This is a genomic window from Halorubrum sp. CSM-61 (assembly GCF_003781945.1).
In the GTDB taxonomy this organism is placed as follows: domain Archaea; phylum Halobacteriota; class Halobacteria; order Halobacteriales; family Haloferacaceae; genus Halorubrum.
In genome coordinates this window covers 1-107,986 of sequence record NZ_RJJW01000003.1, presented here as the reverse complement: position 1 = coordinate 107,986, position 107,986 = coordinate 1, and the positions used below count along the sequence as shown (strand labels likewise).

The 107,986-nt window shown below is 69.2% G+C and carries 116 protein-coding genes, 1 tRNA gene, 1 other RNA gene and 2 pseudogenes (1 of these 120 cut by a window edge); 49 read left to right on the top strand and 71 right to left on the bottom strand.

From position 1 onward, the window contains the following. The 5 genes and pseudogenes from EDM04_RS06255 to EDM04_RS06235 form a co-directional block, all read right to left on the bottom strand. A protein-coding gene (locus tag EDM04_RS06255; protein WP_123620284.1) for a hypothetical protein crosses the window boundary here: on the bottom strand, positions 1-108 show its beginning. Its footprint begins 336 nt before the window's first position; the window shows 108 of its 444 coding nt (coding positions 1-108); it begins with the start codon at positions 106-108; its stop codon lies off the left edge, out of view. Between the two features lie 390 nt (positions 109-498). Next, positions 499-1,524 (bottom strand): annotated as a pseudogene (locus tag EDM04_RS06250) (aldo/keto reductase). 69 nt (positions 1,525-1,593) lie between these two features. Continuing rightward, positions 1,594-1,791 (bottom strand): hypothetical protein, encoded by a 198-nt coding sequence (locus EDM04_RS06245; protein WP_123620283.1) that lies wholly within the window; start codon positions 1,789-1,791, stop codon positions 1,594-1,596. Between the two features lie 84 nt (positions 1,792-1,875). Further along, a complete protein-coding gene (locus tag EDM04_RS06240) occupies positions 1,876-2,121 on the bottom strand; it encodes a hypothetical protein (RefSeq protein WP_123620282.1) in 246 nt (81 codons plus the stop codon). Positions 2,122-2,196: 75 nt separating this feature from the next. Beyond that, a complete protein-coding gene (locus tag EDM04_RS06235) occupies positions 2,197-2,376 on the bottom strand; it encodes a hypothetical protein (protein ID WP_123620281.1) in 180 nt (59 codons plus the stop codon). Between the two features lie 92 nt (positions 2,377-2,468). On the opposite strand from EDM04_RS06235, the gene eif1A reads away from it, so the two are divergent. Both eif1A and EDM04_RS06225 read left to right on the top strand, forming a co-directional pair. Beyond that, the gene (eif1A, locus tag EDM04_RS06230; RefSeq protein ID WP_008847545.1) at positions 2,469-2,759 is read left to right on the top strand and encodes a translation initiation factor eIF-1A; all 291 of its coding nucleotides are present in this window, start codon (positions 2,469-2,471) and stop codon (positions 2,757-2,759) included. Positions 2,760-2,885: 126 nt separating this feature from the next. Beyond that, the gene (locus tag EDM04_RS06225; protein WP_123620280.1) at positions 2,886-3,818 is read left to right on the top strand and encodes a RimK family alpha-L-glutamate ligase; all 933 of its coding nucleotides are present in this window, start codon (positions 2,886-2,888) and stop codon (positions 3,816-3,818) included. 33 nt (positions 3,819-3,851) lie between these two features. On the opposite strand, the gene EDM04_RS06220 is transcribed toward EDM04_RS06225, so the two are convergent. Next, on the bottom strand, positions 3,852-4,229 hold the full coding sequence (locus EDM04_RS06220) for an Hsp20/alpha crystallin family protein (protein ID WP_123620279.1): 378 nt from the start codon (positions 4,227-4,229) through the stop codon (positions 3,852-3,854). 263 nt (positions 4,230-4,492) lie between these two features. On the opposite strand from EDM04_RS06220, the gene gap reads away from it, so the two are divergent. After that, positions 4,493-5,545 (top strand): type I glyceraldehyde-3-phosphate dehydrogenase, encoded by a 1,053-nt coding sequence (gap, locus tag EDM04_RS06215; protein ID WP_123620278.1) that lies wholly within the window; start codon positions 4,493-4,495, stop codon positions 5,543-5,545. A gap of 87 nt (positions 5,546-5,632) precedes the next feature. Further along, positions 5,633-6,856: a phosphoglycerate kinase gene (locus EDM04_RS06210; protein WP_123620277.1), complete on the top strand. Its 1,224-nt coding sequence runs from the start codon at positions 5,633-5,635 to the stop codon at positions 6,854-6,856. Positions 6,857-6,892: 36 nt separating this feature from the next. Here EDM04_RS06210 and lrp read toward each other — a convergent pair whose 3' ends face one another. Then, positions 6,893-7,354 (bottom strand): HTH-type transcriptional regulator Lrp, encoded by a 462-nt coding sequence (gene lrp, locus EDM04_RS06205; protein ID WP_123620276.1) that lies wholly within the window; start codon positions 7,352-7,354, stop codon positions 6,893-6,895. Positions 7,355-7,480: 126 nt separating this feature from the next. Here lrp and glnA point away from each other — a divergent pair, with 126 nt between their 5' ends. Then, positions 7,481-8,851: a type I glutamate--ammonia ligase gene (glnA, locus tag EDM04_RS06200; RefSeq protein ID WP_123620275.1), complete on the top strand. Its 1,371-nt coding sequence runs from the start codon at positions 7,481-7,483 to the stop codon at positions 8,849-8,851. 683 nt (positions 8,852-9,534) lie between these two features. Here the strand turns inward: glnA and EDM04_RS06195 are convergent. Beyond that, the gene (locus tag EDM04_RS06195; RefSeq protein ID WP_123620274.1) at positions 9,535-12,696 is read right to left on the bottom strand and encodes an adenosylcobalamin-dependent ribonucleoside-diphosphate reductase; all 3,162 of its coding nucleotides are present in this window, start codon (positions 12,694-12,696) and stop codon (positions 9,535-9,537) included. Positions 12,697-13,142: 446 nt separating this feature from the next. Between EDM04_RS06195 and EDM04_RS06190 the strand changes: the two genes are divergently transcribed. Further along, a complete protein-coding gene (locus EDM04_RS06190) occupies positions 13,143-13,382 on the top strand; it encodes a hypothetical protein (RefSeq protein WP_123620273.1) in 240 nt (79 codons plus the stop codon). Between the two features lie 53 nt (positions 13,383-13,435). Here the strand turns inward: EDM04_RS06190 and EDM04_RS06185 are convergent, their stop codons facing one another. Further along, positions 13,436-15,703: a CDC48 family AAA ATPase gene (locus tag EDM04_RS06185; RefSeq protein ID WP_123620272.1), complete on the bottom strand. Its 2,268-nt coding sequence runs from the start codon at positions 15,701-15,703 to the stop codon at positions 13,436-13,438. Continuing rightward, the gene (locus tag EDM04_RS06180; protein ID WP_123620271.1) at positions 15,700-15,951 is read right to left on the bottom strand and encodes an Hsp20/alpha crystallin family protein; all 252 of its coding nucleotides are present in this window, start codon (positions 15,949-15,951) and stop codon (positions 15,700-15,702) included. Before EDM04_RS06180 ends, EDM04_RS06185 begins: the two co-directional genes overlap by 4 nt. 195 nt (positions 15,952-16,146) lie before the next feature. On the opposite strand from EDM04_RS06180, the gene EDM04_RS06175 reads away from it, so the two are divergent. From EDM04_RS06175 to EDM04_RS06165, 3 genes are all read left to right on the top strand, one after another. Then, entirely contained in the window at positions 16,147-16,959 is an 813-nt protein-coding gene (locus tag EDM04_RS06175; protein WP_123620270.1) for an alpha/beta fold hydrolase, read from the top strand. A 334-nt stretch (positions 16,960-17,293) separates the two neighbouring features. Continuing rightward, the gene (locus EDM04_RS06170; protein WP_123620269.1) at positions 17,294-17,740 is read left to right on the top strand and encodes an Hsp20/alpha crystallin family protein; all 447 of its coding nucleotides are present in this window, start codon (positions 17,294-17,296) and stop codon (positions 17,738-17,740) included. Positions 17,741-17,743: 3 nt separating this feature from the next. Next, complete coding sequence (locus EDM04_RS06165; protein ID WP_123620268.1) at positions 17,744-19,417, top strand: AarF/ABC1/UbiB kinase family protein; 1,674 nt, start codon at positions 17,744-17,746, stop codon at positions 19,415-19,417. A 37-nt stretch (positions 19,418-19,454) separates the two neighbouring features. On the opposite strand, the gene EDM04_RS06160 is transcribed toward EDM04_RS06165, so the two are convergent. The 3 genes from EDM04_RS06160 to EDM04_RS06150 form a co-directional block, all read right to left on the bottom strand. Further along, complete coding sequence (locus EDM04_RS06160; protein WP_123620267.1) at positions 19,455-20,606, bottom strand: site-2 protease family protein; 1,152 nt, start codon at positions 20,604-20,606, stop codon at positions 19,455-19,457. A gap of 234 nt (positions 20,607-20,840) precedes the next feature. Then, positions 20,841-21,101 (bottom strand): hypothetical protein, encoded by a 261-nt coding sequence (locus tag EDM04_RS06155; protein ID WP_008007782.1) that lies wholly within the window; start codon positions 21,099-21,101, stop codon positions 20,841-20,843. Between the two features lie 301 nt (positions 21,102-21,402). After that, entirely contained in the window at positions 21,403-22,275 is an 873-nt protein-coding gene (locus tag EDM04_RS06150) for a molybdopterin synthase (protein WP_123620266.1), read from the bottom strand. A 112-nt stretch (positions 22,276-22,387) separates the two neighbouring features. On the opposite strand from EDM04_RS06150, the gene pyrH reads away from it, so the two are divergent. The 4 genes from pyrH to EDM04_RS06130 all read left to right on the top strand — a co-directional run bounded on the left by pyrH (position 22,388) and on the right by EDM04_RS06130 (position 26,177). Further along, complete coding sequence (gene pyrH / locus EDM04_RS06145; RefSeq protein ID WP_123620265.1) at positions 22,388-23,113, top strand: UMP kinase; 726 nt, start codon at positions 22,388-22,390, stop codon at positions 23,111-23,113. Beyond that, the gene (gene lysS, locus EDM04_RS06140; protein WP_123620264.1) at positions 23,110-24,858 is read left to right on the top strand and encodes a lysine--tRNA ligase; all 1,749 of its coding nucleotides are present in this window, start codon (positions 23,110-23,112) and stop codon (positions 24,856-24,858) included. The genes pyrH and lysS overlap by 4 nt, the downstream gene beginning before the upstream one ends. Further along, the gene (locus tag EDM04_RS06135; protein WP_123620263.1) at positions 24,859-25,092 is read left to right on the top strand and encodes a hypothetical protein; all 234 of its coding nucleotides are present in this window, start codon (positions 24,859-24,861) and stop codon (positions 25,090-25,092) included. Positions 25,093-25,169: 77 nt separating this feature from the next. After that, positions 25,170-26,177 (top strand): sensor histidine kinase KdpD, encoded by a 1,008-nt coding sequence (locus EDM04_RS06130; protein ID WP_123620262.1) that lies wholly within the window; start codon positions 25,170-25,172, stop codon positions 26,175-26,177. 44 nt (positions 26,178-26,221) lie between these two features. Here EDM04_RS06130 and EDM04_RS18965 read toward each other — a convergent pair whose 3' ends face one another. The 9 genes from EDM04_RS18965 to EDM04_RS06090 all read right to left on the bottom strand — a co-directional run bounded on the left by EDM04_RS18965 (position 26,222) and on the right by EDM04_RS06090 (position 32,071). Beyond that, the gene (locus tag EDM04_RS18965) at positions 26,222-26,356 is read right to left on the bottom strand and encodes a hypothetical protein (RefSeq protein WP_006114415.1); all 135 of its coding nucleotides are present in this window, start codon (positions 26,354-26,356) and stop codon (positions 26,222-26,224) included. 120 nt (positions 26,357-26,476) lie between these two features. After that, entirely contained in the window at positions 26,477-26,770 is a 294-nt protein-coding gene (locus EDM04_RS06125) for a DUF5808 domain-containing protein (RefSeq protein ID WP_123620261.1), read from the bottom strand. Between the two features lie 91 nt (positions 26,771-26,861). Then, positions 26,862-28,547 (bottom strand): bifunctional N(6)-L-threonylcarbamoyladenine synthase/serine/threonine protein kinase, encoded by a 1,686-nt coding sequence (locus EDM04_RS06120; RefSeq protein WP_123620260.1) that lies wholly within the window; start codon positions 28,545-28,547, stop codon positions 26,862-26,864. A gap of 10 nt (positions 28,548-28,557) precedes the next feature. Then, on the bottom strand, positions 28,558-28,866 hold the full coding sequence (locus EDM04_RS06115) for a 30S ribosomal protein S24e (RefSeq protein ID WP_123620259.1): 309 nt from the start codon (positions 28,864-28,866) through the stop codon (positions 28,558-28,560). A gap of 95 nt (positions 28,867-28,961) precedes the next feature. Beyond that, positions 28,962-29,540 carry a GTP-dependent dephospho-CoA kinase family protein gene (locus EDM04_RS06110; RefSeq protein WP_123620258.1) on the bottom strand — a complete coding sequence of 193 codons (579 nt, stop codon included), beginning with the start codon at positions 29,538-29,540 and terminating at the stop codon, positions 28,962-28,964. Positions 29,541-29,613: 73 nt separating this feature from the next. Continuing rightward, positions 29,614-29,811, bottom strand: coding sequence for a transcription elongation factor subunit Spt4 (gene spt4, locus EDM04_RS06105; protein ID WP_008007804.1), 198 nt, complete (start codon positions 29,809-29,811; stop codon positions 29,614-29,616). Next, a complete protein-coding gene (locus EDM04_RS06100) occupies positions 29,811-30,386 on the bottom strand; it encodes a DNA-directed RNA polymerase (protein ID WP_123620257.1) in 576 nt (191 codons plus the stop codon). The genes spt4 and EDM04_RS06100 overlap by 1 nt, the downstream gene beginning before the upstream one ends. 19 nt (positions 30,387-30,405) lie before the next feature. Then, positions 30,406-30,825 carry a PIN domain-containing protein gene (locus EDM04_RS06095; protein WP_123620256.1) on the bottom strand — a complete coding sequence of 140 codons (420 nt, stop codon included), beginning with the start codon at positions 30,823-30,825 and terminating at the stop codon, positions 30,406-30,408. Between the two features lies 1 nt (position 30,826). After that, positions 30,827-32,071, bottom strand: a complete 1,245-nt coding sequence (locus EDM04_RS06090; protein ID WP_123620255.1) for a translation initiation factor IF-2 subunit gamma — start codon at positions 32,069-32,071, stop codon at positions 30,827-30,829. A gap of 527 nt (positions 32,072-32,598) precedes the next feature. Here EDM04_RS06090 and EDM04_RS06085 point away from each other — a divergent pair. Next, a complete protein-coding gene (locus tag EDM04_RS06085; RefSeq protein WP_123620254.1) occupies positions 32,599-33,120 on the top strand; it encodes a DUF5810 domain-containing protein in 522 nt (173 codons plus the stop codon). 36 nt (positions 33,121-33,156) lie between these two features. Then, positions 33,157-33,594 carry a DUF5809 family protein gene (locus EDM04_RS06080; RefSeq protein WP_123620253.1) on the top strand — a complete coding sequence of 146 codons (438 nt, stop codon included), beginning with the start codon at positions 33,157-33,159 and terminating at the stop codon, positions 33,592-33,594. 95 nt (positions 33,595-33,689) lie between these two features. Here EDM04_RS06080 and dpsA read toward each other — a convergent pair whose 3' ends face one another. Further along, a complete protein-coding gene (dpsA, locus tag EDM04_RS06075; RefSeq protein WP_123620252.1) occupies positions 33,690-34,238 on the bottom strand; it encodes a DNA starvation/stationary phase protection protein DpsA in 549 nt (182 codons plus the stop codon). A gap of 168 nt (positions 34,239-34,406) precedes the next feature. Here dpsA and EDM04_RS06070 point away from each other — a divergent pair, with 168 nt between their 5' ends. After that, a complete protein-coding gene (locus EDM04_RS06070; RefSeq protein ID WP_123620251.1) occupies positions 34,407-35,780 on the top strand; it encodes a HEAT repeat domain-containing protein in 1,374 nt (457 codons plus the stop codon). Positions 35,781-35,834: 54 nt separating this feature from the next. Next, positions 35,835-37,595, top strand: coding sequence for a phosphatidylserine/phosphatidylglycerophosphate/cardiolipin synthase family protein (locus EDM04_RS06065; protein ID WP_206424433.1), 1,761 nt, complete (start codon positions 35,835-35,837; stop codon positions 37,593-37,595). A 30-nt stretch (positions 37,596-37,625) separates the two neighbouring features. On the opposite strand, the gene EDM04_RS06060 is transcribed toward EDM04_RS06065, so the two are convergent. Further along, complete coding sequence (locus tag EDM04_RS06060; RefSeq protein WP_123620250.1) at positions 37,626-39,572, bottom strand: DHH family phosphoesterase; 1,947 nt, start codon at positions 39,570-39,572, stop codon at positions 37,626-37,628. A gap of 149 nt (positions 39,573-39,721) precedes the next feature. Here EDM04_RS06060 and EDM04_RS06055 point away from each other — a divergent pair, with 149 nt between their 5' ends. From EDM04_RS06055 to EDM04_RS06035, 5 genes are all read left to right on the top strand, one after another. Then, positions 39,722-40,243, top strand: a complete 522-nt coding sequence (locus EDM04_RS06055) for a Mov34/MPN/PAD-1 family protein (RefSeq protein ID WP_123620249.1) — start codon at positions 39,722-39,724, stop codon at positions 40,241-40,243. Continuing rightward, positions 40,240-40,710 (top strand): adenylyltransferase/cytidyltransferase family protein, encoded by a 471-nt coding sequence (locus EDM04_RS06050; protein ID WP_206424432.1) that lies wholly within the window; start codon positions 40,240-40,242, stop codon positions 40,708-40,710. Before EDM04_RS06055 ends, EDM04_RS06050 begins: the two co-directional genes overlap by 4 nt. 103 nt (positions 40,711-40,813) lie before the next feature. Further along, positions 40,814-42,217, top strand: coding sequence for a heme o synthase (locus EDM04_RS06045; RefSeq protein WP_123620247.1), 1,404 nt, complete (start codon positions 40,814-40,816; stop codon positions 42,215-42,217). A gap of 88 nt (positions 42,218-42,305) precedes the next feature. Next, positions 42,306-43,499 (top strand): HAMP domain-containing sensor histidine kinase, encoded by a 1,194-nt coding sequence (locus EDM04_RS06040; protein WP_123620246.1) that lies wholly within the window; start codon positions 42,306-42,308, stop codon positions 43,497-43,499. Positions 43,500-43,558: 59 nt separating this feature from the next. Beyond that, positions 43,559-43,801, top strand: coding sequence for a SelT/SelW/SelH family protein (locus EDM04_RS06035; RefSeq protein ID WP_123620245.1), 243 nt, complete (start codon positions 43,559-43,561; stop codon positions 43,799-43,801). A gap of 33 nt (positions 43,802-43,834) precedes the next feature. Here EDM04_RS06035 and EDM04_RS06030 read toward each other — a convergent pair whose 3' ends face one another. Together EDM04_RS06030 and EDM04_RS06025 are read right to left on the bottom strand one after the other, a co-directional pair. Further along, positions 43,835-46,273 (bottom strand): heavy metal translocating P-type ATPase, encoded by a 2,439-nt coding sequence (locus tag EDM04_RS06030; RefSeq protein WP_123620244.1) that lies wholly within the window; start codon positions 46,271-46,273, stop codon positions 43,835-43,837. 87 nt (positions 46,274-46,360) lie between these two features. Next, positions 46,361-46,564 (bottom strand): hypothetical protein, encoded by a 204-nt coding sequence (locus EDM04_RS06025; RefSeq protein WP_123620243.1) that lies wholly within the window; start codon positions 46,562-46,564, stop codon positions 46,361-46,363. Positions 46,565-46,661: 97 nt separating this feature from the next. Between EDM04_RS06025 and EDM04_RS18475 the strand changes: the two genes are divergently transcribed. The 8 genes from EDM04_RS18475 (at position 46,662) to EDM04_RS05990 (ending at position 53,092) form a co-directional block, all read left to right on the top strand. Beyond that, positions 46,662-46,838: a hypothetical protein gene (locus EDM04_RS18475; protein ID WP_164471101.1), complete on the top strand. Its 177-nt coding sequence runs from the start codon at positions 46,662-46,664 to the stop codon at positions 46,836-46,838. A 7-nt stretch (positions 46,839-46,845) separates the two neighbouring features. Beyond that, entirely contained in the window at positions 46,846-47,361 is a 516-nt protein-coding gene (locus EDM04_RS06020; protein ID WP_123620242.1) for a cytochrome c oxidase subunit II, read from the top strand. Further along, entirely contained in the window at positions 47,358-49,151 is a 1,794-nt protein-coding gene (locus EDM04_RS06015; RefSeq protein ID WP_123620241.1) for a b(o/a)3-type cytochrome-c oxidase subunit 1, read from the top strand. Before EDM04_RS06020 ends, EDM04_RS06015 begins: the two co-directional genes overlap by 4 nt. Continuing rightward, positions 49,148-49,363, top strand: coding sequence for a CbaC protein (locus EDM04_RS06010; protein ID WP_123620240.1), 216 nt, complete (start codon positions 49,148-49,150; stop codon positions 49,361-49,363). The genes EDM04_RS06015 and EDM04_RS06010 overlap by 4 nt, the downstream gene beginning before the upstream one ends. Before the next feature lie 97 nt (positions 49,364-49,460). Then, positions 49,461-49,718: a hypothetical protein gene (locus tag EDM04_RS06005; protein ID WP_123620239.1), complete on the top strand. Its 258-nt coding sequence runs from the start codon at positions 49,461-49,463 to the stop codon at positions 49,716-49,718. Between the two features lie 127 nt (positions 49,719-49,845). Beyond that, on the top strand, positions 49,846-50,085 hold the full coding sequence (locus tag EDM04_RS18470; protein ID WP_164471100.1) for a hypothetical protein: 240 nt from the start codon (positions 49,846-49,848) through the stop codon (positions 50,083-50,085). Between the two features lie 66 nt (positions 50,086-50,151). Continuing rightward, positions 50,152-51,537: a hypothetical protein gene (locus tag EDM04_RS05995; RefSeq protein WP_123620237.1), complete on the top strand. Its 1,386-nt coding sequence runs from the start codon at positions 50,152-50,154 to the stop codon at positions 51,535-51,537. A 172-nt stretch (positions 51,538-51,709) separates the two neighbouring features. Then, positions 51,710-53,092 (top strand): ATP-binding protein, encoded by a 1,383-nt coding sequence (locus tag EDM04_RS05990; protein WP_123620236.1) that lies wholly within the window; start codon positions 51,710-51,712, stop codon positions 53,090-53,092. Between the two features lie 129 nt (positions 53,093-53,221). Here the strand turns inward: EDM04_RS05990 and secY are convergent, their stop codons facing one another. The 26 genes from secY to EDM04_RS05860 all read right to left on the bottom strand — a co-directional run bounded on the left by secY (position 53,222) and on the right by EDM04_RS05860 (position 69,013). Beyond that, a complete protein-coding gene (gene secY / locus EDM04_RS05985) occupies positions 53,222-54,700 on the bottom strand; it encodes a preprotein translocase subunit SecY (RefSeq protein WP_123620235.1) in 1,479 nt (492 codons plus the stop codon). 3 nt (positions 54,701-54,703) lie between these two features. Further along, positions 54,704-55,201: an uL15m family ribosomal protein gene (locus tag EDM04_RS05980; protein WP_123620234.1), complete on the bottom strand. Its 498-nt coding sequence runs from the start codon at positions 55,199-55,201 to the stop codon at positions 54,704-54,706. Beyond that, complete coding sequence (locus tag EDM04_RS05975; RefSeq protein ID WP_123620233.1) at positions 55,198-55,662, bottom strand: 50S ribosomal protein L30; 465 nt, start codon at positions 55,660-55,662, stop codon at positions 55,198-55,200. Before EDM04_RS05975 ends, EDM04_RS05980 begins: the two co-directional genes overlap by 4 nt. Continuing rightward, a complete protein-coding gene (locus EDM04_RS05970; RefSeq protein WP_123620232.1) occupies positions 55,662-56,309 on the bottom strand; it encodes a 30S ribosomal protein S5 in 648 nt (215 codons plus the stop codon). Before EDM04_RS05970 ends, EDM04_RS05975 begins: the two co-directional genes overlap by 1 nt. Beyond that, a complete protein-coding gene (locus EDM04_RS05965; RefSeq protein ID WP_123620231.1) occupies positions 56,302-56,859 on the bottom strand; it encodes a 50S ribosomal protein L18 in 558 nt (185 codons plus the stop codon). The genes EDM04_RS05970 and EDM04_RS05965 overlap by 8 nt, the downstream gene beginning before the upstream one ends. Beyond that, the gene (locus EDM04_RS05960) at positions 56,859-57,320 is read right to left on the bottom strand and encodes a 50S ribosomal protein L19e (RefSeq protein WP_123620230.1); all 462 of its coding nucleotides are present in this window, start codon (positions 57,318-57,320) and stop codon (positions 56,859-56,861) included. Before EDM04_RS05960 ends, EDM04_RS05965 begins: the two co-directional genes overlap by 1 nt. Beyond that, the gene (locus EDM04_RS05955) at positions 57,313-58,023 is read right to left on the bottom strand and encodes a 50S ribosomal protein L32e (protein ID WP_123620229.1); all 711 of its coding nucleotides are present in this window, start codon (positions 58,021-58,023) and stop codon (positions 57,313-57,315) included. The genes EDM04_RS05960 and EDM04_RS05955 overlap by 8 nt, the downstream gene beginning before the upstream one ends. Positions 58,024-58,026: 3 nt before the next feature. Further along, positions 58,027-58,560 (bottom strand): 50S ribosomal protein L6, encoded by a 534-nt coding sequence (locus tag EDM04_RS05950; RefSeq protein ID WP_050025364.1) that lies wholly within the window; start codon positions 58,558-58,560, stop codon positions 58,027-58,029. A gap of 2 nt (positions 58,561-58,562) precedes the next feature. Then, positions 58,563-58,955 (bottom strand): 30S ribosomal protein S8, encoded by a 393-nt coding sequence (locus tag EDM04_RS05945; protein WP_004047215.1) that lies wholly within the window; start codon positions 58,953-58,955, stop codon positions 58,563-58,565. 2 nt (positions 58,956-58,957) lie between these two features. Then, entirely contained in the window at positions 58,958-59,131 is a 174-nt protein-coding gene (locus EDM04_RS05940; RefSeq protein ID WP_004597423.1) for a 30S ribosomal protein S14, read from the bottom strand. Beyond that, on the bottom strand, positions 59,128-59,652 hold the full coding sequence (locus EDM04_RS05935; RefSeq protein ID WP_123620228.1) for a 50S ribosomal protein L5: 525 nt from the start codon (positions 59,650-59,652) through the stop codon (positions 59,128-59,130). The genes EDM04_RS05940 and EDM04_RS05935 overlap by 4 nt, the downstream gene beginning before the upstream one ends. Beyond that, entirely contained in the window at positions 59,645-60,358 is a 714-nt protein-coding gene (locus tag EDM04_RS05930) for a 30S ribosomal protein S4e (RefSeq protein ID WP_123620227.1), read from the bottom strand. The genes EDM04_RS05935 and EDM04_RS05930 overlap by 8 nt, the downstream gene beginning before the upstream one ends. Continuing rightward, complete coding sequence (rplX, locus tag EDM04_RS05925; RefSeq protein ID WP_004597427.1) at positions 60,355-60,711, bottom strand: 50S ribosomal protein L24; 357 nt, start codon at positions 60,709-60,711, stop codon at positions 60,355-60,357. The genes EDM04_RS05930 and rplX overlap by 4 nt, the downstream gene beginning before the upstream one ends. Before the next feature lie 2 nt (positions 60,712-60,713). Next, entirely contained in the window at positions 60,714-61,112 is a 399-nt protein-coding gene (locus EDM04_RS05920) for a 50S ribosomal protein L14 (protein WP_123620226.1), read from the bottom strand. Continuing rightward, complete coding sequence (locus EDM04_RS05915) at positions 61,112-61,456, bottom strand: 30S ribosomal protein S17 (protein WP_004047221.1); 345 nt, start codon at positions 61,454-61,456, stop codon at positions 61,112-61,114. The genes EDM04_RS05920 and EDM04_RS05915 overlap by 1 nt, the downstream gene beginning before the upstream one ends. Then, positions 61,447-61,905 carry a ribonuclease P protein component 1 gene (locus tag EDM04_RS05910; protein WP_123620225.1) on the bottom strand — a complete coding sequence of 153 codons (459 nt, stop codon included), beginning with the start codon at positions 61,903-61,905 and terminating at the stop codon, positions 61,447-61,449. The genes EDM04_RS05915 and EDM04_RS05910 overlap by 10 nt, the downstream gene beginning before the upstream one ends. 2 nt (positions 61,906-61,907) lie before the next feature. After that, complete coding sequence (rpmC, locus tag EDM04_RS05905; RefSeq protein ID WP_123620224.1) at positions 61,908-62,120, bottom strand: 50S ribosomal protein L29; 213 nt, start codon at positions 62,118-62,120, stop codon at positions 61,908-61,910. Then, positions 62,120-63,058 carry a 30S ribosomal protein S3 gene (locus tag EDM04_RS05900; protein WP_123620223.1) on the bottom strand — a complete coding sequence of 313 codons (939 nt, stop codon included), beginning with the start codon at positions 63,056-63,058 and terminating at the stop codon, positions 62,120-62,122. Before EDM04_RS05900 ends, rpmC begins: the two co-directional genes overlap by 1 nt. Then, positions 63,058-63,522 (bottom strand): 50S ribosomal protein L22, encoded by a 465-nt coding sequence (locus EDM04_RS05895; RefSeq protein ID WP_095636858.1) that lies wholly within the window; start codon positions 63,520-63,522, stop codon positions 63,058-63,060. Before EDM04_RS05895 ends, EDM04_RS05900 begins: the two co-directional genes overlap by 1 nt. Before the next feature lie 3 nt (positions 63,523-63,525). Further along, positions 63,526-63,951, bottom strand: a complete 426-nt coding sequence (locus EDM04_RS05890; protein WP_123620222.1) for a 30S ribosomal protein S19 — start codon at positions 63,949-63,951, stop codon at positions 63,526-63,528. Next, entirely contained in the window at positions 63,948-64,670 is a 723-nt protein-coding gene (locus EDM04_RS05885; RefSeq protein WP_004047227.1) for a 50S ribosomal protein L2, read from the bottom strand. Before EDM04_RS05885 ends, EDM04_RS05890 begins: the two co-directional genes overlap by 4 nt. Before the next feature lies 1 nt (position 64,671). Further along, complete coding sequence (locus EDM04_RS05880) at positions 64,672-64,926, bottom strand: 50S ribosomal protein L23 (protein WP_123620221.1); 255 nt, start codon at positions 64,924-64,926, stop codon at positions 64,672-64,674. Further along, positions 64,923-65,669, bottom strand: coding sequence for a 50S ribosomal protein L4 (gene rpl4p, locus EDM04_RS05875; protein ID WP_123620220.1), 747 nt, complete (start codon positions 65,667-65,669; stop codon positions 64,923-64,925). The genes EDM04_RS05880 and rpl4p overlap by 4 nt, the downstream gene beginning before the upstream one ends. Before the next feature lie 3 nt (positions 65,670-65,672). Further along, the gene (locus EDM04_RS05870) at positions 65,673-66,689 is read right to left on the bottom strand and encodes a 50S ribosomal protein L3 (RefSeq protein ID WP_123620219.1); all 1,017 of its coding nucleotides are present in this window, start codon (positions 66,687-66,689) and stop codon (positions 65,673-65,675) included. Positions 66,690-66,693: 4 nt separating this feature from the next. Further along, positions 66,694-67,560 carry a putative RNA uridine N3 methyltransferase gene (locus tag EDM04_RS05865; protein ID WP_123620218.1) on the bottom strand — a complete coding sequence of 289 codons (867 nt, stop codon included), beginning with the start codon at positions 67,558-67,560 and terminating at the stop codon, positions 66,694-66,696. A gap of 190 nt (positions 67,561-67,750) precedes the next feature. Then, entirely contained in the window at positions 67,751-69,013 is a 1,263-nt protein-coding gene (locus EDM04_RS05860) for a PQQ-dependent sugar dehydrogenase (RefSeq protein ID WP_123620217.1), read from the bottom strand. A 97-nt stretch (positions 69,014-69,110) separates the two neighbouring features. Here EDM04_RS05860 and EDM04_RS05855 point away from each other — a divergent pair. Continuing rightward, a tRNA-Gly gene (locus tag EDM04_RS05855) sits at positions 69,111-69,181 on the top strand. Between the two features lie 620 nt (positions 69,182-69,801). Next, positions 69,802-70,643 (top strand): annotated as a pseudogene (locus EDM04_RS05850) (aldo/keto reductase). 21 nt (positions 70,644-70,664) lie between these two features. Here EDM04_RS05850 and gfo6 read toward each other — a convergent pair. The 7 genes from gfo6 to EDM04_RS05815 form a co-directional block, all read right to left on the bottom strand. Next, the gene (gene gfo6, locus EDM04_RS05845) at positions 70,665-71,768 is read right to left on the bottom strand and encodes a D-xylose 1-dehydrogenase Gfo6 (RefSeq protein ID WP_123620216.1); all 1,104 of its coding nucleotides are present in this window, start codon (positions 71,766-71,768) and stop codon (positions 70,665-70,667) included. Between the two features lie 83 nt (positions 71,769-71,851). Continuing rightward, positions 71,852-72,379 (bottom strand): redoxin domain-containing protein, encoded by a 528-nt coding sequence (locus tag EDM04_RS05840; protein WP_123620215.1) that lies wholly within the window; start codon positions 72,377-72,379, stop codon positions 71,852-71,854. A gap of 2 nt (positions 72,380-72,381) precedes the next feature. After that, positions 72,382-74,226, bottom strand: coding sequence for an acyl-CoA carboxylase subunit beta (locus EDM04_RS05835; RefSeq protein WP_123620214.1), 1,845 nt, complete (start codon positions 74,224-74,226; stop codon positions 72,382-72,384). Positions 74,227-74,322: 96 nt separating this feature from the next. Further along, positions 74,323-75,060 carry a hypothetical protein gene (locus EDM04_RS05830; RefSeq protein ID WP_123620213.1) on the bottom strand — a complete coding sequence of 246 codons (738 nt, stop codon included), beginning with the start codon at positions 75,058-75,060 and terminating at the stop codon, positions 74,323-74,325. A gap of 245 nt (positions 75,061-75,305) precedes the next feature. Continuing rightward, positions 75,306-75,536: a DUF2171 domain-containing protein gene (locus tag EDM04_RS05825; protein ID WP_123620212.1), complete on the bottom strand. Its 231-nt coding sequence runs from the start codon at positions 75,534-75,536 to the stop codon at positions 75,306-75,308. 158 nt (positions 75,537-75,694) lie between these two features. Next, positions 75,695-76,591, bottom strand: a complete 897-nt coding sequence (locus tag EDM04_RS05820) for a class 1 fructose-bisphosphatase (protein WP_123620211.1) — start codon at positions 76,589-76,591, stop codon at positions 75,695-75,697. Further along, positions 76,591-77,388: a class I fructose-bisphosphate aldolase gene (locus EDM04_RS05815; protein ID WP_123620210.1), complete on the bottom strand. Its 798-nt coding sequence runs from the start codon at positions 77,386-77,388 to the stop codon at positions 76,591-76,593. The genes EDM04_RS05820 and EDM04_RS05815 overlap by 1 nt, the downstream gene beginning before the upstream one ends. A gap of 221 nt (positions 77,389-77,609) precedes the next feature. On the opposite strand from EDM04_RS05815, the gene EDM04_RS05810 reads away from it, so the two are divergent. Then, the gene (locus EDM04_RS05810) at positions 77,610-78,467 is read left to right on the top strand and encodes a 3-hydroxyacyl-CoA dehydrogenase family protein (RefSeq protein ID WP_123620209.1); all 858 of its coding nucleotides are present in this window, start codon (positions 77,610-77,612) and stop codon (positions 78,465-78,467) included. A gap of 28 nt (positions 78,468-78,495) precedes the next feature. Here EDM04_RS05810 and EDM04_RS05805 read toward each other — a convergent pair whose 3' ends face one another. The 4 genes from EDM04_RS05805 to EDM04_RS05790 all read right to left on the bottom strand — a co-directional run bounded on the left by EDM04_RS05805 (position 78,496) and on the right by EDM04_RS05790 (position 82,831). Continuing rightward, positions 78,496-79,179, bottom strand: a complete 684-nt coding sequence (locus tag EDM04_RS05805; RefSeq protein WP_123620208.1) for a phosphate ABC transporter permease — start codon at positions 79,177-79,179, stop codon at positions 78,496-78,498. A 74-nt stretch (positions 79,180-79,253) separates the two neighbouring features. After that, positions 79,254-79,532 carry a zinc ribbon domain-containing protein gene (locus EDM04_RS05800; protein ID WP_123620207.1) on the bottom strand — a complete coding sequence of 93 codons (279 nt, stop codon included), beginning with the start codon at positions 79,530-79,532 and terminating at the stop codon, positions 79,254-79,256. Positions 79,533-79,592: 60 nt separating this feature from the next. Next, entirely contained in the window at positions 79,593-80,909 is a 1,317-nt protein-coding gene (locus EDM04_RS05795) for an MFS transporter (RefSeq protein WP_123620206.1), read from the bottom strand. Positions 80,910-81,049: 140 nt separating this feature from the next. After that, a complete protein-coding gene (locus EDM04_RS05790; protein ID WP_123620205.1) occupies positions 81,050-82,831 on the bottom strand; it encodes a PAS domain-containing protein in 1,782 nt (593 codons plus the stop codon). A gap of 157 nt (positions 82,832-82,988) precedes the next feature. Here EDM04_RS05790 and EDM04_RS05785 point away from each other — a divergent pair, with 157 nt between their 5' ends. From EDM04_RS05785 to EDM04_RS05775, 3 genes are all read left to right on the top strand, one after another. Continuing rightward, positions 82,989-84,479: a DNA polymerase IV gene (locus EDM04_RS05785; protein ID WP_123620204.1), complete on the top strand. Its 1,491-nt coding sequence runs from the start codon at positions 82,989-82,991 to the stop codon at positions 84,477-84,479. Positions 84,480-84,565: 86 nt separating this feature from the next. Next, on the top strand, positions 84,566-85,123 hold the full coding sequence (locus tag EDM04_RS05780; protein WP_123620203.1) for an NUDIX hydrolase: 558 nt from the start codon (positions 84,566-84,568) through the stop codon (positions 85,121-85,123). Between the two features lie 115 nt (positions 85,124-85,238). Then, positions 85,239-86,174: a CPBP family intramembrane glutamic endopeptidase gene (locus tag EDM04_RS05775; RefSeq protein ID WP_123620202.1), complete on the top strand. Its 936-nt coding sequence runs from the start codon at positions 85,239-85,241 to the stop codon at positions 86,172-86,174. Between the two features lie 556 nt (positions 86,175-86,730). Here the strand turns inward: EDM04_RS05775 and rnpB are convergent. Next, positions 86,731-87,043, bottom strand: an RNA gene (gene rnpB, locus EDM04_RS05770) — RNase P RNA component. 158 nt (positions 87,044-87,201) lie between these two features. Between rnpB and EDM04_RS05765 the strand changes: the two genes are divergently transcribed. Next, positions 87,202-87,804, top strand: a complete 603-nt coding sequence (locus EDM04_RS05765; RefSeq protein ID WP_123620201.1) for a TIGR00296 family protein — start codon at positions 87,202-87,204, stop codon at positions 87,802-87,804. Positions 87,805-87,833: 29 nt separating this feature from the next. On the opposite strand, the gene EDM04_RS05760 is transcribed toward EDM04_RS05765, so the two are convergent. Beyond that, on the bottom strand, positions 87,834-89,003 hold the full coding sequence (locus EDM04_RS05760) for a nicotinate phosphoribosyltransferase (protein ID WP_123620200.1): 1,170 nt from the start codon (positions 89,001-89,003) through the stop codon (positions 87,834-87,836). A 63-nt stretch (positions 89,004-89,066) separates the two neighbouring features. Next, complete coding sequence (locus EDM04_RS05755) at positions 89,067-90,833, bottom strand: Hvo_1808 family surface protein (protein ID WP_123620199.1); 1,767 nt, start codon at positions 90,831-90,833, stop codon at positions 89,067-89,069. Positions 90,834-90,995: 162 nt separating this feature from the next. Between EDM04_RS05755 and EDM04_RS05750 the strand changes: the two genes are divergently transcribed. The 6 genes from EDM04_RS05750 (at position 90,996) to hisD (ending at position 95,774) form a co-directional block, all read left to right on the top strand. Continuing rightward, a complete protein-coding gene (locus tag EDM04_RS05750) occupies positions 90,996-91,574 on the top strand; it encodes a cysteine hydrolase family protein (RefSeq protein WP_123620198.1) in 579 nt (192 codons plus the stop codon). A gap of 685 nt (positions 91,575-92,259) precedes the next feature. Then, positions 92,260-92,826 (top strand): hypothetical protein, encoded by a 567-nt coding sequence (locus EDM04_RS05745; protein WP_123620197.1) that lies wholly within the window; start codon positions 92,260-92,262, stop codon positions 92,824-92,826. A gap of 113 nt (positions 92,827-92,939) precedes the next feature. Next, positions 92,940-93,062: an HVO_2523 family zinc finger protein gene (locus tag EDM04_RS18465; protein ID WP_394338978.1), complete on the top strand. Its 123-nt coding sequence runs from the start codon at positions 92,940-92,942 to the stop codon at positions 93,060-93,062. 187 nt (positions 93,063-93,249) lie between these two features. After that, positions 93,250-94,215, top strand: coding sequence for a phytoene/squalene synthase family protein (locus tag EDM04_RS05740; RefSeq protein ID WP_123620196.1), 966 nt, complete (start codon positions 93,250-93,252; stop codon positions 94,213-94,215). A 10-nt stretch (positions 94,216-94,225) separates the two neighbouring features. Next, a complete protein-coding gene (locus EDM04_RS05735) occupies positions 94,226-94,435 on the top strand; it encodes a hypothetical protein (protein WP_123620195.1) in 210 nt (69 codons plus the stop codon). 61 nt (positions 94,436-94,496) lie between these two features. Continuing rightward, positions 94,497-95,774 (top strand): histidinol dehydrogenase, encoded by a 1,278-nt coding sequence (gene hisD, locus EDM04_RS05730; protein WP_123620194.1) that lies wholly within the window; start codon positions 94,497-94,499, stop codon positions 95,772-95,774. Positions 95,775-95,845: 71 nt separating this feature from the next. Here hisD and EDM04_RS05725 read toward each other — a convergent pair whose 3' ends face one another. Further along, positions 95,846-96,904 (bottom strand): hypothetical protein, encoded by a 1,059-nt coding sequence (locus EDM04_RS05725; RefSeq protein ID WP_123620193.1) that lies wholly within the window; start codon positions 96,902-96,904, stop codon positions 95,846-95,848. Further along, positions 96,901-97,362 (bottom strand): hypothetical protein, encoded by a 462-nt coding sequence (locus EDM04_RS05720; protein ID WP_123620192.1) that lies wholly within the window; start codon positions 97,360-97,362, stop codon positions 96,901-96,903. Before EDM04_RS05720 ends, EDM04_RS05725 begins: the two co-directional genes overlap by 4 nt. Before the next feature lie 196 nt (positions 97,363-97,558). Between EDM04_RS05720 and EDM04_RS05715 the strand changes: the two genes are divergently transcribed. From EDM04_RS05715 to EDM04_RS05700, 4 genes are read left to right on the top strand one after another with little or no spacing between them, the layout of a single operon-like run. Then, entirely contained in the window at positions 97,559-99,034 is a 1,476-nt protein-coding gene (locus EDM04_RS05715) for an extracellular solute-binding protein (RefSeq protein WP_123620191.1), read from the top strand. Between the two features lie 12 nt (positions 99,035-99,046). Continuing rightward, the gene (locus EDM04_RS05710; protein ID WP_123620190.1) at positions 99,047-100,054 is read left to right on the top strand and encodes a carbohydrate ABC transporter permease; all 1,008 of its coding nucleotides are present in this window, start codon (positions 99,047-99,049) and stop codon (positions 100,052-100,054) included. Then, positions 100,051-101,127 (top strand): carbohydrate ABC transporter permease, encoded by a 1,077-nt coding sequence (locus EDM04_RS05705; protein ID WP_394338977.1) that lies wholly within the window; start codon positions 100,051-100,053, stop codon positions 101,125-101,127. Before EDM04_RS05710 ends, EDM04_RS05705 begins: the two co-directional genes overlap by 4 nt. A gap of 2 nt (positions 101,128-101,129) precedes the next feature. After that, positions 101,130-102,257, top strand: a complete 1,128-nt coding sequence (locus EDM04_RS05700) for an ABC transporter ATP-binding protein (RefSeq protein WP_164471098.1) — start codon at positions 101,130-101,132, stop codon at positions 102,255-102,257. A 63-nt stretch (positions 102,258-102,320) separates the two neighbouring features. On the opposite strand, the gene EDM04_RS05695 is transcribed toward EDM04_RS05700, so the two are convergent. Both EDM04_RS05695 and EDM04_RS18960 read right to left on the bottom strand, forming a co-directional pair. Continuing rightward, positions 102,321-103,397 carry a TrmB family transcriptional regulator gene (locus tag EDM04_RS05695; protein WP_123620189.1) on the bottom strand — a complete coding sequence of 359 codons (1,077 nt, stop codon included), beginning with the start codon at positions 103,395-103,397 and terminating at the stop codon, positions 102,321-102,323. Beyond that, positions 103,394-103,522 (bottom strand): hypothetical protein, encoded by a 129-nt coding sequence (locus EDM04_RS18960; RefSeq protein ID WP_277424145.1) that lies wholly within the window; start codon positions 103,520-103,522, stop codon positions 103,394-103,396. The genes EDM04_RS05695 and EDM04_RS18960 overlap by 4 nt, the downstream gene beginning before the upstream one ends. A gap of 115 nt (positions 103,523-103,637) precedes the next feature. Here EDM04_RS18960 and EDM04_RS05690 point away from each other — a divergent pair, with 115 nt between their 5' ends. After that, on the top strand, positions 103,638-105,050 hold the full coding sequence (locus EDM04_RS05690; RefSeq protein WP_123620188.1) for a glycoside hydrolase family 68 protein: 1,413 nt from the start codon (positions 103,638-103,640) through the stop codon (positions 105,048-105,050). Here EDM04_RS05690 and EDM04_RS05685 read toward each other — a convergent pair. Beyond that, positions 105,045-107,465: a glycoside hydrolase family 32 protein gene (locus tag EDM04_RS05685; protein WP_123620187.1), complete on the bottom strand. Its 2,421-nt coding sequence runs from the start codon at positions 107,463-107,465 to the stop codon at positions 105,045-105,047. The two genes, EDM04_RS05690 and EDM04_RS05685, sit on opposite strands and share 6 nt — an antisense overlap. A gap of 90 nt (positions 107,466-107,555) precedes the next feature. Here EDM04_RS05685 and EDM04_RS05680 point away from each other — a divergent pair, with 90 nt between their 5' ends. Then, positions 107,556-107,930, top strand: a complete 375-nt coding sequence (locus EDM04_RS05680; RefSeq protein WP_123620186.1) for an iron-sulfur cluster assembly accessory protein — start codon at positions 107,556-107,558, stop codon at positions 107,928-107,930. The last annotated feature ends 56 nt before the right edge of the window (positions 107,931-107,986 follow it).

Below are 107,986 nucleotides of genomic sequence, written 5' to 3'. Positions count from 1 at the left end.
CTCCTCGACGCGCTCGCGGAAGGACTTCTCCTCGCCGTCGTCGCCTTCGGCGGTGCTGTCGCCCTGTTCCTCGCCGGCGTCGGCGTCGGTGGCGTCGTCGTCTGCCATGGGTCTCGGTTCGGCGGCCCGGCCGAAAAGGGTTGTCGTGCCGCCCGCGACGGTGCGTTTATAAGCGATCGACGGCCCGTTCGGTTCCGCCGCGCGATCGGGGTTGGGGTCGGTGCACGGACCCCCGGCGCCGGCGTCACGACCGAACCACGCGATGACAGTTCGGACACTCCGCCGGCTCTCCGTCTCGGCCGGCGGCCGGAACGCGATCACCGCAGTTCGGACACCGCGTCCGAGTGCGCGCGTACTCGGTCCGCGACCGGACGGCGGATCGGTCGGCGTCGTTGGACATACACCATTGTCAACAAATGTCATACAAATAGCTTGTCGGTGTATCCCTAAAACACGATTTAGGCTGCTGAAGGGCGTCGTTGCCGTCGGGCTCGCCGACTACTCGTGGCCGGAGACGCGGACCGGCTCGTACGGTTCCTCTAACCACTCCACGTCGGACTCCGAAAGGTCGATATCGAGCGCTTCGACGGCGTCTTCGAGGTGTTCGACGCTGGAGGTGCCGACGATCGGGGTGTCGACCCACTCCTTGTGGAACAGCCACGCCAGCGCGATTTGGGCCATCTTCACGCCCTTCTCGTCGGCCAATTCCGCGACGCGCTCGTTGACCGCCGGCCCGCCGCCCTCGCGGTAGGGGTGCTCGTAGAGGTGCTCTTCGGTCTCCCCGCGGAGCGTGGCGTCCACGTCCTCGTGCGGGCGCGTGAGGTACCCGCGCGCGAGCGGGCTCCACGGCATCACGCCGATCCCCTCCTTCTCGCAGAGCGGGAGGGTCTCCCGCTCCTCCTCGCGGTACGCGAGGTTGTAGTGGTTCTGCATGGTGGCGAACCGCTCGTACCCCTCGCGGTCGCTCGCGTGGAGGGCGTCGGCGAACTGGTGAGCCCACATCGAGGAGGCGCCGACGTGGCGGACCTTGCCGCGACGAACCGCGTCGTCGAGCGCGGCGAGCGTCTCCTCGATCGGCGTGTCGTAATCCCACCGGTGGATCTGGTAGAGGTCGATCGTCTCCATGCCGAGCCGGTCGAGGCTGTTCTCCAACTCCTGTTCGATCGCCTTCCGCGAGAGCCCGCCCGAGTTCGGGTTCGACTCGTCCATTCGGAAGTACGCCTTCGTGGCGACGACTGCCTCCTCGCGGTGCCCCTCCAGCGCCTCGCCGAGGACGCGCTCCGACTCGCCGTTCGAGTACATGTTGGCGGTGTTGCCAGACTACGTCTGGCGGCTAACCAGAAGCCTTCGGCTTCTGGTGATGTCGAAGAAGTTCACTCCGAGCTCGAGCGCGCGCTCGACGATCTCCTTCCCCTCCTCCTCGTCTAAGACCCACTCGCGCCAGTCCGAGTCGCCGAAGCTCATGCAGCCGAGACAGATCTCCGAGACCGTCGTCCCGGTGCGTCCGAGCGTCGTGTACTCCATACGGCGACCAGACGGAGCGGGAGTAAAAATATACCCGCGCCGGGGCGGGACCGCCCGACAGACGGTGGTCTAGTTATCCCGGAACGACGCGGTGTACACGAGGAACGCCCCCGTCAGGAGCACGAACGCGAGGAACGTCACGAGCGCGAGCACGTTCGCGACCGGGGCGAGCGGTTCGAGGAACGACCGCCCCGTCGAGTCGAGCACGAGCACCGCGAGGAGGGCGGCGATGAGACCGAGGAGCCAGTTCGTGAGGATCTCGTCCATGCGTCTTCCCTCACCAAGCCGGAGTAAAAAGGCGGGGATGTCGCGAGCCGAGACGCGACCGTCGCCCCTCTGCGCCGAGACCGGTTATTCGCCGGCGGCGAGCCGCCGTATCCGCGGGAGCGCCTGCTCGTAGCCCAAGGCGACGACCCCGACGTACAGCGCGAGCAGGCCCATCCCGACCGCCCACGCCCCGAGCGCGAGGTCGCCGGCGGTGACCGCCGAGAGACCGAACCGTTCGAGGAGGACGCCGATCGCCGAGGCGGCGCCGGCGCCGGCGACGACGGCGAGGAGTTCGATCAGCTCGACCGCGACGGCGGGTACTTCGACCATACCCAACGGGGGCGGCCGCTAATTATGACTCTTTCGGGACGACGGAGGGACCGCGACGAGCCGCCGACGGCCGGGTCACTTCAGCCCGAACGACCGCATCACGGTGCCGGCGATCCCCTTCGCGATCATCGCGAGGCCGGCCAACAGGATCATGACGGCCGCGCCGATGACCGGGTCGCGGGCGGTGAGAATTCCGACCGCGACGAGGACGACCACGACGCCGGCGATGCCTTCGGATCCGAGGGTGTCGCGCATGGCTCCCGATCGCCGCCGTCGAGGTTTAAAAAGGGCGCTTCCGCGCGGAGAGCGGCCCTTTTATTTCCGGGAGCGCGTATCACCGCGTACGCATGAGCAACGGAGACGGCGGCGGCCGAAACGACCTCCGGATGCCCGACGACGACGAGGTGTTCGCGGAGGTCGTCGAGATGCTCGGCGCGAACCGGGTCAGAGTGCGCTGTGCGGACGGGAAAGAGCGGACCGCGCGGATCCCCGGCCGGATGCAGAAGCGCGTCTGGATCCGCGAGGACGACATCGTCCTCGTCGAGCCGTGGGACTGGCAAGACGAGAAGGGCGACATCTCGTGGCGCTACGAGAAGAGCGAGGCCGAACAGCTTCGCGAGGAAGGCCACCTGCAGTAGCGCGATCGAGTCGCGCGCCGCGGCGAGCCGCCGACGGCACGGGAGCGGCGGCGGCGCCCCGCGGGGTCGACGAGCGACCGGCGACCGCCGCACCGTTTTTAAGTCCGAACGGCCCCGAGCGAGCGCATGCTCCGGCTCGCGATGACGACCGACGCCGAGACGTTCGACCGGGTGCGCGAGCCGCTCGCGGCCCGCGGAATCGCGGTCGACCACGTGCGGGCGAAAGAGCGGTCGCTCCGCGTCTCCGGCTACGGAACGCGCGAGGAGGACGGAAACGGGGGCGGAGGCGAGGAAGGAGACGCTCACGGCGAGTTCGAGGAGTTCGCCGGCTTCGACGCCGGCTTCGTCTACCCCTCGCGGCTCATGGAGGGCGCCGTGGTCGACGCGCGGCTGTCGGTCCCGTGGGTGAACGACCGGGCGGCCGTCCTCACCTCCCGGAACAAGGCGGGCGTGCTCGCCGCGCTCGACGACGCCGGCCTCCCGGTCCCGCGGACGACGCTGGTGTCGAACCCCGTCGACGAGTCGGTCGTCGCCGAGGCGGTCGAGCGGTTCTCCTACCCGGTCGTCGTGAAGCCGAACTCCGCGACCCGCGGGGTCGGCGTCGCGACCGCGAGCGACCTCGACTCGCTTCTGGGAGTCGTCGACTACCTGGACCTCGTCCACGACTACCGCGCGACCGGCGACAAGTCGTACCTGATTCAGGAGTTCCTCTCGGACGCGCGCGACTACCGCGCGATGGTCGTCGACGGCGCGTGCGTCGGCGCCGTCGAGCGAGAGCTACCTCCGGACGCGGCCGAGGAGGGACGGTGGAAGCACAACGTCCACCGGGGGGCCGAGGCGACCGGGATCGACCTCCCGGACCGCGCCCGCGGGCTGGCCGAACGGACCGCGGAGATCCTCGGGATCGACTACCTCGGCGTCGATCTGCTGGAAACGGACGGGCGGCTGGTCGTCAACGAGACGAACGCGCGGCCGACGATCGACGCGGCGACGAAGTACGAGCCGGACTTCTACGACCGGCTCGCGGCGCTGATCGAGCGGACCGCGGCGGGAGAATAAAAGGGGAGACGGATCGGAGAGCGGCTCGGCGGCCTACTCCAGATCGATCGAGGCGGAGTCGTCGTCGCGGTCGAACGCGACCTCGAGCACGCCGTTGTTGAACGTCGCGTCCGCCGAGTGCTCGTCGACCGGGACGGGGAGCTCGACGGTCTCGTCGTACTCCCGCCGGTCGGACGCCGCGGAGATGGTGAGCGACTCCCCGTCGCACTGCAGGGAGAGCTCGTCCTTCGAGACGGCCGGAAGGTCGGCGACGAGTCGCACGCCGTCGTCGGTCGTGTACGCGTCCACGTGCGTCTCAGAGCCGAAGCCGGCGTCCTCGCTTCCGGGGTTCCCGTTGGCCATCTCGTTCATCATCCGTTCGATCTCCTCGAAGAAGTCGCCGAACGGATCGTCACGGTCGTCTCTGTCCATACCTGTCGTGAGGGTGGTGTCCCCGATAAGCCTTCTGTCCACGACCGTCTTCGCCGCCGCTCGGGGTCGTGCGGGCGGTACGCGGCGCCTCTGGCGCTCGTCTCTCGCTCTCCGGACGCTCTCCCGCAGACGCCGATCGACCCGTCGAAATTGGGAGCGGTCGGCTCGAAAGAAAACCGACCGTCCGTAACAAAATCGAACGATAGTGACCGTCTCGCGGTGACTCGGTCGGATTTAAGTGTCTGGGCCCTCCTTTTTCGGACATGAGTAAATCATATCTCGCCGCGGGCGAGGACGTGACCGACGACGAGGTCGTCCGGGTGGGCCTCAACGGGTTCGGTCGGATCGGGCGAAACGTGTTCCGGGCGGTGCTGGAGTCGCCGCGGATCGAGCTCATTGGCATCAACGACGTGATGGACTTCGACGACATGGCGTACCTCGCGAAGTACGACACCGTCATGGGTCGGCTCGACGGCGTCGAGCGCGACGGCGACGCGCTGACGATCGGCGACACCGCGGTGGACCTGTACAACGTGCAGGACCCCGCGGACCTCCCGTGGGACGAGCTCGACGTGGACGTGGCCTTGGAGTGTACGGGCGTCTTCCGCACCCGCGAGGACGCGAGCGCGCACCTCGAGGGCGGCGCGGACACCGTGATCATCTCGGCGCCCCCGAAGGGCGAGGAGCCGGTCAAGCAGCTCGTCTACGGCGTCAACCACGACGAGTACGAGGGCGACGACGTGGTCTCGAACGCCTCCTGTACGACCAACTCCATCACGCCGGTCGCGAAGGTGCTCGACGCGGAGTTCGGCATCGACGCCGGCACCCTCACCACCGTCCACGCGTACACCGGCTCGCAGAGCCTCGTCGACGGCCCGATGGCCAAGCGCCGCCGCGGCCGCGCGGCCGCCGAGAACATCGTGCCGACCTCGACGGGCGCCGCGGGCGCCGCGCAGGAGGTCCTCCCGCAGCTCGAGGGCAAGATCGACGGGATGGCGATGCGCGTCCCGGTCCCGACCGGCTCGATCACCGAGTTCGTCGTCAGCCTCGACGAGCAGGTCACCGAGGAGGACGTGAACGCTGCCTTCCGAGAGGCCGCCGACTCCGGCCCGCTCGCGGGCGTTTTAGGCTATACCGACGAGGAGGTCGTCTCGAGCGACGTCGCCGGGCTTCCGTTCTCCAGCTACGTCGACCTGCAGTCGACGAACGTCATCGCCGGCGGGAAGCTCCTGAAGATCCTCACCTGGTACGACAACGAGTACGGCTTCTCGAACCGGATGCTCGACATGGCCGCGTACGTCCACGACGAGGCGTAGGCGGTCGGTTCCCGATCGCCTCGCTCGCCGCGGCGGCGCACTGTGCGGAAACCCACTTCTAAGTACCCAATCGACGACCGTTCACCCATGGCAGAATTCGACACCATCGACGACCTCCCGGCAGACTCGCGCGTCCTCGTTCGGCTCGACCTCAACTCCCCGATCGAGGACGGCAAACCGCAGGACAACCGCCGGTTCGATCGCCACGCGGAGACGGTCCGCGAGCTGGCCGACGCCGGCCACCGCGTCGTCCTGATGGCCCACCAGGGCCGCCCCGGCCGCGACGACTTCACGTCGCTCGCGGGCCACGCCGAGATCCTCGCCGACCACGTCGGTCGCGACGTGGCGTTCGTCGCGGACACCTACGGCGACGAGGCGCTGGCGGCGATCGACGCGCTCGGCGCGGGCGAGGTGCTCCTCTTGGAGAACACCCGGATGTGCGACGACGAGCTTCCCGAAGAATCCCCCGAGGAGAAGGCCGAGACGGAGTTCGTCCGGACCTTGGCGCCGGAGTTCGACGCGTACGTCAACGACGCCTACTCGGCGGCGCATCGGTTGCACGCCTCGCTGGTCGGGTTCCCGCTCGTCCTCCCCTCGTACGCGGGCCGCGTGATGGAGACGGAGTACGAGGCCAACACCGCCATCGCGACCCGGGAGTTCGACGGACCGGTGACGATGGTCGTCGGCGGGACGAAGGCGACCGACGTGATCGGCGTGATGGACGCGCTAGACGAGAAAGTGGATCGCTTCCTGCTCGGCGGCGTCGCCGGCGAGCTCTTCTTGCGCGCCGCGGGCCACCCGGTCGGCCGCGACGTGGGCGACACGGACCTGTTCGACGAGCAGTGGGCGGAGAACCGCGAGCTGATCGAGTCGGTGCTCGACGAGCGCGGCGACGCGATCCGGCTCGCGACCGACCTCGCGTACGAGGGCTCCGACGGCGACCGCGCGGAGGTCGCCGTCGAGGACATCGACGAGAAGACGGCGGGGTACCTCGACGTGGGCTCGGAGACCGTCGCAGCGTACGGACCGCCGATCCGGGAGTCCGACGCGGTGTTCGTGAAGGGCGCGCTCGGCGTCTTCGAGGACGAGCGGTTCGCCGATGGGACCGTGGGCGTGCTCGAAGCGATCGCCGAGACCGACTGCTTCTCGGTCGTCGGCGGGGGCGACACCTCGCGGGCGATCGAGATGTACGGACTAGACGAGGGCGACTTCTCGCACGTCTCCATCGCGGGCGGGGCGTACATCCGGGCGCTGACGGGCGAGCCGCTGCCGGCCGTGAAGGTTCTGGAGGCGGCGGCCGCGGATCGGTAGGCGGCGGAACGGAAGTCGCCGCGGACTCGACGGCGACTACTCCTCGTTGAGGTCGAGGTCGAACTGCTCGTTTTCGGTGACGGGGTTGAGGACGACGCTGGTGTTCGACTCGCGGATGTCGGCGTCGGTGAGGATCGACTTGATCTGCTCGTTCATCCCGTCCGTGTCCGTGAACTTCCCGATGGCGATCACGTCGTAATCGCCCGTGACCTCGTAGACGCTCACCATCTGTTTCTCCTGCCGGAGCTTCTCGGTCACGTCGGGGAGCGCGCTCCCCTCGACTTTGAGCTGGAGCACCGCGGTCACGTCGTAGCCGAGCTTGTCGTAGTCGACGATGGGCGTGTACCCCCGGATCACGCCCTCCTCTTCGAGGTCGCGGAGGTGGTTCGACACCGTCGTCACCGATACGTCGAGCTCGTCGCCGAGGCTCCGGAGGCTCGCCCGGCCGTTACTGAGAAGGGAGTTGACCAGCTTCGCGTCGAGGTTTTCGTACGTCATCACACCTATCCACGTCTTCAGGGGTTTATAATTTTACGAACGTCCAGCATTCTTGCGCGACTGGCGGTTCATGCGCCAAGCGATAAGGCCTTTATACTGGCAGATAACGAATGAACCGTCCAGAACATGACGGACGAACACGCGAAACCGGACGGCGGCCTCACGGCCGAAGAACAGGCGGTACTCGACGAGATCGAAGAGGAAAACGTCGATTTCCTGCGGCTCCAGTTCACCGACATCCTCGGCGTCGTGAAGAACGTCTCCGTGCCCGCTCACCAGGCGGAGAAGGCGTTCACTGAGGGTATCTACTTCGACGGCTCCTCCATCGAGGGGTTCGTGCGCATCCAGGAGTCGGACATGCGCCTCGTCCCCGATCCCGAGACGTTCGCGGTGCTCCCGTGGCGCAGCAACGGCGACGACGACAGCGCGGCCGCGCGGCTCATCTGTGACATCGTCACCACGGAGGGCGAACCGTTCGTCGGCGGCCCGCGTCAGGTCCTCAAGAGCGTCCTCGAGGAGGCCGAGGAGATGGGATACTCCGTCTCCATCGGCCCCGAACCGGAGTTCTTCCTGTTCAAGACCGACGACGACGGAAACGCGACGACGGAACCCCACGACAACGGCGGCTACTTCGACCTGGCGCCCAAGGACCTCGCGAGCGACGTCCGCAAGGAGATCATCTTCACCTTAGAGGACATGGGCTTCGAGATCGAGGCCTCCCACCACGAGGTCGCCGAGGGCCAACACGAGATCAACTTCAAGTACGACGACGCGCTCACGACCGCGGACAACATCGCGACGTTCCGCGCGGTCGTCCGCGCGGTCGCCAGCCAGCACGACCTCCACGCGACGTTCATGCCCAAGCCGATCGCCGAGATCAACGGCTCGGGGATGCACACCCACATCTCGCTGTTCGACGAGGACGGCAACGCCTTCTCCGACGACGGCGACGAGTTCAACCTGAGCGAGACGGCCTACCAGTTCATGGGCGGCATCCTGAACCACGCGCCCGCGTTCACGGCGGTCACCAACCCGACCGTGAACTCCTACAAGCGCCTGGTGCCCGGCTACGAGGCGCCGATCTACGTCGCGTGGTCCGACACGAACCGCTCGGCGCTCGTCCGCGTCCCCGACGCCGCGGGCGTCTCCGCCCGCTTCGAGGTCCGCAGCCCCGACCCGTCCTGTAACCCCTACCTCGGACTGGCGTCGCTCATCGCCGCCGGCCTCGACGGGATCAAGACGGAGGCCGACCCGGGCGACCCGGTCCGCGAGGACATCTACGAGTTCGACGACGAGAAGCGCCGGGAGTACGGCATCGAGACGCTGCCGCCGAACCTCGGCGCCGCCGTCGACGAGCTGGAGAACGACGAGGTGCTGCAGGAGGCGCTCGGCCCGCACACCTCCGAGAAGTTCGCCGAGGCGAAGTCCCAGGAGTTCAGCGAGTACCTCACCCAGGTCTCCCAGTGGGAGGAGGACCGCTACCTGGAGACCTTCTGAGGCGACGGCGCGGCTGCGGTTTCTCGGTTCTTTCGGCTCGTCCGGTTTCACTTTGCGGCGCCTTCTTCGAGAGTCGCAGTCGTCCCCGACGAACACGCGAATTCGACAGATAGCGAGAGTGAGTATTGCAGATCGGTGGGGATAGTTCGGTATTTAAACGATCGTAAGTGGTGGGCGACGATCGCTTATAAATGGCGTGCGGCGGCGCGCCCCGGTGAGCGGCCGCCATCGGCGGCCGCGAACCGCGAGGGACCTTCGGTCCCTCTGGCAGCCGGCGGCGAAGCCGCCGGCGACGACGGTGCGAGGGAGTCGGCCGGCGCTTATAAGCGCCGGCCGACGAGGCTGGGGAGGTGTGAGGCTGCGGTGCTGTGCGGGGCGGGTGGGACTCAAAGGGGCAGACGCTGCGGGCGCCGCACGCTCGCTGCGCGCCTCACTCGGTCGCTGCCGCTCCCTCGTTGCGGTGCTTACATCGCCTGCGGCGCCCGCAGCGGCTGGGGCTTTGGAAGTGTTCACCGCAACACCGTCGACGACTTATAAACAGCCGCCAGCAACATCATTCGATCGCTTCTAAAAACCCGTTCCACCAATTCGCTATACCCACTCCCGGAATCACTCACTTCTGCGTCCGTACCGCCCTGAAAAATCCGCGTCGTCGAAAGCCCGCTACTCGCTGCTCGACCCGTCTAACACTCCGACCAGCCGCACGACTCGCACGTCTTGCAGCCCTCGGAGTAGTAGAGGTTCATCCCGCCGCACTCGGGACACTCGGGCGACTCGCCCGCCGCGATCAGCTCCTGGGTCGCGTCGTCGGCGCCGACCGCGTCGTCCGCGGCCTCGGGGCCGCCGGCGGTCGGGGCGTCGCCCGTCGCGTCGGCGTCGACCGTACCGGCGTCGACCGCGCCGCCGTCCGTCTGGCTCGGGGGCTCGGCGACGCCCTCGACGTCGTCGAGGCTCTGCTGTTGAGGGATCCCCTTGTCGATCTCGTCGTCGAGGTAGCGGCGGAGCGCGGTGCCGATCGCGTCCGGGATCGACTGGATCTGCTCGCCCTTGTCCCACGCGACCTTCGGGCTCCGGGTGCCCTGCAGCTCGTCGACGATCTCCTCGGGGTCGACGCCAGAGCGGAGCGCCGTCGAGATGACCTTCGCGAGCGCCTCCGTGAAGGAGTTGGTGTAGCCGCCGGAGTGACCGATGTTCGCGAACAGCTCGAACGGCAGCCCGTTGTCGTCCTCGTTGATGGTGACGTAGAGCTTGCCGTAGCCCGTCTCGACGCGCTGGGTGACGCCGTTCAGGGAGTCGGGGCGCGCGCTGCGCTCGCTGTAGTCGATCCGGGGCTGCTCGCTGGCTTCGAGCAGGTCCGAGATCTCCGTGTCGATCGCCGCCTGCACGTCCTCGTTGTCGAGGAACGACTCGATGCCGCCGAACACCTCGCCGATCTGCTCGACGATCGCTTCGGCCGCCTCGCTCTCGTCGGCGAACTCCGTGTTCTTCGCGCGCGTCGTGAGCACCTGCTTCGAGCGGGTGCCGTCGCGGTAGACGGTGACGCCCTTCCCGCCGTGGTCGTAGATGTAGCGGTACACCTCTTCCATCTCCTCGGCGGTGGCGTCGTTCGGGAAGTTACACGTCTTCGAGATGGCGGAGTCGACGCCCTTCTGGCAGGCGCACTGGACCGCCGCGTGCTGCTTGCCCGAGAGGTCGCCGGTGACGACGAACAGCTCGCCGATGGCGTCAGGCACCGTCTCTAACCCGTCCACGCCGTCGAACTCGTTTTCGGCCATCTGCTCTTGGGCCTCCCGCTTGACGGCGTCGACGTCGACGTCGTTCTCCTCTAAGGTGCGCAGGAAGTAGTCGTCGAACTCGACGAGCATCTCGTCGCCCTGCACGTCGTCGGAGACGTTCTTGTAGTAGGCGACGTTGTAGATGGGCTCGCAGCCGCCGGTGGTGTTGCCGATCATCGACGTCGTGCCCGTGGGCGCGATCGTCGTCGTGTTGTGGTTGCGGATCGGGAACCCGTCCGCCCACTCGTCGGCGTCGAGGCCGGTGTAGTGCTCGAACCAGTCGCGGTGCTCGGTGGGGTTCGCGTACTTCGACTCCTCCCAGTCGTTGAACGTCCCGCGCTCCGTCGCGAGCTCGTGGGAGGTCCGCTTCGACGCGTGGTTGATGTGGGTCATCAGCTGGCGGGCGACCTCGTTGCCCGGCTCGGTGCCGTACTGGATCCCGAGCTGGATGTACAGCTGTGCGAGCCCCATGACGCCCAGCCCGATCTTCCGCATGTCGCGGACCTTCTGCTCGATCTTCTCGACCGGGAAGTCCGACATCGTGACCACGTTCTCTAAGAAGCGGGTCCCGTAGTCGATCCGCTCGTCGAACTCCTCGAAGTCGATCGCCTCCTCGAGGAAGGCGTCGATCGCCTCGGCCTGCGAGTCGTACTCGTCGGCGTGCTCGGCGGACCAGACGCGCCAGTCCGGCGCGTCCTGGGCCGCGAGCGTCGAGAGGTTGATGTGGCCGAGGTTACAGGCCTCGTACTCCTCCAACGGTTGCTCACCGCAGGGGTTTGTTGCAAGGATCCTGTGGTCTGGATTTTCTTCAACATCGAACGAATGTTCCTTGTTCACGCGCTCGAGGTAGATGACGCCCGGCTCGCCGTTCTCGTGGGCGCCCTCGATCATGTCGTCCCACAGCTCCTGGGCCGGGATCGACAGCACCTCGCCGACCTCGACGTGCTCGCCGAGGCCGAACATGTCGTAGATCTCCTTCGTCTCCGGCGTCGCGACGTGCGGCTCCTCCGTGCGCGGGTTGGTGAAGGTGAACTCCTCGTCGTTGTACAGCGCCTCCATGAAGTCGTCGGTGACGCCGACGCTGATGTTGAAGTTCGACAGGTGGCCCTCGACCGCGTTCCGGAGGTGTTCGGGGACCTTCCCATCGTCGTCGATGAGGTCGCGCGCCTCCTCTAAGGCGTCCGCGAAGGAGTTGTGCGTGAAGTCGTCGGGGTCGTTCAGGCGCAGCGAGTGAGCCAGCGAGACGTCCTTGTTCTTCGAGTGGATGAACTGGATGACGTCCGGGTGCGAGACGCGCATGACGCCCATCTGGGCGCCGCGACGTGCGCCGCCCTGCGCGATCGTCTCGCACATCTGGTCGAACGTCCGCATGAACGTGATCGGCCCGGAGGCGATGCCGCCGGTGGAGCCGACGGAGTCGCCGTAGGGGCGGAGCTTCCAGAACGCGTACCCCATGCCGCCGCCGGACTGGAACACCTCGGCCGCCTCCTTGGCGGTCTGGTGGATGTCCGTGATGTCGTCGTCGGGCGAGTCGACGAAGCAGGCGGAGAGCTGCTGGAGCTCGTCGCCCGCGTTCATCAGGGTCGGCGAGTTCGGCATGAAGGAGAGCTGCTCCATTCCGTCGCGGAACCGGTCCGCGGTCGCCTCGACGTGGTCGCGCACGCTCTCGGGGAGCTCGGGAACGACCGTGTCGTACGCGAACTTGTTGACGTTGTGCGCGGTGAGCGTCGTCTCCGTATCGTCCTCGGCGGTGACTCCCGCGCCGAAGACCTCCTCGGCAAGCTCGTCGCGCCGGGGATGATCGGGCTTCAGCTGGTCGGGCGTGACCGTGACCTCGACATCCTGGTTCTCCGCCTCGAACACCGCCTCCGCGAGCGCGACGTTGCGCGCGACGCGGTCGAACAGCTCCTCGGGGTCCTCGATCGCCTCCCCGTCCGCGTTCTTCCGGAGGTAGCGCGCGGGCAGGATGTTGTGGTAGGCGTTGGCGGTGAGCCGCTCCTCCATCGTCTCGCCCGTGGTGCGTTTGATCGGCAGTTCGAGTTCGTCGGCGGCGACGCCGTCGCTGCTCATTCGACGGCCACCCCGCTCGGTTGGCGTGAGATATGGATCATCTGTAGTGTTGGTGTACTGGCGAGGCGGGCCCTTGTAGGTTCGGATACGCGGACCCGACAGGCGACTACATGTCCGGTTCGTTATGCAACGTCCGCTCCGCACGTCTGACGCTGAATTTCGGTACGGAAGCATGGAACGGACTCCGGACACATAAGCGTAGCCAGACCGGAGTGAAACTGATCGGAGACCGAAAAAACCGCAAGAAGGAGGCGTTTTCCCACCGGAACAAAAGGGGGGTTGTTCGGCGGCGGTTCGCCGGAGAAAGCGACACGGCACCGCGTTCACGAGCGTCGTGTCGGTGATCGGTCGTCCTCGTCAGCCGCAGTTCTTGCCGCGGACCTGTCAGAACCGATAACTGGTCCGTCCGCTCACAGCATAAGCGTCGAGCTTGCTCCCACAAGCTTATGCCGGGGCTCGCCGTGGACCCGGACATGACCGCTTCGCTCGCCGCGCTCGCGGCCACGGTACCGCTACAGGCCGGCCTCCTCGCCAGCCAGGCGGGACAGCTACTCGTCGCGCTATTCGCCGTCGCGATCGTCATCGTCGTCGGCAAGTTCGTGTTGAAGCTCGCGTGGCGGCTCGTCACGATCGGGATCGTTCTCGTCGCCGCGTTCTACCTGCTGTCGACGCTGGGCGTCGTCTGAAAAAATCGTAACTACGGCCGATCCGAGACGGATCCGGACCGGGTCCGGACCGACTACTGGAACGCCGTGCCGGGCTCGGTCTCCGCGGACTCGACCTCCGACCGCCGGAACTGCTTTTCGATCTCCTCGTAGCGCTCGCGCGTCTCGGGGGTGACGCTCGGGTTCACCTCGTCGAGGGCGTCCTCGAAGTGCTGCATCGTCACGCGGACGTTACCCACGGACTCGCCAACCTCCTCGCGCGAGACGCTGCCGATGAACTCCCGGGAGGCGTTCATCGACGCCTCGCGGGCCACCGCCTCGATGTCGGCGCCGACGTAGCCCTCCGTCTTCCGGGCGATCGCGTCGAGGTCGACGTCGTCGGCCAGCGGCTTGTTCCGCGTGTGGACCTCCAGGATCTTCCGGCGCGCGTCCTCGTCGGGCACGGGAACGTGCACGTGGCGGTCCAGCCGGCCGGGACGGAGCAGCGCTGAGTCGATCAGGTCCGGGCGGTTCGTCGTCGCGATGACGACCACGTCCTCCAGCGACTCGAGCCCGTCGAGCTCCGTCAGCAGCTGGGAGACGACCCGTTCGCCGACGCCGGAGTCGCCGGAGTTCTTGCCGCGCTCGGTCGCGATCGAGTCGATCTCGTCGAAGAACACGATCGTCGGCGCGTTCTCGCGGGCCTTGCTGAACACCTCGCGGACGCCCTTCTCGGACTCGCCCACGAACTTGTTCAGCAGCTCGGGCCCCTTGATCGAGATGAAGTTCGACTCCGCCTCGTTGGCGACGGCCTTCGCGAGCAGGGTCTTCCCCGTGCCCGGCGGGCCGTACATCAGGACGCCCTTGGCGGCCTGCATGTCGAGCTCCTCGAACACCTCGGGGTACTCCAGCGGCCACTGGATCGTCTCGCGGAGCCGCTCTTTGGTGTCCTCCAAGCCGCCGACCTGCTCCCAGCTCACGTCGGGGACCTCGACGAACACCTCGCGGAGGGCGGAGGGTTCGATCCCCTTCATCGCCTCCTTGAAGTCGGACTCCGTGACCTGGATGGAGTTGAGCACGTCGGCGTCGATCTCGTCGCTCTCGAGGTCGATCTCGGGGCGGATACGCCGCAGCGCGTGCATCGCCGACTCCTTCGCCAGCGACTCCAAGTCCGCGCCGACGAAGCCGTGGGTGTTGTCGGCGTACTCGTCCAAGTCGATCTCCTCGACCAGCGGCATGTTCCGCGTGTGGACCTGCAGGATCTCCTTGCGGCCCTCGCGGTCGGGGACGCCGACCTCGATCTCGCGGTCGAACCGGCCGCCGCGCCGGAGCGCGGGGTCGATGGCGTCGACGCGGTTCGTCGCCCCGATGACGACGACCTCGCCGCGCTCCTCGAGCCCGTCCATCAGCGAGAGCAGCTGGGCCACGACGCGGCGCTCGACGTCGCCGCCGGCCTCCTCGCGTTTCGGCGCGATGGAGTCGAGCTCGTCCATGAAGATGATCGCGGGCGACTCCTCGGACGCCTCCTCGAACACCTCGCGGAGCTTCTCCTCGGACTCGCCGTAGTACTTCGACATGATCTCCGGGCCGGAGATCGTGTGGAAGTTCGCGTCGATCTCGTTGGCGACGGCCTTCGCGATCAGCGTCTTCCCGGTGCCCGGCGGGCCGTGCAGGAGCACGCCCTTCGGCGGGTCGATGCCGAGCCGCTTGAACAGCTCCGGGTGCCGCATCGGCAGCTCGATCATCTCGCGGACCTGTTCGAGCTCGTCGTCGAGCCCGCCGATGTCCTCGTAGGTCACGTCCGGACCCTCGCTCGGGCCCTCGCCGGCCTCGCTCCGGTCGGTCAGCTCCTCGGCGGGGACCTCGGAGATCTCGAGCTCGGTGTCGTCGGTGATGACGACGGTCCCCGAGGGGGTCGTCGAGGCGACCTTCATCGGCACCGCCTGCGACTGGCCGCCCATCAGCCCGAAGCCGAGCGACGTGCGGATGGTCTGCCCCTCGGTCACCGGCTGTCCGGAGAGCTTGTCGCGGATGAACGGGGCGATCTGCCCGCGGACGCGGAGCTGGCTCGGGAAGGCGATGGTGACCGACTCCGCCCGCGAGACGTCGACGTCCTCGACGGTCACGCGGTCGTCGATCCCGACGTTGGCCTCCTGGCGGAGGCGGCCGTCGATGCGCACGACGCCGGTCCCGTCGTCCTCGGGGTAGCCGGGCCAGACGCGGGCGATCGCGGCCCCGTCCGGTCCCTCGACGCGGACGATGTCCCCGCCGGAGAGCCCGAGCTCCTCGGCGGCGACCCGGTCGATCGCCGCGAGGCGGCGGCCGGCGTCCTTCTGTTTCAGCGGTCTGACGGTGAGTTTCATCGCTGGCCCTCCACGGTGACCACGCCGTTCTCGACGGCGACCGAGTCGGCCTCGCTCGGGAGCTCGAACTCCGACTCGACGGGCTCGCCGTCGCCCTCGATCACGACGATCGCGGTTCCGCCGACGGTGTCGACGGTGACGTTCTCGGCGTCGGCGCCCAGATCGGCGGCGACGACCCACCCGTCCTCGTACTCGTACCGGCGGAGCAGCGCGCCGTCGCCGGTCGATCGGGTCTGTTGGTGATTCATGCTAACTACAAGTTAGGCGCGAGAGTATATGAATGTATCGCCTAAAATCGCATGACGTGAGATAATAACAGAATATCGGTAGTGTTGCGGTTCGGGGGTCGATCGCGGCGCCGTCGGCGACTGCCGACGGGTCGAGCGGGGGGGACGCCGAGCGGCGGCCGATCTTTATGAGGCGGCGCGCGCGACCAACAGCCCATGGAGCGGGTCACCCACCACGGCCGCGACACCGCCTACCGGGCCTCCGACCGCGGCGGCGACGGGCCGACGGTCTGTTTCGTCCACGGGAGCGGCGGGAGCAAGGACGTCTGGAAGGCGCAGGCGCGTCTGAGCGACCGATTCCCGGCCGTCGCGCTCGACCTGTCGGGCCACGGCGACAGCGACGACATCGGAGGCGGTGACGACCAGGGCGACGACGCCGGCGCGGCCGCCGGCCCCGAGGCCCTCGACGCGTACGCGGACGACGTGGTCGCCGTCGCCGAGGCGACGGGCGCGACCGTCCTCTGCGGCAACTCGCTGGGCGGGGCCGTGGCGCTGTGGGTCGCCTTGGAGCGCGACCTGGCGCTCGACGGGCTCGTGCTCGCCGGGACGGGCGCGAAGCTCGCCGTCGCCGAACCGCTCCGCGAGGCGCTCGCGAACGACTTCGACCGAGCGATCGAGCTGCTTCACGAGCCCGACCGGCTGTTCCACGACGCGCCGCCGGAGTACGTCGAGCTCTCCCGTGCGGGGATGCGCGAGTGCGGACGCGCGGTCACCGAACGCGACTTCCGCACCTGCCACGCCTTCGACGTCCGCGACCGCCTCGGCGAGATCGAGGTCCCGTCGCTCGCGCTCGTCGGCGAGCACGACGCGCTCACGCCCGTCGAGTACCACGACTACCTCGCGGACCGGATCGGCGACTGCGAGCGCGCGACGATCGAGGGCGCCGCGCACCTCGCGATGCTCGAGCGACCGGCGGCGTTCAACGCGGCGCTCGCGGCGTTCTGCTCGCGGGTCTCAGGAGGGTCGTAGCGGCGCCCAGCGGTGCCCGAAGGCGGGAAGCCGTCGCTCTCGGTGCATTACTTAAAAAGCCGCGGCGAGCGAAGCGCCGTTGGAGCCCCGTCCCCCGACGGAGACGCGGTCCGAACCCGAAAGTCGACTGAACGGAACTCGATGCGGTACCGCTCGGTCGTCGGCCGCCGTCGATTTCGGTCTCCGATATCTTCCGTACTCACCTCGTGACATGCGTTACCACGCAACAGTACTTAAGTCGTTCGCCGTCGGGAACCGCGAGGACGAACCAACCCCGAGCGGACCCGTCCCCCCTTTCCACACCTTTTTCGCCGCGGCGACCGTACCCGTGTCCATGTCAGCGTTACGCGACGCGCTCCGGGACCTCCCGGACGCGGTGTTTGCGGACCTGCTCGAATCCGACGAGGGGTACGTGCTCGTCGTCGACCTCCCGGGCGCCACCGCCGAGACCACCGAGGTCCTCGCGGAGGACGGCCGGATCGCCATCGAGGGCCGCCGCGAGAAGGAGGTTCCCGAGGGGTTCCGCTACGTGCGCGAGGACCGGCCGCTGTTCCTCGACGCGGAGCTCCCCCTGCCCGGCGATGCGGACGGCAGCGGCGCCGACGCGGAGATGGACCGCGGGGTCCTCGAAGTGACGATCCCCAAGCGGACCGGCGACGCCTCCCGCACGATCCCGGTCGACGAGGCGGGAGAGGACGGGGACGATGCCGGCGAGGAGGGGATCGAGACCGGCGACGGGGACGACGAGACGGCGGACGGCGACGACGAGGCAGGCGCCTGACGGGTGGTCACGCTGGTTAACCTCCGCGCGTACTGGCGGTTCCTCGTGGTCATGCGGCGCTTCTCGCCGCTGATCATCGCCTACTGGCGGGACCGGAAGCGGTACTTCCTGTTCGGCGGGGGCCGCGACGTCGACGCCGAGACCCAGCGCGAGCGCGCCGCCGTCCTCCTCGACATCCTGCTCACGCTCGGGCCCACGTTCATCAAGCTCGGACAGATCCTCTCGACGCGGCCCGACATCCTCCCGCCGGCGTACATCGACGTGTTGGAGGGGCTCCAAGACGACGTGCCGCCGGCCCCGTGGGGGGAGTCGAAGACCGTCCTCGAAGACGAGCTCGGCCCGGTCGACGAGACGTTCGACGACTTCGATCGAGACCCGATAAGCGGCGCGAGCCTCGGACAGGTGTACACCGCCCGGTACGAGGGGACCGACGTGGCGGTGAAGGTCCGGCGGCCCGGGATCGAGTCGCTCGTCGAGGCCGACCTCCGGACGATCCGGTGGTCGATCCCGCTGGTCAAGCGGTTCATCGGCAGCGGACGGGCGTTCTCCTTAGAGAATCTCGCGGACGAGTTCGCGAAGACGATCCGCGAGGAGATGGACTACGAGCGCGAGCGCGAGATGCTCGAGGAGATCCGCGCCAACTTCGCGGACGAGGACCGGATCCGGATCCCGACCGCCTTCGAGGCGGTCTCCGGGCCGCGCGTGCTCACGATGGAGTACATCCCGGGGACCAAGATCAGCGACGTCGGCGCCCTCGACGAGGCGGGACACGACCGGAACGCCATCGCCGAGACGCTCCAGGAGGTGTACCTGCAGATGATCATCGAAGACGGGGTGTTCCACGCCGACCCCCACCCCGGGAACCTCGCGGTCGACGACCGCGGGGCCGTGATCTTCTACGACTTCGGGATGGCGGGGCGAGTGGACCCGTTCATTCAGGGGAAGATCGTCGACTTCTACGTGGCGGTCGCCCGGCAGGACATCGACGGCATCCTCGACACCCTGATCGCGATGGGCACCCTCTCGCCGGAGGCCGACCGCGAGGTGATGGGGAACGTGATGGAGCTGGCCATCGCGGACGCCAGCGGCGAGGACATCGAGCAGTATCAGGTGAACCAGATCATCGAGCAGGTGGAGTCGACCATCTACGAGTTCCCCCTCCGGCTTCCCCCGAACCTCGCGCTCGTGTTGCGCGTCGCCACGGTCGTCGAGGGGGTCTGTGTCACCTTAGACCCCGAGTTCGACTTCATCTCGACCGCGACGGAGTACCTCAGGGAGGAGGGGTACTACGAGCAGACCGCCCGCGACCTCGCCGAGGACGCCGGGCGGCAGGCCCAGAAGACGACGGAGGCGCTGTTCACGGTCCCGCCGAAGGCCGACGACTTCCTCGACCGGGCGAACCGCGGCGACCTCCACGTCGACGTCACGATCGACGACGGGTCGAACGTCCTCGACAAGCTCGCGATGCGGATCGCGTACTCGGTGCTGCTCGCCGTCGGCGTGCTCTCCGCGACGATCCTCTACTCGTTCGCCCAGTCGTGGCGGCTGGCGGCGGTCGTGCTCTTACTCGCCGCCCCGCTCGCCGTCGCGCTCTACCGCTCGTTCCGGAAGAAGCGCGGGATCCGCGCGACGCCGCAGTTCACCAGACAGGGAATGAAGAAGCGGCGCGAGGACTGACGGGGGCGCCTCGGCCCCGCCGAACGCCCCGGCGGCCTCACGCCGAGACGACTTCGATCGGAACGAGGAGGAAACAGAGCGCGCCGACCGCGAACGTCCCGATCCCGACGGCGAGACGGGGCCAGCCGAGCCGCTCCTCGTCCGCCGGGTCGGCGGGCCCGTTGAACGCGATCACGAGCGCGAACACGCCCCAGAACGCCCACAGCCCCACCGACTGGTCGAGCCCGAAGCCGCGCCAGAAGTAGAGGTACCCGGCGATCGAGAGGAGCGCGCCCGGCACCAGCGCCGCGATCGTCTCCTGTCGCGGGCCGACCATCGCCCGGACCATGTGCCCGCCGTCGAGCTGGCCGACCGGCAGGAGGTTGAGCAGGGTGAAGAACATCCCGACCCAGCCGCCGATCACCACCGGGTGCGCGGAGAGCGCCGGGTCCTCGTACGCCGTCGGCTGACCGAGGAGGTCGGCGATGATCCCTAAAAGCGGCGGGTTGTTGAACCGGATCATCGTCTCCGACGCGTTCGCGATCTCGGCCGGGACCCGGATCGGATCGAGCGAGAGGCCGATCGCGGTGACGACGACCGTCGCGACCAGCCCCGCGATCGGGCCGGCGACCCCGATGTCGAACAGCGCCTTCCGCGAGGGCATCCGCCCCCGCATACGGATGATCGCTCCGAGGGTCCCGAAGGGGAAGACGAAGGGGATCACGTACGGCAGGGAGACGTCGACGCCGTGGTACCGCCCGGCGGCGTAGTGGCCGAGCTCGTGGGTCATCAGGACGCCGAGCACCGCGGCCGTGAACGGCCACGCCCGCAGCATGACCAGCGGGTTCGCGGCGATCTCCTCCCACCCGACGTAGTACCACCCGTACGCGCCCACGAACAGCGTCGACAGGACCGTCGCCGCGAACATGGCGACGTTGACCCACGGGATCCCGTCCCGTCCGCTGTCGAAGGGCGTCGCGACGACGACGTGTCCCCCATCGACCGCCTCAAAGTCGACGTCGTAGCCGGCGTCGCGGAACTTGGGGACCAGCTTCCGCAGCAGCGTGCGCTCCGGGACGTACGACTCACCAATATACCGAACGCGGCCGTCCTCCCGGCGAACCTCGTCGATCCGGAAGAACGTCCGGAGCGGCTCCGGACGCGGAACGTCGGACCCCTCCGACGGCTCCCCGTCCTCGTGTTCTGGCATCGTCGGTCGTAGCCCGTCGGCGAGTATAAACCCCGCGTCGGGCGAAGCGCTCGCCGATCGGTTCGGCGTCCCCGGAGCGGGTACCGGTCGGTGGGAAGACGGTCGTCAGCGGAGGGAGACGGGGAACAGGCCGTCAGCGGAGCGAAGGGGGAGTCACCGATCGGTTCGGAGAGCCGTCAGCGCGTGGTGCGGGGACGCGCGCGAGCGCGTTGGTCGGTGTCGACGCTTCCGGCGTCAGGCGGGCTCGACGCGCCAGGTCGTCGCGCCCGTGTACGACCACTTCTCGACGGTGAGCTCCGTGGCGGAGTCCCGGAGCTTCACCATCAGGGCGCCGATCTCCTTCGGCGAGAGCTCGACGTCCTCGGAGATGAACTTCCCCTTGAAGTACATCTCACCGTCCTCCGCGCGGTCGAGCAGATACCGCTTCAGCCGCTCTTCCTTGCTGAGGTCGTCGGTCGCGGTCGCGGTCGTGGAGGGGTTCGCAGTCGCGCTCATGGTACACTCACCGCTTGCCCCCGAAGGGTGTTATAAAGGGACGACCGTTGGGGGATGTTCAGCGGCTTTCATGGCGTTTTAGATCGAGGAAAGCGGCTAAAACGTGTCTGACGAACCGTTCAAAAGGTCTCTAAAGCCGCTTAGAAATTTTATTAACTGTTCTAAACAGGTTATACATAGAGCGGCTCTCGACGAGTTCATCGCTTCGGCGGATCGTTAACGATCGGCTTAACCAGATTATATTGCTGGTAAATGAGCGGTACGCGAGGGCGATAGCGCGGGTCGCGCGGCCGATCGGTGGTCACTCGCGCCGATGGACCCAGAACTCCTCGGCCTCCGTGGCCTCCTTCTTGAATATCGGTACCTCGTCTTTCAGCCGGTCGATCCCGTCCTCGACGGTCCGGAACGCCTCCCGGCGGTGGCCGGCGAGGACGACGACGAACACGATGTCCTCGCCCGCCTCGATCACGCCCGTCCGGTGATGCATCCGGACCTCGAACACGCCGTCGCGCTCGGCCAGCTCGGCCGCGATGGCGTCCATCCGCTCCGCGGCGACCCCCTCGTACTTCTCAAACGCGAGGTGGGTCGTCCGGTCGTCGTCGGGGGCGTCGCGCGCCCGGACGCGCCCGGTGAACGTCGCGATAGCGCCGGCGCGGTCCGCGTTCGCGGACGCCTCCACGCGGCGCACGAGCGTCTCCCGGGTGACCCACGGCTCCGCGTCGGTCAGGTCCGCGACGAGCCGATCGAGGTCGACCTCGTCGGGGGCGTCGGCCGCAGCGATCACGGAGCCCGGGACGTCCGCCGGTTCCGCGTCCGCTCCGAGGAGGACCGTCGGAACGCGCAGCCGCGACTCGCCGACGGCGACGAGGTAGTCGTGGTCGGGCGCGAGCCCGTCGAGGAGGTCGTCGAGCCCGTCGGCGCGTCCCCGACCCCTCCACGACCCGTCGGAGTCGAGCGCGAGCGCCGTGTCGGCGGTCGATGCCGGTCCTCGCTCGGCGTCGGAGCCCTCTCTCCCGACCGCGACGCCGCCGTCGGTCGCCTCGGAGTCGGGCGTTTCGCCGCTCTCTCGGCGTTCCCCGCTGCAGTCGACGACCGCCACTCGCCCGGCGAGCCGCTCCGCGAGCGGTTCCGCGAGGTCGGTCGCCCCGGGACCGACGATCGATATCGGTTGCATACCCGTAGGCGGACCGGGAGCGGCTTAGGCGTTTCCCGGTCCCGGAGAGCGGGCGAGAGCACCCGGTTCCGCTTGATAATCCTTAAGACCGCGACAGGGGTATTCGACCGTAATGAGAGTCGTCGTTTCTATCGGCGGGAGCGTGCTCGCGCCCGATCTGGATCCCGACCGGGTGGCCGCGCACGCCGAGGCGATCGAGCGGCTGTCAACCGACGGCTGCGAGGTCGGTATCGTCGTCGGCGGTGGCGGAGTGGCGCGCGAGTACATCGGGACGGCGCGCGAGCTGGGCGCCAACGAGGTCGAGCTCGACCAGCTGGGAATCGGGACGACCCGGCTCAACGCCCGGCTGCTGATCGCCGCGCTCGACGGGGACGCGAACCTCTCGCCGGCGACGGGGTACGACGAGGCCGCGGCCGCCCTCCGCCGCGGCGAGGTGGCGGTGATGGGCGGCGTGACCCCCGGTCAGACCACCGACGCGGTGGCCGCCGCCTTCGCGGAGTCGGTCGACGCCGACCTGCTCGTGTACGCCACGAGCGCCGACGGCGTGTACGACGCCGACCCGAACGTCGACCCCGACGCGACCCAGTTCGAGTCGATGTCGCCGGCGGAGCTGGTCGACGTCGTCCTCCCGATGAGCCGGGACGCGGGCGCGTCCGCCCCCGTCGACCTGCTCGCGGCGAAGCTGATCGACCGGGCGGGCATCAGGTCGATCGTCCTCGACGGCACCGACCCGAGCGCGGTCGTCGACGCGGTGCTCCGCGGCGAGCACACCGGCACCGACGTGGTCCCGACCGGAAGCGACGAGCCGACCTACTGGACGGGGGCGGGCGACGCGTGAGCGCCGACGAGGACCCCGCCGACGCGACCGCGGACGCGACGCCCGACGACTCCCCGCACATCCTCTCCGAGCAGGCCCGCGAGGCCGACGGGGCGGCGGACGCCGCCGACGCGGGCGACGGGGACGGCGGCGAGGGGTTTCACGCCTTCTGGGCCGACGTGGTCGCCGACGAGATCGAGGCGCGCGACCCCGACGAGCCGATCGTCATCAAGGGGGGCGTCTCCCCCTCGGGGGTCGCGCACCTCGGGAACTTCAACGAGATCATCCGCGGCTACTTCGTCGCCGCGGTGCTACGCGAGCGCGGCCACGAGGTCCGGCAGGTGTTCACCTCCGACGACAAGGACCCGCTCCGCAAGCTCCCCCGGAAGCTGGCGAACCCCGACGGGGAGATCGTCGGGCTCGGCGAGGTCGACGCCGGCGCGCTCGGCCGCAACCTCGGGAAGCCGTACACCGCGATCCCGGACCCGTTCGGCGAGCGCGAGTCGTACGCCGCCCACTTCGCCGCCCTGCTGAAGGCCGACGCCGACCGGCTGGAGATTCCGGTCGAGATGGTCTCGAACACGGAGCTGTACGCCGACGGCGCGTTCGACGACGTGACCCGGACCGTCCTCTCCGACCTCGACGGCGTCCGCGAGGTGCTCTCGGCGTACCAGGACAAGGTGGACGGCGAGTACGTCCCCTTCAACCCGGTGTGCGCCGAGTGCGGGAAGATCACGGAGACGGTCACGGGCGTCGACCTCGACGCCGAGACCGTCGAGTACGTCTGTACCGACATGGACGTCGGCGACAACACCATCGAGGGCTGCGGCCACGAGGGAACCGCCACGTTCCGCGAGGGGAAGCTCCCGTGGCGGCTGGAGTGGCCCGGCCAGTGGGACGTGCTCGGCGTCGACTTCGAGCCGTTCGGGAAGGACCACGCGGAGGGGTCGTGGCCCTCGGGCGTCGACGTGGCGCGGAAGGTCTTGGGAATCGAGCCGCCAGTGCCGATGGTGTACGAGTGGTTCACGCTCAACGGCGAGCCGCTCTCCTCGTCGGCCGGCAACATCGTCACCGTCCCAGAGCTGCTCGAGCTGCTCGAACCCGCCGTGCTCCGGTACTTCTTCGCGCTCCACCCGAAGAAGGCCCGCGACCTGGACATCGAACGGCTCGACCAGCTCGTCGACCGGTTCGACCGGTTCGAGCGCGCGTACTTCGGCGAGGTCGACGACGAGGACCTGACCGCCTTCGCCGAGCGGGCCTACCCGTTCGTCGTCGGGCGCGCGGACGATCCGCCCGCGGAGAGGCCCGTCCGGCTCCCGTACACCTTCGCGGCCGTGCTCGGGATGGTCGACGACCCCGACTTCCGCGAGCGGCTCGCCCGCGACGAGGGACACATCCCCGACGACGCCTCGGACGAGGCCGTCGAGGCCGCGCTCGCCCGCGTCGAGAAGGCGCGCAACTGGGCGGAGCGCACCGGCAACGAGTACGACTACCTGCTCCAGACGGACCTTCCCGACGCGGACTTCGACGAGGACGTCGCGGCCGCGCTCGACGACCTCGCCGACTTCGTCGCGGCCGGCCACGACGGCGACGCGATCCAGTCGGAGATGTACGAGACGGCGCGCGCACACGACGTGGAGGTGAGCGACTTCTTCGCCGCCGGCTACCGGCTCTTCTTCGACGACACCCAGGGACCGCGGCTCGGCGAGTTCCTCGGTGAACTGGAACGCGACTACGTCGTGGCGCGACTCCGCCGGGAGGCGTAGATGCCCGAGGACCGCTCGCTCGACGAGTTCGAGGGGTCGGACGCAGAGACTGAGACTGTCGGCGACGGCTCGCCATCCGCGGACTCGACAGACGGCGCCGTCGCCGACGATCCGGCTCCCGCGACCGCGACGTGGACCGCCGGCGGCGCCGACTGCGAGCGGTGCGGCGACAGCGTCGAACGCCGCTGGCTCGACGACGGGGAGCGCGTCTGTCCCGACTGCAAGTCGTGGTGATCCCTGTCAAGGTTTATTACGTCTCGGAGACAGCCGTTACGTGCGCTAAAAATCGCCCGGGGCACGCCGTAATATAAATGAACTTGGAATCAGACCTCGTCTTCGACCGATCTCCGCGTGAGCTCGCCGTCGCGTATCTCTGTCTCGGGTCGCTGTTCGTGGTCGTAACCGACCTCGCGGTGGCGTCCGCGATCGGCTCCCCCTCGACGTGGACCCCGATTCAGGCTGTCGACGGCTGGGCGCTGGTCGGCGTCTCCTCGCTGGTCCTCTACGGGGCGACGGCGTATCAGCAGCGCCGTGCGGTCACCGCCCGAAGTGAGCTCGAGACGTCGAACCAACAGCTTCAGGTGTTGAGCCGGGTGTTCCGCCACAACGTTCGGAACGACCTCAACGTCATTCAGGGGTACACGGACCTGCTCTCCGACCGGGTGGACGACGAGCGGAGCCGCGAGTGCTTGGAAACGATCCGGGAGACGACCGACGACGTCGTCGAGATCAGCGAGAAGCTGCGCGTCATCGAGGACGCGTCTCCGGCCCCACCGAGCGGGCGGGTCGACCTCGTCGACGCGGTCGCCGAGGCGACGGCGGAGATCGACCGCGCGGACGTCTCGCTCACCGTCGACGCGCCCGCCGAGGCGTGGGTCCGCGCGGACGAGTCGATCGAGTACCCCATCCGAGAGGTGTTCGAGAACGCCGTCACGCACAACGACGAGTCGGTGCGCCGGGTCGACGTCCGCGTCACGGAGACCGGGTCGACGACCTGTCTCGAGGTCCGAGACAACGGTCCGGGGCTCCCCGACGACGAGCGGGCGGTGTTGCGCGCCGAGGAGGAGACGCCGCTGTCGCACGCGAGCAGCATCGGGCTGTGGCTCGTCAAGTGGATGTGCGAGACGCAGGGCGGAACCGTCGGGTTCGAGACGAGCGACGACGGGACGACGGTCCGGCTTCGGTTCGAGTCGGTCGACGGCCCGGCGTCGACGGGGTCGACGGAAGATGCGGACGGATGGAGGCAGTGCGGAAACGACACCGCGCGATCCGACGCGGTCGCGGACGGGGCCCAAGAGAGCGCGGCCGACGACGACTGACCTGAACGTTCGATTCAGGAGACAGAGGGGGTCGAACCGCGCTGCTAGTCGAGTTCCGTGATCGTCACCGCGTACACCGCGCCGCAGTTCCCGCATTCGACGTGAACCCCGCGGCTCGTCTCGCCGCGGGTGAACTCGGAGATCTCCTCCGAGCACGAACACTCGAACTGGACTTTCATTACTTCCGATACGCCGTTCTAGTATTTAAAAGAATCCGTCTCAAAATCACGTCTGAAAAACCGATTCCCCGCGGTCGGTTCCGGCAACCGATCGTCGACGACGGTAGGCGGCGGCGATGCTCAGTCGTCGTCGACGATCACTTCGACCGGCTCGTCGCTCGTGTCCACGTCGTCGACGGACGCGTCGGCGGCGCCGGCCGACTGCGTCTGCTGGTAGTAGAGCCCGCCCGCGACGGCGAGGACGATCCACGACCGCCAGTTCGCGAGGTTCAGCGTGTATCCGATGCCGAACGGCTTCTCCACTAACATTCCCTTGTCGGGCTGCCAGTACGACGAGAGCATTCGACCGAGGCTCGGCCGCTCGAAGTTGTACGGGATCCCGAGGATCTCTCCCGAGGACGGTTTGTCTGCCATACCTGCACATCGCTCGCCGGGCATATAAAGCGTGGCGCAAGTCGGCGTCGTTCGTCGTCCGGCGGCACCTCGCGGTCCGGCTCCCGGCCGTTTACCGGTACCGCCCGCGCCCCTCCACGTCGCGGAGGCGTTCGAGGACCTCGTCGTCGCCGACGGCCGCGTACCCGGCCTCGAAGGCCTCGATCAGCGGGTCCGGGTCGGCCGCGGTCGCGCGGACGGACCCCTCGAACACGTGGAGGTCCATCGCGTGGTCCTCGACGTGGCCGGTGTGGTAGGCGAGCCCGAAGTCGATGAGAGTCGTCCGCGGGTCGCCTTCGTCTCGCGTTTCAACCCGCGCGTTCCGCGTGGTCGGATCGCCGTGAACGATCCCCGCGTCGTGGAGCCGCGCGAGGTGTCGCCCCACCGACGCCGCGCGCTCCGTCCCCCCGTCGAGGGCGGCGGCGAGGTCGCGGTCGCCGACGTACTGGAGTGCCAGCGTCGCGTTCGGCACGTCGACGTCGTACACCAGCGGCGCCGGTACCCCCGCTCGGCGGGCCTCGCTCGTCAGCCGGGCCTCCGCGACGGTCCGGTCGCGCCTGAGCGTTCGATCGAGCTCGGGGTGACGGTACTCCTTCGGGACGCGGCGCTTGATCACGCGACGGTCGGCGGCCCCGTCCGTGGCGTCGCCCCCGTCCCCGGCGACGACCTCCACCGTCGCCTCGGCGCCTCGACGGTCGGCGCCCGTCCCGTCGCGCTCACCGGGAGCGCGTCGCCGAGCGACCGACTCCCCGCTCCGCCACGTCACGGGCACCTGATCCGGGCGGAAGTTCGGGTCGATCGCGGACTCCCGGATGGGGACCGTGTCGCCCGCGGCCGCCATCTTCGCGCCCAACACGGCGATCATCCCGGCGTTGTCGCGGAGGAAGCGCGGCTCCGGGGCGTGGAACCGCGCGCCGCGGGCCGCGCACATCGACGACAGCATCTCGCGGAGCCGGTCGTTCTGCGCGACGCCGCCGCCCAACACGAGCTCGTCGGCGCCCGTCAGCGAGAGGGCGCGCTCCGAGACCTCCGTCAACATCGCGAACACGTGCTCTTGCAGCGAAAAGCAGATCTCCTCGACGGGGACCCCGTCGTCGGACGCGTCGTTGGCGGCGGAGCTGATCCCGGAGAAGGAGAAGTCCATCCCCTTGACGACGTACGGGAGATCGAGGAGATCCCCCGGCCCGTCGCTCCCCTCGACGTACCGCCGCGCCGCCGCCTCGACCTTCGGACCGCCGGGGTGGTCCCAGCCGACGTGACGGGTGAACTTGTCGATCGCGTTGCCGACGCCGGCGTCCATCGTCTCCCCGAGCACGCGGTAGCGCCCGTCGTGGTAGCCGAGCAGGTGGGCGTTCGCGCCGGAGGCGTTCAGACACACCGGGTTATCGAAGCCGGACCGGTGGCGACCGATCTCCAGGTGTGCGACCATGTGGTTGACGCCCACGAGCGGCACGTCGAGCGCCCCCGCGAGCGACCGGGCGGCGGTGCCGACGGTCCGGAGACACGGACCGAGTCCGGGACCGCGAGAGAAGGCGACCGCGTCGAGCGCGTCCGGTCCGTGTTCCTCCTCGGCCGCCGTGAGAACCGCGTCGACGACCTCGGGGATCGCCTCGGACATGTGCTCGGCGGCCTCGCGCGGGTGAATGCCGCCGCTGTCCGGCTCGTACGGGTTCGATTCGATGAGAACGGAGTCGGTCTCGGCGTCGTAGAGGGCGGCGCTCGCACACCAGGCGGTCCCCTCGATGCCGAGAACGCGCATTCGGCGGGCGTTAGGCTTCCTCGGCGTCCGCGTCGCCCTCGTCGCCGATCTTGTTGCGTTCGAGCATGTGCTCCTGCTCGACGTCGAGCGCGTCCTCCGCGCTGTCGTACACCTTCGCGTAGCCGACCGTCTTTCGCATGCCGAACTTCGTGTCCAGCTCGTGGACGACGACCTCCTCGGAGGCCTTGTCCAGCTTGGCCGCGAGCGAGTCGCGGACCGACAGACGGGAGGGCGTCGCCTCCTCGTGGGTCGTCTCGAAACGGATGTCCGTGCGGTGCAACATCGGGTTCTCCTCCTCGGAGATGATATCGACGTCCATGGTTCAGTTAGGCGTATATCCCCTCGAAAGCTGTAAAAGGATTTCGAAGCGGGGGTGCCGCCGCCAACGAGCGTTCGCCGGTCTCCGTCCGGATCTCACCGATCGTCGTCTGGGACCCGACCGAGCGCCTTGTAGGCCGCCTCGACGTCGCCCTCGAGCCCCTCGAACAGCTCGCGCGCCGCTTCGCGGGACTCCGGCGTGACCGCGACGCGGACCATCCCCTCGCCGGGCTGGCCGTAGACGACGCTCGCGCCGTCGGGCGCGGCGAGGATCGCGGGGAGCGCGGCCAGGTCCTCCTCGCCCGTCACCTCGATGATGACCGGATCGACGTCGGAGAGCGCCTCGGAGAGCGCCTCGAGGAGTTCCCGCGACAGCGACGCGGCGGGGTTCTCCACCGATATCCGTCGGTCGTCCGCGTCCGCGAGCGCGGATTCGATCGCCGGGTCGACCGCCTCGCGCTCGGTCTTCCCGTCGATGAGCGCGACGTCGGGAACGCGGCCCGCCTCCCGCAGGTGGTACGTGACCACGTCGCCGACCGCGATGACGGGGGCGTCGGGCGCGGCCCGCTCGCCGCGGGTCTCCGCCGCGTCCGCGAGTAGTTCGTCGGCGTCGGTGGTCACCGGGCCGAGCGGCTCTTTGAACGCGTCGCGCAGGGAGTCGGGGAGTGTGAGCATAGGGTTGTGGGTGGTCGAAACCGCGAGCCGCTACCGTGAGCCGTCCCGCGAACCGCCGCAGCCGACCGCCGCCCTACCGGACCTTCAGCGCGTACGAGCCGGCCTTCGTGACGTTCATCTCCTCGGCGATCTGGCTCTCCTCGGGCTGGGTGATGATGACGTAGCCCGCCCAGTCCTCGGTGAGAGACGACGACCCGCAGTGCTCGCAGGTCTGGGAGTCGGGGTCGTTGACGTGGTGGCACTCACGGCACGCCAGGCGGTCCTCGGCCATCAGTCGGCCTCCTCACCGGTCTGTTCGCGGTGAAGTCGCTGGCCCTCCAGCCACTCGTGTTTCCCGAGGCCGGGCTGTTTCGCGGTGAGCCCGATCTTCGAGTCGCGCGGGTTGCGCTCGTCGATGCTCTTGGTCACCACGCGCACCCGGACGGCGTCGTCGACGCCGAGGGTCTTGTCGGAGTCCGAGGAGGCGAGCTGCTGGTTCGCCCCGTCGAACGTGAGGTACTCGTCGGTGATCTGCGAGACGTGGAGCAGGCCGTCGACCGGGCCGATCCCGACGAAGGCGCCGAACTCGACCGTCTCGACGACGGTGCCGTCGGCGACCTCCTGCATGTCGGGGTCGTAGGTCAGCGCGTCGAACTCGGCCTCGTAGTAGACGCCGGGGCGGTTGTGGAGCACCGCGCCCTCGCCGATGTCGTGGACCTCGATGACGCTCACGACGCTCCCAACGTCCTCGTCCATTCGTCCTTCCAGTTTGTCCTGCAGCAGGGCTTTCACCCGCTCGTCGGTGACGTCCGCCAGGTGTTTCGGCGGCACCTCGACCGTATCCTTGAGTCGAACTCGTTTGTACATGATTGGTTGTCCGCGTCCGCTAGGGTTCCGTTATCGCCAGTGCGTTCCGACCCCTTAAACCGATTACTGGTGCGCCCGCCTCCAGCACCCGGTTCGCCAGCGGTCGATCGTTGGTGACGACGCCGTCGACCCGGCCCTCGGCGGCCAGCTCGACCAGCGCGTCGTCGGCGTACGATTCGTCCGTTGCCACCGTCTCCGCCCGCGTCGCGAGGTCCGCGCCCACGCTCGCCGCGGTCGCCTCCTCGCCGTTCCCGCCCTGCAGCCGATCTAACTCCGACACGACCGCCGTCGGGACGACGACTTCGTAGGCGCCGAGGAGCCGATCGAGCTCCTCGAACAGCCGCAGGTCCGCTTCGACCGGCGCCATCAGGGCGCTCGCGTCGAGCGCGACGACCTCGATGTGGGCGGCCTCGCCGGTCTCGCGGGCTCCGTCGGTCACGTTACGAGAGCGTCCCGACGCCGATGAGTCGCCAGCGCGCGCCGACGCGCCGGTTGATCGCGATCTGTGCGCCCTCCTCGGCGCAGACCGGGCGCTTGAGGCTGACCTCGCACTCGCCGTCGCGCGCGCTCGTCACCGCGCCGACCGTCGTCGCGGTGCCGACCGTGAGCATCAGCGGCTCGCCGGTAGAGATCTCCTCGATATCGCTCTCGCCGCTCTCGTCGTCCTCCTTCCCGACGACCCGGTCGAGGAGGTCGACCTCCATCTCGAACTCGTTTCGCGTCGGCGGGAGCGTGCCGGGCTCGCCGGCGACCTGGCCCGCGAGCGCGTCGCCCTTCGTCAGGCTCGGGTCGAGCCCGGTCCCGACGCCGAGCAGTCCGCCCGGCCGGGCGGACTCCACGTCGTTGCTGCCGGCCTGCAGCGAGCGCACCGTCGTCTCGAGGGGGCGCCACTCCGTCTGGCCCTCCTCGTCGACCTCGCGGCCCGGTCGGATCTCCAGCCCGTCGCCGACCGACAGCTCGCCCGCGACGAGCGAACCGCCGACGACGCCGCCCTTGAGGTCCGCCGCGGTCGCGCCCGGGCGGTTGATGTCGAACGAGCGGGCCGCGTACATGCGGGCGTGTTCGGACGGGTCGCGGTCGGGAGTGGGTATCTCCGACTCGATCGCGTCGATGAGGAGATCCATGTTGACCTCCTGTTGCGCGGAGACGGGGACGATCGGCGCGTCCTCCGCGACGGTTCCCTCGACGAACTCCTGGATCTGCCGGTAGTTGTCGACGGCGCGGTCGCGGTCGACTAAGTCGACCTTGTTCTGCGCGATGACGACGTTCTCGATCCCGATGAGGTCGAGCGCCATCAGGTGCTCCTCCGTCTGCGCCTGCGGGACGTCCTCGGTCGCGCTCACGACCAAGACGGCGCCGTCCATGATCGAGGCGCCGGAGAGCATCGTCGCCATCAGCGTCTCGTGGCCGGGCGCGTCGACGAACGAGACCGTCCGGATCGGCTCGCTCTCGGAGCCGTCCTCGCACTCCTCGTCGACGGTGTAACACTCGGGCGCGTCGACGCCGGGACAGCGGCGGAACGTCGCGTCCGCGTACCCCAGCCGGATCGAGATGCCGCGTTTCATTTCCTCGCTGTGCTGGTCGGTCCACGAGCCGGACAACGCCTGCACGAGCGTCGTCTTCCCGTGGTCGACGTGACCGACGAGACCGATGTTCACCTCCGGTTGTGTGTTGGCTTCAGTCACTGTTGGACCTCCTAACGGAGTAGTCTTACCGGAAATTCGCTCCGTGCGAGTGATAAAGTTGCTGTTATAGGTGCGAAACGCGCACGCGGCGAGGCGGCGACGAACTACTCAGACCCACCGACGCGGTGCGGTGGCGCGTGCCGCCGAGCGCCCGAAGGGCGCGAGGTGCACGCGCGAGGGAGTCGGCCGGCGCTTATAAGCGCCGGCCGACGAGGCTGGGGAGGCGTGAGGCTGGGTGCCGTGCGGGGTGGGACTCAAAGGGGCAGCCGTGAGGCGGGCGGAGGCGACGTAAGCACTAGAAGGAGCGAGCCTGCGAGCGACTGAAGCGCGCAGCGAGCGTGCGCCCGCCTCACGGCTGGGGCTTTGGAAGGTGTGTACCGCCGATCAGCGATCAACCGCGCGTATCCGAGCGGCTGGGGCTTTGGAGGCCTTCACCGTCGTCGAGTCGGCCAACCACTTATAAGCAAACGGCGTCGTCAAAATTGTTCGACGCGGCTTTACGCCTCACGACCGTACCCGCGTCCGATATGGGATACGCCTGCCCCGTCTGCGAGACGCCCCAGCGCGACGGCGAACACCTCGCGCATCACCTCGCGTTCACGGCGATGCTACACGGCGGCGACCACGAGGCGTGGCTCGACGACCACGTGTCCGACTGGAGCGACCGGGAGCCGGCGGGGCTCGCGGCCGAGGTGACGCCCCACGCCGAGACGGCCGAGTACCACGAGGTGTTCGAGGACACCGTCAATCGCGGACGCCCCGACGTCGACCTCGGAGCGCACGACGGCGTCGGATCGGGCGGTCACGACCACGCCGGACACGATCACGGCCACGGCGGCCACAGTCACGCCGCGGGCGGCGCCCCCGGCGGGGTCGACTCGACCGGCGAGACCAGTCCGGAGGTGGCCGACGCGATCCGCGAGGCCCGCGAGATGGCGCGGGAGGCGGGCGACGACGGGGACGACAAAGGCGAAGAGAACGCCGAGAGCGACCCAACCGACAGCGGCGATTCCGACGCCCCCGACGCCCCCGACGATTCGTCCGCGTAACGGAACGCCCTTTTCAGTCGACGGCCAAGAGCGTGTATGCACACCAGAGGGACGTTCGCGCCGGAGACCCGCGCCGACGCGCTCGAGCGCTACGAGGAGGTCGGCCCGGTCGCGCAGGTCGTCGTCCGCGAGGCGACGAAGGCGATGTCGTTCGACGCCGACGAGTACGACGAGCGGGTCACGCCCGAGGTGATCCGGACCGCGCGCGACGCGACGTTCGCCGAGATGCTCGCGGTCCACGTCGGCGAGGAGAGGGAGTTCGACGAGTGGCTCGCCGACAGCGCGTTCGAGGAGGACGACGTGGTTCAGATCGGGTCCGACAACGTCGACAACGTGGTGTGGCACCCGATCCCCTTCGCCGACACGGTGGTCGCGGCGACGTATCAGGAGGAGCCCGACGCCGCCGCCAGCACCCTGCGCCGGAACGCGTTCGGGCGGGTGTACCGCGAGGAGTTCTACGAGTCCGGGCGGTAGTCAGTTATAAAGAAACAGCGTCGCTTTTAGGTGAGAAAACGGGAGAGTTCGAGGCTGCAGACGGAGATCGTCGGCTACCGCGAGACCGTCGACGCCTATTCGAGCGAACCCTGGGTGACGAGGGTGTCGTCCTCCAGGTAGTGCTCGATGTGGTGGCCGTGTTCCTCGACGCCTTCGAGGATCTCGCGGAGCAGCTCCTCGGTGTTGTAGTCGCCGAGGTTGTTGGCGAGTTGGACGTGCTCGCGGAGCTGCTCGATGATGTCGCCGAAGATCTCCAGGTCGTTCTCCAGCGAGGTGCGGATGTCGTAGGCGTCGGCGTCCTCGGGGCTCACCGGCGCGTGCTCCTCGTAGTTCGCGCCGCCCGAGAGCGGCACGCCGCCGAGCGCCTGCGCGCGCTCGGCGATCACGTCGGCGCCCTCCTCGAGGTCCGCGGCGACCTCGCCGAGGTACTCGTGGATGTCGTGGAACTCCGCGCCCTCGACGAGCCAGTGGTGCTTTTTCACCTGGTGGTAGAGGACGTACGTCGCCGCGAGATCGGAGTTGAGCGCGTCGACGAGCTGCTCGGCCTTCTCCTCGGGGATGCGCAGCGCTTCGCTCTCGTGGACGTCGCCGTACCGTTGACGGGCCTCTTTCTGAGTGCTCATGCGGTCTACACGTACGCGCGCGACCCACTTAATCGTTCTCACTTTGGTAATCAGAGTTCCATATGTTGAAGATATTTTTTCTGTTGTGTGTGATACCGGTCGACACCGACGTTCGACTCCGCCCGCGAAGGGAAACGTCTTAATGGAGTACGCGTCCAGTTTGGATGTATGAGCAACGGCGACGACGACCCGGCCGACGCCTCCGAGGGGGCCGACGCCGCGGACGACGCGGAAGAGGCGAGCGGCGCCGGCGAGTCGACGGACGCGGCCGCCGCGCCCACGCTTCCCGACGAAGCCACCGAGGAGTCCCTGAACGAATACCTCGACGAGATCGAGGCCCACCTCGACGACGCCGAGACCGAGGCGGACCTCGACGACGTCGACGCGCTCCTCGACGACGCCGAAGAGGGAGTCGCCGAGGCCGATCTCCCCGAGCCGGACGAGGACGACGAGGACGCCGACGACCCGCGCGGCGACCTCGAAGACCGGATCGCGGAGCTCCGCGACGGCGTCGAGGAGGCCCGCGGCCCCTACGCCGAGGACGTGATCGAGGCGATCGAGGCCGCCGAGTCGACGCTCGAAGACACCGAGTGGACCGCCGAGGGGCGCGACGACGCCGCCGACGCGGTCGACGTCTTCGTCGAGGAGGCGTCCGAGTCGGTCGCGGTCGACGCGGACCCCGCACACGACGACCTCGACGAGCTGGCCGCCGCGCTCGACGCGGTGGCCGAGGCGGTCGCGGACGCCGGTCTCGACCCCGACGACGACGCCGAGACGATCGCGGCGCTGCTCGACGCGACCGACGCGCTCGAAGCGGGGCTCGACGACGCCGAGGAGTGGGACGACCTCGAAACCCACGAGCAACTCCGCGCGCAGGGGTACTACGACGTGCTCGGCCACTACAAGGACTTCCCGGTCGAGTGGGCCGCGCTGAAGGAGCACGAGACGCGCGGCAACGTCGACCAGATCTTGCTCGCGCTCGACTCGCTGCAGTCCGACTTCATGGAGCGCCACTGCCTCGAGGCGTTCGAGCGGATGGGCAAACGCGGGAAGACCGAGGCGTCGGTCGAGGAGCTGCTCGGCCGCGCGGAGAAGCGCGACCGGCCGTCCATCCGCATCCTCGGGAAAATGGCCGCCGAGGAGGCGACCGAGACGCTCGTCGAGTTCGTCTCCGAGGACTCGAACCCGCAGCTCCAGAAGACCGTGTTCAAGGCGCTCGGCGAGATCGGCGCCGCGGAGGCGGTCCAGCCGCTCGCGAACCAGCTCGACCCCGAGGGCGACACCGAGGACCTCGTGCGCCCCCACGCCGCCCGCGCGCTCGGGCTCATCGGCGACACCCGCGCGATCGACCCCCTCACCGACGCGCTCGCCGACGACGACTCCGACGACGTGCGCGCGGCCGCCGGCTGGGCGCTCCGCCAGATCGGCACGCGCGAGGCGCTCGAAGCGGTCGCCGAGTACGGCGACGAACGCTCCTTCATCGTCTCCACCGAGGCCGAGAAGGCCGACCGCGCGCTCGACGAGTCCGCTCCGACCGCCTGACGCCGGCCGACTTTCAGCCGACGTTTCTTATCCGATGACGCGGGTAGGCGTCCCGTGTCGCCCGCACCTCTCCGTTCCGCAAGTGGATCGATCGCGAGCGCCACCGACGTTACGAGCGTCATCGCCGGCGCGCTCGCGCTGCTCGTCCTGACGGCCGCCGCACCGGTCTCGGCCGCGAGTGACACCGGGACCGGCGCGGCGGTCGCCGGGCCGGGCCCAAACGGCGTCGTCGCGCAGTCGAACGACGGGACGGAGAACCGGACGCTCGTGGCGGAGCAGCCGCGGATCCTCGAGCTGTTCCCGAATCCGACGGCGGCGGGGAACCGCGGCGAGTACCTCGTCGTCCGACTCCCCGAGCGCGGGAACTGGTCGCTCGCCGACGGCTACCACGAAGCGTCGATTCCGACGAACGCGAGCGGCGTCGTCGCCCTCTCGATGGATCCCGAGAACGCGACGGCGCTGATCGACGACGAGACCGCGGTCGCGGGTACCGGCGGCGTCGGCGATCCGGAGCTCCGCGCCCTCGACGGCTACTTCCCGCTCGCCGCGTCCGGCGACCGGATCGAGCTCCGGCGAAACGGGACGGCGGTCGCCGCGGTCGACTACGACCGCGCGCCCGAGGGACACCGCTGGCGCGCGGACTGGGGAGAGTGGCGACCGCGGGGGTACGATTCGCGGTCGGCGACCCGAACCGAGAACGCGACCGTGCGACCGTTCGTGTTGCCGGACAGCCCAGGCGTTCCCGTCGAGCCGCTCCGCGCGGCCGACGACCGCCTGCTGCTCGCCGGCTACACGCTCGGATCGGAGCGGGTCGCCGACCTGCTTGTCGACGCCGCCGACCGCGGCGTCGAGGTGCGGGTCCTCGTCGAGGGGTCGCCGGTCGGCGGCTTCTCAGCGCGGAGCGCGCGGCTCCTCAACCGGATCGCGGCCGCCGGCGTCGAGGTCCGCGTGCTCGACGGCGACCCCGAGCGGTTCCGCTTCCACCACGCCAAGTACGCGGTGGCCGACGACCGCGCGGTCGTCCTCACGGAGAACTGGAAGGCGTCCGGGACGGGCGGGCGGACCAACCGGGGCTGGGGCGTCGTCACGGGGGCGGCGAGGTCGTCGACCGGGAACGGTGAGACGACCGCCGACGACCTCGCCGCCCTCTTCCGAGCGGACGCGTCGGCCCCCGACGCCCGGGCGTGGTCGTCGTTCCGGGCGGACACCGAGTTCCACGAGGGAGGCGCGGCGAACGAGTCGTATCCGACGCGGTTCGAACCGCCGGGAGCGACGACCGCGGACGTCGAGCTCCTGACGGCCCCGGGCAACGCCGCCGGTCGCCTCGTCGCGCGGATCGACGCCGCCGACGACCGCGTGCTGGCCGTGGTCCCGCGGACCGGCGGCCCCGACAACCGGATCGTCCGCGCGCTCAGGCGGGCCGCGGACCGCGGCGTCGACGTGCACCTCCTCGTGTCCGGCGCGTGGTACGACCGGGAGGCGAACCGCGCGCTCGTCGAGGAACTCGCCGACGAGCCGATCGAGGTGTCCGTCGCGGAGCCGCGCGGCCGGTACGGGAAGGTCCACGCGAAGGGACTCGTCGTCGACGACGCCGCCGTCGTCGGCAGCCTCAACTGGAACGAGGGCGCGGCGACGGAGAACAGGGAGGTACTGCTCGCGGTCGAGGACGAGGCGGTCGCCGAGTTCTACGCCCGCGCGTACGCGGCGGACTGGCGCGGCGGCGGCGTCCACCTGCCGGTCGGGTTGCTCGGGGGACTGGGAGTCGCGCTCGCGGGCGCGGGCGCCGTCGCTCGCAGAGAGGTGGCGTTCACGTAGCAGGCTCTGAGAAACGGCGGTGAAACCGGGTCAGTCGTCGATCGCGGCCGTCGACGAGAGCGCCTCGTCGATCTCCGCCTCGGCCATCTTCTCGACGAGCGTCTCGATGACGGCGCTCCGCCGCCCCTTCACGAACTTGATGGAGCCGACGACGAGGTGGCCGCCGCCCGAGACGCCCGCCTCGGGGAGCTCTTCGTTCAGCTCGGTCACCATGTTCGGGATGTCGAGACGGACGCCGTCGGACCGGAGCACGCAGAAGTCCGGCCCGTAGCCGATGGTGATGACGGGGTCGCCCGTCTCCCGTACGCGGGTGTCGTGGAGCTCGCCGGTCGTCTTCCCGGGCGCGGGGTAGGTGAACCGGTGGGCGTACTCGTCGAGGTCGATGCGGTAGAGGTGCGCCCCGGAGGCGAGCCGCTCGTGTTCGACGTGGTCGTCGACCGCGTCGAGCTGGCGCTGCACGTCGCGGTCGGCGCGCTCGGAGAGGAACTCGACCAGCTCCTCGTGACGCTCTTCGTCTTCACAGCCCACGTTGAGCGCGTCGTTGACGAGGGTCTTCCCCTCGGAGTAGCGCAGCCAGTGGGCGGCGTAGTCGAGCGCCTCGCCGATGTCGAGCAGGTCGGACTCGTCGTAGCCGGCGCCCTCGGCGAGCGCGATGTAATCGTCCATCGCCTCCGCCTTCGAGCGGTCGGAGAGTCCGGCGACGGCCGGGACGTGCTCCAGCTCCTCGGTGATCGACGGGTCGATCAGGCGGGCGAGCTCGACGCACATCATCCCCGTCGTGACCCGGTAGTCCTCGTCGTGGAGGTACGGGTTGACGTGGGCGTCGAGCAGCGGCTCGACCGCCTCGGGGTCGGGGTGATGGTGGTCGACGGCCGCGATGGGAATGTCGTAGTGCGCGAGGTTCTCGTAGGCGGGCACGTCCTCCTCGGTCGATCCGTTGTCGAGCATGAGCAGGAAGGGGAGCTTCTGGCCGTGGCGGGCCCGTCCCTCGAGGGCGAAGTTCAGGTCGCGAGTCACGTCCTCCATCTCGTAGTACGGCGCCTTGCTCGGGAGCCGCTTGAACAGGTGGCGGGCCGCACTGGGGTCCTCGTGTACGTCGCCGACGAAGTTTTCCAGGGCGAGCTGAACGGGGATCGCGGCGCACATTCCGTCGCCGTCGGCGTGGTGCCGGACGCGGATCGGGCGGCCGGAGAGCACGGTGCGGCGGAGCAGCCGCGCCAGCTCGCGGAGGTCGTCGTGGATCGGCTCGAACGCCTCCCACTCGACGAGGGGGTCGAGGTCGGCGGGCTCCGCGCGATCGTCGAGGGCCGCCTCGAAGCGCTCGCGGGCCTCGGTCGCCCGCTCCTCGGGGAGCCGCTTCAGCGAGTCGACCTCGAGCTGGAGGGCGTTCTCGCGGGTCTCGACCGCGCCGCTGACGTGGACCATGTCGCCGACGGAGATCTCCGGGTACGCGCGGACGCCCGCCTCCTCGAAGGCGGCACAGGAGACGACGCCGGAGGCGTCCGCGACGGCGAAGATCGTCGGGCCGCCCGTCTGTTTCGCCTGCACGACCTCGCCTTCGACGGTGACCTCGTCACCGGGCGCGAGCCCGCGGACGCGGGAGACGGTCGGTTCGTGGGCGACCGTCTCCGTGCGGTAGTCGTCGACGTCCTCGTCGTCGAACGCCACGTCGCCGTTCTCCTTCACCTCGGTCAGCCGGACGACCAGTCGGTCGCCGACCGCGTAGGTGCCGTCGAGGTTCGACTCGTGGACGAGCCCCGAGAGGGCGTCCGAGACGTCGACGAAGATCCCGTAGTCGACGACGCCGTTGACCTCGGCGTGGTACAGCGCGTCGGCCTCGGCGTCTTCGAGAGTGCAGTCCGGTGCCAGATCGTAGACGGTCGGCCGGTCGTCGGCCGCCCCCTCCGCCGCGTCGGCGTCGAGTTCGGGGCTCGAATCGCCCCGCGTGCCGGAATCCCCGGCGGTGTTCTCGCTCATGGTCACTCATCGGGAACGGCCGGTGTTAAGCCTGTTCTCTCGCGTCTCCGTCGTCGTCGAGGCGCGGATTCGGTCGCGTTCGCGGCGGGTCGACGCCGCCGGCCCCGCGGTCCGGAATCCATATGGGGCGAGGGTCCCTCCCGTCGCGTATGCGACTGTTCCGCTCGGACGAGCTCCTCGGGATCGCCCGGGAGACCATGGAGTTCGTCCTCGAGGCGAGCGAGGAGAGCCACCCCGACGAGTACATGGGGTTCCTCCGCGCGGACGACGCCCGGAAGCTCGACCTCGACCGGGACGGACAGGTGATCACCGACGTGCTCGTCATCCCGGGCACGGAGTCGAACCCGACGAGCGCCAGCGTCCGCACCCACATGAAGCCGAACGACATGCGCGCGGTCGGGTCGGTCCACTCCCACCCGAACGGCGCGCTCCGCCCGAGCGACGCCGACCTCGCGACGTTCGGACAGGGGCGGGTCCACATCATCGTCGGCGCGCCCTACGGGTGGGGCGACTGGAAGGCGTTCGACAACGAGGGGACCCAGACGACCCTCGACGTGCTCGACGTGGAGGTCCCCGACGAGCACTTCTTCGATTTCACGCAGGAGGACATCGACCGGGAGATCGGCGAGGAGCGACGCGACGGCGGCGGCTTCCTCTCGTGGTTCCGATGACGGGGGTCGTCGCGCAGGGGACCTTCGATCTGCTCCACCCCGGTCACGTCCACTATCTGGAGGACGCGGCGGCGTACGGCGACGAGCTCCACGCCATCGTCGCCCGCCGGACCAACGTCACGCACAAGCCGGCGCCGATCCTCTGTGCCGAGCAGCGCCGCGACATGGTCGCCGCGCTCGACGCGGTCGACGAGGCGCACCTCGGCCACCCGGAGGACGTGTTCGTCCCCATCGAGCGGATCGATCCCGACGTGATCGTGTTAGGGTTCGACCAGCACCACGACGAGGGCGACATCGCCGACGCGCTCGCGGAGCGCGGGATCGACTGTCGGGTCGAGCGCGCCTCGGCCCGCGACCCCCGGTACGAGGACGAGCTGCTCTCCAGCGGCGACATCGTCGATCGGATCTTGAAGCGGCGGGGACCCGGACCGGCCGACCGCGACGGCGACCCCGGAGACCGAGCGTAGCGGTCGAGGCGGCGACCCGGCGTAGCGGTCGCGAGAGATCGACGGACGCCGGTGAGACGCCGAAGCGCGGAACCTATATGGATCGGTTCCCAAGACCTCTCAAGTGACGATACCCGACCGATTCCCCGCGGTGCTCGCGGCGGCGGCGATGGGCGTGTACCTCCTCGTCGTCGTCGGCGCGACCACCTCCCTCACGGAGGCGGCGGCCGCCTGCGGCGGCTGGCCCGCCTGCGGGAACGGCGCCGAGCTCCCGACGGCGAGCGAGGGCTGGATCGCCCTCGGGCACCGCGTCCTCGCGGTCGCCGTCGGCCTCCTCGTCGCGCTCTCCGCCGCCCTCGCGTGGCGCGACGGCGCGAGCCGGCGGATCCGCGCCGCGCTCACCGCCGCGCTGCTCGTGTACCCCGCGCAGGCCGGCGTGGGCGCGCTCGTCGCGGTCGGCGACCTTCCGACCGCGCTCGGCTCCCTTCACCTCCTCCTCGGCGTGGCCATCTTCGCGGCCGTGCTCGCCGGGCTCGCCTGGTGGCTGGAGGCCGAGACCGGCGACCCGGACGACGCTCCCGCCGACTTCGAGCCCGGCACCGACGACCTCCCGCCGATCGAGGAGGCCCCCGACCCGGACGTGCCGACCGCGACGGTCCCGCGGCTGAGGGCGACCGCGACGGCGTACTTCCGGCTGATGAAGCCGCGACTGATGTGGCTGCTCTGTCTGGTCGCCGCCGCGGCGATGGCGCTGGCCGGCGGGGCCGGGTTCACCCCCCGCGTCGTGGCCGCGACGCTGGTCGGCGGCGCGCTCTCGATCGGCGCCTCGGGGACGTTCAATCACGTGCTCGAACGCGACGTGGACAAGCGGATGCAGCGTACCAACGACCGCCCGCTGGCGACCGACCTCGTGCCGGTGTCCCACGCGCTCGCGTTCGGGGGCCTTCTCACGGTCGTCTCGGTCGGTCTGTTCTGGACGGTGAACCAACTGACGGCGGCGCTCGGGCTGATCGCGATCCTGTTCTACAGCGTCGTGTACACGCTCGTCCTGAAGCCGAACACGGTACAGAACACCGTGATCGGCGGGGCCGCCGGCGCGCTCCCGGCCCTCATCGGCTGGGCCGCGGTGACCGGCGAGGTCGGCGGCGGCGGGCTGCTGCTCGCCTTCGTCATCTTCCTGTGGACGCCCGCGCACTTCTACAACCTCGCGTTGGCCTACAAGGACGACTACGAGCGCGGCGGTTTCCCGATGATGCCCGTGGTCCGCGGGGAGACGACGACGCGTCGGCACATCGTCTGGTACCTCGGCGCGACGCTCGTCGCGGCGGTCGCGCTCGCGGCGGTCGCCGAGCCGCTCGGCGCGCTCTACGCCGTCGTCGGCGTCGCCGTCGGCGCGCTGTTCCTCTGGACCGTCGTCCGGCTCCATTACGAGCAGACCGAGGACGCGGCGTTCCGGGCGTTCCACGCGTCAAACGCCTACCTCGGTCTCCTGCTGTTCGCGGTGGTCTTCGACGCGCTCGTGGTCTGATCGGCGGTCGGCGAGGCGTCGGCGATATCGACGGTGATAGCCGGCCGGCGTGGTTTATAAGGCTTCGCGGGAAATCGAACGTAGTCGAATGGACAACACGCCGAGCACGGCCGTCCGCTCGCTGTGGCCCGTTTGGGGACTCAGCGTCGTACTCCTCTTGTCGCTCGTCACCGAAGCCGCGGTCCTCTCGCTCGGCCTCGTTACCGTCCCGGGCGGCTACTGGGTGGGATTCCTCTCCTCGATGGCGGTCGTGCTCGGCGTCGCGTACGTCGTCTACTGGCTGCCGGGGGCCGACCTCTCCGCCACTCGGCACCGGCGGATCAACCGCTGGTGGATCGCCGGCGCGGCGGGGTTCCTGTTCGTCAACGTCGGATTCATGGCGACGCTGCCGACGGAGAGTTCGTTTCAGGTGTTCGGCTGGACTCGCTGGGCGATCGGCTTCGGCGGCGGTATCGGGCTGCTCATCGGGGTGTTCGAGGCGAGGGCGATCGAACGCGAGGTCGCGGCGGAGCGGAGTCGGGTCCGACAGGCCGAACTCCGCCGCGAGCGGGACCGGCTCGAGGAGTTCGCGAGCGTCGTGTCACACGACCTCCGGAACCCGCTCAACGTCGTCCGCGGGCGGGTCGACCTCGCCCGGCGGGCGCATCCGGACGACGAGCACTTGGCGGCGGCCGGGCCCGCGCTCGACCGGATGGACGAGATCATCGAGGAGACGCTCACGCTCGCTCGCGAGGGGAAGACCGTCGACGAGGTCGACGACGTCGACCTCGCGGAGTTCGCGCGCGAGTGCTGGTCGCGCGTGGACACGGCCGACGCGACGCTCCGCGCGGACGGGTCGATGACGGTGCGGGCCGACCGCGACCGCCTGTCGCACGTCTTCGAGAACCTCTTCCGGAACAGCGTGGAACACGGTCGTTCGAGAGACGGCGACGCCGTCTCTCGTGATGACGAAAACTCCGAAACGGAGTTTTCGAACCATTCCACGGGCAGCCGGGCGGAGCCCGGCGACGCGGTCGAGCACGGCGGCAGCGACGTGAGCGTTCGCGTCGGCACGCTCGACGGGGAAGACGGGTTCTTCGTCGAGGACGACGGCGCGGGCATCCCGGAGGAAAACGTGGATCGGGTCCGCGAGACCGGATTCACGTCGTCGCCCGACGGGACGGGGTTCGGGCTCGCGATCGTCGACCGGATCGTCGAGGCCCACGGGTGGGAGCTGCGGATCGGTGGCGGGAACGAGGGCGGCACCCGGTTCGAGATCAGCGGCGTCGATCGGCGACCGTAGCGGTCGGGGATCGGTACGCGGTGCGTTTTTAAGTTCGTTCGGCACGAACGCGGGGACGTATGACCCGCATCGAGGTCGAGTACTGCGTCCCGTGCGGCATGTTGAATCGCGCGCAAGACGTCTCGGAGGCGATCTTAAAGCAGTTCGGCGAGGGGATCGACGAGGTCGCGCTGGTGACCGGCGACGACGGCGTGTTCGTCGTGCGCGCCGACGGCGAGGTCGTCTTCGACAAGACGGAAGACGAGTACGACGTGGACGCCATCGTGCGCGCGGTCAAACCGCACGTCGGCGCGGCGGCGTAACGGGAGATGCGCTCACGGTCTCCCCGAAGTCCGCTACTCGTCCTTATAAACGGTTCGCGCGGAGTTTGACACCACGAGGAGGCTGCTCGTCGCCATCGCGGCCGCGGCGAAAAGCGGGTTGAGGACTCCCGAGACGGCCATCGGAACCGCGATCGCGTTGTAGACGAGCGCCCAGCCGAGGTTCTGTTTGAGCCGGCGGTTCGTCCCGCGGGTGACCGCGAACAGCTCCGGGACCGCCGACAGGCGGTCCTCCAGCAGGACGGCGTCGGCGGCGTCGACCGCCAGATCGGTCCCGCTGGCGACGGAGACGCCGATGTCGGCCGCCGCGAGCGCGGGCGCGTCGTTGCTCCCGTCGCCGACCATGGCGACGCGTTCGGTCGCGGTCAGCCGGCGGACCGTCTCGGCCTTCGCCTCCGGCGGGACCCCCGCGAACGTCTCGTCGATCGCGGGATGCGCCTCGAACTGTCGGGCCGCGGCCGGCGAGTCACCGGTGAGCACGACGACCCGACGCCCGTCCGCCGCGAGGTCCTCGACGACCGCCTCCCAGCCGTCGCGCACCTCGTCGCCGACGACGAGCATCCCCCTGACGGCCCCGTCCCAGCCGACGTACACGGGGACGCGACCCGCCTCGCGGGCCTTCGTGCCGGCCCCGTCGAGCGACTCGGGCACGGCCCACGCGTCGCCCTCGAACAGCGAGCGGTGACCGACGACGACCTCGTCGCCGTCTATCCGGCCGAAGACGCCCCTGTCCGTGACCGTTACGTCCGCGGCGGCTGGCGACGGTTCGGCCGGGGTCGCGACCGACGCGCCGCCGTCGGTCGCCGCGGGCGGGCGACCGGCGTCCTCCTCGCGGTCCCGTCCCGCCCCGCGACTCGTTACCCCCGCGACGATCGCCTCCGCGATCGGATGGATCGAGGCGCGCTCCAACGCCGCGGCCCGGTCTCGAACGGTCTCGGGGTCGGCTCCGTCCGTCTCGGTGCCGAGCAGTCGCATTTCCCCGTCGGTGAGGGTCCCGGTCTTGTCGAGCACGACCGTGTCGACGTCGGTGGCTTCCTCGAAGACGGCGTCGGAGACGATCACGATCCCCCGCCGGGCCGCGTCGCGGATCCCGGCCGCGACCGCGAGCGGGGACGCGAGCCCGAGCGCGCACGGACACGAGACGATGAGCACCGTGAGCCCGACCAGCGCCGCCTCCGAGGGCGGGGCGCCGAGCGCGAGCGTCGCGCCGGCGGCGAGGACCGCGACGGCGACGACGAGGGGGACGAACACCGTCGCCAGCTTGTCGACGAGCCGCTGTATCCCCGACCGGGAGCTCTGGATCTCCCACAGCATCCGCACGAGCGTGTCGAGGGTGCTCTCCGCGTCCTCGCCCACCGCGACGACCACCGGGGCGTCGGTGACGACGGTGCCGCCCCGGACCGCGTCGCCCTCGCGTTTCGTCGCCGGGAGCGACTCGCCGGTGACCAAGGCCTCGTCGACCGCGGCGGCCCCCTCGACGATCGTCCCGTCGAACGGGACGCGCTCGCCGGGGCGCACGAGCAGGCGATCGCCCGGATCCACGGCGTCCGCCGCGACCGTCTCGCCCGCCTCGGTCCGGACCTCGCGGCCGGTCGCGGTCGTCAGCTCCGAGAGGGCGCCGGTCGCGCGCCGCTTGATCAGCGACTCGTAGTGGTTCCCGGCGGTGACCACGAGGATGACGGCGATCGTCACGTCGAAGTAGAGGTCGGTCCGGCCGAGAAACATCGCGAGAGTGCTGTACGAGTACGAACTCACCGCCGCGAGCGACACCAACAGGTCCATGTTCGGCTGTCGCGCGCGGAGGCTCACGTAGGCGCCCCGCAGGATGGGGTACCCCGTGTAAAACAGGACGATGGAGGCGAACACCCAGATCTGCGTGAACAGGTACAGTCCCGTGATCCCGCCCAGATCGAGGAACGGATCGTAGCCGAAGTAGGTGGGGTACAGGAAGACGGCGTACCACAGCATCGCCATCATCCCGAAGAAGCCGCCGCCGATCAGGAACCGGACGACCGCGTCGTCGCCCTCCGAGTCCGGGTCCGCGCGGTGGCTCGCCGAGTACCCGGCGACCGAGAGGCGCTCGGGGAGTTCGTCGGCGCCGACCGCGTCGGGGTCGTAGTCGACCCGGATCGTGTCGGTGGCGTAGCTCGCCTCCGCGGCCGCGACGCCGGGCTGTTCGCCCGCCGTCATCTCCAGGAACGACTCGCAGGTCGCGCAGTGCATGCCGTCGACGTGAAGGAACGCCGTCTCGCCGTCGAACTCGTCTCCCGGCTCCGCGTCCGGCCGCCGTTCCTCGACCTCGTCGAGCCCGGGATCGATCCCGTCATCCCCCTGGGCGTCGCCGAGCGACCGCGCGACGGCGAGACAGCCCCGACAGCAGAACTCCCCGTCGACGTCCGGGGCCGTATGGGGGTCGTCCCCGGTCGGCAGGTCACAGAGTGTACAGGGTGGCATGTGTGTTCGCTTCCGGGACCGGTCCTCGGTCGGAATCGGCGCGCCGTAACCGCGATTCTCCGCTGCTTCGACGTCTGTTCCGGGCGACTACGCGTGTTCGGAGTCCGCCGCGTCACCGCCGCCGAACCCGGGCATGCTTCCGCCGGTCGCGATCCGGAGGCTCGTCCAGATGAGCAGCACGTTCACCAGCGTGATCGCGACGTAGATCTCCGATCGGTCCGCGATGAACACCGCCGCGGGGACGAGCCCGCCGAGCACGAGGAGTACGGCCTGTTGGAGCGAGAATTTCATGTCGTAACCAACGGTTGGCTGAACATATATAACGCCCGTGTTTTCAGGGTCCGAGAACGGGTAGACGTTATATGGTTCCTTGTCGATAACGCGACCCATGGGCCGAAACGAGGCCGCACACGCGTCAGCGAGTGACGTGAGCGGTGACACAGAGGAGTTCGATCCGATCGGGACCCTCACCCTCATCGGGATATACTTCGTTATCCTGGTGCTTTCGTGGGTGTACATCTACTACATCGAGTTCCTCGGTCGCGATCTGATCGTCGTGGGGTGATCACGGGATGCACATCCACGCCTACGAGAAGGTCTGGCTGGCGGCGTCGGTGCTTTTGATCCTCTTCCTCCTCGGCTCCGTCACCTACGGCGCCGTCGGTCCCGGCATTGCGATGGTGAGCGACGGCGAGTCGGCGATCGATCCCGGCGGGATCGACGAAGACGAGCGGTTCTCGGAGCCCCGAGTCGAGCAGGTGGGCGAAACCGAGTACGAGGCGTACGTCGTCGCTCGCCAGTTCGGCTTCCAGCCCGACCCGATCGTCGTGCCGGCGAACAGCACGGTTACGTTCTACGTCACGTCCGCGGACGTGATCCACGGGTTCGAGGTGGCCGGGACGAACGCGAACACGATGGTCGTTCCGGGCGAGGTCGCCGAGATCACCGTCGAGACCGACGCCCCGGCCGAATACGGGATCGTCTGTAACGAGTATTGCGGCGCCGCGCACCACGGGATGGAAGGGAAACTGGAGGTCGTGAGCCAGTCCGAGTTCGACGGCGGGAGGAACGGGGGTGACGGCGAATGAGCGAGGCGATCGAGGGCGACCGGACCTTCGCCGACGAGTTCCCCGCGGAGGCGCGGGTCGTCCGCGCCGCCCTGCTCGGATCGTTCCTCGCGCTCACGCTGGGCGCGGTATTCGGGATCATTCAGACGCTCCACCGGACCGGCGTGTTCCGCGGGCTCATCTCCTCTACCGACTACTACACGTCGCTCACCGCACACGGCGTGTTCCTCGCGCTCAGCTTCACGACGTTCTTCCTCGTCGGGCTGTTCACGTGGGCGGTCGTGCGGAGCCTCGACCGACCGCTGATCGACATCCGGATCACGTGGACGTGGTACGGGCTGATGGCAGCCGGGATGACGATGACCGGGATCTCGATCCTCGCCGGCTTCACCGACGCGCTCGACATGAGCGCGGACGTGCTGTTCACCTTCTACGCCCCGCTGCAGGCCCACCCCATGTTCTACGCGGGGCTCGCCGTGTTCATCGTCGGCTCGTGGATCGCCGGCGCCGACTACTTCCGGACGTGGCTCGCGTGGAAGCGGGAACACCCCGACGATCGGATCCCCCTGCAGACGTTCATGGTGTTGACGACGATGGCGATGTGGTACATCGCGTCGTCCGCGGTGGCGGCGTCGGTCCTGGTCTTCCTGCTGCCGTGGTCGCTCGGCCTGATCGATCAGGTGAACCCGACGCTGACCCGGACGCTGTTCTGGTTCTTCGGCCACCCCGTCGTCTACTTCTGGCTGATGCCGGCGTACCTGCTGTGGTACACGGTCCTCCCGAAGATCGCCGGCGGGCGGCTGTTCAGCGACCCCCTCGCCCGGGTCGTGTTCGTGCTGTTCCTCCTGCTCTCGACCCCGGTCGGGATCCACCACCAGTACCTCGACCCGGGGATCGCGGAGGGGTTCAAGTTCATCTCGATGACGAACACGATGTTCCTCCTGTTGCCGAGCCTGCTCACCGCGTTCACCGTGGTCGCGAGCGTGGAGTACGGCGCCCGCCAGCGCGGCGGGACCGGTCTCCTCGGCTGGCTCACCGACCTCCCGTGGCGCGACCCGGCGTTCACGGGGATGATGCTCGCGGGACTGATGTTCGCCGCCGGCGGCTTCTCCGGGATGGTGAACGCCGGGATGAACATCAACTACATGATCCACAACACGATCTGGGTCCCGGGCCACTTCCACCTCACCGTGGGGACCGCGGTCGCGCTCACCTTCATGGCCGCTACCTACTGGCTCTGGCCGCAGATCACCAACAAGCCGATCTACAGCCGGTCGATCGGGCTCGTCCAGGTCGTCGTCTGGTTCGTCGGTATGGCGCTGATGTCGAACGCGATGCACGCGCAGGGAATCCTTGGCGTCCCGCGGCGGACCGCGGAGCCGGAGTACTCCGGGTTCGACTACCCGGTGATGTTCGGCGGGTTCGAGGAGCTCAACGTCCAGATCGCGATCGGCGGAACGCTGCTTTTCGTCTCGACGGTCCTGTTCGTCGGGAACCTCGTGCTCACGATGGGGAACCCGAAGGTGTCCGGACTCGCCGAGGAGCTGCCCCCGGCGCTGTCCGGACCCGACGATGCGCCCCGCGTGCTCGATAATCTCGGGCTGTGGGTCGGCATCGCCCTGGTGTTGGTCGTCCTCGCGTACGCGCTCCCGCTGGCGGCGATCATCAACCGCGGCGGGTTGCTCGGGCCGGGCGTCGGCACGTATCCGGTGTGGTTCGCGCCCGCGCTCGACGCGCTCGCGAACGCGGCGACGCCGTCGCTCGGAGCGATCACCGACGCGGCGGCCTCGCTCGTGGAGGTGATCCGGTGACCGCCGACGTGACCCGCGGCGGCCTCCTCGTGACGCTCGCGATCTTCGGAGTGATCGTCTACGAGATCCGGACGGTGCTCGACTTCGTCGGGATCGAGCTGCCGCTGATCCCGTACATGGCCGGCGTCCTCGTCCTCGCCGGCCTCGCGGTCTGGGTCGTCGTACTCAAGGGCGGCTGGCGGACCGAGCCCGAGGGCGACGAGCCGGCGTAGCGAGCCGCGGTCCGTTTCGACCCGGCGGCCGGAGCGGTTTCGTTTCGTCGGAGCCGACGACCCCGGCGGTTATCCCGACGCGGCGCCAGATGGCTCCATGAACGAAACGCGCGTCGCCGTCCGGTGTGACGACTGCTCGTTCGCGGCGACGTACGACCGGCTCCGCGACGCCCGGACCGCCGTGGACGACCACGAGTCGGCGACCGGCCACGTTGTCGACTGGGACATCGAGTCGCTCGACGCCGGCGTCTCGCGGGCCGGCGCCGACGCCGGCGTCTGCGGTCGCCCCGAGTGCGTCAACGAGGATTCCCCGCTCGTCGATCCGGCACCGCCGGAGCCGGAACGGGAGTCGTAGCCGAAGTCGAAATCGCAGCGGGCGTCGCGGCTGGGCACGGCTCCGAACGCGATCGAAACGGAGGACGCGGGAACGGTCGCAGACGAATCACACGACTTTTTGATCGGCCGACGCGTCGGCGGAAGACATGAAAACCCCCACCGATCGGCTCACGTTCGGCGTGCTCGGGACCGCCGGGACCATCGTGACCCGGATCGCTCCGGCGGAGCTCCGCGGCGAGGCGGTCGGCGTCTCCGCGGCGCTGTCGGCACTCGCGGGGGAAATCGGAGGTATCGCCGGCACGGCACTCGTATTGGCGCTGCGCGGCATCTCGTCGCGGACGCGAATCCGTCTCGAGGAACAGCCACCCGTCGCCGGGGACGACTGAATCGCGTCTCGACGCCTCCCGATCACCCATCTATTTTTCTGAACGAAGCGTGGGTGTCAGTACGGGATGTCAGACGTATCGCCATCGACGGACCCCGACGAAGCGGACCCCGAAGAGGACGGATCGCCCGCCACTATCGAGGATCTGTTCGCCGACCTGTCGGACCTGACGAGCGAAGGCGAGGTCTCCGAGACCCGAGACGAGGTGTTAGACGTCAAGCAGCTGCTCGTGGAAGCGCACGACCGAGGACTGATCGACTCCGGGACCCGCGATCTCCGGGCCCGCGACGCCGCCGAGGCGTTCGTCGGGAGCGTCATCTTCGCCTCGCCGCTCCTCGTCGAGGACGGCGTCTTCGACATCGCGAACCACCTCTTCGGGTTCACCGTCCGCGGCGTTCCGGTGTTTCTTATCATGAACACGCTGTTCGTCGTGTTCATGACGTACGCGTTGCTGGAGTGGACCGGGCGGAACACCGACGAAACGGCGCTCCTCTTCGGGCGGATCCCGGTCCGGCTGTTCATGACGCTCACCGTCTCGTTCGTCGTCGCGGCGCTGTTGATGACCGCTTGGGGGCGAGTGAACGGCTGGCAGTCGCCGGTCGAGGCGATCTCCCGGATCACCGTTCTCTGGACCGTCGGCACGTTGGGCGCGGCGCTCGGTGACATCCTCGCAGACAGCGACACCACACCGGAGATTTCCTCACCGGAGCGGTCCACCGGGCCCGGGCTCTCACAGACGCAAACGACGGACGGCGTCGAACCGACCGCTATCGAGGAGCGGTCGGAGGCGGTCCGGGGGTTGAGCGACGGCGCGCTCATGGACGCGCTCCACGAGGAGTTCGACGACCTCGAAGCGATCGTCGGCGACTTCGCGGAACGCCGACGGGTGAACCGGATCAGAGAGGAGGCGATCGCGGCGACGCTGGAAGACGCCGTCGACGACACGATCCAGAAGTACACCTCTCGGGACATCGCGGAGGCGTTCGTCGGGAGCGTGTTCTTCTCGATCCCGTTTCTGGTGGAGGACGGCGTCTTCGACATCGCGGAGTTCTTCCTCTCGTTCCGCGTCGGGCTCTTCCCCGTCTACTTCCTCGTCAACGTCGCGTTCGTCCTCCTGATGATCCTCGCGCTCGTCTACTGGGCCGGGCCGAAGGACGTCAAGGTGTCGCGGCCCCTCCTCGGGTTCATCCCGCGCCGGCTGGTCGGAACGGCACTGGTGTCGTTCCTCACCGCGGCCTCGCTTATGACCATGTGGGGACGGGTCGACAACTGGGAAGACCCCCTCGTGGCGTTGGCGCGCGTCAGCGTCGTCTGGACCGTCGCGTCGTTCGGCGCGGCCCTCGGGGACATTCTCCCGGGCGAGAGCTCCGGCGCGGACATCAACGACGACCTCGAGGCGCTGGGGGACGGTAGCGGACGCTCTGAACCGCGGGAACCCGAACGAAACGAGTGAGCGAAACGGTGCGGTGACGCGTGGCGACGAACCGATGGAACCGTCGTCGTGTCGGACGACGAAGTTCGGCTATCACGCGACCGGCGAGGATCGAGAATAAGCAATTTCTAGTTAGCCTATTCCGAAATAGGCTATCCGGAAGTATTATTCTCTGTCACAGTAGAGGGGGGCTATGGATCACTTCGTGAATCGGGACGATGAGCTCTCACGACTACATGGATGCTACGAATCCGATGACGCAGAGATGGTCGTGATTTTCGGTCGGCGACGCCTCGGGAAGACACAGCTCGTCCAGCACTCGCTCTCCGACCGTGACGGCGCAGTCGTCTATCAGGCCACGGAGACCACCTCCCAGATACAACTTGACGAGTTCGTCGATGTCGCCTCCGAGAACTTCCCCGGCATCACGCAGATCAAGCAGAACTGGGAAGCGTTGCTCGGGTATCTCGGCGACCAAGACGGAATCGTGGTTCTGGACGAATTCCCCTACCTCATCGACGCCGACGAGAGTCTCCCTTCGGTCATTCAGCGACTGTGGGACCAGCGGCTCCAGAACACCTCGGGAACGTTCATCCTCGTCGGATCGTCGATCAGTATGATGGAGGAAGCGACGCTTCTCGGGAACAGTCCCCTGTACGGACGATTCACGGAGCGACTTGACCTCCGGCCCCTCAGTTTCGCTGCTGCACAGGAGTTCGTTCCGGACGAGTATTCGCCCGAAGAGCGGATCTTCACGTGGGGAATCTTCGGAGGCGTCCCGCACTATCTCGATGGCGTCGATCTCAGACGAGACCTCGGAGCGGTTCTCACCGAGGAAGTCCTCTCTCAGAAGGGATATCTCCATAACGAACCGGAGTACGTGCTCCGCACCGAACTCACGGACCCGAACCGATACTTTGCGATCCTCACCGCCATCGCCGCCGGAAAGACGACGTCGAACGAGATCGCTCAAGCGATAGGAATCGATGGGAAGCAGATATCGACATACACACAGAAGTTGGAACGGTTGCGGCTCATCGAGCGGGAGGTCCCGATCACCGAAGAGAAGGCGAAGTCACGCCGGGGACGCTATCGAATCTTGGATCCGCTGTTCCGGTTCTGGTTCCGCTTCGTCTACGGCAAGGAGGATCGATACGAACGGCTCGGAGAGAACGCGTACGACGCCGTCATCGAACCGGAGCTCCCGGACTTCGTGAGTCGCGAATTCGAGAGACTATGCCAAGACGCACTCCCGGGACTCTATCCCGCAGAGACGTTCCTCGATATCGGTCGCTGGTGGTACAAGGAACACGAGGTTAACGTCGTCGGGTTCACCACGGACGGCACGATGGTCGTGGGGGAATGCAAGTTCACGAACGCACCGCTTGACTACGGAGCTCTCGCCTCCCTCGAAGACCATGCCGCCGAGATACGCTGGACGCCGGACGGCGATGAGAGAAGCACCAAGTACGCCTTATTCACCCGGAATGGTGTGACACAGTCCGTTCAGGAAGCCGTGTCCAAGCGCGGTGACGTACGGCTGTTCGACCTCGAAGATGTCACGAAACACGCGTAGGGAGCAGTCAAGGCCAGAGAGATTCGATAGCCGGTGCTCAAGACAAAACTAGCTTCGGAGTCAGCTAATCTGTTCCAATAAAACAGCGTAAGAACGTCTAGAACGCCCGTTTACGTTCTAGAACTGTTCTCACTCGTTGCCGAACATCTGGCGCATCATCGGGTGCATCTCCATCAGCTGCTCTTCCGCGATCTCCTCGTACAGCTTGTACGTGATGGAGACCGCGAGCAGCAGCCCGGTTCCGGAGACCTGACCGATGGTGCCGAGCAGGTTCGCCATGACGGCGAGCAGCCCGACGAGGGCGCCGCCGATGACGGTCACCTGCGGGATGTACCGCTCCATGACCTTCTCGACGACCTGCGGATTCCGGCGGAACCCGGGGATCTGCATCCCGGAGTTCTGGATCTGCTTGGCCGTCGCCTCCGGGCCCATCCCGGTGGTCTCGACCCAGAAGATGGCGAAGATCGCGCCGCCGACGACCATGAACGTGAGGTCGATAAGCAGCCGAACCGCGATCATCCACGGTTCGACCGACGCCGGGATCTCACCGAGGAACCACATCCAGTCCGTGCGGGCCTGGATCGGGTTCAGGTAGTAGAAGAACCCGGAGATGGGCTGTCCGGCGTCGTTGTAGACGCCGAGCCATTCGGGCATCCCCGCCCACTGCGAGGAGAGGAGCTGCCCGAGGAACTGGATGTTCGCCTGCAGCGCGCGAACGAGGATCATCGGCAGGACGGACGCGTAGATGAGCTTCACCGGGAAGCGTCCGCGAGCGCCCTTGACCCGCGCGTGCGACAGCGGGATCTCGACGCGGACCGACTCCGCGTACACGACGATCCCGAAGATGAACAGCGTGGTGAAAAGCGCCAAGATGTTCCCGGGATCGAAGAGTAGGTTCTGGAGCCCCTCCGCCGTGAACGGCGACAGCGACACCGGCACGTCACCGACGATGATGCCGTACCAGCTGGCGAAGAACCCCGACGCGCCGAGCGCCGAGAAGCTGAAGAACCCGCCGACGATCTGCTGGCTCACGGCCGCGATGATGAACAGGCCGACGCCGGAGCCGACCCCCCACTTGCTCACGATCTCGTCCATGAACAGGAGGAGGACACCGCCGACGAACACCTGTGCGAAGATCAGCACCTCGACGCCGAACGTGCTAATTCCGAGCGCTCCCGCGACCGCCTCGTCCGCTGGAAGGAACTCGCCGGTGAACACCATCGGGGCCGCCGTCAGGGCGGTGACGATGATCACCAGCAGCTTCTGGAGGCCCTGGTACAGGACCTGGTCACGCGGGTCGTCGGTGTCGAGCCCCAGCAGGTTCGCACCGCCCAGCAGCTGTAGGACGATGGACGCCGTGACGATCGGTCCGATACCGACCTGCAGCAGCGATCCGGACTCCCCGGCGAGGACCGACCGGAACTGCCCGAAGAAGTCCGTCCCCTGACTCGCGGCCAACCCGAACGGGTTGATGTTGGTCAGGAAGAAGTAGACGATCAGGATGCCGGCCGTCCACATGAGCTTCCGCTTGAACGGAACGTGACCCGCGGGTCGCTCCACGACGGGCATCCGCGTGAGCACCGGTTCGGCGACCTCCTTCCAACTCATTGGTTACGCCTCGTGGTCCTCGTCGTCGGAAGTGCTTTCCGGTTCGTCAGCGGCCGCTTCGGCGCGCTCGGAGAGCGTCGCCTCGCCGCCGGCCTCCTCGATGAGTTCGACCGCGCCGGCGGTGAACGCGTCCGCGGTAACGCGGAGCTCGCGGCGGACCTGTCCGCCGCCGAGCACCTTCACGACGTCGGCCTCGTGGCCGTCCTCGACGACGTCGCGCGCGTCGACGACGTACGCGTCGCCGTCCTCCTCGGCGAGGTCCTCCGCGGCGTACAGCGCCGCGTCCTCGTCGAGCTTCTGGACCTTCACTTCGAGGACCTCGACCTGCGCGCTCTCGGGTCGCTTGAAGCCGTACTTCCCGAGCGGCGGGTAGTTGTGGTACTCGTGTTTCGCGCGGCCGGCCGCGCCGCGACCGCCGCGGTGACCGGCGCCGCGCCGGTTCTTGTGCGTTCCGCCGCCGTGCGTCCGAGACCCGCGCTGTCGACGTTTCTTGCTCGTCATCGCATCGCCTCCAGGAGACCGTCGATCTCCTCGGTGCTGTGTTTCCCGAGCTCGCCGCCCTCGATCACGGGGTGTTTAATTCCCTCGTGACCGCCGCGGGGGGCGTGGAGCCGGAGCGTCGGCGAGAGGCCCTGCTCGCGCAGGGTCGTCTCCTCGTCGACGAGCGCCTCGGCCAGCGCCTCGAGATCGGCGTAATCGGTGTTGTCATCGATCCACTCGTCGTCGATGTCGGCCGAGCCCTCGAGGGGCTCGCCGCGTCGCGCGATGGTGGTCGCGACCGCGTCGGCGCTCGGTTCCCCGAACGCGACGACGTCGTTCACCTTGGTGATCATGCCGCGGTACGAGTCCGTCTCGGGGACGAACGTCGCGTGGTTGACGCGCCCGATGTTCAGCATGTCGAGGGTGTCCTCGACGCCGTACTCCAGGTTCACGTCGCCGCGGAGCTGCACGATCGCTTGCATCACTCGCTCACCTCGTCGTAGTGGACCTCGCGCGCGTGCTGCGGAGTGCGGGACTGCGCCGCGTTCTCTAAGGCGTTGAACGTCGCCTTCGCGAGGTTCACGGTCGTGCGGGTGTTACCGTCGGAGTTCGTCCAGGCGTCCTCGACGCCGGCGAGCTCCAAGATGTTCCGGACCGTCTCCGCCGCGGCCAGCCCGAGCCCCTGCGGGGCGGGCTGGATCTCGACGGTGACGGAGCCGGCCTTCCCCTCTGCCTTGCGGGTGAGGGAGTTCGTGCCGCCGGGCTGGTCCTCCCAGGACCCGGATCCGCGGTCGACCTCGATGATGTTCAGCTTCGCGACGTCGATCGCCTTCTGGATGGCGCCGCCGACCTGATCGTCTCGGGCCTGTGCGTAGCCGAGGTAGCCGTCGCGGTTGCCCACGGCGACCACGCAGCGGAACTTCACGCGGCGGCCGGAGTCGGTCATGCGCTGGACCATGTTGATGTCCAGCACCTCGTCTTCCAGCCCCGGAAGGAGCTGGTCGACGATCTCGGCCTCCTTCAGCGGGAGGCCGGAGTCGAGCGCCTGTTCCATCGACGAGATGTCGCCGTCCTGTACCTTGCGGCCGAGTCGCGTCCGCGGTTCCCAGCCGTCGTTGTGTCTACTCATGGTCCTCCTGGATTGTCGCGAGCACGTCGTCGAAGTGCTCGGGTACGTCTGCGGCGTCGAAATCGCCGCTGTAGAGCGGCTCGTCGAGCTGGTCGGCGTACGCGGCGATATGCTCGCCGCGCGTGCGCGACCACTCGGCCAGCACGTCGTCGTTGTGCGGGATCTCGAGGCCGGCGTCGATCGCTCCTTCCTGTACTGCGAACGTCTTGTTGCCGGGCGTCGCCGTGTTGAGCCCGATGTCGAGGACGGCCTCGTCGAGGCCGGCGTCGACGGCGCGGGCGCCCGCGAGGAAGCCGGTGAGGTACGCGCTGGGGAGGTTGCCCGTGGGGGCGTCCCAGCCGTACTCAGCGAGCTCCTCGCTGGAGGCGGCCGCGTGGGTCTCGTCGCCGTCGGATCCGGGAGTCACCAGCTGCGCCCTGACGTGAGCGTTGCTCACCCGGGCGACCAGGCGAGGCTTGCCCGATTTCAGCAGGCGCAACCTCTGATGGTAATCCGTCCGGACCTCGCGGCGGCGCCGCATCGGCACCTTGTATCGTGGTCCTGTCGCCATTAGTCCGTCACCTCGTAACCGTACTGCGTCTGGATGTACGCCTCCAGCCGCGCGACGTCCTCGAACTCGCCACCGCTCGCCTTGTTGTAGAGCGTGCGGTACTCGCTGGCGTCGAGCACGTTCTCGTCGTCTCGGAGTTCCTTCAGGCGGGCGCGCTGCGCGCGGATCCGCGCCTTCCAGTCGTCCTTCGTGTTCTGTCGCGCACCGGACTTCCCCTTCCGGGTCCCGGCCCCCGACTGATGACCGTACGAGCGCTTCTCCGCGCGCTCGCGGGCCCGACCGCGGGAGTTCGTCTTCGCGTCCTTCGCGCGGATGGTGCCCTGTTCGATGAGCTCGCGGACGTCCTCTCGCGTGATGGCGTCCTCGATCTCCTCCTGTGCCTCGGGGTCGAGCCAGACGCGGCCCTTGCCGACGTCCAGCTCGTCCGCTGCGAGCCGTTTCTGCGCCTTCAGATCACTCATCGTTGACCTCCACTTCGACGTAGGTCGGGTTCAGCACGCGAATTCCCCGCTCCTCCGCCTCGTCTTCGATCAGTTCGCGCTTGCGACCGCCGACCTTCGAGGCGATCCGTACCGCCTGCGTATCGCCGTCGACGCCCTCGAGGTCGTCCGTGTTGTGCACGCGGACCTCCTCGAAGCCGCTCGGGTGCAGGTCGCGCGACGCCTTCGGCGATCGGAAGCCCGCCTCGACGACGGGGCCCTTCGCCTTCATGCGACGGCGCTGCTTGGAGAGCCCGCCGCGCGGCTTGCGCCACGACGTCGGGATCCGCTTTTTCTTGTGGTAGTCCTGCCGGTTGAACTGCGGTTTCCCCTCGCGGTGCTTCTGTGCGAGCGCGCGAGCGGTCTCGTCGTCCAGTTCCGGCGTCTTGTCGGCGTGACCGCGGGGGCGAAGCTCCGTCTCGACGTCCTCGTCGGCGTCGGCCTCGTCGGCCTCCTCCTCCTCGTCCGTCTCGTCTTCGATCTCCGCGTCCGCCTCCTCGTCGACCTCCAGCCCGCCGACGTCGGCCTTGATACGCGCTGCGAGCGCGTTGCCGACGCCGTCGACCTCGGAGAGCTCCGACTGGGAGGCGGCCTTCACGTCCTCGACCGTCTCGTAGCCGGCCTCGCGAAGGGCGTCCGCCTTCGAGGGACCGACACCGCTGATGTCTTCCAGTTCTTCGGCCATTGGTTAGGCACCTCCGGTGGGCTTCTCGACGATGTACACGCCGTCCTGGAAGACGCGCGTGTCCTTGTCGGTCACCTTCGTCAGCTGTTCGATGTCGGCGGCGGTCTGCCCGACGGCCTCCTTGTCGGAGCCCGTGAGCGTGACCGTCTCGCCGTCGATCTGTACGTCCGTGTCTCCGCGGATCGGAGTGCGTCGCTGCGCTCGCTCGCCGAGGAAGTTCTCGATGACGACCTCGTCGCCCTCCACGGTCACCTGCATCGGGAAGTGGGCGTAGTACACTTCCATCGTGTACTCCCATCCGTCGGTGACGCCGTGGATCATGTTGGCGACGTGGCTCTCGAAGGTGCCGACCGTGGCGTTCGTCTTCGCGTCCTCGTTCTCGGAAGCGATCGCGACGACACCGTCCTCGACCGTGACCTCGACGTCGGGGTACCAGAGGCGTCGCGTGACGCTCCCGTTGGGACCCTCGACGGTGAGTTCGAGGTGATCGGTCTCGGCGGAGACGTCGTCCGGAATCTCGATTTCGACTCTGTTCATTGTTAGTAGACGTATGCGATCACTTGGCCGCCGATACCCTCTTCGCGGGCCTCGTAGTGGCTCATGACGCCGTGGCTCGTCGTGACGATGAGCGTCCCGTAGTCACGGGCGGGGAGGTACCGCTTCTCCCACTTCTCGAACTCGTCGGCACCCGCGGAGTAGCGGGGCTTGACGGCGCCACACTCGTTGATCGCTCCTTTCAGTTCGACCTCGAACTTTCCGGCCTTCCCGTCGTCGACGTACTCGAAGCCGTCGACGTACCCGCGGTCGTAGAGGACCTCGAGGACGGAGCCGATGATGTTGGAGGCGGGCTCAACCGTGTACGACAGGTGGCCAACGCTCTCGGCGTTGTCCATGCCGGCCAGCGCGTTGGTGAATGGATCGTTTCCCGTCATGATCAGCTGTACTTCTCGAATCCCATGTCTCGAGCGACCTCGCGGAAACACTGCCGGCAGAGGTTGATGTCGTACTTGCCGACGAGTCCCTGCTCGCGGTCGCACCGCCGGCACGTGTGCCGGGAGTCGGTGCGCTTCGCCGCGTGCTCGCCCGTGTCGTTGTTCGCTTCGCTCATTCCGTTACCTCAACGTCGAAGTTCGTTTCGAGGAACGCGGCCGCGTCCTCGGCGGTCATCCGGTGTTTCGAGGGGATCGAGGCGGTCGCCTTGTCCCGCTTCGACACGCGGTAGCCGGGACGGACGATCGTCGTCGTCACGTCGAGGCCGTAGATGCCGATGCTCGGGTCGTACTCCTGGCTCGGGAAGTCGGTGTGGTCCTCGACCCCGAAGCTCAGGTTGCCCGTGTCGTCGAACTGGCTCCGCGAGACGTCGACGACGTCGAGCGCGGTCGCGAGGAACTCGTGTGCGTCCTCGCCCCGCAGCGTCACCTTGACGCCGATCGGGTCGCCCTTGCGGATCCCGAACTCGGCGATGGTGCGCTTCGAGGTGGTCCGAACCGACTGCTGGTCCGTGATCTCCTCGATGATCTCCTCCGCGTCCGCGAGCGGCTCACCGCCCTGCCCGACGCCCATGTGGACGACGACCTTCTCGAGGTACGGTTCGCGCATCTCGTGAGCGGCGCTGTCGGCTTCACTCATCCGAATCACCCGTCTCGTCGGTGAAGTTCTCGTCGATGACGACGAGGTACTCCTCGACCGTCTCGTAGCCGTCCTCGTCGTCGCCGACGAAGACCGTGTTCGAGCCGGAGCCGAGCGTCACGTCGATGTCGGTCACTTCGCCGATTCGGCCGGCGTGCTGGCCGGCGACGGCGGTGACCAGGGCGCCCTCCTCGTACTCGAAGTGGGCGACGATCTCCTTCGACTCGTTGTCGACGACGATCGAGTCCTTCGTGTCGTACTCGGTGTCGGCGTCCACGAGGACGTTCGTCCCGTCGTGCAGCGTCAGCTGCGCGTCGCCACCGGGGACGACGGACTTGTTCGTAATCTTCCCGAGCCGGCTTCCGGCGGCCTCCTCGTCGACGGAGGTCAGCGCGAGCCGACCGCCCTCGTCGGGGAAGACGCGGAAGTACTCCCCGCGCTCGGGGAACGCCAGGATGTCGAACATCCCGATCGGACGCTGCTCGTCCGAAATTGCGTCCCCGTTGACGAGGACCGAGTCGTTGTTCAGCGCGTAGCGCGCCTCCTTCGTCGAGTCGACGTAGCCGAGCACGTCCCGCAGCAGGACGACGAGCGGAACGCCCGCCTCACCGTGCGGGCCGGCGCCGGCCTTGACGGTGAACGTGTTCGTCTTTCGCTCGACCGGCCAGGAGTTCGGTACTGCCAGTCGCTTCTGATGTCGCGTCATTCGTTATCCTCCTGGAGCCGCGCCTCCCGGCGCTCGTCTTCCAGGTCCAGTTCGGTCACCCGGACGTTGCTCGCCGGGATGGGGCGGGGAACCTCCTCCCCGTCCGCCTTCTCGACGGTGACGTCCTCGACGGTGATCCGTTCCGCGGACAGGTCGACCGAGACGACCTCGGCCTCCGTGCCGGCCGCGTCGCCGCGAAGCACCTCGACGGTGTCGCCGGCGTTGACGCGGACGTTCCGCTGGCCGTACTCCTCGCGGAGATCCTCCGTGAGGGTGGCCCGGACCTGGTTCTGCCGCTCGTGGAGCGGCGCGGTCTCCGACCGTTTTCGCTGTTTGCGTGGCTGTTTCGTCATGATTAGACGATCATCGTCGCGGTCGAGGCGATGCTCCCGAAGCGCTCGGCGACCTCGCGGGCGACGGGGCCTTTGATCTCCGTGCCCCGCGGCTCGTCGAGGTCGTCGATGATGACGGCCGCGTTGTCCTCGAACTTCACGCGCGTGCCGTCCGGACGACGGATCGGCTTGCGCTGGCGGACGACGACCGCCTCCAGCACCTGCCGCCGCATCTCCGGGGTCCCTTTGGTGACCGAGACGGTCACCTTGTCGCCGATACCTGCCTTCGGGTGGCGGTTCTTCGTGCCGGAGTAGCCCGACACGGAGATCACCTTCAGCTCACGGGCGCCGGTGTTGTCGGCGCACGTGATGAGCGAGCCCTTCGAGAGCCCCTGCGTGACGTCGGCCTTGAGCGCCTCCATCACTGATCACCCGACAGGTTCTCGACGACGACGTGGGACTTCGTCTTCGAGAGCGGTCGCGTCTCCGCGATTTTCACTTCGTCACCGACTTCGAGCGAGTCGAGCACGCCCGGCACGTGAGCCGGGATGCGCGAGCGACGCTTCATGTACCGGTCGTATTTCGGTACGAACACGTCGTATTCTCGCTCGACGATGACGGTCTTTGCCATGTCCGTCGACACGACCGTTCCCTCGCGGGTCTGGCCGCGGACGGAGAGCTGCCCGTAGAACGGGCACTTCTCGTAGTCGTAATCCTCCGGGTTGTCTGGCTCCGGAGGCGTGGGTACGTCGATTCCTATCGCCATTGTGTGACACCTTGTTCGGTGCGTTCGGCGGGTCGATGCCGTAACCGCTCGCCATCCACCGTCGCGTAGACCGCGTCTTTGCACTCGCCGCGGTGGCTCGCCGGATCCGCGCCGTCACCGGTGACGACGCTTGCGGATCCGGACGGGCCAGACTGACGGGGGCGGACCCCCGTAGTATCCGACCCGAGTTGGGACGCGGACCCCGACGACTGACCGTCGTCGGCGGCTTCATCTGTGCGGGCAGTCGGTCGATCGACGACCGCGAACTCGAACGTCGCGCCCGACTTGGGCACGCGTTTGTCCCCCGAATCCGTTCGCACCACGAGGGTGCCGAACGTCTCTGACAGCACGCGACCGGCGATGCCCGCGTGGGCGTCGCTGTCGGCGTCGACCACCCGAACCGGGAGGCCGACGAGTTCGTGCCGTACGAGCGTGTCGGGGGAGATCATCGTTATTCGTCGTCGAAGTCGCCTTCTTCCGCCTGGATCGTCTTGATCCGCGCGATCGTCTTCTTCAGCTCGTTGACGCGGCCCGGGCTCTCCGGCATGCCGCCGGCGGCGCGCTGCGCCTTCGAGTTGAGCAGTTCGGTCTCGAGCTCTTCCAGTTCGACCTGGCGCTCTGCCGCGGTCATGTCGCGGATCTCGTCCGTGTAGAGGATCGCCATTATTCGTCCTCCTCGTCTTCGTCCGCGGCCTCCATCTCGGCGACGAGGTCCGCGGCCTCCTCTTCGATCTCCTCGTCGAGCTCTTCGACCTCGTCGGCCTCGGCGTCGCCGACCGGCTCCTCGGCGGCGACGTCGGTCGCCTCCGTGGCCGTGTCCTGCGTCTCCTCGACGACCTCCTCGACGACCTCCTCGTCGATGACCTCAGCGGGGTCGTCGTCGGGGACCTCGACGTCCTCGTCGGCGCCCACGTCGGGCACCTCCTCGGGCTCTTCCTCGAGCAGCGACTCGACGCCCTCGTCGGCGTCGACGTCGACGGCCGCCTGCTCGACCTCCGGGACCTCGGCGTCCTCGCGGATGTCGAAGTCGTCCGGGAGCTGCGCGCCCGGCGGGATGATCTTCACGTTGACGCCGATCGTCCCGAGCTTCATCACCGCGACGCCCTGGCCGTGGTCGACGACCTCCTCCGCGGGCTCGCCGTTGTGCTTGATGTAGCCGCGGTTGAACTTCTCGACGCGCGAACGCGCGCCGGTGACCTTCCCGGACAGAACGATCTCGGCGCCCAGCGCGCCCGCGTCCATGATCCGGTCGATCGTCGTGTGCCCGGCCTTCCGGAAGTACCAGCCGCGCTCTAAGGCGTTCGCGAGACGGTCCGCGACGATCTGGGCGTTCAGGTCGGGCTCGTCGACCTCCTGAACGTCGATCTGCGGGTCGTCCATGTCGAAGCGGTCCTCGAGTTCGGTGGTGATCTTGCGGATGTTCTTCCCGCCCTTCCCGATCACCATCCCGGGCTTTTCGGCCTTCAGGACGATCTGCGTGCCCATCGGCGTCTGAGCGACGTCCATGCCGCCGTAGCCGGCGCGGCCGAGCTCGTCCGCGAAGAACTCGTTGATCTGTGAACGGCGCAGGCCGTCCTCGATGAATTGGTGTTCGTCAGCCATTATTCGTCAGCCTCCGGCTCCTCGATGATGAGCTCGACGTCGGCGAGGGTGGTGTTCCACCCGGTGGCGCCCGCGGCGCGCGGGTTCCGGCCGGGTCGCTCGCCCACCTTGTGGGGAGCGACGTGTTTGATGACCATCTCGTCGCCGTCGAAGCCCTGTTCGTCCGCGTTGTTCTTGACGTTCTCTAAGAGCTTGAGGAAGTCCTTGGCGGCCTTCTCGGGGTACCGTCCCGCGTCCCAGCCGTCGATGTCGGAGCGGTGGCCCGCGCCGGCGTTGTGCTGGCGCATCGGCACCGAGGTCTCCTCGTCGATGACCTCCTGTAAGAACTCCTCGGCGTCGGCGACCGTCTCGCCTTTGATCTCCCGGGAGATCTCCTTGCTGTCCTTCACGCTGATGGGCCGCTCGCGGAGCATCCCCTTGGCGGTGGTCTCCGGGTCGGCCTCGACGCTGTAGTTGATTCCCATGGGTTACTTGAGGGGCACGAACTTCGAGGACCGGGTCGCGCCGATGCCGGCCTGACCGTGTTCGACGGTGCTTCGAGTCAGGTGGAACTCGCCGAGGTAGTGACCGATCATCTCGGGTTCGACCTGCACGCGCTCGAAGCTGTGTCCGTTGTACACGGAGAAGGTGACGCCGACGAACTCCGGCAGGATCGGCATGTCGCGCAGATGCGTCCGGATCGGATTGTCCGCCGTCGTCTCCTTGTCGCGGCTCCGGACCGTCTCCAGCAGCTTCTGCTGTTCGGTCCCGAGGCCGCGAACGATGCTTCGCCGCTGGCGTGCGGGGAGCAGTTCCGCGACTTCCTCTACGTCCATCTCCTGCAGCTCGTCGAGCGAGTGACCGCGGTAGGCGAACTCCTTGCCCTCGCGGCCGGTGCGGTAGTCAGAACTCATTTGTTGCCACCTCGTCCGGTGCGCTTGGATGCGATGTCACCGACCTTGCGTCCCGGCGGGGCGTCCCGCGAGACGGACTTCGGCTGGCCGGGGTGTTGGCGACCGCCCCCGCCGAAGGGGTGGTCGACGGCGTTCATCGCGACGCCGCGCACGCGCGGGTACTTGGTCCCGCGCGCTTTCATCTTGTGGTGTTTGTTACCGGCCTTGACGAAGGGTTTCTCCGTCCGACCGCCGCCGGCGACCACGCCGATCGTGGCGCGGCACTGCGGGTCGAGCCGCTTCACTTCGCCGCTGGGGAGCTGGACGACCGCGACGTCGCGGTCGTGGGTGAGAAGCGTCGCGGACACGCCGGATGCGCGCGCGAACTTCCCGCCGTCCCCGCGGTTGCTCTCGACGTTACAGACCGGGACGCCCTCGGGGATCTCCGCCAGCGGGAGCGTGTTCCCGGGCTTGATCTCCGCGGAGACGCCGACCTGAATCGTCTCTCCCACGCGCACGCCTTCCGGCGCGAGCACGAGCCGACGGTCGTCGTCCTCGAACTCGATCTCCGCGAGCGGAGCCGAGCGGGCGGGGTCGTGTTCGATCCCGACGATCTCACCGGTGATCGTGTCCACGTCTTCGAGCTTCTTGTGCGACAGTTCCGCCTTGTAGCGGTGGGACGGGGCCCGGAACGTCGGGCCGCCGCGTCCACGCCGCTGTCCTTGGATTCGTCGTCCCATATCAGAACACCCCGATGCGAGATGCGATCTCGGTCGCGTCGTCGTCCTCGGAGAGCGTGACGGTGGCCTTCTTGTCGCCCTGCGGGGTCACCTGCGTGTTCACGTCGACGACGGAGACGTCGTATCGCTCCTGCACTTCCTCGCGGACCTCGGGCTTGGTCGCGTCGACGTCGACGAGGAACAGCAGCTTGTTCTTGAAGTCCATCTCGTTCATCGCCTGCTCGGTGACGATCGGGTGCTCGATGATGGAGTTCATCGGTCGGCCACCTCCTCGACGGCGCTTTCGGTCCACAGCGTGAGTCGCCCCGGGTGCGCGCCCGGCGCGAGGTCCTCCGCGTTGACCTCTCGCGCGGTCGCGACGTCGACGCCCGAGAGGTTCCGGGCGGCGCGGGACGGCTCCTCGCTGGTGACGACGAGGACGGACTTCGGCTGGCTGTACTTGCGACCGCGGGTCTTCCCGCGGCCGGCTCGGACGGAGCGACCCTCCTCGGCGCGCTCGATGTCGGCGTCGACGCCGACGGCTTCGAGCACGCCCAGGGCCTCCTGGGTCTTCTCGAGGTCCTCGAACTCGTCGCTCACGACGAGCGGGAGGTCGAGATCCTCGTCGAACGCGTGACCGCGCTCGGCGACGAGCTCGGCGTCGGCGGTGGCCGCGATGGCCGACCGGATCGCGAGCTGTCGCTCCTTGTCGTTCAGGCTCTTCGACTGGTCTTTCTCGGCCTTCGGCGGGTGCGCGGCGCGGCCCGACACGGCGTGCGGGACGCGGCGGGCGACGTTCTCGGAGCGCGGGACGTGTGCGAGCCCGCGACCGGAGCCGAACGACTCCGCGGGGGTTCGCAGCCCGGCGAACTCGTCGGCACCGTAGGCCTGTTTCCGGTTAGCCTGTGCGGCGGAGACCGCCCGACCGATGAGGTCCGGTCGGAACGCGGTCTCGAAGATCGCCGGCAGCTCGACGCTGCCCGCGTCCCCGCCGTCCAGGTCGTGTACTGTTGCGTTCATGGATTATCCCTGGTTGGATGCGGTGGATACGTACCGGACCTCGGGATCGAGGCGCGGCTGGTCGTTCGGCCGGATGGCCGGGCGGAACCGAAGCAGGCGCTTGTCCGGACCGGGCAGCGAGCCCTTGATGAGCGCGTAGTCGCCGTCGACCTCGCCGTAGTTGACGAAGCCGCCGTCGACGGAGGCGTCGTCGCCCTCGCCGAAGTCGATGAGGCGCTTGTTGAGCTCGGTGCGCTGGTGGTAGCCGGTCTGCCCCTGCTGGGGAACGGTGGAGCGAACGCGGGAGGGGTTCCACGGACCGAGGTTACCGATCCGGCGCCGCCATCCCTGGCGGGCGTGTTTGCCCTTCCGCTTCTGGACGCCCCAGCGCTTGACGGGACCCTGGGTCCCCTTCCCCTTCGTGATGCCCGACACGTCGGTGTACTGACCCGCGCGGAAGACGTCGCCGAACTCGTGGGCGCCGCCCTCAGCAACGAGGTCGAGACCGAAGTCGACGCGCTCCTCGAGGGAGCCGCCGCCGACTCGGGTCTCCATGATGTCGGGCTTCTTCTTGGGAACGTTCGCGAGCTCCGAGGGGACGGTGTGGGTGATGACGCGGACGTCGTCGACCGCGTCCTCGTCGAGCAGCGAACGGAGCTCCTCGGCGTCCTCCTCGAAGGTGTCTTCCGCCGGCAGGTCGAGCGCGCGGTCGAGCTCCTCGTGGAACTCGGTCGCCCAGACCTCTTCGACCGGCTTCTTTCCGTACGGCGTCTGTTCGTAGGCGCGCAGGGCCACCGCGTACATCGGCGGCGTCTCGACGACGGTGACGGGAACGGACGTTTCCATCCCCTCACGCGGCGAGTTGGCCTCGTCGTTGACCATAACGACGTGCGTCATTCCGGCCTTGTAGCCGGCGAACCCCTGCAGTGCGGGGGCTCCGTCGTCGTCTGGCCACGATCGAATGCGCGGGACCTCTCGGTCTGCGCGGGTACGCGGGCCGTAGCCCAGCGAGCCTTTTCGTGGTCGGCTTGGTTGTGGCATGTGTTTACTCCGTGAGTGTGAGCGAGCCGAGAGTCACGAACAGAGCCTCCTCCGTCCGGACGACCTCGCTCGCCTGTGCCGGGATCGTATTCAGCCAGAGGTCGAACCCCGGATCGGGTTCGACCGGACGACCGTCGGCGACGGTCGCCCGAATGTCGTCGGGCGAGAGCCCGAGCATCTCCGGAAGCCCTCGCTCGGGCGAGCCGAAGGCGACGGTGTACCCGCCGGCCTCCCGCGCGTCCGAGACGATGTCACCGAGCCGCGAGACGGAGAGTTCCTCCCCGTGTCGCGACGTCGCGACGGCCAAGCCGTCGCCGGCGAGCGCTTCCGACAGGTCCGCTTCCACGACCTGGAAGCCCTCCTCGGGCTTCCCGGTGATGCGGGCGCGGACCGGTTCTCTCGAAGAGACCCTGATGGTGACGCGCTCCCCCTGCTCGACCTCCATTCCGGAGGGAACGAGCAGGGAGATCGGGTGTTCCCGCAGCGGGGAATTGACCCGGACGCGGCCTTCAGGTCCGACCTCGGTCACGAGTCCCTGTGTTTTCGACTCTTCCCCGCTAGGGGTCGAGCCGGTCCGCCACGGCACGCGGAGCGGCGGGAGCACGCCGACGTACCGGAGTTCGTCGCGCTCCCCCCAGAGGTCCTTGCGGAGCCCCGGAGGGGTCGCGGCGTACCCCAGCACGGTCCGAACGTACTCGCCGCCCCGTCGCCGCTCGCCTTCCCTGTCGGGGAAGACGACCAGTCGATCCGCCCGGAACACCGCCGCCGCGCGGGCGACGTAGCCGAGTTTGCGAGTCGCCTCGCGATCGTCCTCGGCCTCCCGGACGACCGAAGACGGAATACATATCGTGAGTCCGTCTTCGGTACGCATCGTGGCGAGACTGTACTCCTCGATTTCGGACGGCGGCCTAAAAGGGTAGCGGTACCGATTTCGGCCTGCGGAGCGTTCACACGGGGTGTGGCGGCGGTTTTCGTCCCCGGATCGAGGGACGGGTTCACACGATCGGGAGTGGGCGCCGATCGCCGACCGCTCCAGCGATCGGGCCGGGCCGGTGATCCGCTCAGGCCGGGACGATCCGCGCGATCGGCGCGTCGCCGTCGTCGACGGCGACGTAGAGGTGCCCTGTGGCCGGCTCGACCGCGAGCGCCCGGACCCGCCAGTCGCGGTCGGCGAGTAAGGGATCGCGCTCGGTGGCCGCGGCGTCGGCGGCGCCTTCGCCCTCGACCGTGAACCGCCCGAGGTACCGCCCGGCGAGCGTCCCCGCGAACAGGTCGCCGCGCCACGCGGGGAAGGCGTCCCCGTCGTAGAAGACGGCGCCGCTCGGCGGGAACCCGCCGGAGCCGCACGGCCAGAAGTGGACCGGCGGGGTCACGCCGTCGCGCTCGTCGTGGGCGGGCGCGAGGGGCTCGTCGGTCCCGTACCGACACGCCTCGCTCGCGATCGGCCAGCCGTAGTTGCCGCCGCGTTCGACGACGTTGATCTCGTCGCCGTCCTCCTCGCCGTGCTCGCACTGCCAGACCGCCCCCGTCTCCGGGCGCACCGCCATCGCCTGCGGGTTCCGATGCCCGTAGCTGTAGATCGCGTCCGCCGCTTCCTCCTCGTCGACGAACGGGTTGTCCGGGTGGGCGTCGCCCTCGGGCGTCAGCCGGAGCGTCGAGCCGAGCTCGTTCGACCGGTCCTGCGAGACGTGGTCGGGCCCGAACTCGGTGTCGCGCCGGTCGCCGACCGTGACGAACAGCGCGCCGTCCGGCCCGAACGTCGCCCGCGATCCGAAGTGGAGGGCGGTGTCGCGGAACGGTTGCGCGACTCGGATCGGGGCGAAGCCGTCGAGCACCGGCGCGCCGTCGGCGTCGAGCGAGAGCCGCCCGGACCCGACGTGCGTCGCCGCCTCGCCCGCGTCGTTGGCCGCGGAGTACGTGAGGTACACGCGCAGATCGTCCGGGTGGTCGGGGTGGACCGCGACGTCGAGCAGGCCGCCTTGCCCCTCGGCGAACACCTCGGGCGCGCCCGCGACCGGCTCGACGCTCCCGTCCGCGGGGTCGACGAGCGAGAGCCGCCCCGGCCGCTCGGTGACCAGCAGGCTGCCCTCGCCGGGCAGGAACGCGAGCCCCCACGGGTTCTCGAACCCCTCCGCGACGGTCTCGACGTCGTACGCGACGTCCGCGCCGTCGTCCGGTGGGGTATCGTCGTCGGATCCGTCCGCTCCGTCGCTCCCGTCGTCGCCGAGACAACCCGAGAGCGCGGGAAGGGCGGTCGCTCCGGCGAGACCGCCGGCCGCGCGGAGGGCGGTGCGTCTGTGGATTCGCTCGGGGAGATCGGTCATCGTTCACGAGTGAGGACGCGCCACCGATGACCCTTCCGCCGACCGTCGTTCGGAACCCTTATATCTCCGACCCGGGCTACGATCGAATGCGAAGCACGCACCGGTAGTGTAGTGGTATCACGCAACCTTGCCATGGTTGCAACCCGAGTTCAAATCTCGGCCGGTGCATTTTCTAACTGACTTCGACAGTTAGCGTTCGCTTCACTTCGTTCAGCGAACTCTCGAACGTAGTGAGAGAAATCTCCGCGAGATTTGAACGCTAACAGTTATTTATAAACGGACAACGGAGCGGCGGCGAATGGCTCCGAATCCCTGCTGTTCTCTTATAAATAGTTGACTCGGTGTCTACGACGAACACCTCCAAAGCCCCAGCCGCGAGGACTCGCGCGGCTTGCTGCGTTCCTCACTCGGTCGCTACGCTCCCTCGCTGCGGTACTTGCTGCGCCGTGCTTCGCCCTCGCGGCTGCCCCTTTGAGTCCCACGCCGCACAGCACCGCCCCGCGCCTCACGCCTCCCCAGCCTCGTCGGTCGCCGTCGCTTCGCTCGGCGACCGACTCCAGCGAGGGACCTTCGGTCCCTCTGGCAGCCGGCGCGTCGCGCCGGCGACCTCGCGCGGTGCTGCTCGCGGCCGTTCGGCCGCTCGCAGGCACGCGCCACCGCCGACCGTTTATAAGCGGTGGAGGAACTGCGCCTACAGTTTAAATACCTCTACGCGGCCCCCGAGAACCGCGACCGAGGCGGGTTCCCCGACCGGTAGTTTCAATCGGCGATCCGCCGAAGGCGTTCGCGTGACCGTACCAACGAAGACGCTGCCGAGCGGCGCGGAGCTACCGGCGCTCGGGCTGGGCACGTACGACCTCAACGACGGCGAGACCGCCGACAGCGTGCGCGCGGCGCTCGACGCCGGCTACGCGCACATCGACACCGCCGAGGGATACCGCAACGAGGCGGTCATCGGGGACGCGCTCGCGGCGAGCGACGTCGACCGCGACGACGTGTTCCTCACCTCGAAGGTGCTCGCGAAGCACCTCGACTACGAGTCGGTGATCGCGTCGTGCGAGGCGTCGCTCGACCGCCTCGGCACCGACTACCTCGATCTGTACCTCGTCCACTGGCCCAACCCCGCGATCTCGCTGCGCGAGACGCTCCGGGCGATGGCCGAGCTCCGCGATCGGGGGCTCGTCCGCGACGTCGGCGTCTCGAATTTTAGCGCGTACCAGCTGAGCTGCGCCCACCACGTCTCTGACGTACCGATCGCGGTCAACCAGATCGAGTACCACCCGTGGTTCCAGCGCCCCGATCTGGTCGACTACTGCCGCGAGTCCGACACCGTGATCGAGGCGGCGGCGCCGCTCGCGCGGACGGACGTGTTCGACGACGACGTCGTCGCCGAGCTGGCCGAGGAATACGACAAACACCCCGCGCAGGTCGTGCTCCGGTGGGCGCTCGACAACGACGCGGTCGCGCTGCCGCGGTCGTCGACCCCCGACCACGTCCGGGCCAACGCCGACCTCGACTGGGAGCTCGACGAGGCCGACCGCCGGCGGCTCGACGATCGGGACCGCAATCGACCGGTGTACGACACCCGGCCCGCGACTGGACGGACGACGTGTACGGGATCGAGCAGTGACGCTCTGACGGGTTTTCAGTCTCAGACTGCGTTGCTGTCCTCGAGATCGACCGGCCGGCCGGTCTCGGCCGATTCGTAGATCCCCCCGAGCGCGCGCATGTCCGCGAGGGCGTGCTCGCCGTCCGGGTGGAACGGCTCGTCCGCCAGGAGTTGGTGGCCGAAGTACGCGAACTCCTCTTCGATCTGGTGGACCTGATCGAAGTCGACGTCGACGCGGGTGCCGTCGCGGACGACGGCGAACCCGCGGTCCTCGCGCTCGTAGAAGGCCGGGTCTAAGATCAGTCGGGCCTCGGTGCCGGTGACCTCCAGCCGGCTCGCGTGCTGGGCGTTCTGGCTCACCGAGCACAGCGCGTCGACGGCGCCGGGGAACTCCAGCCGGAACGTGGCGTGCTCGTCGACGCCGGCGAACGCCTCGTGCTCCGTTCGGGTCCGACCCGACACGCGGATCGGGTCGGCGCCGAGCGCGAACCGCGTCGTGTTGAGCGGGTAGACGCCGAGATCCATGAGCGCGCCGCCGCCCGACAGCTCCGGGTCGAGCCGCCACTGGTCGCCGTCGCCGTCGAGTTCGCCGAGCATCGTCTGCGACATCGTCGCGTGGACGTGGATCACGTCGCCGGCGACGCCGGCGTCGATGAGCTCGCGGAGCCGCCGGACGGCGGGGTCGGTCTGCATCCGGTAGCCGACCATCAGGGGTGCGTCGGCCTCCCGACACGCGGCCACGAGCCGGCGAGCGCGGTCGAGGGTAGCTTCGAGTGGCTTCTCACAGAGGACCGCCTTCCCCTGCTCCGCCGCGGCCTCGACGTACTCCAGGTGAGTCGCGTTCGGCGTCGCGACGTACACCGCGTCGTACGCGTCCGCGACGGCGCCCGATCGGAGCTCCTCGGGGGTGACGCCGGTCACGTCGCGCTCGGCCGCGACCGCCTCCACCGCGTCGGCGTCGACGTCGGTGACGACGGTCGCCTCGGTGTACGGCGACCGCGCGATCCCCGGCAGCGCCCAGTCGCGGGCGAACCACCCGAGGCCGACGACGGCGACCCGGACGGGGTCGGTGACGGCCTCCGGGTCGAGCGTCTCCCAGTCCCGGCGCGTGAACTCGTCGAGGTACTCCGCGAGGGCGGCTTCCATGTCGGACCCTCTGCGGGGGCCGTCGAATAACCCCGGCGACGTGGAGGCCGGGGCGCCTCGGCGGGCCGATCCGCCACCCGCCCTCACCACGGCCCGTCGTAGTTTACCCGCGGCCGGTCGACGTCGACCCCGAGCTCGCGCAGCGCGGCGGTCGCGTTCTGGACCGGAGAGGGCGCCGGGCGGTCGAGCGCGTCGGTCGTCGCCTCGGCGAACCGCACCGTCCAGTCGCCGTCGATCGCGACGACCGCCCGACGCGGGATGTCCGAGTGGCCCTCCCACGAGTCGGCGAGCAGGTCGTACGAGTCGGCGACGCCCCCGTGGAAGTCGGAGACGATCGGGAAGGGGAGATCGAACCGATCGGCGTACGCGAACCCCGCGTACAGCGAGTCGCCGGTGAGCGCGACGACGGCGAGGTCGTCGCGGTCGTGCCAGCCGGCATCGCGGACCGCGGCGAACGCGGCGGTGCAGGTCGGGACGAAGTTCGCGGGCCCGAAACAGCAGACGACGGCCGCGTGTCGGTCGACGAGCCGGAACAGCTCCAGTTCGGTCGCCGTCCCGCCGGCGACCGCGGGGGCGATGAAGTCGGGGGCCTTGACGCCGATGTCGATCACGGTTACAACACCGTCCCGTGCTTCTTGTCCGGCAGGTCCTTCTCCACGTCCTCGTAGAACGCGAAGCGGGCGGCCAGCTCCTCCCGAAGCGTCGAGGGCGGGACGATCTCGTCGATGACGACCTCGCTGGCCATCCGGTGGATATCGATGTCCTCGCGGTACTCCTCGCGCAGGCGCTCCTCCTCGGCCGCGCGCTCCTCGGGGTCGTCGATCTCGGCGAGCTTCCGGGCGTACACCGCGTTGATCGCGGCCTCCGGGCCCATGATCGCGATCTCGCCGGAGGGGAGCCCGATAACGCTCTCGGGGTCGTAGGCGGGGCCGCCCATCGCGTAGATCCCCGCGCCGTACGCCTTCCGGACGACGACGGTCTGTTTCGGCACCGTCGCGGAGGAGGTGGCGTAGATCATCTTCTTGCCCTTCTCTAAGATCGCGTCCTTCTCGACCTGCGAGCCGGCCATGAAGCCGGGCGTGTCACAGAGGTACAGCAGGGGGACCTCGTAGGCGTCGCAGGTCCAGATGAACTCGGCGGCCTTCTCGGCCGCGTCCGGGAAGATGGCGCCGGACCGGACCGCGGGGTCGTTGGCGACGACGCCGACGGGCCGGCCGTCGATCCGGCAGAACGCCGTGACGATCTCCTCGCCGTACCCCTCCTTCAGCTCGAAGACGGACTCCGCGTCGGCGATCCGGTCGAGGAGGTCGCGCACGTCGTAGGGGCGGTTCGGCGACTTCGGGATCAGCTCGTCGATCCCGTCGGGCGAGTATTTGGGGGGTTTCGTCTCGCGTTGCGGGGGCTTCTCGCCCGCTCGGTCGGGGAGGTAGCCGATCAGGTCGGCGACGAGCTCCCGTGCGTGCTCCTCGTCGCGGGCGACCAGATCGGCCGAACCCGACTCCTCGGCGTGGACGCGGGGGCCGCCGAGCTCGTCCAGCTCGATCTCCTCGCCGGTGACCATCTTCACCATCCGCGGGGAGGCGATCGCCATCGCGGACATCCCCTCGACCATCACCGTGAAGTCGGCGAAGATCGGGGTGTAGGCGGCGCCGGCGATACAGGGGCCGTACAGCACGCAGATCTGCGGCACCGCGCCGGAGAGCATCGAGTGGTTGTAGTAGTACTTCCCGATCCCCTCGCGGTTGGCGAAGAAGCCGGTCTGCTGGTCGATCCGGCCGCCCGAGGAGTCCATCAGGTAGAGCACGGGGTTGCCCGTCTTCAGCGCGCGCCGCTGCATCCGGAGGAACTTCTCGACGCCCTTCGCCGCCATCGACCCCGCCTTCACGGTGAAGTCGTTGGCCATGAAGTGCACGTCGCGCCCCTCGAACTCGGCCGCGCCGGTGAGGAGCCCGTCGCCGGGGAGGCGGTCGCCGCCCGAGTCGTCATCCTCGGTGTCGTCGTCCTCTCCGCTATCCTCGTCGCCCCGACCGGCCCGCCCGGGCGCGTTCGGGTGCCAGTCGTCGAACGCGGCGAACTTCCCGTCCTCGAAGTGGACCCCGGCCGGGTCGCCGTCCGCCGCGCTCGCGTCGCCCGCGCCGCGCGTGCCGCCCTCCCCGCCGAACCAGAGGTCGAGGCGGTCGCGGACGAACAGCTTCCCCTGCTCGGGGAGGCGGTCGCGGTACTTCTCGGGGCCGCCCTCCAGGATGTCGTCGATCTCGGCCCGGAGGTCGCGCTCGCGGTCCGTGGGGCCGAGGTCGTCGTCGAGGGGGTACTCGACCGCGGGCGGGGACGCGCTCGCCGCGGGCTCGTCGCGTCCCCCGACGTGGACGTCGACGTCGACGCCGAGGTGCTCGGCGAGGGATTTCGCGATCGCCTCGGCCTCCTCCGGCGTCGCCGCCGCGCCGACGTGGACGTTCATGGGCGCAAGATTTGCGGTAGATCCTAAACAGTTTTCCATGCGGGTTCCGGCGCGGGTCGAGCATCAGTCCGGAGGCGGGCCCGAAAAAGGCCCGCGTCAGCGGTCCGCCCCGCCAAGCTCCGCGTCGAGCCGCTCGGCGACCCGGTCGAGGTGGTGGCGGCCGACGACGGCGACGACGTCGCCGTCGCCGCGGAGCTCGGCGAGGCGGTCGGCCATGTGCGTCTCGCGCACCTCGTCGTCGAACGAGCTCGCCCGAGAGGGCTCGAACGCGTCCATCACGGCGCGAGCGCGCTCGATCTGGTGACGTTCGTTCTCGGCCTGCCGCTCGGGGCTGTCGGTCCGGTCGGTCGCGTACGTGACCGGCGAGTCGACCTCCATTCGGATCGATGTGACCGCGGCGAGCGATCCCGCGAGGCGGCACCGGAGGGCGTTCTTCGTCACCGACGCCAGGCCGTCGAAGACGCCGCGGACCGTTCCGAGGGAGCCGGCCTCGCGACACAGCGTCGCGGCGAGGCGGCGGAGGAACGGCAGGGTCGGCCCGTCGATCCCGACGACGCGGTCGGCGGTCGACGCCTGGATCGCGGCGCTCATCTCCCCGCCGAACACCGGCGGAGTGCGGGTGTCCTCGGCGTACCGCTCGAAAATCGGAAGCGAGAGCGGCGGCAGTTCGAGCGCGAGGGCGTGGGGGTCTCGGTCCGCGATCACGCTTCGAACCCGGAAGACGCTGGCGGGGTGATCGTGGACGACGCCGACGAGCGTGACGGTGCCCGTCGGGGCGTCGATCGTACGGAGGTGCTCACCCGTGATCCGCGGGTCGTCGTAGTTCGCGTCCATGTGTCGGCCGGTAATCACCGCTTATCCGGTGTGTACCGACCGTTAGAACACTCTTAACATAAGAATTATTGTTATATTAACAACACGTTATATGAATTCTCAACGAATGAATTCAAAGTTAAATAGACGCTGAAAGAGGCATCTCCGTGCGATCGTTTCGAATCCGATCCCCCGTCTCACGGGAGCGAACGGCTTCGGGAGTCGCGTATCGTGCAAAAAGAGCAGGCTGACGGCCGAAACGGGGCCTACCGATTGAGTCTGACCTTGTCGTCGTCGATCGACTCGATGTCCGACTCCTGGATGGGATACGTGTCCCCGTCGGCGTCGGACCAGCCGAGCTTCGATTTGATCGTGTCGCTGACCCCCGGGTCCGGGTCGACGTGCGCGCGATCGCCCTCGACTTGGGTCACCATCCCGAGCTTCGTTCCCTCCTTGTTGACGACGGACTTGCCTTCCTCTTCGTTTGAGAGTTTCATCTGTGGGTACCTCCGCACCAGACATTTCGCCGATAGCGGGATTGTAATTAGTCCTGTAGTCGAGCATAAGCCCCAATAAACCGGGGTTAGAGCGATCGAAACCGGCGATAGCCGTTGTGCTCCGCGGGCAAGTCCCGCACTGAACGACTGGTAGCGGGTCAGTCGCCGGCGAGCGCGTCTTCCAGCCGCTCGATCAGCCCCTCGTTGCCGACGTAGAGGGGCACGCGGTCGTGGACGCCCTCGGGCTCGACGTCGAGGATGTCGGTGTCGCCGTCGGTCGCCGCCCCGCCCGCGCGCTCGACGATGTAGGCGATCGGGTTCGCCTCGAAGGAGAGTCGGAGCTTCCCCTCGGGCGCGCTGTTCAGGGCGGGGTACGCGAACACCCCGCCGTAGGTGAGCACCTGGTTCACGTCGCCGACCATGGCCCCGCCGTACCGGAGCTTCAGCTCGTCTTCGATCTCGCGGGCGAAGGCGGTGAACGCGTCGGGCCAGTCCGGGACCCGCCCGCCGAACCCGTAGACGAGAGGGTCGTCGGGGAGCGTCAGGTCCTCTTCGACGACCGAGCGGTCGACCGATCCCCCCTCGGCCTCCGTCACCACCTCCTCGCGCACGCCGTCGGCGTCGGCGACGATCATCGTCGTGATCGGACCGTAGAGCACGTATCCGGCGGCGACGAGGTCGCGGCCGGTCGCGGGGAGGGGGGCGTCGTACACCCCGACGACGGTCCCCATCGCGTTGTTCGACCGGAGGTTCGAGGAGCCGTCGAGGGGATCGATCGCGACCGCGTACGCCCCCTCGCCGTCGCTTCCGACCGCCGCGCCCGCGTCGACGGCGGCCGCGCGCTCCTCGCTGACGAACGAGCCGACGCCGTCGACCGCGGTCAGCGCGTCCGCGAGCAGCTCGTCGGCGTAGAGGTCGCCGGCCAACACCGACTCCCCCGAGGGGTTGTCGGTCCCGCTCTCGACCCGCCGGCCGGGGAGCGCGGCGCGGATCTCTGGCGCCGTGGCCGCGACCGCGTCGAAGATCGCCTCGACGATCGGGTCAGTCTCCGTCATCAGTCGTCGGCGATGGCGAGTGCCTCGTCCGGCTCGACCTCCTCGAAGACCACGGCCTCGAGGGCGTCGAGGATGCGCTCGGGGTCGTCGCGCTGGAAGACGTTCCGCCCGACCGCGAGCCCGGTCGCGCCGGCGTCGATGGCGTCGGCGACGTTCCGGAGGAACGCCTCGTCGTCGCGCATCGTGCCGCCGGACATCACGACCTTCGTGGGGCCGGCCATGCGGACCGCCTCACCCATCGCCTCGGCGGAGCCGGGGTACTTCACCTTCACCACGTCGGCGCCGAGCTCCAATCCGAGCCGGGCCGCGTACGAGATGGTCTCGGTGCTCGTGTCGTTTTTCACGCCCTGTCCGCGGGGGTACGACCACATGACGACGCCCATGTCGTGTTCGCGGGCGCCCTCGTGGGCCGCCTTGAACTCCTCGGCCATCTCGACCTCGCAGTTCGAGCCGCCGTAGAGGGTGAAGCCGACCGCGTCGGCGCCGAGGTCGGCGGCGTACTCGGCCGAGCAGTTGACGGGGCTGTCGGGCTCGCCCATCCAGAGGTTCGAGGTCCCGTTCAGCTTCAACAGGAGGTTCACGTCGTCCTCGTAGTCGGGGTAGTACGCCTCCGCGATCCCCTTCTGTACGGCCAGCGCGGTGACCGCGTCGTGGGTGGCGAGCTCGAACAGTCGCTCCGGGTCGGACGTCTCCGGGTTCGGATCGAAGTCGACCGGGCCGTGTTCGAGCCCGTGGTCGTACGCGAGGATGAGAGACTTGCCGTCCCGCGAGATGGCGTCGTCGGCGTGGGGAAGCATCAGTTCGTACTCCCGTTACATCGGTAAAAAACACTATGGTCATTCAATCCGTCGCGTCGAGTTAGAGACCGTATATACATCCCTTATCGACGCCGATATCGAGTGATCCGCTGCTCTCTAAATTACTACTCAAATAGTTAATTCTGGTTCCCGTGAGCGGATCGCGGACCGCCGACCCGGGAGTCGCAATACTTACCACCGCCGCCGCGACAGCGTCCCGCATGCGGGAGCTATCCGACATCGACGTCGTCGGCGTGGTGGGGGCCGGCACGATGGGCAACGGGATCGCGCAGGTCGCGGCGACCGCCGGCTACGAGGTCGTGATGCGCGACGTCGAACGGGAGTACGTCGAGCGCGGGCTCGACGGCATCGACGACAGCCTCGCTCGGCTCGACCGGAAAGACCGACTCGACGAGGAGCCGGAGGCGATCCGCGAGCGGATCGAGGGCACGACCGACCTCGATCCGCTCGCCGCCGCGGACGTGGTCGTCGAGGCCGCCGTCGAGGACCTCGACGTAAAAAAGGAGATCTTCGCCGACCTCGATCGGGTGACCGACGACGACGTGGTCCTCGCGACCAACACCTCGACGCTGTCGATCACGAGCATCGCGAGCGCCACCGACCGCGCGAGCGACGTGGTCGGGCTCCACTTCATGAACCCGGTCCCGATCATGGACGGCGTGGAGGTCGTCGTCGGGGAGCGCACAGCCGGCGAGGTGGTCGAGTTCGCCCACGCGTTCGCGGAGGACCTCGGCAAGGAGACGTGGGAGTCCGACGACAAGCCCGGGTTCGTGACGAACCGAATTTTGATGCCGTGGATCAACGAGGGGGTCCGCGCGTACGACGAGGGCGTCGCCGACAGGGAAGACATCGACCGCGGGATGACGCTCGGGACGAACGTCCCGATGGGCCCGCTCGAACTCGCCGACCACATCGGGCTCGACGTGGTCCTCGACGCCAGCGAGACGCTCCACGACGAGCTCGGCGACCGCTACAAGCCGGCGTACCTCGTGAAGCGCAAGGTCGAGGCCGGCGACCTCGGGAAGAAGACCGGGAAGGGCTTTTACGAGTACGAGTAGGGGTCGGCGGGAGGCGTCGAGCGCGCGATTAGGCGCCCTGCGCGCTCTCGGCGTCCGTGTCGTCGCCGGCGGTCCACCGGCGCGCGCCGGGGAGCAGACCGACCAGCTTCGTCACGTAGCCGAACTTGAACAGCCCGAGCTGGGAGAGCGCGCCGAGCGCGAACACGGCGAGGAACGCGGGCGCGGTCACGTCGAACAGGAGCGGTTGAACCGTCGTCTGCGCGGCGGCCGCGTCCAGCGTCGCTGGGGTGATCGACCGGCTCGCGAACGCCGCGCCGATGAAGGCCGTCGAGACGACGAGCGTCGTCCGGCTCATCACGAATCCGAACAGCGCGCCGACCGCGACGCCGGCCAGCGTCGCGCCGACGAGGAGGAGCGTCCCCTCGATCCCGGCCGCGTCGGCCGCGTACAGCGGGCCGACCGCGAACCGCCCGGCGAAGCCGCCGACGAGCCCGCCGATGGCGACGACCGCGAAGGAGAGCCCGGCGTACGCGAGGAAGCCGCCGACCGCGGCGCCGAGCGCGGCGGCCGCGGCGGAGAGCACCAGCCCGTCGACCGCGATCAGTCCGGCGAGGTTCGGCGCGGCGAGGTAGCCCGCGCCGGCGCCGACGAGGACCCCGGTCAGCGTGACGGCGTAGACGGAGACCGCGGCCCCGACGAACGCGAGGAGCAGCCCCGCGACGACGAGCCCGGCGGCGAGTGGCGTGATCATGGTATCACGTGGGTCCTCACCTAACTTAAAAGGTCGAGAGACGTGAATGTCCTCGGATCGGAACTGTCCGACGCTCACCGCCCCCGACGCCCGGCCTGTCGGTCGATATGGCGAGTGTACCCGCCGACGGCGAGGCCGAACCCGACCACGATCAGCGCGAACCCGAGCATGCGGGTCGTTCCCAGCGTCATTAACGCGAGAATACCCCCGAAGACGAACGCGAACACGCCGGCGACGGCGACGCCGACGTCGAGGAGCGGCGACGGCTGGACGGCCTCGCAGTGGGGACAGATCCGGGCGTCGCTCGGGATTGGCTCCCGACAGTCGACGCAGTGGACGCGATCGCGGGACACGGCCGTCGGTTCGGCCGTCGGGCACTTATAAGAATCAGTCGGCGGCGAGCGCGTCCGCCGTCAGTCCGCCGCGGCCGCGTCCGCGGCGTCGTCGCCGACCCCCAGCGTCTCCTCGACCTGCGTCGCGACGCACGCGAGCGCGGCGACGGCGAGCGCGGCGCCGACCGCGAAGGGGACGACGAAGCCGAAGCCGACGAGCCAGCCGGACGCCAGCGGACCGATCGCGACCCCGAAGCCGAACCCCATCGTGAGCACCGACAGCGTCGTGCCGGACTCGCCCTCCCGCGCGAGGTCGCCCGCGAGCGCCAGCGACGGCGCGAACACGCACGCGACGGCGATCCCCTGCGCCAGCCGGACGAGCGTCATCACCAGCGGCCCGGTGACGATCCCCTGCAGGAGCGTCGTGGGGGCGAGCAGGGCGAACCCGGCCAACAGGAAGGGCCGGCGCCCGATCCGGTCGCTCGCCTGTCCGATCGGCACCTGAAACAGGACGTTCGCGACCGTGACCGCCCCGAACTGGAGCCCGAACCACACCGGCGCCTGATCGAGCCGGACGTTCACCTGGTTCTGGAGGGTCGCGAACAGCGCGATGCAGATCCCCATCGCGACCGTCGCCAGCCCGAGCGCGAACACGGGGTCGAGCGGGCGCCCCTCGCCGCGGACCCGGATCGAGAGGTCGTCGCTCGCCTCGCTCGACTCGGCCGCGTCGCGCACGAGGAGGAAGACGAGCGCGAAGCTGAGGTACGCCCCGGCGCAGGCCGCCGCGAACGCGGCGTCGAACCCGTCGATCACCGGGAGCCCGATCGGCGAGAGGTCGTACGGGCCGCGCTGGACGACGGCGCCGGCCAGCACCGGCCCGAAGCCGAACCCGATCAGCCGGAAGGTGTTGTACACGCCGAAGTTGCCGCCGCGGTCGGCGTCGCTCGCGGCGTACTCGTTGACCAGCGCGACCGTCGCGGGGATGATGAGCGCCGCGCCGAACCCCTGCGCCGCGCGGAGCGCGATCAGCTGCCAGTAGGCGTCCGCGACCGTGTAGAGCCCGCTCGCGGTCCCCAGGAGGAGGATGCCGGCCAACACGAAGGGGCGTCGCATGCCGGTCCGGTCGGAGAGCCGACCCGTCAGGGGCTGCGAGAGGCTGTTGAGGAAGCCGAAAAGCGAGAGCACGAGCCCGATCAGCAGCGGCTCGGTCAGCGTCACCGACGCCGCGCCGACCCCGACCGCGGTCCCGAGGAGCGACTCGACGTCGACGAGGTCGCTCGCGATGTACAGCGGTAAGACGACGATGAGAAAGGAGTTGCCGGCGGCGCCGACCATCCGGGCGAGCGCGAGCACGATGACCCGGCGGTCGGTGTCGGCGACGCCCGAGAGCACTCCCATCGGTCACGGGTTCGTCCGCGAGTTCAAAGGCGTTTGCGAACGGGGGGATCGATCCGGTTCCGGCGGCGGGGGCGATCCCGCCGCGGTGGATCGATCCGGTTCCGGCCCGCCGCGGCGGGTTTCGCGTTCAACGCGAGACGCTACGCCGACTGCGGCGGGCGCTGGACGCCGCGGATCTCGAAGCGCGCGCCCCCGTCGGCCGCGTCGACCGCCTCGACGGTCCACCCGTGGGCGGTGGCGATCTCCTGGACGATCGCCAGCCCGAAGCCCGTGTTGCCGTTGACCCCGCTCTCCCCGGGCTCGAAGAGGGCGTCGCGGACGGATTCGGGGATCCCGGGCCCGTCGTCTTCGACGTAGAACCCGTCTTCGAGGTCGCCGACGCGGATCCGCACGTCGTCGCCGGCGTGTTCGATCGAATTGCGAACGAGGTTCTCGAACAGGTTGCGGAGCCGGTCCGGGTCGGCCAACACCTCGCCGTCCGCCTCGTTCGACAGCGACGCCGCGCCGGTGTCGACCGTCTCCCAGCTGTCGGCGGCGACCCCGGCGACCGCGACCGGCTCCGGGTCGCCGACGGTCTCGCCCTCGCGGGCGAGCGTGAGTGTGTGCTCCACGATCGACTCGATCCGGTCGAGCGCGTCGGCCGCGGCGTCGAGGTGTTCCGGGTCGTCCGCCGCCTCTCGCGCCAGTTCGACGCGCCCCTGCGCGACGTTGAGCGGGTTCCGGAGGTCGTGGCTCACGATGCCGGCGAAGGCGTCGAGCCGCTCGTTCTGGCGTTGGAGCGCCGCCTCGCGCTCCTTGAACGCCGTGATGTCCTCCTGGAAGCCGACCCACTCCGAGACCGACCCCTCGCCGTCGCGGAGCGGCGCGACGCTGACGCGGTTCCAGAACGGCGTGCCGTCCTTCCGGTAGTTCAACAGCTCGACGCTCTCCGGCTCCTCGGCGTCGATCGCCTCGCGGAGCCGGGCGACCGTCTCCTCGTCGGTGTCTGCGCCCTGTAAGAACCGGCAGTTGACGCCGACCGCGTCCTCGCGGTCGTAGCCGGTCATCTCGACGAACCGGTCGTTGACGTACACCATCGGGTTGTCCGGCAGGTCCGGGTCGGTGATCGTGATGCCGACGGGGGCCTCGTCGAGCGCCCGGTTCTTCGTCTCCAGCTCCTCGCGGCGCGCGCGCTCGTCGGACACGTCCCGGAGGATGCCGACGCTCCCCTCGAACGACTCGCCCTCGTACGGGAGCGCGGCCATGTGGTCCCGGCAGGGGATCGGTCCGCCCTCCTTCGGGACGATGTCGACCGAGAAGCGCTCCACGTCGGGCCCGGAACTGGAGAGGACCCGACCGAGCCGGTCTTCCGCCTCCGCAACCGCCGTCTCGTCTTTGATCAGGCCCGGCTTGCTTCCGACGATCTCCTCGCGGTCGTAGCCGGTCAGCGCCGCGAACGGCTCGTTGACGAACCGGAAGACGCCGGTCTCGTCGACGACGTAGACGGGGTAGCCCAGCGCGTCGATGACCGTCGAGTAGCGGTCGGCGATCTCGCGGGTCCGGTGCTCCTCGACCGCCTGCTCGACCCGGTTCGCGAGCCGGCGGAGCTGCTCGGGGCCGCCCTTCTGGAAGTAGCCGGTGACGCCCGCGTTGAGCGCCTGACTGGCGATCTCCTCCGACCCCTTCCCGGTGTAGAGGACGAACGGGAGCCGGCTGTGGTCGGCGTGGATCGCCTCGAAGAGCTCCAGCCCGTCGGTGCCGGGCATGTCGTAGTCGCTGACGACGCAGTCGAACTCCGCCTCGTCGAGCCGTTCGAGTACGGCCGACGGCTCCGCGACGCTCGTCACCGCGACGGACTCCAGCTCGCGTTCGAGGTACGCCTCCGTGAGGTCCAGCACGGACGGGTCGTCGTCGACGTGTAACACGTCGATCCGTTCGGACATGGCGCGGTCTTCGGGCCCTCCGGGTAAACGAATGTCGGCCCGGATATCAGTCGTGAGGACGCGGGTGTTCCCGCCGGTTTCACTACCGCTGTGGTACCGTTCCACTACCGCCCCGCGTGGCGGATTCTTAAGGGCGCGCGGCGCGGAGCCTCCGGCGATGGCGGGCGGAACGCTCCCGGGGACCGAGGCGGACGACGACGCGGGGAGCGACCGCGTCGTCTTCCACGTCGACATGGACTGCTTTTACGCCTCCTGCGAGCGCCTCCGTCGTCCCGAACTGACGGGCGAGCCCCTCGTCGTCGGCATGGGCTACGAGGCGGGCGAGACGATCGGCGCGGTCGCGACCGCGAGCTACGAGGCCCGCGCGTTCGGCGTCGAGAGCGCGATGCCGATATCGGAGGCGCTCGACCTGCTCCCCCGGCGGGCGAACGCCGACCCCGACGACCCGGACGCGCCCGATCCCGAGGAGGCCGGACGCTATCTCCCCGTCGACCTCGACTACTACAAGGAGGTCGCGAGCGACGTGAAGGCCGTCCTCCGCGACTGCGCCGACACGCTCCGCGAGGTGAGCGTCGACGAGGCGTACCTCGACGTCACCGACCGGACCGCGTGGGACGCCGCCGGCGACCCCGCCGATCCCCCGCCGAGCGCCGCGGCCGGCCCCGCCGAGGTCCGGACGCTGGCGGAGGGGTACGCCCGGCACGTCAAACAGCGCATCGAGCGCGAGGCCGGGGTGCCCGCGAGCGTCGGCGTCGCGCCGAACATGTCGACCGCGAAGGTCGCCAGCGACGCCGACAAGCCGGACGGGCTCGTCGTCGTCACCCCGGGCGAAGTGGAACCCTTCCTCGCGTCGCTGCCGACCGCCGAGATCCACGGCGTCGGCCCGGTGACGGAGCGGACGCTGGCGGATCTGGGGATCGAGACCGCGGGCGACCTCGCGGCCGCCGACCCCGACCGGCTCGGCGAGGAGCTCGGCGACCGCGGCCGGGAGCTGTACCGGCGCGCGCGGGGCGAGGACGACCGGGAGGTCACGCCCACGGGGCTCCCCAAGAGCCTCTCGCGGGAGTCGTCGCTGTCGGCGACGGCCGACGAGGAGCGCAAGCGGGAGACGGTGCGCGCGCTCGCCGCCGACGTGGCCCGCCGCGCCCGAGAGCGGGGATGTCTGTACCGTACCATCGGGATCAAGGCGGTCGAGCCGCCCTACGAGGTGAACACCCGCGCCCGGAGCCTCCCCGGCCCCGTCGACGACCCCGACCTCGTGGAGTCGGTGGCGCTGGACCTCCTCGACGAGTTCGCCGGCGACCGGGTCCGCAAGCTCGGGGTGCGCGTCTCGAAGCTCGACTTCGCCGAGAGCGATCAGGCGACGCTCGGCGGGTTCGACCCGGGAGGGGACGGCGGGAACGGGGCGGGAGGAGGCAGTGGACGAAGCCGGGACGGCGACGGCGAACGCAACGTCGGCCGCAACGGCGACGGCGACACCGACCTCGGCCCCCGATCGGTCGCCGCCGACGGCGACGGCGGGAAGCTCACCGACTGGGTGGACGACGAGCCGAGCACGGGAGAGCGAGGCGAGGGCGACGCGGACGACGGGGCGGAGCCCGACCCGCGCGACGCCGACGGGCAGGCCTCGTTGGGCGACTGGTCGTAGCGGGGTATCGAGGCCGGTCTCCCGTCGGCTCACCGTCGCCGCCGTCGAGTGCGGGGATTTAGGTGCCCCAGCGCCGACCGCGACGCATGGACGACTCCGCCGACGAGCTCGCGTGGGAGACGCTCGACACCGACATCGACTACCGCTGTCCCGGCTTCGGCGTGCGCCGCGACGAGGTTCGCTTCCCCGACGGCGAGACCGACGGGTACCACTACGTCGACGAGTCGCCGGCGGTCGTGGTGCTCCCCTTCACCCCCGACGGTGACGCGGTCGTCATCGACGAGTGGCGGCAGGCGGTCGGCCGGGTCAACCGCGGGCTCCCCGCGGGGTCGGTGGAGCCGGAGGACGCGGACGACCTCGAACGCGCCGCGGCCCGCGAGCTCGCGGAGGAGACCGGGTACGAGGCCGACGCCTTCGAGCGCCTGACGACGGTGGAACCGACGAACGGGATCGCGAACTCGGTCCACCACCACTTCCTCGCGACCGGCTGCGAGCCGACCGCCGAGCGGGACCTCGACCACAACGAGTCGATCGCGGTCGAGACGGTGCCGTACGACGAGCTGCTCGAAGCGGTCGTCGACGAGGGGCTCCGGGACGGGCGGACCGTGACCGCCGTGCTGTGGTACGAGCTCTTACACCGGTGAGCCGGGGCCGGGATCCGAGACGGTCGCCGGGATCGAGAGGGCACCGGTCACCGGAATCCGATGACCGGAGCGACGACGGACAGGCCTTTGAGCCGGCGGTTCGTACCGGGAGGTAATGAGCGATCCCTCCGAGTTCGACGCCGAGTCCGGCGACGGCGGGCGAGAGCGCGACGATCCGGCGAACACCGCCGCCCGCGACGGCGGCGAGCCCGGTGACGCCCGTACGGCGGTCGACGCCGCCGACCCGCCCGAGGAGAGAGGCGGGGGGTCCGCGCTGCGAACGGTCGGCGTCGCGTTCGGACTGGGCGTCGCGGGCATCCTCGGCCTCCTCGCCGTCACCACGCTCGTCGGGGGCGTCGTCTTCGGCGTCGCGGCGTTCACCGGGCGGGAGCCGTCGCTCCTCGGCTCGTTCGTCGTACCGTTCGTCGTCGGGCAAGTCGTCGCGTTCGTCGGCGTCAGTCTCGGCTACCTGCGGTGGCGAGGACTGAACCGCGGGGAGATCGTCGCGTACCTCGGCGTTCGGCGGCCGAGCGTCGTCGAGTCCGTGATCGCCCTGCTCGGCCCGATACTCGTGGTCGTCACGGCGCTCACCGTGAGCTCGCTCGTGTTGTTCTTCGGGACGGAGCCGGCCCAGAACCAGGGCGCGCAGATGACCCTGGAGAACCCGTCGATCATCCCGGTCATGATCGCGGCCATGCTGCTCGTCGTGGGGCCGTGCGAGGAGATCCTGTTCCGCGGCGTCATCCAGAGCCGCGCGCGGGAGACGCTCTCCGCGGTCCCGGCCATCCTCCTCGCGGCCGCCGTGTTCGCGCCCGCTCACGTGGTCTCGCTGACGGGCGGCGCGAGCGCGGTGGTGACGTCGATCAGCATCCTCTTCGTCCCGAGCCTGATCTTCGGGGCGGTGTACGAGTACACGGAGAACCTCGTCGTCGTCGCCGTGATGCACGGGCTGTACAACAGCCTCCTCCTGACGATCGGCTACATCGTCATCACGTACGGCCCCGAGGTGGAGAACGCGGGACAGGCGAGCGCGGCGCTGTTCGGGCTGTAGGTAGGGGGAGGGGCGTCGGCGTCAGAGGGACTGTTCCGCGATCGGCGTCTCCCCCAACCGTCTTACGTTGTATATAAATGAACGAGGCGGTGGCGCGTGCCTCCGAGTGGCCGATAGGCCACGAGGAGCACGCGCGAGGGACGCGGCGACCGAAGGGAGCCGCGAGGCTGGGGAGGTGTGAGGCTGCGGTGCTGTGCGGGCGGGTGGGACTCAAAGGGGCAGTCGCCGGCGGCTTCGCCGCCGGCTGCCAGAGGCGCGAAGCGCCTCGCTGTCACCGGCGCTACGCGCCGGTTTCAAGCGAGAGCTTCGCTCTCGCCCTGCCGCGAGGGCGAAGCACACCGACGTAAGCACCGCAGCGAGTGAGCGGAGCGAACGAGCGAGGAGCGCAACGAGGTGCGCGAGTCCTCGCGGCTGGGGCTTTGGAGGTCTTCACCGTCGAGCCACCGTCAATCACCTGTAAGCGAGCGGCTGGGACTTCGGAGGTTGTCGCCGCCGCTTTGCGGTTAATCACGTAGGAATGACCGACCGAAACACCTCACACTACCGAGTACGAGCGGACTGAGGGGAGTAAGCCCCCTTCGGTTCGTCCCGACATTCGGCTGAGCGTCCGCGCCGTGGCCGGACTACCTTGTGGCGCGGACTTGCACCGGCGAGGATTCGCCGTTCCATCCGTTCCCGCCCGTCGATCCTCATCGGGTTAACTCCCTTCCCTTACGGGTTGGTTCGCGCGAATCACGGGTCGAGGCGGGGGGTGTCGTTGCTGTTCCAGAGCCAGCCGTCTCCGACTCCGGGCGTGTGCCCGGTCGCCTGTCCGGCCGGTGGGGGGACTTTCCTCATGCCAGAGGCACGGGAGTCGGGCTCCCTCTGTCCGTCCGCGTCTAGCCGACGCCCGCGAATAAGGGGTTCGGTCGCCGAGGGAAATCGGCTCGCGACCCGATCGCTCGCCACCTATCCCCCCGGAGAGCGGGGGCGAGCCGCCGGGTTCCCAAGGGAAGCGTTCAAGTCGTCAGCAACGTAAGGGACTATCATGTCCGAGGCTCAGACCGTTCAGCTGTCGTACGACGACGGTGCACGAGCGGTCGAACTCGCGCGGGAGGCGGTCGAGTCGTTCGTTCGACACGGGCAGCGCGAACAACCCGGAAGCATGCGCGAGGCGTTCTACGCCCGAACCGGGGCGTTCGTCCGGCTGGAGTCCACGAGGGGGCGGGGGCGGCTCCGCGGGTGCGCCGGCGCGTGGGAGACCTCCGACCAGCTCGGTCACGCCATCGTCGAGGCCGCCATCAAGGCCGCCTCCGACGACTCCTGCGGCTCCGAGGTCGAACCGAAGGAGCTCGAAAACATCACCGTCTCCGTGTTCGTCGTCTCGAACACGGTGCTCACCAACGACCCGCTCGCCGACCTGAAGGTCGGCACGCACGGCGTCGCCGTCGACGGCGGCAACTCGCACGGCTGGCTCTACCCGACGGTCCCCGTCGAGAACGGCTGGTCCGGCGCCGAGTTCCTCTCGCGCGCCTGCCGGAAGGCCAAGCTCGCGCCGAACGCGTGGGAGGACGAGGAGACGATGGTGACGCTCATCGAGGGGCAGGTGTTCCGAGAGCGCGCCGACGGCGGCGCGGTCGAGGAGCTGTAGCGGCCGCGATCGATCCGTCCGAACCGATCCTATTCTGCCGATCGATCCGCCCCGTACCCCACCGCCTCCGCGTCCGCGAGCGCGCGCTCCGCCGCCGCGTCGAGGTCGAACGCGTCGTCGGCGACGACCTCGCCGTCGCGGATCACCGGCTCCATGAGCGGCTCGGCGCCCTCCGGCCCCTCCCGCTCCGCCAGTCCCACCGCGTGGACGCCGTCGTCGGTGCGGTAGACGGCCTTCGCGCCGGAGAGCTTGCCGCGCTTGGCGGCCGGCTCCCCGTCGACGTCGACGATGTCGAGCGCGAAGTCGACCGGGTCGGCGTTCGAGACGTACCCGCCCACGCCGAAACCGTCGACCGCGTCGCGGAGCCCCCGGAGGTCGTCGGGACCGAGTCCGCCGGAGACGTACACGTCGACGTTCCCGTGCCCCCGGGCGTCCAACTCCCACTGCACCTCCCGAATGATGTGTCGGAAGTCGCCGCGCCGCGATCCGGTGGTGTCGAGCCGGACGCCGTCGAGCCGGTCGCCGAGCGTCTCGACCGCGCGGAGCGTCTCGTCGACCTCGTCGGAGTAGGTGTCACAGAGGGCGATCCGCGGGACCGACTCGTCGACGGCCTCGTCGAAGGCGCGCCACGCCGCCTCCTGTTCGCCCCGACCGAAGCAGATCGAGAGGGCGTGTGGCATCGTCCCCGACGCCTCCCGACCGAGCAGATCGCCGGCGGCGACGTGCGAGAACCCGTCGAACCCGCCCACCAGCGCGGAGCGCTCGACCGCCGCCGTCATCGACGGGTGGACGTGGCGCGCGCCGAAGGAGAGCACCGACGAGTCCGGCGCCGCGACCCGGCAGTCGAGCGCGGCGGTCGCCATCCCGGAGGCGTGCGAGAGGAAGCCCAAAAGCGAGGTCTCCAGCCGCGCGAACGCCAGATAGGGCCCCTCGATCCGCATCACCGGGCCGCCGTCGAACAGGCGACCCTCGGGGATCGCGTCGACGTCGATCTCCCGACCCTCCAAGAGCGCGATCGCGTCCTTCAGCCCGGCGAACAGCTCGAAGTCGCCGTCGGGGAACTGGTCGGCGGTGACCTCGGCGACGACGCGGGGGTTCCGTCCCGCGTGATCCAAGGCGTCCTCGGTCCGCTCGAAGTACGCGTCCGTCGCCCGGCCGTCGCGGATCGCGGCCGCGTCGACGATGTCGAAATCGGTCATGCCCGACGGTTCGGCCGCCGGGGAGGAAAAGCCACCCGGGTCGAGCGGACTCGGCGGTAGCGATCAGGGCCGCACGCGACGCGCGAAGAGGCCCATCGCCGCGAGGAGGCCGGCGACCGCGACCGGGACGCCGAACCCGGGCACGCGGTCGTCGGTGCTGGCGTCGGGGGCGCCGGAACCGCCGTCGCTCCCGTCGGAGCCGGTGTCGGTCCCGTCGGTGTCGTTCCCGTCGTCGGTCCCGTCCGTCCCGGGCCCGTCGACGCCGACCCCGTCGTCGGTCCCGTCGGTCGAGGGCAGGTCGAGATCCGAGTCGGGTCGGAGGTCGAGCACGTCGACCGGCTCCGGGCCGTGTGCGACCGTCACGGTCGTCCCGTTCCGCTCGACGCCGTAGGCCCCGCGGAAGTCGCCGTCGGCGATCTCGTACACCTCGCCGTCGGCGTACTCGCCGTCGCCGTGAGCGGTCAGCATGCGCAGGTACGTCTCGCGGAACTCGGTCGCGTCCGCGGTCGTCTGCCACTCGGTCACCCAGACGTAGCCGTCCTCGCCGTCGGTCCCGTCCTCGCCGCTCCCGTTCCGGTAGGGGTACAGCCTGTCGCCCGCCCAGCCGTCGGTCGACTCGTGGGCGTAGTTGTAGTTCACGCGGGTCCGGAGCTCCTCGTCCGGCCGCGTGTGGATCCGGACGTTCTCCTGAACCGTCGCGTCCGGGTCCAACACCGCGTGGCGGTACTCGTAGCTCTGGTACCAGAACATCACGAACATCGACGCCTCGCCGGCCGTCTCCGAACCGTTGACCCCCTGCCCCGGATACGTCTCCCACCCGCCTGTCGCCGCGTCCTCGAAGGCGACCTCGCCGGTCTCGTAGTCGGGGTCGCGGTGGATCACCTCCGAGGTCGCGTTCGGCGGCTGATTCATCGTCTCGTTGACGGCGCTCCAGCCGCCCTCGTCGACGAGCGCCTCGACGTAGAACGCGCCGTCGGCGTACGGCTGGAGTACGGTCTGCAGGATCCCGAAGTTGTAGTCGGACGCCGATCCCCCGCCGCCACCGCCGGAGTCGGGCGGAGCGAGACAGCTCCACTCGGCGGCGCAGCGCGCGTCGTACAGCTCCTCGACGTGGACCGCCTCGCCCTCGACGATCCCGTCGACCGCGAGGTCGGCGTCCTGCGTGGCGCCGACGTAGCGTGGCCGCGCGAGGTCGTGGTACTGGTCCTGCATCGCGTGGACGAGCTCGTGCGCCAGCGTCGACGGGTCGACCTGCGGGTCCTCGCCCTCCGGGACGACGAGGACGATCCGGTCCTCCGCCGGCGAGTAGAACCCGGTGACTGCGCCGCCGAACACCTCGTCGATCGCGTCGGACGCGTTCTCGTCCTCGCCGACGACGAACAGCGCCTTCCACACCTGGTCGTTCCAGCGCTGGAACTCGGCGTCGGTCCCGCCCGCTCCCCCGCCCGCGGAGTCGTTCACGAACTCGGAGCGCGTGACGGTCTCGACCGGCACGTCCTCGCGGAAGGGGCGCTCGCGGACGTGCTCGACGCGGGCCATCGTCAGGTCGGTCAGCTCCTCCAGCTCCGACTCGGTCAGCCCGTCCGTCTGGTTGAACGAGAGGCCGTCCTCGTAGTGGGTCCCGTTCCAGCAGCCGACGAGGTCGGTCCCGTCGCCGGCGTCGCACTCGGCGGCGGTCGCGCTGGCGTGGGCCTCCCCCGAGATCGCGTCGGTCGGTCCCGCGTCGGCCGGTCCCGCGGCCGCCGGCCCCGCGGCGACGACCCCGCCGACGCCGAACGAGAGGAGGGCCATCGCGGCGGCGATAACGGAGAGGGTGAGAACCCGTCGCATAGGTTCGATTACGGCCGACCCGGTAAGTAGTTTGTCGGTGGTCGCTGCATCGACGCCGGGTCCGGGCGGCGTCGGATCGACCTGACCGCGGGCGGTGGCGTCGCGGCGACCGGACCGCGGGCGACGCCGTGGTTTTTGCACTCGGACGCCCAACCCCCGCCCATGCCCTACGATCCGACCCAGACCGCGGTGATCGTCGTCGACATGCAGAACGGCTTCTGTCACCCCGAGGGGAGCCTCTACGCCGCGCCGAGCGAGGCGGCCGTCGAGCCGGTGACCTCCCTCGTCGACCGCGCCCGCGACGCCGGCGCGGCGATCGTGTACACCCGGGACGTCCACCCCCCCGACCAGTTCGACGACACCCACTACTACGACGAGTTCGATCGGTGGGGCGAACACGTCGTCGAGGGGTCGTGGGACGCCGAGCTCGTCGACGACCTCGACGTGCGCGACGAGGACCACGTCGTCGAGAAGCACACGTACGACGCGTTCTATCAGACGGATCTGGAGGGGTACCTCGACGTACACGGCGTCAAGGACCTGCTGATCTGCGGGACGCTCGCGAACGTCTGCGTGCTCCACACCGCCGGCAGCGCCGGGCTCCGCGACTACCGGCCCGTCGTCGTCGAGGACGCGCTCGGCTACATCACCGAGGAGCACCGCGAGTACGCGGTCGACCACGCCGACTGGCTGTTCGGCGAAACGGCGACCCGCGAGTCGATCGCGTTCGAGGGCGCCTGAGCGCGAAACGCGCGCCGACGGGAGCACCGGCGACGGTTGGGAGGGGGAGCGAGTGTTGCAGATCGGGGGCGACGAGTGAGTATTTAAACGACTGTGAGTGACAGCGACGATCGCTTATAAGTGCGGTGGCGCGTGCCTCCGAGCGTCCGTAGGGCGCGAGGAGCGTCGCGCGAGGTCGCCGGGCGAAGCCCGACTGCCAGAGGGACCGAAGGTCCCTCGCTGGACGCGGCGAACGCGAGCGGCGAAGCCGCGAGCCGTGAGCCGCGAGGCTGGGGGGGTGTGAGGCTGTGCGGTTGCGGTGTGGGTGGGACTCAAAGGGGCGGCCGCGAGGACGAAGCACGGCGACGCAAGCACCGCAACGAGGGAGCGGTAGCGACCGAGTGAGGCGCGCAGCGAGCCGCGCGAGTCCTCGCGGCCGGGGCTTTGGAGGTCGTCAACACAGCGTCGATCACTTATAAATCACCAACAGCAACATCCCGATACGACTTATAAATGGCCACACCATCACACTGAGAGACGTACTCCCGCCGTCGATCAGAAGTCCGCTTCAGTTGCCGGACGGCTCAGCGGGGAGAGACGGGGATACCGGCTCGGATCTGAGACGGCCCTCTCCCAGGTTCCGACCCGTTATCAGCCGCGTGAATCGGCGTGTAACCCTTTTTACCGGCGACGGGGACGGTCGCGTATGGAACTCTCTCGACGCGGCATGCTCGGCGGGGTCGGGGCGGCGCTCGCGGTCGGCGCCGTCGGCTTCGCCGGCGCCGCCTCGGTGACGGACGGCGACGCGGTCGGCGACGCGGGCGGGCCCGGCGGAGACGCGGTCGGCGCGGGCCCTGAGGGCGCGGGCAGCGACGAGGGCGGCGAGTCCGGGTCCGTCCCGGTCGATCCCGACGCCCCGTTCGAGGCGCGGCTGCTCCGCGACGGCGACGACGACCGGCGGCTCTTCGACGCCGGCGACTTGGACCGCGTCCAGGGCGTGATCGCCGAGGGCGACGAGCACCTCGTGTACGTCTCGCTCGGCGAGGCCGGGATCGACGCGCTGCGGTCGGGGCTGGCGGACGCCGGCGCCACCGACGACCCGGCGGGGTTCGTCGTGTCGATGACGCTGGACGGGACCGAGGTCCGACGGGTCGAGCTCGACGAGGCGACGGTCTCCGCGCTGACCGACGAGGAGTGGGGCGGCGTGGTGACGCTCCCGTTCGGTCAGGCGTCGGTCGCGGAGTCGGTGTACGACTCGCTGGCCGACGCCTGACCGGGACGCCTCTCGATCTGCACCCCTCCCCGTCGAGGGCAGCGGTTATGGCGGCGGCCCCCGTTCGGGGAGGTATGAGCGACGGCGACGGGGGCGCGAACGACGCGGAGGGGGTGACGACCGACGCCGGCGGTCGGCCCTGTCCGCTCTGTGAGACGCCGATGTACCACCGTCACTGCAAGTACGTCTGCCCGGAGCACGGGGTCGTCTACGACTGCTCGGACACGTTCTACTGAGGCCGGCGATACGTCGCCGATAGCGACCCGCGAATTCGCCTCGTCCGTCCGCCTCGCGGGCGACCCGCGAGCCCGCCTACCGGAGAGCGATCGGTGCCGTGCGAACTGTTATGTTCTTGCGGTCCGACCCGTATGTTATGATCGGCGACCCGCTCTCGACCCTCCTTGCCGACTGTCAGAGGTCAGCATGGTAGAGAAAACGCAGGTTGCCCGAGGGAAGCGTATCCAGCGCCGGACCGGGAAGACGTTCCACGTCGCGACCCGGCTGCTCCCGGAGCGCATCCGCCACCCGACCTACGTGCTGTACGGCTTCTTCCGGATCGCTGACGAGGTCGTCGACGCCGAGGAGACCGCGCCGCCGGACGAGCAGCGGGCGGAGCTCGACCGGCTCCGCCGGGCCGCGCTGGGCGAGGCGGAGACCGACGACCCGGTGTTGGAGGCGTTCGCCGCGGTGTGCGACGAGCACGACATCCCGGACGGGGACGTGCACGCGTTCGTCGACGCGATGGCGAGCGACGTCGACACCGACCGGTACCAGACCTACGACGAACTCGAGTCGTACATGGACGGCTCCGCGTCCGCCGTCGGCCGGATGATGACGGCGATCATGGACCTCGACGGGGAGGCCGAGGCGAGGGCGCTCCCCCACGCGACGAAGCTCGGCGAGGCGTTCCAGATGACGAACTTCATCCGGGACGTACGCGAGGACGTGATCGAGCGCGACCGCGTGTACCTCCCGGTGGAGACGCTCCGACGGCACGGCGTGAGCGAGGAGCAGATCCTGAACCTCTCGTTCGACGCCGACGTGGCGGCCGCGGTCCGCGAGGAGCTCGCCCGGACCGAACGCCTCTACGAGGAGGGCGTCGCCGGGATCAAGTACCTCCCCGAGGACTGCCAGCTGGCGGTGTTGCTCGCGGCGGTGCTGTACGCGGACCACCACCGACTGATCCGGAACCTTGGGTACGACACGGTGTCGACGACCCCGGAGCTGTCGTTCGCGCGCAAGATCTCGCTTCTGATCCGGACCCGCTGGAAGTGGCAGTGGAACAGGGATCCCGAGGCGGTGTTCGACGAGATGTGCGGCGGCTTCGACGCCCACCGTGAATCCCGCGAGCACGGACCGCACGGGTCTGGGATCCCCCAGTCCGGCTGAGTGAGTCGCCGTGAACAGATCCCGGTTCGTCGGCCTCGCGCTCGCCGCGTTCGGCCTCGTCTTCCTGTCGTTCGTCGTCCGCGGCACGACCCGACTCGTCGCGCCCTACGAGGTCGCCGTGGCGCTGTCGGCGCCGATCCTCTTCGCCGCCGCCGCGCTGTTGGTCTGGCTGGTCGCGCTCGCGACGTTAGACGTGACCGGGATCCGACCGCTGGAGTGATCCGGTTTGCTTCCGGACTGAGAGTCGGAACGCCCTTTTGACCCCGGCTCCGAGGACGGGTATGGACGTACGAACCGTCGCCGACCTCTCGCCGGCCGAGCGTCGCGCCTTCTTCGAGCGCGACGCGGGCGTCGACGCGGTCCGCGACGACGTGAGCGGGATCGTCGACCGAGTCCGGACGGAGGGGGACGTGGCGCTGCGGGAGTTCTCCGAGGAGTTCGACGGCGTGACCGTCGGCAACATCGACGTGACGGACGACGCGGAGCGCGCGCACGCCGAGCTCGACGACGCGAACGACCCGGTGCTCGACGCGATCCGCGAGGCGGCGGCCAACGTCCGCGAGTTCCACGAGCGACAGCGCCCCGAGGACTGGCGCGAGGAGTTCGGCGACCGCGAGCTCGGGCGCCGGTTCCGCCCGCTCGACCGCGCGGGGGTGTACGTGCCCGGCGGCGCGGCGGCGTACCCCTCCAGCGCGCTGATGGGCGTGATCCCCGCGACCGTCGCGGGCGTCGACCACGTCTCGGTCGCGACCCCGCCCGCCGAGGAGCTGAACCCCGTCACGCTCGCGGCGGTCCACGAGGCCGGCGCCGACGCGGTGTATCAGGTCGGCGGCGCGCAGGCGATCGCCGCGCTCGCGTACGGCACGGAGACGGTCACGAACGCCCAGAAGGTGGTCGGCCCCGGCAACAAGTGGGTCACCGCCGCGAAGGCGGTCGTGCAGGGCGACGTCGAGATCGACTTCCTCGCCGGCCCGAGCGAGGTGCTCGTGCTCGCCGACGAGACCGCGGACCCCGAACTCGTCGCCGCCGATCTGGTCGCGCAGGCCGAGCACGACCCGAACGCCTCCGTGGTCGCGGTCACCGACGACGCTGACCTCGCCGAGGCGGTCGCGGAGGCGGTCGACGAGCAGGCCGCCGGCCGCGACCGCGAGGAGACGATCCGGGCCGCGCTCGACAACGACGCCTCAGGCGTGCTCCGCGCGAGGTCGATGCCGGAGGCGGTGCTGTTCGCCGAGGAGTACGCGGCCGAGCACCTCTCGATCGTGGCCGACGACGACGAGGCGCTCTTGGACCGGATCTCGAACGCGGGCTCGGTGTTCCTCGGGCCGTACTCGCCCGTGGCCGCCGGCGACTACGCGACCGGGACCAACCACGTGCTGCCGACGAACGGCGGCGCGAAGCGCTACGGCGGGCTCTCCGTCGACACGTTCCTCCGGTCGTCGACGGTCCAGCGGCTCGACCGCGACGCGCTCGACGGGCTCTCCGACACGATCACGACGCTCGCGGAGGCCGAGGGGCTGGAGGCCCACGCCGAGAGCGTCCGGAAGCGGTTCGAGTAAGGCGGAATCGGTTCGAGTAGGCGGAAGCGAGTCGGCGAGAGAGAGAGAGCGGAAACCGCCGGAACTCCCTCTCAGGTCCGGTCGGCGAAGACGACCGCGTCGCAGTCGGCGCAGGCGCGGACGGCGCGTTCCGGGTCCCCGCTGACGCCGCCCGGTCCGCCGCAGCAGTTCCGCAGCGTCGTCTCGCGGACCGGGCCGTCACAGACCGGACACGCGTCGAGGAACGCGCGGAGCGGTCGGGCCGCCCGCCGCGCGACCTCCTCGTCGACGCCGCGCTCGCGCAGCGTCTCGGCGGCGGCCGTCTCCGCTAACGCGATCGGCCGGCTCAGCCACGCGTCGCGGCCGCCGGCGAGCAGGATCCGGCCGTCGTGGACCTGCCCCTCGATGTCCGGCCCGGCGAGCGCCGCCGCGCGCTCGGCGAGCTCCCGGTCGGGGCCGCGACGGAGCGCGTCGATCCGGTCGGACATCGCCGACCGGAACGACTCGTCGAGGAGGAGCGTCTCGCCGTCGTCGACGAGGACGCCCGCGTCGACGAGCGTCGCCACGAGGGCCTCGGGATCGACCGGGTCGTCGCCCTCGGCGTCGCGGTCGTCGCCGCCGCTATCCGCGTCGCCGTCGCTCGGTGCGAGGCCGGCGTCGTATCCGGGATCGGGCTTCGGTTCGGTCGCCTTCGTCTCCTCCGTCTCTTCCGCTTCCTCTGTCTCTTCCGCTTCCTCTGTCTCTTCCGCCTCCTCCGTCTCTTCCGCTTCCTCTGYCTCTTCCGCCTCCTCCGTCTCTCCCGCATCCTCCGCCGCTTCGATCGTGACCTCGCCGCCGGCGATGGAGCCGGAGTCGACCCCCTCGCGGTGGTCGGGACCGATGTCGATCGGGAGCCGCGCGACGAGCCGGGGGGCGAACCGCGGCGTTCCGGGGACGACGTAGCCGCGGAGCCAGATCGCCGCGCCGCCGAGGACGGCTGCGAGGATCCCCAGCGACCGGCGGCGTCGCGAGAGCAGGGCGGCGACGACCGCGACGCCGAGAGCGTTGAGGAGGGTACAGGGGAGACAGCGGTTCTCGCCGGTGTGCTCGGGGTCGGCGACGGCGTCGGGCGCGTCTCGCAGGACCTCGAAGGGGAACCCGTCGTCGCTCACAGCTCCACCCCCGGCGTGTGCTGGAGCGGTTCGCCGTGGACGGCGCGGTAGGCCCGGGGGAACGCCGCGAGCCCGAGCGGCTGGACGACGCCGCCGAGCAGGGCGAACCACAGCGATCCGGCCGCCGTCGCCGCCGCCGCGACCCCGACGGTCGCGAGGAGGAAGAGGGCGCTGAAGTAGCCGACCCGCAGGGGGGCGGTGGCCAGCTCGCCGCGGCGCGGCCACGCGCCGACGTCGAGGACCCTCGCCCGGAAAAGCGCGATCGCGACGCTCCCGAACCCGATCGCGAGGAGCCCGGCGATCGGGACCGCGTCGGGGTACCGCGTCTGGAGGACGAGCACCGCGACGAACGCGGGCGACGACAGAATCGAGAGCTCCGCTCCCCCGAAGAACACGCGTTCGAGCCATCGAATCGCCCCGTTCCGTATTCGTCCCACGGCCGCGCCGGTTGAACCCATGACTGGGGTTCACTCGACGCTCGGGACCCATAGCCGTTCCGACGGCGTCGGAATGCGAGGGGACGCCGCGCTTCGGCGGCCGCGGAGCCCGTAGACGATCGGGGAACCGCTCGCCGCCCGCGTTCGCGTGCGCCCGATCGTGATGAGTGTTAGCATCAATAATTATATATGGGCGTATTTTGTAACAACAGGTGTAATGGTCGACAGCGAATCCGATCACGAGACCAAACGTGTGGGGGTATCGCGGCGACAGTTCTTAGAGGCGACGGGCGCGGCGGGGGCGGCCGTCGGACTGGCCGGCTGTTCCGGCGGAGGCGGGGGCGGCGACGGACCGATCCAGATCACGATGGACAGCGAGTGGGAGGGGATCTCCGACTCCCTCAGTCAGAGCCTCCACGACGCGGGGCTCGACGAGGAGATCGAGATCGAGATCCTGCCGGGCGACTTCGAGTCGGGCGCTCGCCGGTCGGAGTTCACGTCGGCGCTTGACGCCGGGCGGGCGAGTCCGGACATCTTCATGATGGACTCGGGGTGGACCATCCCGTTCATCGCGCGCGGCCAGCTCGTGAACCTGAGCGAGGAGCTCTCGTCCGAGACGCTCGATTACGTTCAGAGCGACTACCTCGACAGCGCGGTGAGCACCGCGAGCGACCCGGAGAGCGGCGATCTGTTCGGGCTGCCGCTGTTCCCGGACTACCCGGTGATGCACTACCGCAGGGACGTCGTCGAGGAGGCCGGCTACGACCCCGAGGGCGAGAACTGGGCGACCGAGCCGATGAGCTGGCAGGAGTTCGCCGAGATGGCCGCCGACGTGTGGGAGCAGAACGGCGGCCCCGACGGCGGCGACTTCGACTACGGGTTCACCACGCAGGCCGACAACTACGTCGGGCTCGCCTGCTGTACGTTCAACGAGACGATGACCTCCTTCGGCGGCGCGTACTTCGGGGACCACGAGAACCTCTTCGGACCGATCGGCGACCGGCCGATCACGGTCAACGAGGAGCCCGTCCACGACACGATCCGCATGATGCGGTCGTTCATGGAGGGGCCCGACGCGGAGTACGCCCACCCGGACTTCCCGCAGATCTCGACGACGGACCTGCTCTCGTTCACCGAGGAACCGGCTCGCGAGCCGTTCACGGGCGGGAACGCGATCTTCATGCGCAACTGGCCGTACGCGATCCCGATCAACCTCGACTCCGACAGCTTCGACGCGGAGGCCTACGACGTGATGCCGCTCCCGTACGGCGTCGAGGCGGGCGAGGGCGCCTACGAGGGCACCGGCGGCCCCGCCGGGGCGCTCGGCGGCTGGCACCTCACGATCAACCCGAACACCTCGCGGCTCGACGAGTGCGTGCAGGTGCTCGAGGCGTTCGCCAACGAGGAAGTCATGACGAACAACTTCGCCGAGGGCGGGTACCTGCCGCCGGACCCGTCGGTCACCGAGTCGGTCGATCCCGACGACGTGGGCGCGCTCGGCGACTTCCTCGACACGCTCGCGGTCGCCGGCCAGAACACGGTCCCGCGTCCCGTCACCGTGGCGTGGCCCGACCAGAGCCCGCAGGTCGCCTCCGAGGTCTCGGCCGCGTATCAGGCCGAGAAGTCGCCCGAAGACGCCATGGCCGACTTGGAGAGCTCGCTCGAATCGGTCGAGTCCGACCTGGCGGAGTAGCGAGGACAGAGCATGTCAACCGACACGCGAGCGGACGAGGGAGGGTCACTGCTCGCCCGGCCGCTCGACTGGCTGGAGACGCAGAGCGAGGAGGTGTACGCCTACGTCCTGTTAGCCCCGGCGTTCCTGCTGCTCGCGGTCGTCGCTTTCTACCCCCTGATCGAGACGTTCCGGTTCTCGCTGCTCGCGGACGCCGTCGCCTCGGCCGACCCGTTCGGCGAGTTCGTCGGGTTCGACAACTACGTCGCGCTGTTGACCGGCGACACGAACTTCACCCAACAGTTCGTCTCGATCTCGACCACGGACTCGTTCCCGTTCGTCGGGTTCGACGCGCCGTTCCTCCAGCAGGCGCTGTTCGTCACGCTGGCGTTCGCGATACTGAGCGTCCTGTTCGAGACGCTGATCGGGTTCGGACAGGCCCTCGTGCTCGACCAGGACTTCTACGGTCGTCGGTGGGTCCGGGTATCGATCATCATCCCGTGGGCGATCCCGATCGTCATTCAGGGGATGATCTTCTTCCTCCTCTTTAACCCGACCATCGGCTTCGGGACCGAGTTCATGCAGTGGCTCGGCGTGTTCGGCGACAACCCGCTGTCGAGCAGCACGGACTCGTTCCTCATCGTGTTGGTCGCCGACATCTGGAAGACGACCGCCTTCATGGCGCTGCTGATTCTGGCGGGGCTCCAGAGCATCGACCGCGGGCTCTACGACGTGGCGAAGGTGTCGGGGGCCTCGCCGTGGCAGCGGTTCCGGTACATCACCCTGCCGCTCGTGGCGCCGGCGCTGCTCGTCGCGATGCTGTTCCGGACGATGGACGCGATGCGCATCTACGGGCTGATCGACTCCACGGCGGGCTGTGAGACCGTCCCGTCGCTGACCTGTCTCGTGATCATCGCGCTGCAGGAGAGCCGGCGCTGGGCGACGGCCTCCGCGGTGGCGTTCCTGACCGCGGTCGTCATCAGCGCGTTCGTCCTGGTGTATCTGCTCGCGCTGCGCAACAGCGACGGAGGTGTCGCATGAGCGCCGACCGCGCGGCCGACGAGCCGGCCGATGCGCCCGACGAGGTCGATCCGACCGTCGAGATGGCCGATCAGGCCGGCCTCGACGAGCCCGATCTCGACCGCGGCATCGTGGAGGCGTGGGCGGCGAAGATGATCTCCAACCCGGACCGCGCGTACCGAGCGACCTTCTACGTCGCAACCATCTTCTTCCTCGTCACGACGCTGTTCCCGTTCTACTGGCTGTTCGTGATCGCGGTGACGCCGCGGAACGCGCTCAGCACCACCGGGGTGTTAACGCCCGGCGGGACGCCCCGCGTCGACGTCGATCTGCCGCTGATCGACGCCGCGCTCTCGGTGCCGGTCGGGATCGGCGAGATCAACCTGGCGTCGTTCGCCCAGATCTTCACGACGCTCCCGTTCCACCGGTACATCTTCAACAGCTTCCTGATCGCGACGGTGGCGACGGTGGCGGTGCTGCTCGTCGGGAGCCTCGCCGGCTACGTGTTCGGCCGGCTCCGGTTCCGGGGACGCAACGCGATGCTCCTGTTGGTGCTCGTCACGTCCTTCTTCCCGCCGGCGGCCTTCTTCATCCCGCTGAACCGGCTGTTCAACACCAACGTCGACGTGTTGCGGCCGCTGATCTCGGCGGGGTCGCTGTACAACACCCCGTACGCGATCTTCATCCCGCTGTCGGCGATCTTCCTGCCGCTGTCGATCTTCATTCTGATGACGTTCTACTCGCAGATCCCGGACGGGCTGGAGGACGCGGCCCGCGTGGAGGGGACGACCCGGATCGGCGCGCTGTTCCGCGTCATCGTCCCCCTGTCGGCGCCCGGCGTCGCGACCGCCGGCGTGTTGACGTTCATCTCGGTGTACAACGAGTACTTCTTCAGCTCGCTGATGACCGACGGGCAGCCGGGGAACTGGGCCCCGATGCTCGAGGGGATACTGCGGTTCCAGGGCGAGTTCGAGGTGCTGTACAACCTCATGGCCGCCGCCAGCATCGTCGCGGTGCTACCGGTCGCCATCCTCGTCGTCGTCGCACAGGAGAAGATCGTGAGCGGGCTCACCACGGGGGCGGTCAAGGAGTAACCATGGCATCAGTCACACTAGAGGGAATCACGAAACGGTACGAGGACGTAACGGCAGTCGACGACATGACCCTGGAGATCGAGGACGGCGAGTTCGTCACCTTCGTCGGTCCCTCCGGGTGCGGGAAGTCGACCACGATGGAGACGATCGCCGGGCTCACGCTGCCCACCGAGGGCACGATCGAGATCGGCGGGCGCGACGTGACGGACCTCCCGCCGAAGGACCGGGGGATCTCCATGGTGTTCCAGAACATCGCGCTGTTCCCGCACATGGACGTGTACGACAACATCTCCTTCGGGCTCCGGCTCCGGAAGTACGACCAGGAGGAGGTGGACCGGCGCGTCGAGGAGGCGGCCGACATCGTCCAGCTGGAGGGGATGATGGACCGGATGCCGAAGGAGATGTCCGGCGGGCAGCGCCAGCGCGTCGCGATCGCCCGCGCCATCGTCCGGAACCCGGACGCGTTCCTGATGGACGAGCCGCTGGCGAACCTCGACGCGGAGCTGCGGGTCCACATGCGGACCCAGCTCCAGCGGCTCCACCGGGAGCTCGACACGACGATCATCTACGTCACGCACGACCAGGCGCAGGCGATGACGATGTCCGACCGCATCGCCGTCATCAACGGCGGCGTGCTCCAGCAGGTGGCGCCGCCGCTCGAGTGTTACAACGAGCCGGCGAACCGGTTCGTCGCCGGCTTCATCGGGTCGCCCGCGATGAACTTCATCGAGGGGGAGGTCGTCGACGACGGCTTCGAGTCCCAGTACACGCGGATCGACTTCGACCCCGCGGCCCACGGGGTCACCCCCGGCCAAGAGGTCACGGTCGGGATCCGCCCCGAAGACGTGTTCTTAGAGCGGGACTCCCGGAAGGCGGCCTCGCCGACGAAGGCGTTCGACGCCGTCGTCGACGTCATCGAGCCGATGGGGAAGGAGGTCAACGCCTACCTGCTGTTCGACCGCGACGTGGAGGCGAGCGCCGAGGGGCGCGGCGAGGGCCAGCTGCTCATCAACCTCGCTCCCGACACGGAGATCGGAGAGGACGACGACGTCCGGATCGTGATGGACCGCGAGAACGTCCACCTGTTCGACCGGGCGAGCGGCAACGCGATCACCCACTCGCTGGAGTGAGGGGGTCGCCGGAGTAGCGCGCTCCGTCGCGAGAAATCCGTTTTTCGGGAGAACAACCCGCGCTCACTCCACGTCGACGACCGTGATCCGGTGCGCTTCGACGGCCTCGACCATCGCGCCCCAGCCGCCGACCTCGACGGGGCCGTCGTCGGTCTCGACCACGAGGGCGACCCGGCCGCCGTAGCTCGCGACGGTCTCGGCGGCCACGTCGTCGTCGCCGGTGACGATGACCTCGGAGAGGGCCCCCTCGACGACGCGGTCGGCCCCGGTGTCGGTGTCGGTCCCCTCGATCCGGACCCGCACCGCGTCGCCGTTCCGGAGGAGCGGGGCCACGTCGCGGACGCAGTACCGGATGTCGATGTAGTCGATCGGCGGCTCGTCGCCGATGGACGTGTAGATCGGCCCCCACGTGTCCCACTGGGTCGTGAGGAAGTACCAGTGGAACACGTACGTGTGGGTGCGGTCGTCGACGAGCACGCCGTACTCGTTGGTCGACCCGGCGTGGGGCGCGAAGCAGGTCCGCGTCCGGTCGACGATCACCACGAACGGGGATGGGAGCCGCCGGTGGCGCGCCTCCGAGCAGACGTCGGCGAGGTTCTCGGGGTCGGGGAGCGAGTCAGTGCTCCCGTCCGGAGTGTGGATGGAGAGGTTGACCCGCACGCCGTTCTCGGTTGCCGCCTGCAGCGCGGGGCGGAGCCGCTCGAAGTGCTCGACGCCGAGCGAGACGTTCACCTGCGTCTCGGCGTCGCGGATGAACTCGTCGGCGTTCTTGATCACCGTCTCGAAGCGGGTGACGATGCTGACGGTTGACTGCTCGACGGAGGGCTCGTTCCACCGGCGCTCGATCTCCTCGGTCGCCTCGGTGAACCGGTTCGCCCGCGTTCGGAGGTCGTCGGTGATCTCGTCGAGGCTGTTGGCGCGGGCGTACAGCGACTCCTGCTCGTAGGTCTCGATGTAGCCGGCGCTCTCCAAGTCGCGTAACACGTCGTAGATCCGGGGGTCGGGGACCCCGCTGGCGTCGGCGACCCGAGTGACGGGCGCGGAGCCGAGCTCGAGAACGGTTACGTAGGCGTCCGCCTGATACGGCGAGAGCCCGGCGTCCTCCAGCGTCTCGGTGAGTTCTGCGCGGTCCACGTTCATCCCCCGCGTGCGGTCGCGTGGCGGCCCGCGCGGTCGCGGCGGCCGCCGTGGTCGGGGGGCGCCGCCGCGATCCGGCCGCCGTCCCCGCCTCTCGGTCGATATCGTTCGGTGCGTGTTCCTACCATGTCCGTAGCTACCACGGCCGTGATAAAACGTTTTATTTCCGTGACGAGGGGCCGTCACCGAGGAATCGGCGTTCCGACTGAAAAGGCTTTATTCGGTCGCTGAGGGAGGAAGCGTATGCACGAGACGCCGGAGAGCGACGGCGGTCGCCCGCGGTCGCGGTGGACCAGAGCGCAGGCCGCGTCGATCGAGCGCCGCCGCGGAACCGTCGCGCCGCCGGCCGGCGCGCCCGAGATCGACCCCTTCCCGGAGCTCCACGTCTGGGACACGTGGCTGCTCCGCGACCGGCACGGCGAGATCGCCGACGTGGACGGGTACCGGCTGGCGTTCTCGCTGACGGCCCCCGCGGACCTCCTCCCTGGAAAGCGCCACGACGTGGCCGAGATACGGTGTTTCTACTCGCCGGACGGGAGGGAGTGGCGCGACGCCGGACCGGTCTTCGACGGCGGCGCGCTGGGCCGGCGGCAGTGGGCCGGCTCCGCGCTGTACGACGACGGCGACTGCTACCTCTACTACACCGCCGCCGGCGACGAGACCGCGGAGGAGATGACGTACACCCAGCGGATCGCCGTCGCGCACGGCGGGACGGTCAGCGTCGGGAACGACGGCGTCGAGCTCGCGGGGCCGTGGACCCACGAGACCCTGCTGACGCCGGACGGCGAGCGGTACGAGACCGAGGCGCAGTCGCGCGGGATGACCTACACCTTCCGGGACCCGTGGTTCTTCGAGGACCCGGCGACGGGCGAGACGCACCTGTTGTTCGAGGCGAACGTCCCCGCGCCGGAGCGGGAGGGAGACGACCGGGAGACGACGCACCGGCGGTCGTTCAACGGCTGCGTCGGGGTGGCGGTCTCGGAATCCGGCGACCCGCTCTCGTGGGAGCTCCGCCCGCCGCTGCTCGACGCGATCGAGGTCAACCAAGAGCTCGAGCGCCCGCACGTCGTCGTCGCCGGCGGTCGCTACTACCTGTTCGTCTGCAGCCACGTCCACACGTTCGCGCCGGGCGTGACCGGTCCGGACGGGCTCTACGGGTTCGTCGCCGACGCCTTCGACGGCGAGTACCGCCCCCTGAACGACACCGGACTGGTCGCCACGACCCCGCCCGAGGCGCCGTTTCAGGCCTATTCGTGGATGGCGTTCGCGCACGACGAGGAGGTGCTCGTCCAGAGCTTCCTCAACTACTTCGACTTCGCGGGCGACTCGCTCGACGCGATCGCCGACCTCCCCGAGGCCGAGCAGCGCGAGCGGTTCGGCGGGACGCTCGCGCCGACGCTCCGGCTCGCGATCGAGGGAGACCGCACTCGGCTCCTCGGGACGCTCGACGCGTGGCGGATCCCGACGCCGGACGAGCCGCTTCCGGCGGTCGACGGCTCGGAGCTCCCGGACGCCGACAAGTTGGGCGGCCGGATCCGCGAGGGCGGGAGCGTCGGCGGGTACGTCGGGGGACCGAGCGGAGCGATCGAGGGAGGAGAAGGCGGTGGCCAGGCCATTAACGGAGACGACGGAAACGCCTCCGAGGAGCGCTCATAACCGATCGTCCGTCGGCATCGCCTCACCGAGCTCCCACGCCGACAGCGCGATCTCCGCGCGACCGCCCTCGGCGCGGGCGGAGACGCCGACCGCGTCGTCGCGGGTCGGATACACCCGGCTCGTGAGACAGCGCCGCCCGTTCGCGTATATCTCGATCACGGACCGGTCGAGGAAGACGCGCAGGGAGAGCGGCTCGTCGTAGGGCGGGACCGCCATCGACTGCGCGTCGGCGAACGCGCGCGGGTCCCGGGTCGACGGGGCCCGATCGACCGACAGCGTCCCGTCGCGCGCGTAGCGGATCGGGGTGTGTTCGGACCGGTCCGGCGTCTCGAACACGGAGAGCTCGACCGCCTCGGCGTCGTCGAGCGCGATCTCCGCCTCGATCTCGATCGCGGCGCCCGAGACGCCGAGCCGGCGGCGGTCGTCGGGCGCGAGATCGATCGTTTCGTCGGCGGCGAGCCGCTCGGTCCGGAGGTCGGTCACCTCGTCGGCCGGGCGCTGGCGGAGGTCGCCGTCGGGCCCGGTCTCGATCACGCGGGGAAGCGAGAGCGCGCCGGACCAACCGGCGTCCCACTGCGCGTCCACGTCGCGGGCCTCGGGGAGCCAGCCCCAGGTGAGCGAGCGGTCCGCGTCGCCGGCGGCGGCGGCGGCGTCACCCCCGCCCGCGTCCGTCAGCGACTGCGGCGCGTAGAAGTCGCCGTGGTCGAGCAGTCCCTCGGACTCGACCGCGAACTCGCCGTCCTCGACGTCGCCGAGGAAGTAGACGACGTTCTCGTAGTCGGAGACGTGGAGGAGCCGTCGGTCACCCAGATCGAGCAGTTCGGGGCACTCCCACACCGCGCCGGCGTCGGGTCCGCCCGCGAGCAGGGGTCCCTCGTAGGTCCACTCGGTGAGCGTGTCGGAGGTGTACAGCAGGGCCGCGCCGCCGCCGTCGGCGAGCCCCGTCCCTACCAGGTGGTGCCAGCGCCCGTCCTCGCGCCAGACGTTGTGGTCGCGGAACTCCGCGCGCCAGTGGTCCGTCTCGAGCACGTCGAGGTCGGCCGGCGGCGACTCGATGACGGGGTTCCCCTCGTACTTCTCCCACGTCCGGAGGTCGGGATCGCCCGTCGTCGCGAGACAGGGGAGCTGGTCCCGGCCGTTGCCGCCCGTGTACAGCAGGGTCGGGGTGCCGTCGTCGTCGACCGCACAGCCCGACCAGCAGCCGTCGCGGTCGGGGCCGTCCGGAGAGGGCGAGAGCGCGACCGGCTCGTCGCGCCACGTCGCGAGGTCGTCGCTGACGGCGTGGCCCCAGTGGATCGTGTTGTGGAACGGGCCGGCGGGGTTGTACTGGTAGAAGACGTGGTAGCTCCCGTCCCACCGGATCAGCCCGTTCGGGTCGTTCAGCCAGTTCGCGGGCGGCGCGAGGTGGTACTTCGGTCGGCCCCCGGGACCGTCCTCGCCGGCGGCGACCCGGTCGCGGAGCCGGCGCATGTCGCCCGCGTCGGTCGGCCGGGCGGGGGTCCCGTCGTCGGCCGCGAGGCTCCGGAGACAGCCGGCGACGAGGCGGTCGCGCGTCTCCGCGAGTCCCGCGGCGTCGGGGTCGCGGGCCTCGAGGTCGTCGCCCGCCGCCGGCGGGTCGGCGAACAGCAGGGGGGCGCCGAGCCCGAGGACCGCGCCCGCGGGGCCGCCGTGCTCGTCGGATTCATGGTGCTCTCCGCGCTCGTCGCGCTCGCCCCCCTCGCCAACCCGCCACGAGACCGCCGTCACCTCGTCCGGGACCGCGGTGTCGCCGCGGACCGTCGAGGCGAGGGGCTCGCCGCGCTCGGGGAGCACGCGCTCGTACCGGACCGCCGGGACCGCGCCGCGCGCTCGGACGGGATGCCGGAGCCCCTCCAGCGACGCCAGCGCCGGGTGATCGGCGTACAGGGAGCGCCACAGGACGCCGGTCGGTTCCGCGAGCGACTCCTCGCCGACCCGGTCCGGCGGGACCGACTCCGCGGAGAGGCGGTCGACCGAGGCCATCGCGCGGAGCGTCAGGAGGAGACCGCCGCCGTCGGCGAGGTACCGGTCGAGCGCGCTCGCCGCGTCACCGAGCGGGTCGCTGTCGACGAGGGGGGCCGCGCGGTGCCACCAGAGCGCGTCGAACCGCCGGAGCGGGTCGTTCCCGGGACCGCTGTCGCCGACGCCCGGACCGGGATACGCTTCCGCGGATTCGTCCGTCGCGGGGGACTCCGAGGCGGTCGCGGTCCGGGCTGACGGCTCCGAGGTCGGGGCGGCCGGGTCCGCCGCGGTCGGCGGTGTCTCGGCCAGATCGCCGAGTTCGACCGTTTCGACCGCGATCCCGCCGCGCGCGGCCAGCCAGTCGGCCGCGGCGCGCTGCTCCTCGGAGCGGTCCCCGTCGGTGAGGATCCCGACGCGGGACGGCGGCGACGTCATACTCGCGTTCACTCGCCACCGAGTCAAAACCGTGTCGCCCGGCCCGCCGGCGCCGGCAGGGTTTTTAGCGCTCGGACGGAACGTGTTCGCATGAGCACCGAAACGGTCGACACGGGGACCGAGGAGAGTGACCCGGCGATCGAAGTGACCGTAGACGCCGCAGAGGAGGCGCTCTCCCTGCTGGAGGGCGAGGGTCTCGACACGGAGGAGGCCGGGCTCCGCCTGTTCGTCCAGCAGGGCGGCTGTGCGGGCCTCTCGTACGGGATGCGGTTCGACACGGAACCGGAAGACGACGACCTCGTCGTCGAACACCACGGGCTGCGCGTGTTCGTCGACCCGGCGAGCCGGAACTACATCGGCGGGAGCAAGCTCGACTACGAGCACGGCCTGCAGGCCGCCGGCTTCGAGGTCGAGAACCCGAACGTCGTCTCCGAGTGCGGCTGCGGCGAGTCGTTCCGGACGTAGTCGGGTCGTTGGCGGTTCACTGGCGGTTGAGCGCGGACCGCCGGCGGTCCSCGCTC

What these genes read in the sequence shown, in the direction of transcription:
- EDM04_RS06245 (WP_123620283.1), bottom strand. Translation starts at nt 1,791, where the DNA reads ATGGACGAGATCCTCACGAACTGGCTCCTCGGTCTCATCGCCGCCCTC.
- EDM04_RS06240 (WP_123620282.1), bottom strand. Translation starts at nt 2,121, where the DNA reads ATGGTCGAAGTACCCGCCGTCGCGGTCGAGCTGATCGAACTCCTCGCC.
- EDM04_RS06235 (WP_123620281.1), bottom strand. Translation starts at nt 2,376, where the DNA reads ATGCGCGACACCCTCGGATCCGAAGGCATCGCCGGCGTCGTGGTCGTC.
- eif1A (WP_008847545.1), top strand. Translation starts at nt 2,469, where the DNA reads ATGAGCAACGGAGACGGCGGCGGCCGAAACGACCTCCGGATGCCCGAC.
- EDM04_RS06225 (WP_123620280.1), top strand. Translation starts at nt 2,886, where the DNA reads ATGCTCCGGCTCGCGATGACGACCGACGCCGAGACGTTCGACCGGGTG.
- EDM04_RS06220 (WP_123620279.1), bottom strand. Translation starts at nt 4,229, where the DNA reads ATGGACAGAGACGACCGTGACGATCCGTTCGGCGACTTCTTCGAGGAG.
- gap (WP_123620278.1), top strand. Translation starts at nt 4,493, where the DNA reads ATGAGTAAATCATATCTCGCCGCGGGCGAGGACGTGACCGACGACGAG.
- EDM04_RS06210 (WP_123620277.1), top strand. Translation starts at nt 5,633, where the DNA reads ATGGCAGAATTCGACACCATCGACGACCTCCCGGCAGACTCGCGCGTC.
- lrp (WP_123620276.1), bottom strand. Translation starts at nt 7,354, where the DNA reads ATGACGTACGAAAACCTCGACGCGAAGCTGGTCAACTCCCTTCTCAGT.
- glnA (WP_123620275.1), top strand. Translation starts at nt 7,481, where the DNA reads ATGACGGACGAACACGCGAAACCGGACGGCGGCCTCACGGCCGAAGAA.
- EDM04_RS06195 (WP_123620274.1), bottom strand. Translation starts at nt 12,696, where the DNA reads ATGAGCAGCGACGGCGTCGCCGCCGACGAACTCGAACTGCCGATCAAA.
- EDM04_RS06190 (WP_123620273.1), top strand. Translation starts at nt 13,143, where the DNA reads ATGCCGGGGCTCGCCGTGGACCCGGACATGACCGCTTCGCTCGCCGCG.
- EDM04_RS06185 (WP_123620272.1), bottom strand. Translation starts at nt 15,703, where the DNA reads ATGAAACTCACCGTCAGACCGCTGAAACAGAAGGACGCCGGCCGCCGC.
- EDM04_RS06180 (WP_123620271.1), bottom strand. Translation starts at nt 15,951, where the DNA reads ATGAATCACCAACAGACCCGATCGACCGGCGACGGCGCGCTGCTCCGC.
- EDM04_RS06175 (WP_123620270.1), top strand. Translation starts at nt 16,147, where the DNA reads ATGGAGCGGGTCACCCACCACGGCCGCGACACCGCCTACCGGGCCTCC.
- EDM04_RS06170 (WP_123620269.1), top strand. Translation starts at nt 17,294, where the DNA reads ATGTCAGCGTTACGCGACGCGCTCCGGGACCTCCCGGACGCGGTGTTT.
- EDM04_RS06160 (WP_123620267.1), bottom strand. Translation starts at nt 20,606, where the DNA reads ATGCCAGAACACGAGGACGGGGAGCCGTCGGAGGGGTCCGACGTTCCG.
- EDM04_RS06155 (WP_008007782.1), bottom strand. Translation starts at nt 21,101, where the DNA reads ATGAGCGCGACTGCGAACCCCTCCACGACCGCGACCGCGACCGACGAC.
- EDM04_RS06150 (WP_123620266.1), bottom strand. Translation starts at nt 22,275, where the DNA reads ATGCAACCGATATCGATCGTCGGTCCCGGGGCGACCGACCTCGCGGAA.
- pyrH (WP_123620265.1), top strand. Translation starts at nt 22,388, where the DNA reads ATGAGAGTCGTCGTTTCTATCGGCGGGAGCGTGCTCGCGCCCGATCTG.
- EDM04_RS06135 (WP_123620263.1), top strand. Translation starts at nt 24,859, where the DNA reads ATGCCCGAGGACCGCTCGCTCGACGAGTTCGAGGGGTCGGACGCAGAG.
- EDM04_RS06130 (WP_123620262.1), top strand. Translation starts at nt 25,170, where the DNA reads ATGAACTTGGAATCAGACCTCGTCTTCGACCGATCTCCGCGTGAGCTC.
- EDM04_RS18965 (WP_006114415.1), bottom strand. Translation starts at nt 26,356, where the DNA reads ATGAAAGTCCAGTTCGAGTGTTCGTGCTCGGAGGAGATCTCCGAGTTC.
- EDM04_RS06125 (WP_123620261.1), bottom strand. Translation starts at nt 26,770, where the DNA reads ATGGCAGACAAACCGTCCTCGGGAGAGATCCTCGGGATCCCGTACAAC.
- EDM04_RS06120 (WP_123620260.1), bottom strand. Translation starts at nt 28,547, where the DNA reads ATGCGCGTTCTCGGCATCGAGGGGACCGCCTGGTGTGCGAGCGCCGCC.
- EDM04_RS06115 (WP_123620259.1), bottom strand. Translation starts at nt 28,866, where the DNA reads ATGGACGTCGATATCATCTCCGAGGAGGAGAACCCGATGTTGCACCGC.
- EDM04_RS06110 (WP_123620258.1), bottom strand. Translation starts at nt 29,540, where the DNA reads ATGCTCACACTCCCCGACTCCCTGCGCGACGCGTTCAAAGAGCCGCTC.
- spt4 (WP_008007804.1), bottom strand. Translation starts at nt 29,811, where the DNA reads ATGGCCGAGGACCGCCTGGCGTGCCGTGAGTGCCACCACGTCAACGAC.
- EDM04_RS06100 (WP_123620257.1), bottom strand. Translation starts at nt 30,386, where the DNA reads ATGTACAAACGAGTTCGACTCAAGGATACGGTCGAGGTGCCGCCGAAA.
- EDM04_RS06085 (WP_123620254.1), top strand. Translation starts at nt 32,599, where the DNA reads ATGGGATACGCCTGCCCCGTCTGCGAGACGCCCCAGCGCGACGGCGAA.
- EDM04_RS06080 (WP_123620253.1), top strand. Translation starts at nt 33,157, where the DNA reads ATGCACACCAGAGGGACGTTCGCGCCGGAGACCCGCGCCGACGCGCTC.
- dpsA (WP_123620252.1), bottom strand. Translation starts at nt 34,238, where the DNA reads ATGAGCACTCAGAAAGAGGCCCGTCAACGGTACGGCGACGTCCACGAG.
- EDM04_RS06070 (WP_123620251.1), top strand. Translation starts at nt 34,407, where the DNA reads ATGAGCAACGGCGACGACGACCCGGCCGACGCCTCCGAGGGGGCCGAC.
- EDM04_RS06060 (WP_123620250.1), bottom strand. Translation starts at nt 39,572, where the DNA reads ATGAGCGAGAACACCGCCGGGGATTCCGGCACGCGGGGCGATTCGAGC.
- EDM04_RS06055 (WP_123620249.1), top strand. Translation starts at nt 39,722, where the DNA reads ATGCGACTGTTCCGCTCGGACGAGCTCCTCGGGATCGCCCGGGAGACC.
- EDM04_RS06050 (WP_206424432.1), top strand. Translation starts at nt 40,240, where the DNA reads ATGACGGGGGTCGTCGCGCAGGGGACCTTCGATCTGCTCCACCCCGGT.
- EDM04_RS06040 (WP_123620246.1), top strand. Translation starts at nt 42,306, where the DNA reads ATGGACAACACGCCGAGCACGGCCGTCCGCTCGCTGTGGCCCGTTTGG.
- EDM04_RS06035 (WP_123620245.1), top strand. Translation starts at nt 43,559, where the DNA reads ATGACCCGCATCGAGGTCGAGTACTGCGTCCCGTGCGGCATGTTGAAT.
- EDM04_RS06030 (WP_123620244.1), bottom strand. Translation starts at nt 46,273, where the DNA reads ATGCCACCCTGTACACTCTGTGACCTGCCGACCGGGGACGACCCCCAT.
- EDM04_RS06025 (WP_123620243.1), bottom strand. Translation starts at nt 46,564, where the DNA reads ATGAAATTCTCGCTCCAACAGGCCGTACTCCTCGTGCTCGGCGGGCTC.
- EDM04_RS18475 (WP_164471101.1), top strand. Translation starts at nt 46,662, where the DNA reads ATGGGCCGAAACGAGGCCGCACACGCGTCAGCGAGTGACGTGAGCGGT.
- EDM04_RS06020 (WP_123620242.1), top strand. Translation starts at nt 46,846, where the DNA reads ATGCACATCCACGCCTACGAGAAGGTCTGGCTGGCGGCGTCGGTGCTT.
- EDM04_RS06015 (WP_123620241.1), top strand. Translation starts at nt 47,358, where the DNA reads ATGAGCGAGGCGATCGAGGGCGACCGGACCTTCGCCGACGAGTTCCCC.
- EDM04_RS06005 (WP_123620239.1), top strand. Translation starts at nt 49,461, where the DNA reads ATGAACGAAACGCGCGTCGCCGTCCGGTGTGACGACTGCTCGTTCGCG.
- EDM04_RS18470 (WP_164471100.1), top strand. Translation starts at nt 49,846, where the DNA reads ATGAAAACCCCCACCGATCGGCTCACGTTCGGCGTGCTCGGGACCGCC.
- EDM04_RS05995 (WP_123620237.1), top strand. Translation starts at nt 50,152, where the DNA reads ATGTCAGACGTATCGCCATCGACGGACCCCGACGAAGCGGACCCCGAA.
- EDM04_RS05990 (WP_123620236.1), top strand. Translation starts at nt 51,710, where the DNA reads ATGGATCACTTCGTGAATCGGGACGATGAGCTCTCACGACTACATGGA.
- secY (WP_123620235.1), bottom strand. Translation starts at nt 54,700, where the DNA reads ATGAGTTGGAAGGAGGTCGCCGAACCGGTGCTCACGCGGATGCCCGTC.
- EDM04_RS05980 (WP_123620234.1), bottom strand. Translation starts at nt 55,201, where the DNA reads ATGACGAGCAAGAAACGTCGACAGCGCGGGTCTCGGACGCACGGCGGC.
- EDM04_RS05975 (WP_123620233.1), bottom strand. Translation starts at nt 55,662, where the DNA reads ATGCAAGCGATCGTGCAGCTCCGCGGCGACGTGAACCTGGAGTACGGC.
- EDM04_RS05970 (WP_123620232.1), bottom strand. Translation starts at nt 56,309, where the DNA reads ATGAGTAGACACAACGACGGCTGGGAACCGCGGACGCGACTCGGCCGC.
- EDM04_RS05965 (WP_123620231.1), bottom strand. Translation starts at nt 56,859, where the DNA reads ATGGCGACAGGACCACGATACAAGGTGCCGATGCGGCGCCGCCGCGAG.
- EDM04_RS05960 (WP_123620230.1), bottom strand. Translation starts at nt 57,320, where the DNA reads ATGAGTGATCTGAAGGCGCAGAAACGGCTCGCAGCGGACGAGCTGGAC.
- EDM04_RS05955 (WP_123620229.1), bottom strand. Translation starts at nt 58,023, where the DNA reads ATGGCCGAAGAACTGGAAGACATCAGCGGTGTCGGTCCCTCGAAGGCG.
- EDM04_RS05950 (WP_050025364.1), bottom strand. Translation starts at nt 58,560, where the DNA reads ATGAACAGAGTCGAAATCGAGATTCCGGACGACGTCTCCGCCGAGACC.
- EDM04_RS05945 (WP_004047215.1), bottom strand. Translation starts at nt 58,955, where the DNA reads ATGACGGGAAACGATCCATTCACCAACGCGCTGGCCGGCATGGACAAC.
- EDM04_RS05940 (WP_004597423.1), bottom strand. Translation starts at nt 59,131, where the DNA reads ATGAGCGAAGCGAACAACGACACGGGCGAGCACGCGGCGAAGCGCACC.
- EDM04_RS05935 (WP_123620228.1), bottom strand. Translation starts at nt 59,652, where the DNA reads ATGAGTGAAGCCGACAGCGCCGCTCACGAGATGCGCGAACCGTACCTC.
- EDM04_RS05930 (WP_123620227.1), bottom strand. Translation starts at nt 60,358, where the DNA reads ATGACGCGACATCAGAAGCGACTGGCAGTACCGAACTCCTGGCCGGTC.
- rplX (WP_004597427.1), bottom strand. Translation starts at nt 60,711, where the DNA reads ATGACGAAACAGCCACGCAAACAGCGAAAACGGTCGGAGACCGCGCCG.
- EDM04_RS05920 (WP_123620226.1), bottom strand. Translation starts at nt 61,112, where the DNA reads ATGGAGGCGCTCAAGGCCGACGTCACGCAGGGGCTCTCGAAGGGCTCG.
- EDM04_RS05915 (WP_004047221.1), bottom strand. Translation starts at nt 61,456, where the DNA reads ATGGCGATAGGAATCGACGTACCCACGCCTCCGGAGCCAGACAACCCG.
- EDM04_RS05910 (WP_123620225.1), bottom strand. Translation starts at nt 61,905, where the DNA reads ATGATCTCCCCCGACACGCTCGTACGGCACGAACTCGTCGGCCTCCCG.
- rpmC (WP_123620224.1), bottom strand. Translation starts at nt 62,120, where the DNA reads ATGGCGATCCTCTACACGGACGAGATCCGCGACATGACCGCGGCAGAG.
- EDM04_RS05900 (WP_123620223.1), bottom strand. Translation starts at nt 63,058, where the DNA reads ATGGCTGACGAACACCAATTCATCGAGGACGGCCTGCGCCGTTCACAG.
- EDM04_RS05895 (WP_095636858.1), bottom strand. Translation starts at nt 63,522, where the DNA reads ATGGGAATCAACTACAGCGTCGAGGCCGACCCGGAGACCACCGCCAAG.
- EDM04_RS05890 (WP_123620222.1), bottom strand. Translation starts at nt 63,951, where the DNA reads ATGAGTTCTGACTACCGCACCGGCCGCGAGGGCAAGGAGTTCGCCTAC.
- EDM04_RS05885 (WP_004047227.1), bottom strand. Translation starts at nt 64,670, where the DNA reads ATGGGACGACGAATCCAAGGACAGCGGCGTGGACGCGGCGGCCCGACG.
- EDM04_RS05880 (WP_123620221.1), bottom strand. Translation starts at nt 64,926, where the DNA reads ATGAACTCCATCATCGAGCACCCGATCGTCACCGAGCAGGCGATGAAC.
- rpl4p (WP_123620220.1), bottom strand. Translation starts at nt 65,669, where the DNA reads ATGAACGCAACAGTACACGACCTGGACGGCGGGGACGCGGGCAGCGTC.
- EDM04_RS05870 (WP_123620219.1), bottom strand. Translation starts at nt 66,689, where the DNA reads ATGCCACAACCAAGCCGACCACGAAAAGGCTCGCTGGGCTACGGCCCG.
- EDM04_RS05865 (WP_123620218.1), bottom strand. Translation starts at nt 67,560, where the DNA reads ATGCGTACCGAAGACGGACTCACGATATGTATTCCGTCTTCGGTCGTC.
- EDM04_RS05860 (WP_123620217.1), bottom strand. Translation starts at nt 69,013, where the DNA reads ATGACCGATCTCCCCGAGCGAATCCACAGACGCACCGCCCTCCGCGCG.
- gfo6 (WP_123620216.1), bottom strand. Translation starts at nt 71,768, where the DNA reads ATGGAAGCCGCCCTCGCGGAGTACCTCGACGAGTTCACGCGCCGGGAC.
- EDM04_RS05835 (WP_123620214.1), bottom strand. Translation starts at nt 74,226, where the DNA reads ATGAACGTCCACGTCGGCGCGGCGGCGACGCCGGAGGAGGCCGAGGCG.
- EDM04_RS05830 (WP_123620213.1), bottom strand. Translation starts at nt 75,060, where the DNA reads ATGGACGCGAACTACGACGACCCGCGGATCACGGGTGAGCACCTCCGT.
- EDM04_RS05825 (WP_123620212.1), bottom strand. Translation starts at nt 75,536, where the DNA reads ATGAAACTCTCAAACGAAGAGGAAGGCAAGTCCGTCGTCAACAAGGAG.
- EDM04_RS05820 (WP_123620211.1), bottom strand. Translation starts at nt 76,591, where the DNA reads ATGACGGAGACTGACCCGATCGTCGAGGCGATCTTCGACGCGGTCGCG.
- EDM04_RS05815 (WP_123620210.1), bottom strand. Translation starts at nt 77,388, where the DNA reads ATGCTTCCCCACGCCGACGACGCCATCTCGCGGGACGGCAAGTCTCTC.
- EDM04_RS05810 (WP_123620209.1), top strand. Translation starts at nt 77,610, where the DNA reads ATGCGGGAGCTATCCGACATCGACGTCGTCGGCGTGGTGGGGGCCGGC.
- EDM04_RS05805 (WP_123620208.1), bottom strand. Translation starts at nt 79,179, where the DNA reads ATGATCACGCCACTCGCCGCCGGGCTCGTCGTCGCGGGGCTGCTCCTC.
- EDM04_RS05795 (WP_123620206.1), bottom strand. Translation starts at nt 80,909, where the DNA reads ATGGGAGTGCTCTCGGGCGTCGCCGACACCGACCGCCGGGTCATCGTG.
- EDM04_RS05790 (WP_123620205.1), bottom strand. Translation starts at nt 82,831, where the DNA reads ATGTCCGAACGGATCGACGTGTTACACGTCGACGACGACCCGTCCGTG.
- EDM04_RS05785 (WP_123620204.1), top strand. Translation starts at nt 82,989, where the DNA reads ATGGCGGGCGGAACGCTCCCGGGGACCGAGGCGGACGACGACGCGGGG.
- EDM04_RS05780 (WP_123620203.1), top strand. Translation starts at nt 84,566, where the DNA reads ATGGACGACTCCGCCGACGAGCTCGCGTGGGAGACGCTCGACACCGAC.
- EDM04_RS05775 (WP_123620202.1), top strand. Translation starts at nt 85,239, where the DNA reads ATGAGCGATCCCTCCGAGTTCGACGCCGAGTCCGGCGACGGCGGGCGA.
- EDM04_RS05765 (WP_123620201.1), top strand. Translation starts at nt 87,202, where the DNA reads ATGTCCGAGGCTCAGACCGTTCAGCTGTCGTACGACGACGGTGCACGA.
- EDM04_RS05760 (WP_123620200.1), bottom strand. Translation starts at nt 89,003, where the DNA reads ATGACCGATTTCGACATCGTCGACGCGGCCGCGATCCGCGACGGCCGG.
- EDM04_RS05755 (WP_123620199.1), bottom strand. Translation starts at nt 90,833, where the DNA reads ATGCGACGGGTTCTCACCCTCTCCGTTATCGCCGCCGCGATGGCCCTC.
- EDM04_RS05750 (WP_123620198.1), top strand. Translation starts at nt 90,996, where the DNA reads ATGCCCTACGATCCGACCCAGACCGCGGTGATCGTCGTCGACATGCAG.
- EDM04_RS05745 (WP_123620197.1), top strand. Translation starts at nt 92,260, where the DNA reads ATGGAACTCTCTCGACGCGGCATGCTCGGCGGGGTCGGGGCGGCGCTC.
- EDM04_RS05740 (WP_123620196.1), top strand. Translation starts at nt 93,250, where the DNA reads ATGGTAGAGAAAACGCAGGTTGCCCGAGGGAAGCGTATCCAGCGCCGG.
- hisD (WP_123620194.1), top strand. Translation starts at nt 94,497, where the DNA reads ATGGACGTACGAACCGTCGCCGACCTCTCGCCGGCCGAGCGTCGCGCC.
- EDM04_RS05720 (WP_123620192.1), bottom strand. Translation starts at nt 97,362, where the DNA reads ATGGGTTCAACCGGCGCGGCCGTGGGACGAATACGGAACGGGGCGATT.
- EDM04_RS05715 (WP_123620191.1), top strand. Translation starts at nt 97,559, where the DNA reads ATGGTCGACAGCGAATCCGATCACGAGACCAAACGTGTGGGGGTATCG.
- EDM04_RS05710 (WP_123620190.1), top strand. Translation starts at nt 99,047, where the DNA reads ATGTCAACCGACACGCGAGCGGACGAGGGAGGGTCACTGCTCGCCCGG.
- EDM04_RS05705 (WP_394338977.1), top strand. Translation starts at nt 100,051, where the DNA reads ATGAGCGCCGACCGCGCGGCCGACGAGCCGGCCGATGCGCCCGACGAG.
- EDM04_RS05700 (WP_164471098.1), top strand. Translation starts at nt 101,130, where the DNA reads ATGGCATCAGTCACACTAGAGGGAATCACGAAACGGTACGAGGACGTA.
- EDM04_RS05695 (WP_123620189.1), bottom strand. Translation starts at nt 103,397, where the DNA reads ATGAACGTGGACCGCGCAGAACTCACCGAGACGCTGGAGGACGCCGGG.
- EDM04_RS18960 (WP_277424145.1), bottom strand. Translation starts at nt 103,522, where the DNA reads ATGGTAGGAACACGCACCGAACGATATCGACCGAGAGGCGGGGACGGC.
- EDM04_RS05690 (WP_123620188.1), top strand. Translation starts at nt 103,638, where the DNA reads ATGCACGAGACGCCGGAGAGCGACGGCGGTCGCCCGCGGTCGCGGTGG.
- EDM04_RS05685 (WP_123620187.1), bottom strand. Translation starts at nt 107,465, where the DNA reads ATGACGTCGCCGCCGTCCCGCGTCGGGATCCTCACCGACGGGGACCGC.
- EDM04_RS05680 (WP_123620186.1), top strand. Translation starts at nt 107,556, where the DNA reads ATGAGCACCGAAACGGTCGACACGGGGACCGAGGAGAGTGACCCGGCG.